Source organism: Nocardia sp. NBC_01499 (assembly GCF_045040275.1).
Classification (GTDB): domain Bacteria; phylum Actinomycetota; class Actinomycetes; order Mycobacteriales; family Mycobacteriaceae; genus Nocardia.
The window spans coordinates 4,539,440-4,654,782 of the sequence record NZ_CP109426.1 but is presented as its reverse complement, the minus strand read 5'-3'; the positions used below and the strand labels follow the sequence as shown (position 1 = coordinate 4,654,782).

The 115,343-nt window shown below is 67.5% G+C and carries 76 protein-coding genes, 1 tRNA gene and 1 pseudogene (1 of these 78 cut by a window edge); 52 read left to right on the top strand and 26 right to left on the bottom strand.

The features are described 5' to 3' along the window. Nucleotides 1-465, top strand: partial view of an SDR family NAD(P)-dependent oxidoreductase gene (locus tag OG203_RS21205; RefSeq protein ID WP_405167355.1) — the 3' portion only. The gene continues 423 nt to the left of window position 1, outside the view; 465 of the gene's 888 nt are visible here — the last part of the coding sequence; its start codon lies off the left edge, out of view; it ends in the stop codon at nucleotides 463-465. Between the two features lies 1 nt (nucleotide 466). Here OG203_RS21205 and OG203_RS21200 read toward each other — a convergent pair whose 3' ends face one another. After that, nucleotides 467-2,233 carry a sigma-54-dependent Fis family transcriptional regulator gene (locus tag OG203_RS21200; RefSeq protein ID WP_405167354.1) on the bottom strand — a complete coding sequence of 589 codons (1,767 nt, stop codon included), beginning with the start codon at nucleotides 2,231-2,233 and terminating at the stop codon, nucleotides 467-469. Between the two features lie 146 nt (nucleotides 2,234-2,379). On the opposite strand from OG203_RS21200, the gene OG203_RS21195 reads away from it, so the two are divergent. The 9 genes from OG203_RS21195 (at nucleotide 2,380) to OG203_RS21155 (ending at nucleotide 11,564) form a co-directional block, all read left to right on the top strand. Beyond that, nucleotides 2,380-4,029 carry a methane monooxygenase gene (locus OG203_RS21195; RefSeq protein ID WP_405167353.1) on the top strand — a complete coding sequence of 550 codons (1,650 nt, stop codon included), beginning with the start codon at nucleotides 2,380-2,382 and terminating at the stop codon, nucleotides 4,027-4,029. Between the two features lie 56 nt (nucleotides 4,030-4,085). Further along, nucleotides 4,086-5,138, top strand: a complete 1,053-nt coding sequence (locus OG203_RS21190) for a 2Fe-2S iron-sulfur cluster-binding protein (RefSeq protein ID WP_405167352.1) — start codon at nucleotides 4,086-4,088, stop codon at nucleotides 5,136-5,138. A gap of 24 nt (nucleotides 5,139-5,162) precedes the next feature. Next, nucleotides 5,163-6,281 carry an aromatic/alkene monooxygenase hydroxylase subunit beta gene (locus tag OG203_RS21185; RefSeq protein ID WP_405167351.1) on the top strand — a complete coding sequence of 373 codons (1,119 nt, stop codon included), beginning with the start codon at nucleotides 5,163-5,165 and terminating at the stop codon, nucleotides 6,279-6,281. Continuing rightward, on the top strand, nucleotides 6,278-6,628 hold the full coding sequence (mimD, locus tag OG203_RS21180; protein WP_405167350.1) for a propane 2-monooxygenase effector subunit MimD: 351 nt from the start codon (nucleotides 6,278-6,280) through the stop codon (nucleotides 6,626-6,628). The genes OG203_RS21185 and mimD overlap by 4 nt, the downstream gene beginning before the upstream one ends. 45 nt (nucleotides 6,629-6,673) lie before the next feature. Continuing rightward, on the top strand, nucleotides 6,674-7,693 hold the full coding sequence (locus OG203_RS21175) for an amidohydrolase family protein (protein WP_405167349.1): 1,020 nt from the start codon (nucleotides 6,674-6,676) through the stop codon (nucleotides 7,691-7,693). After that, nucleotides 7,690-8,421, top strand: a complete 732-nt coding sequence (locus tag OG203_RS21170) for an iron-sulfur cluster assembly protein (RefSeq protein ID WP_405167348.1) — start codon at nucleotides 7,690-7,692, stop codon at nucleotides 8,419-8,421. Before OG203_RS21175 ends, OG203_RS21170 begins: the two co-directional genes overlap by 4 nt. Then, the gene (locus OG203_RS21165) at nucleotides 8,418-9,443 is read left to right on the top strand and encodes an NAD(P)-dependent alcohol dehydrogenase (protein WP_405167347.1); all 1,026 of its coding nucleotides are present in this window, start codon (nucleotides 8,418-8,420) and stop codon (nucleotides 9,441-9,443) included. Before OG203_RS21170 ends, OG203_RS21165 begins: the two co-directional genes overlap by 4 nt. Nucleotides 9,444-9,495: 52 nt before the next feature. After that, nucleotides 9,496-11,145 carry a chaperonin GroEL gene (gene groL, locus OG203_RS21160; protein WP_405167346.1) on the top strand — a complete coding sequence of 550 codons (1,650 nt, stop codon included), beginning with the start codon at nucleotides 9,496-9,498 and terminating at the stop codon, nucleotides 11,143-11,145. 95 nt (nucleotides 11,146-11,240) lie between these two features. Next, on the top strand, nucleotides 11,241-11,564 hold the full coding sequence (locus OG203_RS21155) for a putative quinol monooxygenase (RefSeq protein WP_405167345.1): 324 nt from the start codon (nucleotides 11,241-11,243) through the stop codon (nucleotides 11,562-11,564). Between the two features lie 3 nt (nucleotides 11,565-11,567). Here OG203_RS21155 and OG203_RS21150 read toward each other — a convergent pair whose 3' ends face one another. Then, nucleotides 11,568-14,783 (bottom strand): BTAD domain-containing putative transcriptional regulator, encoded by a 3,216-nt coding sequence (locus tag OG203_RS21150; protein WP_405167344.1) that lies wholly within the window; start codon nucleotides 14,781-14,783, stop codon nucleotides 11,568-11,570. Nucleotides 14,784-14,880: 97 nt separating this feature from the next. Here OG203_RS21150 and OG203_RS21145 point away from each other — a divergent pair, with 97 nt between their 5' ends. After that, the gene (locus OG203_RS21145; protein ID WP_405167343.1) at nucleotides 14,881-15,759 is read left to right on the top strand and encodes an alpha/beta fold hydrolase; all 879 of its coding nucleotides are present in this window, start codon (nucleotides 14,881-14,883) and stop codon (nucleotides 15,757-15,759) included. Nucleotides 15,760-15,829: 70 nt separating this feature from the next. Here the strand turns inward: OG203_RS21145 and OG203_RS21140 are convergent, their stop codons facing one another. Next, entirely contained in the window at nucleotides 15,830-19,060 is a 3,231-nt protein-coding gene (locus tag OG203_RS21140; RefSeq protein WP_405167342.1) for a BTAD domain-containing putative transcriptional regulator, read from the bottom strand. A 131-nt stretch (nucleotides 19,061-19,191) separates the two neighbouring features. Between OG203_RS21140 and OG203_RS21135 the strand changes: the two genes are divergently transcribed. Further along, on the top strand, nucleotides 19,192-19,836 hold the full coding sequence (locus OG203_RS21135) for a hypothetical protein (protein ID WP_405167341.1): 645 nt from the start codon (nucleotides 19,192-19,194) through the stop codon (nucleotides 19,834-19,836). 158 nt (nucleotides 19,837-19,994) lie between these two features. Further along, nucleotides 19,995-21,203: a cytochrome P450 gene (locus OG203_RS21130; RefSeq protein ID WP_405167340.1), complete on the top strand. Its 1,209-nt coding sequence runs from the start codon at nucleotides 19,995-19,997 to the stop codon at nucleotides 21,201-21,203. On the opposite strand, the gene OG203_RS21125 is transcribed toward OG203_RS21130, so the two are convergent. Beyond that, on the bottom strand, nucleotides 21,200-21,331 hold the full coding sequence (locus OG203_RS21125) for a hypothetical protein (RefSeq protein ID WP_405167339.1): 132 nt from the start codon (nucleotides 21,329-21,331) through the stop codon (nucleotides 21,200-21,202). The genes OG203_RS21130 and OG203_RS21125 overlap by 4 nt on opposite strands. Before the next feature lie 118 nt (nucleotides 21,332-21,449). On the opposite strand from OG203_RS21125, the gene OG203_RS21120 reads away from it, so the two are divergent. Further along, nucleotides 21,450-21,794 carry a DoxX family protein gene (locus OG203_RS21120; RefSeq protein ID WP_405167338.1) on the top strand — a complete coding sequence of 115 codons (345 nt, stop codon included), beginning with the start codon at nucleotides 21,450-21,452 and terminating at the stop codon, nucleotides 21,792-21,794. A gap of 23 nt (nucleotides 21,795-21,817) precedes the next feature. Here OG203_RS21120 and OG203_RS21115 read toward each other — a convergent pair. From OG203_RS21115 to OG203_RS21090, 6 genes are all read right to left on the bottom strand, one after another. Beyond that, nucleotides 21,818-21,890 (bottom strand) — tRNA-Arg (locus OG203_RS21115). 150 nt (nucleotides 21,891-22,040) lie between these two features. After that, on the bottom strand, nucleotides 22,041-22,958 hold the full coding sequence (locus OG203_RS21110) for an SAM-dependent methyltransferase (RefSeq protein ID WP_405167337.1): 918 nt from the start codon (nucleotides 22,956-22,958) through the stop codon (nucleotides 22,041-22,043). A gap of 31 nt (nucleotides 22,959-22,989) precedes the next feature. Then, the gene (locus OG203_RS21105) at nucleotides 22,990-24,345 is read right to left on the bottom strand and encodes a S41 family peptidase (RefSeq protein WP_405167336.1); all 1,356 of its coding nucleotides are present in this window, start codon (nucleotides 24,343-24,345) and stop codon (nucleotides 22,990-22,992) included. A gap of 103 nt (nucleotides 24,346-24,448) precedes the next feature. Next, nucleotides 24,449-25,300 (bottom strand): DUF1542 domain-containing protein, encoded by an 852-nt coding sequence (locus tag OG203_RS21100; protein WP_405167936.1) that lies wholly within the window; start codon nucleotides 25,298-25,300, stop codon nucleotides 24,449-24,451. A 97-nt stretch (nucleotides 25,301-25,397) separates the two neighbouring features. Further along, the gene (locus OG203_RS21095) at nucleotides 25,398-26,879 is read right to left on the bottom strand and encodes a flavin-containing monooxygenase (protein WP_405167335.1); all 1,482 of its coding nucleotides are present in this window, start codon (nucleotides 26,877-26,879) and stop codon (nucleotides 25,398-25,400) included. An 80-nt stretch (nucleotides 26,880-26,959) separates the two neighbouring features. After that, a complete protein-coding gene (locus OG203_RS21090) occupies nucleotides 26,960-28,102 on the bottom strand; it encodes an acyl-CoA dehydrogenase family protein (RefSeq protein ID WP_405167334.1) in 1,143 nt (380 codons plus the stop codon). Nucleotides 28,103-28,806: 704 nt separating this feature from the next. On the opposite strand from OG203_RS21090, the gene OG203_RS21085 reads away from it, so the two are divergent. From OG203_RS21085 to OG203_RS21070, 4 genes are all read left to right on the top strand, one after another. After that, nucleotides 28,807-29,193: an ArsR/SmtB family transcription factor gene (locus OG203_RS21085; RefSeq protein WP_405167333.1), complete on the top strand. Its 387-nt coding sequence runs from the start codon at nucleotides 28,807-28,809 to the stop codon at nucleotides 29,191-29,193. A 47-nt stretch (nucleotides 29,194-29,240) separates the two neighbouring features. Then, nucleotides 29,241-30,272, top strand: coding sequence for a cation diffusion facilitator family transporter (locus OG203_RS21080; RefSeq protein ID WP_405167332.1), 1,032 nt, complete (start codon nucleotides 29,241-29,243; stop codon nucleotides 30,270-30,272). 79 nt (nucleotides 30,273-30,351) lie between these two features. Then, nucleotides 30,352-31,647 (top strand): serine hydrolase domain-containing protein, encoded by a 1,296-nt coding sequence (locus OG203_RS21075; protein WP_405167331.1) that lies wholly within the window; start codon nucleotides 30,352-30,354, stop codon nucleotides 31,645-31,647. Between the two features lie 30 nt (nucleotides 31,648-31,677). Then, complete coding sequence (locus OG203_RS21070; protein WP_405167330.1) at nucleotides 31,678-33,315, top strand: long-chain fatty acid--CoA ligase; 1,638 nt, start codon at nucleotides 31,678-31,680, stop codon at nucleotides 33,313-33,315. A gap of 55 nt (nucleotides 33,316-33,370) precedes the next feature. Here the strand turns inward: OG203_RS21070 and OG203_RS21065 are convergent, their stop codons facing one another. Then, nucleotides 33,371-33,763: an SCO5389 family protein gene (locus OG203_RS21065; RefSeq protein ID WP_405167329.1), complete on the bottom strand. Its 393-nt coding sequence runs from the start codon at nucleotides 33,761-33,763 to the stop codon at nucleotides 33,371-33,373. Between the two features lie 63 nt (nucleotides 33,764-33,826). Next, nucleotides 33,827-34,873, bottom strand: a complete 1,047-nt coding sequence (locus OG203_RS21060) for a nitronate monooxygenase (RefSeq protein WP_405167328.1) — start codon at nucleotides 34,871-34,873, stop codon at nucleotides 33,827-33,829. A 249-nt stretch (nucleotides 34,874-35,122) separates the two neighbouring features. Between OG203_RS21060 and OG203_RS21055 the strand changes: the two genes are divergently transcribed. The 7 genes and pseudogenes from OG203_RS21055 (at nucleotide 35,123) to OG203_RS21025 (ending at nucleotide 76,940) form a co-directional block, all read left to right on the top strand. Continuing rightward, the gene (locus OG203_RS21055) at nucleotides 35,123-35,962 is read left to right on the top strand and encodes a M23 family metallopeptidase (protein WP_405167327.1); all 840 of its coding nucleotides are present in this window, start codon (nucleotides 35,123-35,125) and stop codon (nucleotides 35,960-35,962) included. A gap of 91 nt (nucleotides 35,963-36,053) precedes the next feature. After that, on the top strand, nucleotides 36,054-37,040 hold the full coding sequence (locus OG203_RS21050; RefSeq protein ID WP_405167326.1) for a DNA-binding response regulator: 987 nt from the start codon (nucleotides 36,054-36,056) through the stop codon (nucleotides 37,038-37,040). Between the two features lie 295 nt (nucleotides 37,041-37,335). Next, a complete protein-coding gene (locus tag OG203_RS21045; protein ID WP_405167325.1) occupies nucleotides 37,336-44,682 on the top strand; it encodes an amino acid adenylation domain-containing protein in 7,347 nt (2,448 codons plus the stop codon). 200 nt (nucleotides 44,683-44,882) lie between these two features. Next, a pseudogene (locus tag OG203_RS21040) lies at nucleotides 44,883-57,146 on the top strand (amino acid adenylation domain-containing protein); the annotation flags it as partial. Between the two features lie 280 nt (nucleotides 57,147-57,426). After that, nucleotides 57,427-74,280 (top strand): amino acid adenylation domain-containing protein, encoded by a 16,854-nt coding sequence (locus OG203_RS21035; RefSeq protein ID WP_405167324.1) that lies wholly within the window; start codon nucleotides 57,427-57,429, stop codon nucleotides 74,278-74,280. Between the two features lie 305 nt (nucleotides 74,281-74,585). Continuing rightward, nucleotides 74,586-75,578 (top strand): alpha/beta hydrolase, encoded by a 993-nt coding sequence (locus tag OG203_RS21030; RefSeq protein ID WP_405167935.1) that lies wholly within the window; start codon nucleotides 74,586-74,588, stop codon nucleotides 75,576-75,578. A 126-nt stretch (nucleotides 75,579-75,704) separates the two neighbouring features. Continuing rightward, nucleotides 75,705-76,940: an Nramp family divalent metal transporter gene (locus OG203_RS21025; RefSeq protein ID WP_405167934.1), complete on the top strand. Its 1,236-nt coding sequence runs from the start codon at nucleotides 75,705-75,707 to the stop codon at nucleotides 76,938-76,940. A 114-nt stretch (nucleotides 76,941-77,054) separates the two neighbouring features. Here OG203_RS21025 and OG203_RS21020 read toward each other — a convergent pair whose 3' ends face one another. Further along, nucleotides 77,055-78,080 (bottom strand): SDR family oxidoreductase, encoded by a 1,026-nt coding sequence (locus OG203_RS21020; protein WP_405167323.1) that lies wholly within the window; start codon nucleotides 78,078-78,080, stop codon nucleotides 77,055-77,057. A gap of 171 nt (nucleotides 78,081-78,251) precedes the next feature. Further along, on the bottom strand, nucleotides 78,252-79,073 hold the full coding sequence (locus tag OG203_RS21015; RefSeq protein ID WP_405167322.1) for an enoyl-CoA hydratase-related protein: 822 nt from the start codon (nucleotides 79,071-79,073) through the stop codon (nucleotides 78,252-78,254). Between the two features lie 130 nt (nucleotides 79,074-79,203). Between OG203_RS21015 and OG203_RS21010 the strand changes: the two genes are divergently transcribed. Then, complete coding sequence (locus OG203_RS21010; protein ID WP_405167321.1) at nucleotides 79,204-80,451, top strand: TetR/AcrR family transcriptional regulator; 1,248 nt, start codon at nucleotides 79,204-79,206, stop codon at nucleotides 80,449-80,451. A 31-nt stretch (nucleotides 80,452-80,482) separates the two neighbouring features. Here OG203_RS21010 and OG203_RS21005 read toward each other — a convergent pair whose 3' ends face one another. Beyond that, entirely contained in the window at nucleotides 80,483-82,009 is a 1,527-nt protein-coding gene (locus tag OG203_RS21005; protein ID WP_405167320.1) for an aldehyde dehydrogenase family protein, read from the bottom strand. Between the two features lie 367 nt (nucleotides 82,010-82,376). On the opposite strand from OG203_RS21005, the gene OG203_RS21000 reads away from it, so the two are divergent. From OG203_RS21000 to OG203_RS20990, 3 genes are read left to right on the top strand one after another with little or no spacing between them, the layout of a single operon-like run. Beyond that, complete coding sequence (locus tag OG203_RS21000) at nucleotides 82,377-83,360, top strand: ATP-binding cassette domain-containing protein (RefSeq protein WP_405167319.1); 984 nt, start codon at nucleotides 82,377-82,379, stop codon at nucleotides 83,358-83,360. Next, on the top strand, nucleotides 83,357-84,181 hold the full coding sequence (locus OG203_RS20995; protein ID WP_405167318.1) for an ABC transporter permease: 825 nt from the start codon (nucleotides 83,357-83,359) through the stop codon (nucleotides 84,179-84,181). Before OG203_RS21000 ends, OG203_RS20995 begins: the two co-directional genes overlap by 4 nt. Next, nucleotides 84,178-85,038, top strand: coding sequence for an ABC transporter permease (locus OG203_RS20990; RefSeq protein ID WP_405167317.1), 861 nt, complete (start codon nucleotides 84,178-84,180; stop codon nucleotides 85,036-85,038). Before OG203_RS20995 ends, OG203_RS20990 begins: the two co-directional genes overlap by 4 nt. Here the strand turns inward: OG203_RS20990 and OG203_RS20985 are convergent. Continuing rightward, nucleotides 85,008-86,198 carry a lycopene cyclase family protein gene (locus tag OG203_RS20985; protein ID WP_405167316.1) on the bottom strand — a complete coding sequence of 397 codons (1,191 nt, stop codon included), beginning with the start codon at nucleotides 86,196-86,198 and terminating at the stop codon, nucleotides 85,008-85,010. The two genes, OG203_RS20990 and OG203_RS20985, sit on opposite strands and share 31 nt — an antisense overlap. A gap of 235 nt (nucleotides 86,199-86,433) precedes the next feature. Between OG203_RS20985 and OG203_RS20980 the strand changes: the two genes are divergently transcribed. Both OG203_RS20980 and OG203_RS20975 read left to right on the top strand, forming a co-directional pair. Beyond that, nucleotides 86,434-87,438, top strand: a complete 1,005-nt coding sequence (locus tag OG203_RS20980) for an alpha/beta hydrolase (RefSeq protein ID WP_405167315.1) — start codon at nucleotides 86,434-86,436, stop codon at nucleotides 87,436-87,438. A 1-nt stretch (nucleotide 87,439) separates the two neighbouring features. Further along, nucleotides 87,440-88,375, top strand: coding sequence for an esterase/lipase family protein (locus OG203_RS20975; RefSeq protein ID WP_405167314.1), 936 nt, complete (start codon nucleotides 87,440-87,442; stop codon nucleotides 88,373-88,375). Nucleotides 88,376-88,394: 19 nt separating this feature from the next. On the opposite strand, the gene OG203_RS20970 is transcribed toward OG203_RS20975, so the two are convergent. Further along, on the bottom strand, nucleotides 88,395-88,871 hold the full coding sequence (locus tag OG203_RS20970; protein ID WP_405167313.1) for a hotdog fold domain-containing protein: 477 nt from the start codon (nucleotides 88,869-88,871) through the stop codon (nucleotides 88,395-88,397). A 184-nt stretch (nucleotides 88,872-89,055) separates the two neighbouring features. On the opposite strand from OG203_RS20970, the gene OG203_RS20965 reads away from it, so the two are divergent. The 19 genes from OG203_RS20965 (at nucleotide 89,056) to OG203_RS20875 (ending at nucleotide 102,377) form a co-directional block, all read left to right on the top strand. Continuing rightward, on the top strand, nucleotides 89,056-89,475 hold the full coding sequence (locus OG203_RS20965) for a hypothetical protein (RefSeq protein WP_405167312.1): 420 nt from the start codon (nucleotides 89,056-89,058) through the stop codon (nucleotides 89,473-89,475). 568 nt (nucleotides 89,476-90,043) lie between these two features. Beyond that, nucleotides 90,044-90,349 carry a 30S ribosomal protein S10 gene (gene rpsJ / locus OG203_RS20960; RefSeq protein ID WP_003938093.1) on the top strand — a complete coding sequence of 102 codons (306 nt, stop codon included), beginning with the start codon at nucleotides 90,044-90,046 and terminating at the stop codon, nucleotides 90,347-90,349. A 14-nt stretch (nucleotides 90,350-90,363) separates the two neighbouring features. Next, the gene (gene rplC / locus OG203_RS20955) at nucleotides 90,364-91,029 is read left to right on the top strand and encodes a 50S ribosomal protein L3 (protein WP_150404057.1); all 666 of its coding nucleotides are present in this window, start codon (nucleotides 90,364-90,366) and stop codon (nucleotides 91,027-91,029) included. After that, a complete protein-coding gene (gene rplD, locus OG203_RS20950) occupies nucleotides 91,026-91,700 on the top strand; it encodes a 50S ribosomal protein L4 (protein WP_357386113.1) in 675 nt (224 codons plus the stop codon). The genes rplC and rplD overlap by 4 nt, the downstream gene beginning before the upstream one ends. After that, entirely contained in the window at nucleotides 91,697-92,002 is a 306-nt protein-coding gene (rplW, locus tag OG203_RS20945; protein ID WP_040731336.1) for a 50S ribosomal protein L23, read from the top strand. Before rplD ends, rplW begins: the two co-directional genes overlap by 4 nt. A 33-nt stretch (nucleotides 92,003-92,035) precedes the next feature. Next, on the top strand, nucleotides 92,036-92,875 hold the full coding sequence (gene rplB / locus OG203_RS20940; RefSeq protein WP_357386115.1) for a 50S ribosomal protein L2: 840 nt from the start codon (nucleotides 92,036-92,038) through the stop codon (nucleotides 92,873-92,875). 15 nt (nucleotides 92,876-92,890) lie between these two features. After that, the gene (gene rpsS / locus OG203_RS20935) at nucleotides 92,891-93,172 is read left to right on the top strand and encodes a 30S ribosomal protein S19 (RefSeq protein ID WP_357386117.1); all 282 of its coding nucleotides are present in this window, start codon (nucleotides 92,891-92,893) and stop codon (nucleotides 93,170-93,172) included. Then, entirely contained in the window at nucleotides 93,169-93,570 is a 402-nt protein-coding gene (gene rplV, locus OG203_RS20930; protein WP_396995691.1) for a 50S ribosomal protein L22, read from the top strand. The genes rpsS and rplV overlap by 4 nt, the downstream gene beginning before the upstream one ends. After that, a complete protein-coding gene (rpsC, locus tag OG203_RS20925; RefSeq protein ID WP_040731339.1) occupies nucleotides 93,571-94,374 on the top strand; it encodes a 30S ribosomal protein S3 in 804 nt (267 codons plus the stop codon). Nucleotides 94,375-94,378: 4 nt separating this feature from the next. Then, the gene (gene rplP, locus OG203_RS20920) at nucleotides 94,379-94,795 is read left to right on the top strand and encodes a 50S ribosomal protein L16 (RefSeq protein WP_357386121.1); all 417 of its coding nucleotides are present in this window, start codon (nucleotides 94,379-94,381) and stop codon (nucleotides 94,793-94,795) included. Then, nucleotides 94,795-95,034 carry a 50S ribosomal protein L29 gene (rpmC, locus tag OG203_RS20915; protein ID WP_039822417.1) on the top strand — a complete coding sequence of 80 codons (240 nt, stop codon included), beginning with the start codon at nucleotides 94,795-94,797 and terminating at the stop codon, nucleotides 95,032-95,034. Before rplP ends, rpmC begins: the two co-directional genes overlap by 1 nt. Beyond that, complete coding sequence (gene rpsQ, locus OG203_RS20910; protein WP_364736281.1) at nucleotides 95,031-95,303, top strand: 30S ribosomal protein S17; 273 nt, start codon at nucleotides 95,031-95,033, stop codon at nucleotides 95,301-95,303. The genes rpmC and rpsQ overlap by 4 nt, the downstream gene beginning before the upstream one ends. A 113-nt stretch (nucleotides 95,304-95,416) precedes the next feature. After that, a complete protein-coding gene (locus tag OG203_RS20905) occupies nucleotides 95,417-95,677 on the top strand; it encodes a DUF6364 family protein (RefSeq protein ID WP_405167311.1) in 261 nt (86 codons plus the stop codon). Continuing rightward, on the top strand, nucleotides 95,674-96,108 hold the full coding sequence (locus OG203_RS20900; RefSeq protein WP_405167310.1) for a PIN domain-containing protein: 435 nt from the start codon (nucleotides 95,674-95,676) through the stop codon (nucleotides 96,106-96,108). Before OG203_RS20905 ends, OG203_RS20900 begins: the two co-directional genes overlap by 4 nt. Before the next feature lie 109 nt (nucleotides 96,109-96,217). Beyond that, on the top strand, nucleotides 96,218-97,021 hold the full coding sequence (locus OG203_RS20895) for a phosphatase (protein WP_405167933.1): 804 nt from the start codon (nucleotides 96,218-96,220) through the stop codon (nucleotides 97,019-97,021). A 339-nt stretch (nucleotides 97,022-97,360) separates the two neighbouring features. Further along, a complete protein-coding gene (locus tag OG203_RS20890; protein WP_405167309.1) occupies nucleotides 97,361-98,569 on the top strand; it encodes an MFS transporter in 1,209 nt (402 codons plus the stop codon). A gap of 316 nt (nucleotides 98,570-98,885) precedes the next feature. Beyond that, nucleotides 98,886-99,362: an NUDIX domain-containing protein gene (locus OG203_RS20885; RefSeq protein ID WP_405167308.1), complete on the top strand. Its 477-nt coding sequence runs from the start codon at nucleotides 98,886-98,888 to the stop codon at nucleotides 99,360-99,362. 335 nt (nucleotides 99,363-99,697) lie between these two features. Continuing rightward, nucleotides 99,698-100,135, top strand: a complete 438-nt coding sequence (locus tag OG203_RS20880) for an EXLDI protein (protein WP_405167307.1) — start codon at nucleotides 99,698-99,700, stop codon at nucleotides 100,133-100,135. A gap of 34 nt (nucleotides 100,136-100,169) precedes the next feature. Further along, nucleotides 100,170-102,377 carry an MMPL family transporter gene (locus tag OG203_RS20875; protein WP_405167306.1) on the top strand — a complete coding sequence of 736 codons (2,208 nt, stop codon included), beginning with the start codon at nucleotides 100,170-100,172 and terminating at the stop codon, nucleotides 102,375-102,377. Between the two features lie 85 nt (nucleotides 102,378-102,462). On the opposite strand, the gene OG203_RS20870 is transcribed toward OG203_RS20875, so the two are convergent. The 6 genes from OG203_RS20870 to OG203_RS20845 all read right to left on the bottom strand — a co-directional run bounded on the left by OG203_RS20870 (nucleotide 102,463) and on the right by OG203_RS20845 (nucleotide 108,516). Continuing rightward, a complete protein-coding gene (locus OG203_RS20870; protein WP_405167305.1) occupies nucleotides 102,463-105,084 on the bottom strand; it encodes a hypothetical protein in 2,622 nt (873 codons plus the stop codon). A gap of 250 nt (nucleotides 105,085-105,334) precedes the next feature. Next, on the bottom strand, nucleotides 105,335-106,078 hold the full coding sequence (locus OG203_RS20865; RefSeq protein ID WP_405167304.1) for a CPBP family intramembrane glutamic endopeptidase: 744 nt from the start codon (nucleotides 106,076-106,078) through the stop codon (nucleotides 105,335-105,337). Between the two features lie 199 nt (nucleotides 106,079-106,277). Beyond that, nucleotides 106,278-107,207 carry an RluA family pseudouridine synthase gene (locus tag OG203_RS20860; RefSeq protein WP_405167303.1) on the bottom strand — a complete coding sequence of 310 codons (930 nt, stop codon included), beginning with the start codon at nucleotides 107,205-107,207 and terminating at the stop codon, nucleotides 106,278-106,280. Nucleotides 107,208-107,243: 36 nt separating this feature from the next. Next, complete coding sequence (locus tag OG203_RS20855; protein WP_405167302.1) at nucleotides 107,244-107,822, bottom strand: putative glycolipid-binding domain-containing protein; 579 nt, start codon at nucleotides 107,820-107,822, stop codon at nucleotides 107,244-107,246. 8 nt (nucleotides 107,823-107,830) lie between these two features. Further along, entirely contained in the window at nucleotides 107,831-108,283 is a 453-nt protein-coding gene (locus OG203_RS20850) for a TIGR03667 family PPOX class F420-dependent oxidoreductase (RefSeq protein ID WP_405167301.1), read from the bottom strand. A 38-nt stretch (nucleotides 108,284-108,321) separates the two neighbouring features. Next, entirely contained in the window at nucleotides 108,322-108,516 is a 195-nt protein-coding gene (locus OG203_RS20845; protein WP_405167300.1) for a hypothetical protein, read from the bottom strand. A 303-nt stretch (nucleotides 108,517-108,819) separates the two neighbouring features. Between OG203_RS20845 and OG203_RS20840 the strand changes: the two genes are divergently transcribed. Next, complete coding sequence (locus OG203_RS20840) at nucleotides 108,820-110,670, top strand: ABC transporter ATP-binding protein (RefSeq protein WP_405167299.1); 1,851 nt, start codon at nucleotides 108,820-108,822, stop codon at nucleotides 110,668-110,670. Continuing rightward, a complete protein-coding gene (locus OG203_RS20835; protein WP_405167298.1) occupies nucleotides 110,667-112,403 on the top strand; it encodes an ABC transporter ATP-binding protein in 1,737 nt (578 codons plus the stop codon). Before OG203_RS20840 ends, OG203_RS20835 begins: the two co-directional genes overlap by 4 nt. Nucleotides 112,404-112,449: 46 nt before the next feature. Here OG203_RS20835 and OG203_RS20830 read toward each other — a convergent pair whose 3' ends face one another. The 3 genes from OG203_RS20830 to OG203_RS20820 all read right to left on the bottom strand — a co-directional run bounded on the left by OG203_RS20830 (nucleotide 112,450) and on the right by OG203_RS20820 (nucleotide 115,336). Further along, nucleotides 112,450-113,853 (bottom strand): alpha/beta fold hydrolase, encoded by a 1,404-nt coding sequence (locus OG203_RS20830; RefSeq protein WP_405167297.1) that lies wholly within the window; start codon nucleotides 113,851-113,853, stop codon nucleotides 112,450-112,452. A 175-nt stretch (nucleotides 113,854-114,028) separates the two neighbouring features. Then, entirely contained in the window at nucleotides 114,029-114,730 is a 702-nt protein-coding gene (locus OG203_RS20825; RefSeq protein ID WP_405167296.1) for a siderophore-interacting protein, read from the bottom strand. Nucleotides 114,731-114,844: 114 nt separating this feature from the next. Next, a complete protein-coding gene (locus OG203_RS20820) occupies nucleotides 114,845-115,336 on the bottom strand; it encodes a hypothetical protein (protein ID WP_405167295.1) in 492 nt (163 codons plus the stop codon). Between the last annotated feature and the right edge of the window lie 7 nt (nucleotides 115,337-115,343).

Genomic DNA, 115,343 nt, shown 5'->3' with positions numbered 1-115,343 from the left:
AGCTCGCTCGGCACCCTCGGCCACCTGCCCGAGAAACTGCGGCCACTGTTCGACAGCGCCACCCTCGACCAGGTCGAGTACGCCGTCGAATCCTGGCGCAGCGCAATCCATTCGAAGACGGCCGAAGAAGCGGGCTGGCCACGCTGGCTGAACACCCCGTCCAAGGTCGCCCAGGTCGCCGCCGTGCGCGCGGTAGCCGCCGAGCGCAGGGACAAGGACCTGGCCACCGGCACCCTGATCGCCTCGATCTGCCCAGGCATGGTCGACACCGCGACCTCCCGCCCGTGGTTCAGCGACTTCAGCGAGGCACAGACCCCCGCCCAAGCCGCAAGTGCCGTAGTCGATTTGGCGCTGACACCGGGCGTCGACCCGGACCAGTACGGCGAACTGATCCAATTCGGCAAGGTCGTGCCGTGGCACTCCGGCACGCCGCTGGACGAGGCAGCGCTGCAGCTCATCCCGTGAGCTAGGCGATACCGAAGTCCTTGATCTTCCGATAGATGGTGGCCCGCGACATGCCGAGTGCCGCGGCCGCTTCGGACTTGCTCCCGCCGTTCTCCTGCAGACTCCGCACGATCGCGTCGCGTTCCAGCGCCTCGAGCTGGCTGAGCCTGCGCCGGGTCAGCGAACGGCATTGCGGCGGGAGCTTGTCCGCCTGGATCAGGCCGGAGCGTTGCACCGCAATCGTTTCCGCGAGGATTCGACGCAACTGGGTGACGTTGCCCGGCCACGGCAGTTTGCCGAGTTGGCGCATGGCGTCCGGTGCCAGCCGGACGTCGGCGCCCTTGGTGAGTTCGCGAAGCAGGAACGGGACGAGGTCGTCGAGATCCTCGATGCGGTGCCGTAACGCGGGCACGCCGACGGTGTGGGTGAAGAACGGCAGTAAGAGCGAGTCGACGGCGGGTGCGCGGGTGGCCGAATTCATCGTTGCCGCAATCCATCCGCGCCCAGCGCAGCCTTGCAGGATCTCGGCCAGCGGCTCGATCACGTCGGTGGGCAGCCGCTCCAAGTCGGTCAGCACCACGTTGAATTCGTTGCTCGCGGTCTCGGCGCTCAACGCGCTCAGCATATTCTCGGCATCGGCGAAATCCGAGGTCCGCAGCACCCGGACCATCTTGTCCGCGCTCACATGGGTGGCCACTGCGCGGGCGAGTCGCGTTCGCCCCGAACCCTTTTCGCCGTCGAGCACCACCCACTCCCGATCGCGACAGCAGCGCTCGACCTGCTGACAGCTGCGCCGCCACGAACTACTTCGCCCCGCGACACCCGGCACCGTGAAGGTGGTGTGCCCGATCGTGCGGCGCACGGCGCGATCCGCGGCGAGCTGAACGTGCAAGACGACACCACGTATCCCGCCACGCACCAAAATGCGTTCTACCGCCGTGACTTTGGTGGTGTGACCGCTCGGCAACTGCGCGACGAGCGTCTCAACGGCCCCGCCACCGGCCAGATCGGCCGAATGTTCGAGCAGGGCAACCTGATCGTGCGCGTCAAGCGCGTGCCGCAGGTACTGGTTCATCAACACCACGTCGCCGCCGATCGCGAGCACGCCGAGCGGATACCGGCGGCATTGGCGCAGATAGGTTTCCAGCAGCGCGGTTTCGCTCTCGCTGGCCAGCGAGCCGAGCCGATCCTCGATCTGGCTGCTCGCACTCTTGGCGAGGGTGAACAGCAGTGGATCGGATCGGCTTGCCCAGCAGGTCAGGTCGATGACGCCGAGCACAGCCCTGGTCAGCGGATGACGGATGGGCGAGCCTGCGCAGGCCAGCCTGCCGAGGGTGCCGAGATAGTGTTCGCCGCCGCGAATGAAGGTTGGGCTCGCGGTTTCCAGCGTGGTGCCGATCCCGTTGGTGCCGACGAACATCTCGGCGTAGCTGTAGCCGGGGGCGAGCTGCACGCTGTCCAGCGAGCGCATGATCGTCACGTCGGAGGCGTAGCGCTCGAGCACCAGTCCGTCCGACGAGGTCAGGATGACGCTGACCGTCTGCGCGGCAAGGTCATTGGCCAGTCGCTGCAGCACCGGCGCGGCGGCATTGGTGAGCGGTGAGTCCAAATTCGGATCACGCACATACGGCAGTTCGACCCGGTCCGGGTGGACGCGCAGCGCGCGCGAGCGACGCCAGGAATCGAGCACCGTGCCGCGCACCGGCAATGCGTCCACCGGCCCCGCGGTGAGGAACTGTTCCCTGGCTTGCCGCAGGCTGGCGACGGCGTCGACATAGGGATCCGACATTGCTCTCACCTCGATACTGACAGCCGTCCTCCACGCTAGCCGCGTCTCAATGTGCGACGCGTCTCACATTGAGACGTCCAGCGTATCGCTTTCGCTGTGTCATGGGTCACAGGAAATGTGCGCAGCCACAGCAGCAGGAGGACACGTTGAGCAGGCAAAGCCTGAGCAAGGCTCACAAGAAGATCACCGAACTGTCGTGGGAACCCACCTTCGCGACACCGGCCACCCGGTTCGGCACCGACTACACCTTCGACAAGGCGCCGAAAAAGGATCCGCTCAAGCAGATTCTGCGCTCCTACTTCCCGATGGAGGAAGAGAAGGACAACCGCGTCTTCGGCGCGATGGACGGCGCGATCCGCGGCAACATGTTCCGTCAGGTACAGCAGCGGTGGATGGAATGGCAGAAGCTGTTCCTCTCGATCATTCCGTTCCCGGAGATCTCGGCGGCCCGCGCGATGCCGATGGCGATCGACGCGGTGCCGAATCCGCAGATCCACAACGGTCTCGCGGTGCAGATGATCGATGAGGTACGGCACTCGACCATTCAGATGAATCTCAAGCGCCTCTACATGAATCACTACATCGATCCGGCCGGATTCGATATCAGTGAGAAGGCGTTCGCCAACAACTACGCGGGCACCATCGGCCGCCAGTTCGGCGAGGGCTTCATCACCGGCGACGCGATCACCGCGGCCAACATCTACCTGACCGTGGTTGCCGAAACCGCCTTCACCAACACGCTTTTCGTCGCGATGCCCTCGGAGGCGGCAGCCAATGGCGATTACCTGCTGCCGACGGTGTTCCACTCGGTGCAATCCGACGAGTCGCGCCACATCTCCAATGGCTACTCGATTCTGCTGATGGCGCTGGCCGACGAGGACAACCGGCAGCTGCTCGAGCGCGACCTGCGCTACGCCTGGTGGAACAACCACTGCGTGGTGGACGCCGCGATCGGCACCTTCATCGAGTACGGCACCAAGGATCGGCGCAAGGACCGCGACAGCTACGCCGAGATGTGGCGGCGCTGGATCTACGACGACTACTACCGCAGCTACCTGATCCCGTTGGAGAAGTACGGCCTGACCATCCCGCACGACCTCGTCGAGGAGGCATGGAACCGGATCGTGAACAAGGGCTACGTGCACGAGGTCGCCCAATTCTTCTCCACCGGTTGGCCGGTCAACTACTGGCGCATCGATCCGATGACTGACCAGGACTTCGAGTGGTTCGAGGAGAAGTACCCGGGTTGGTACAACAAGTACGGCAAGTGGTGGGAGAACTACAACCGCCTGCGCTACCCCGGCCGTAACAAGCCGATCGCGTTCGAGGACGTCGACTATCAGTACCCGCACCGCTGCTGGACCTGCATGGTGCCGTGCCTGATTCGCGGCGACATGGTGACCGAGCAGGTCGACGGCCAGTGGCGCACGTACTGCTCGGAGACCTGTGCCTGGACCGATATCAAGGCGTTCCGCCCGGAGTACGAGGGCAGGCCGACGCCGAACATGGGACGGCTCACCGGCCATCGCGAATGGGAAACCCTGCACCACAACCAGGATCTCGCCGATATCGTGCAGCACCTCGGTTATGTGCGCGACGACGGCAAGACCCTGATCCCGCAGCCACACCTGGATCTCGACGATCCGAAGAAGCTGTGGACCCTGGATGACCTGCGCGGCATCAACTTCCAGAGCCCGAACGTGCTCTTGAACGAGATGTCGGACACCGAACGTGCCGCGCATGTCGCCGCGTACACCGCCGGTGGTCCAGGCGGTCGCCCCGCGAAGGTCGGCTGATCCCATCGAGTGCCCGGCGCGCATGCCCGCGCCGGGCCCCACCCGAGGAGTTTCCCGTGGGGGACACCCATCGCATCCGGTTCGAGCCGGTCGAGCTGGAGATCGAGGTCGACGAGGACGAGACGGTTCTCGATGCGGCTTTCCGCCAAGGAGTTTCGCTGATGCACGGCTGCCGCGAGGGGCAGTGCTCGGCGTGCAAGTCGTTCCTGCTCGACGGCGACATCCAGATGGACCGCTACTCCACCTTCGCGCTGGCCGACTACGAGAGCGAGGAAGGGTATGTGCTGCTGTGCAAGTCGCATGCCTACAGCGACTGCGAGATCGAGCTGATCAATTACGACGAGGACGAGTTGCGCAATGCGGTTCCGCTGCAACAACTGCTGACCCGCATCGTCGCGTTGACCGACCTGACGCACGACATCGTCTCGCTGGAGGTGGAGCTGATCGAGCCGGCGGCTTACACCTTCAAGCCGGGTCAGTACTCGGACGTGATGATTCCAGGCACCGAGGAGCACCGCTCGTTCTCGATGGCGACCACGCCGACCGAGTCGGCGCGGCTGCAATTCATCATCAAACGCTATCCAGGAGGCCGATTCTCGGGGTTGTTGGAGAGCGAACTAGTGGTCGGCGACGAGCTGCGCCTGCGCGGCCCGTACGGCTCGTTCACCATCAAGAAGGATTCCGAACGCGACATCGTCTGCATCGGCGGTGGGGCGGGGATGGCGCCGATTCTGTCGCTGCTGCGCCATCTCGTCGAGATCGGCAGTACCAGGCGGGTGCATTACTACTACGGCGCCCGCACCGCCGCCGACCTGTTCTATCTGCGCGAGCTCGCGGAGCTCGGCAGTCAACTGGCCGACTTCACCTTCGTCCCAGCGCTTTCCGAGCAGGCGGACGCGGACTGGGCCGAAATAGGCGTCGCCGACGGCGATTTCGGCTTCGTCACCGACGTGGTCGACCGGCGCGAGCCCGATCTGACCGAGACCGAGATCTACCTCTGCGGACCACCGCCCATGGTCGACGCCGCGATGCCGATGCTCGACGGCAAAGGGGTTGCGCGCGAACGGATCCACTTCGACAAGTTCACCACGACGATTCCGCAGACCTGATTCCAGAGAAAGAGAGTATCTGTTATGAGCGCACCCGCCGCCGAGCCAGCGACGAAATCGGAGCGCAGTTTCCCGAAGCCGGAATTCACCGACGCCGAAGCCGGTGCCTTGGAGTTCCCCAGTTCGGGCAGCCGGTCCTACAACTACTTCAAGCCCGCGAAGCTGCGGGCCACCACCTACGAGGACGTCACGTTCGACGTGCAGCCCGACCCGGAGCGTCACCTCAGCCAGGGCTGGATCTACGGCTTCGCCGACGGCCCTGGCGGCTACCCGCACGAGTGGACGGCGCTGAAATCCAGTGACTGGCACAAGTTCCGGGATCCGAACGAGGAGTGGGAACAGACGATCTACCGCAACAACGCCAACGCGGTGCGGCAGATCCAGCAGAACCTGGACAACGCCAAGCTGGCCGACGCCTACAACTCCTGGACACCGGCCTGGACGAAGTTCGTCGAACGCAACCTCGGCGCCTGGATGCACGCCGAGCACGGCCTCGGGCTGCACGTCTTCATGGCCGCGCAGCGCTCCGCCCCGACCAACATGATCAACAACGCGATGGCGGTGAACAGCGCGCACAAGCTGCGCTTCGCGCAGGATCTGGCGCTCTACAACCTGGACCTGAGTGAATCCCTCAGCGGCTTCGACGGTTCCGCGCATCGCGCGGTCTGGCAGGACGACACCGTCTGGCAGGGTGTCCGGCGCAATGTCGAATCGCTCACCGCCGCAGGCGATTGGGCCGAGGCACTGTTCGCCACGAACGTCGTCTTCGAACAACTCGTCGGCGTGCTGTTCCGCAGCCATCTCGTCATGCAGATCGCGGCGCGTAACGGCGACTACATCACGCCGAGCCTGGTCGGGTCCGGCGAGCATGACTACAACCGCGATCTCGGCTACAGCCGGGTGCTGTTCTCGCTGCTCACCCGCGACGAGGAGCACGGTGCGCACAACCGCGAGGTGCTCGGCGGGTGGTTGACCAAGTGGGTGCCGCTGAGTGTCGCGGCCGCCCGTGCGCTGCAGCCGATCTGGTCGCAGCCGCAGGAGCGGACCATCCCCTTCGCCGAATCCTTCGAAGCCGCCAAGTCCGGCCTGCGCAGCGTGCTCGCCGACCTGGATCTCGACCAGCCCGAGGAGCTGAACCGATGAGTACTGCAATGGAATTCGGCACCGGAGTCGGATCGTCGAACAGGTGCGGCATCACCCTGATGAACAACCAGAACGGCTATGTCGTCGCCGAGGTGATGGGCCGCAAGGACGGTGTCGTGATCACCGAGTATCCCTCGATGATCCGGGTCGACGGAAACAAGGTGCTCACCTTCGATTTCGCCGAGATCACCGATGCGCTCGGTACGGAATTCACCCTGTCCGACTTCGAGGAGATCATGTCCACCCACTACGGGCGGATGGTGCATTTCGACGACAAGACCATGCTTTTCGCCAATCCCGAGGACGCCGCCGAGTACATCGATTTCGACCTCAAACCGGTTCGATAACCGTGTCGTTCAGCCCACAGACTCGTTGAGTATCGGAGCACAACCATGTACGAAAAGGACGGCGAGAAGTACTTCATCGTCGACGGTCACATCCATTTCTGGGACGGCGGCCCGAGCAATCAGAAGAACCGGTACGGCAAAGGCTTCACCGAGTGCTTCTACGACTACCACCGCAATCTCTCACCGGCCGACGAGGTCTGGACACTGGAGAAGTTCGGCAGCTATACCGAGGCCGACCTGATGCACGATCTCTTCGAGGTCGGCTACGTCGACAAGGCCATCTTCCAGCCGACGTATCTCACCGACTTCTATCACGACGGTTTCAACACCACCGAACGTAACGGCGCGCTCGCCGAAAAGCATCCGGACAAGCTGATCACCAACGGTGCGTGGGATCCCCGTGACGGCGAGGCCGGTCTCGACGCGCTCGAAGCGCTGCACGAGCGCTGGAACCTGAAGGGCGTCAAGCTCTATACGGCCGAATGGAAAGGCGATTCCAAGGGCTACAAGCTGACCGATCCGTGGAGCTATCGGTACCTGGAGAAGTGCGAACAGCTCGGCATTCGCAACATTCATATTCACAAGGGGCCGACCATCTATCCGCTCAATCGCGACGCGTTCGATGTCGCGGATGTCGACGATGTCGCGACCGCGTTCCCCAACCTGAACTTCATCATCGAACATGTCGGTCTGCCCCGGCTGGAGGACTTCTGCTGGATCGCGACTCAGGAACCCAATGTCTACGGCGGCCTCGCCGTCGCCATGCCGTTCATCCACACCAGGCCACGCTATTTCGCGCAGATCATCGGCGAACTGCTGTACTGGCTCGACGAGAACCGGATCACCTTCGCCAGTGATTACGCGATCTGGAAGCCGGCCTGGCTGATCGAGAAGTTCGTCGACTTCCAGATCCCCGAGGATATGCAGTCGGAGTACGGGACGATAAGCACCGAGGTCAAAAAGAAGATCCTCGGCCTCAATCTGGCTCGGCTGTACGGGTTCCAGGTGCCAGGCGAGGCACTGTCGGCGCAGGACGGTAAGACCGCCAGCCGGGTTCCGGCATGACCACCGTCGCGCACGCGAATACCGTCGCCGAGCGCGTGTGGGCCGCGCTCGACGCGGTGCGGGATCCGGAACTCGACGAACCGATCACCACCTTGCGGTTCGTCACCGAGGTGCTGGTCACGGACGGGTGCCGCGTCCGCGTCCGGCTGCGGTTGCCCGCCTACTTCTGTGCGCCGAACTTCGCGTATCTGATGGTCGCGGACGCGCACGACGCGGTCGCGGCGCTGCCGGACGTCGAGTCGGTGACGGTGCTGCTGGAAGACCATTTCGCGTCGGATCAGATCAATACCGGCGTTGCGCAGGGCGCGGGATTCACCGGCAGCTTCCCCGGCGAGGCGACCCGCGAACTGGACGAGCTACGAAAGACGTTCCAGCGCAAGGCCTATATCGCGGCCTTGGAACGGGTCGTGCGCAGATTGTCGGCGGCGGACCGAATGACCGACGCGCCATTGGAACTGACGCTCGCCGACGTACCCGACAGTCGCGAGCGCACCTCACTGGAACGGCGTCGTGCGGCGATCGGCTTCGAAAACCAGCCAGGGGCAATGCTTCTCGTCGACGAGCACGGCGTCGCGCTGCGGTCCGGCGACCTGGCGATCCGGCTGCGCTATGCCCGCGCGGTGCGGGTCAGCATCGAGGGCAACGCGCACTTCTGCCGCGGCCTGCTCGCCACCCGCTACGGCGAAACATCAAGCACCACAACGTATGAGAACGGAGCAGGCCGATGAAGGCCGTGCAACTGGCCGCCTACGACTCGAAACCGGAATTGGCCGAGATCCCGGACCCGGAGCTCGAGACACCCCTTGATGTGATCGTGAAGATCGGCGGGGCCGGTGTCTGCCGCACCGACCTGCACATCGTCGAGGGCCAATGGGAGCAGAAGAGCGGCGTCACGCTCCCGTACACGATCGGCCACGAGAACGCGGGCTGGGTCGAGGCGGTCGGGTCGGCGGTGACCGGCCTGAAAGTTGGCGACCCGGTGATCCTGCACCCGCTGATGACCTGCGGACTCTGCCGCGCCTGCCGCGCCGGTGACGACGTCCATTGCGCCAGTTCACAATTCCCCGGCATCGACACCAATGGCGGTTACGCCGAGTACCTGCGCACGAACGCCCGCGCGGTGGTGAAACTGGATCCGACGCTGGTGCCCGCCGATGTCGCCGCCCTCGCCGACGCCGGTCTGACCGCCTACCATGCGGTCGCCAAGGCGGCACGGGCGCTGCGTCCCGGTGACAAGGCCGTGCTGATCGGCGCGGGTGGGTTGGGGCACATCGGCATTCAGGTGTTCGCGGCACTGTCCGCCGCGGAAATGATCGTGGTCGACCGATCTCCGGCCGCCTTGACCTTGGCGCGGGAGGTCGGCGCGCACCATACGGTGCGGGCCGACGGAAACGAGGCCGCCGCCGTCCTCGAGCTCACCGGCGGCAACGGCGCCGAAGCGGTGCTCGATTTCGTCGGCGAGGGCGGCGCCATCGAGGCGGGTGTCGCGATGGTGCGGCGCGCGGGCAACTACTACGTCATCGGCTACGGCGGCGTGCTTTCGGTGCCGACGATCGACATCATCTCGACCGAGATCAACTTCATCGGCAACCTCGTCGGCTCCTACAACGACCTGGTCGAGCTGATGGTGCTCGCGGCGCAGCAGCGGGTTCGGCTGCACACGAGCAGGTACGCGCTGGACGACTTCGCCACCGCGCTGGGCGATCTCGACGCGGGCCGGGTCCGTGGCCGCGCGATTCTCGTTCCATGACAGCACTTTTCGACAACTGAACTTCGGCAAACTCGATAAAGGTGTGTGCGATATGGCCAAGGAACTGCGCTTCGGCGCGAACGCCCGCGGGCTGCTCGAACAGGGCGTCAACGCCGTCGCGGACGCGGTGAAGGTGACGCTCGGGCCGAAGGGCCGCAACGCGGTGCTGGAAAAGCTCACCGGCGCCCCGACCATCACCAACGACGGCGTCACCATCGCCAAGGAGATTCAGCTGCGCGACCCCTTCGCCAATATGGGTGCGCAGCTGGTCAAAGAGGTGGCCACGAAGACCAACGGGGTGGCGGGCGACGGTACAACCACCGCGACCGTGCTCGCCCAGGCGATGGTGCGCGAGGGGCTGCGCGCGGTGGCCGACGGCAAGAATCCGATCCAGCTCAAACGCGGCATCGAGCGTGCGACCGCCGCGGTCGTCGACCTGCTGCGCGAGCGCAGCCGAGGCATTACCGAGGAGTCGGAGCTGCGCCACGTCGCGATGCTCTCGGCGAACAACGACAGCGAGATCGGCGACGTCATCGCCGCGGCGCTGGCCAGGGTCGGCGTGAATGGTGTTGTCAGCGTGGAGGAATGGCCACAGCTCGGACTCGGGCTCGGCTATATCGACGGCATCGAGTTCGATCACGGGTATCTCTCGCCGTACTTCGTGACCGACAAGGACCGGATGGAGGCGGTGCTCGACAACGCGTACGTGTTGCTGACCAATCAGAAGATCTCCACCGTCCAGACGCTGATGCCGGTGCTCGAGCAGGTCCAGCGGTCCGGGCAACCGCTGGTGATCCTCTGCGAGAACATGGATGGCCCCGCGCTGAGCATGCTGGTGACCAACAATGTGCACGACACCTTCCGCTCGGTGGTCGTGCGCGCACCCGGGTTCGGGCATCGCCGGGTGGCCGAATTGGAGGATCTGGCAACAGTTCTCGGCGGCACCGTGCTGAGCGCCGACTCCGGCGTCGCGCTGGAGAACGTTCGGATCGAGCACCTCGGCCAGGCGCGGAAGGTGACCGTCACCGAACGGTCGAGCACCCTCGTCGACGGCGCGGGCGCACCCGACGACGCGAAGGCGCGCATCGGCCAGCTCGAGCGCGAACTCGAACGCGCCGAGAACGAACACGACCAGGACAACCTGAAACTGCGCATTGCCAGGCTGTCCGGGTCGGTGGCCGTCGTGCGCGTCGGCGCGGCCACCGATGTCGAGCTCAAGGAGAAGCTGCACCGGGTGGAGGACTCGCTGTCGGCGACGCGGGCGGCGATGGAGGAGGGCGTGGTCGCCGGTGGCGGCACCGCGCTGCTGCAGGCGCAACCGGCGCTCGACCTGCTCGAGCTCACCGGCGACGCCGCCGAAGGCCGCGAGATCGTGCGCCGCGCCGTCGAGGAACCCTTGCGCTGGATCGCGATCAACGCGGGGTACGACGGCGACGAGGCCGTGGCCACCGTCGCGACACTGCCGGTCGGGCACGGTTTCAACGCGCTCACCGAGACCTACGGCGACATGTTCGAGGCGGGCGTGATCGACCCGCTCAAGGTCACCCACTCGGCCCTGCGCAGCGCCGCGTCCATCGCCGCGCTGCTGCTGACCACCGAGACGCTGATCGTCGAGGAGATCATGGTGAACCCCGGCGCGATCATCGCGCCCGGCTTCGGTGATCTGGCCGAGGGGCTCGTTCGGCCCTCCAACATCTACTGATCGTCCGACAATGGGGTGTTCGCCACGATCGCCGCCTGGCAGCCGCGGCAGCCGGGCTGTGTCGCGGCAGCCCGGCCCACCGCAGGAGGAATGCCATGATCTTCATCGTCGTCAAGTTCAAGACCAAGCCGGAGTGGACCGACAGGTGGCTCGACCTCGTCGGCCCGTTCACCGCACGCACCCGCGCCGAGGCGGGCAACCTCTGGTTCGAGTGGTCGCGCAGTGTCGACGACCCCAGCGAATTCGTGCTGCTGGAGGCATTTTTCGATCAGTCGGCGGGCGAGTCGCACGTCGGTAGTGCCCATTTCAAGGCCGCGATGGCCGACTTGCCGCAGGCGCTCGCGGCAACGCCGAAGATCATCAGCCAGACCATCGATGCGAGCGGCTGGTCCGAAATGGGCGAGATGACAGTGGGATAGGGCCTACGCGGGAGTGACGGCCGCGATGAGGTGGGGCGAGTGTGCTCGCTGGGCGAGGCTGAGCGCTTGCTCCCGGTGCGCGGTGGCTTCCGGCCTGTCGAGGGCGGTGGCGAGCTGGGCGAGGTAGTGGGCGACCGGCTCCAGGGTGATCAGGCCGGTGCCTGCTCCGGCGAGTTCGGTTGCGGCGGGGCGCAATTGGTCGTAGCAGCGGCGCATGGTCGGTGCGTCGCCGAGGGCGAGGGCGGCTCGGGCGACGAGGCAGGTGCGTAGTTCGAGCAGTAGGTCTCGCGGGGAGTCGGGGATGTCGTTCAGCGCGATAGTGGCTTCGTCACGAAGATCGTTGTCCAGCAGGATGATCGGGCGGACCCATGGTTCGTAAGGTCCCCATGCTTTGGCCGTTGAATCGGTCGGCAGCCCGTGCTGCAACCGTAGGCAGAGCAAGGCGAGGGGGAGTAGGCCCTGTTCGACGCCGGGCATTCCGCTGCCGGTGAGCATTGTGGCGGCGGCGCGGTAGGCGGTCTCCGCATCGCGATGGGTGCCGGTGATCGCGGTGCGCAGGGCGGTGTACCAGTGGGTGAAGACGCCGACCATCGGTAGTTCGTATTCGGCGGCGAGCTGGTCTGCCGCAGCCGCGTGGGCATCGGCCGATGTGAGAGCGGCTGTAGCGCAGCCTGTTTGGATGCCGATGAGGTTACCCAAAACCTCGAAGGTGACCAGTCGATGCTGTCGGCCGAGCGCGATGAGTTCATCGCCGATGCGGGCGCGGTCCGCGCTCAGGCCGGTGCGCTGGAAGGTGTGCATGAAGCGGCCGTTGAGGGCGAAGGCCAACAGTGCGGGGTCGTGGAGTTCCCTGGCGATGGCCTCTGCTTCCTCGGCGGCGCGTAGTCCGCGACTACCGCTGGCACCGCGCAGTTCGAGGGCAACCGTCGTGCACAGCCGGGCGCGCAGCTCGCGGTGTTCGGCGGGCAGGGCGGCGAGGGTGTGTTCAGCGGCGGCGATGACGTGGCTTGCCAGGTCGGGGTCGTCATTGGTGGTCCAGATGGCCGGGATATCGAAAGCGCTGATCACGCGGGCGGCTTGTACCGGATCGGCCCACCGTTCGGCCTGGGCGATGGCAAGCCCGCGGAAGTGACGGGCCTCGGTGAGCTTGCCGGTGACCGCCAAGGCTCGCGCGAGTCCGGTGATCGCGTCGAGCCGTGCGGACGGGTCGGGGTCGGGCATTTGATCGAAGGCGTCGAGGGTGGCGCGCCATTGCCGTACCGCCTCGGTGAGGGCGAATCCTCGTTCGGCCTCGCGTGCTGCGGCTCCGGCGTACCGGGCGGCGCTCGCTGCGGTGGTGCGGCTGTGTGCCCTGACGAAGTGGTGCGCCAGCACGGAAACGTCTGCGGTGCCGATCTTTTCGAGAAAGGCGCCGATCTCGCCGTGCCACCGGGCCCGGCGTGGGCCGCTGATGTCGCGGTACACGGTGTCGCGGACCAGGGCGTGGGTGAAGCGGAGCAGTCCGCCGGGTAGTTCGGTGAACAGCCCTGCCGTCATCGAGATTTCGAGGTCGTCGAGTGCCGCGTCGCCCGCGAGGTCGATGAGTATCTCGCGATCGACATCCTCGCCGAGCACCGATGCCTGCTGGATCAGGGTCCGCGCTGATTGCGGCAGCATGGCCAGGCGATGTCGGATGACCTCGCGGACGCCTGCCGGAATGGCGTCGAGGGCGGCGGGTCCTTCATCGCGGAGCAGCCGGGCCAGTTCGCGGACAAAGAACGGATTGCCGTTGCTGCGCCGGTGAATTCGGGAACCATCGTGTTCGGCGATATCCGGTCCGGCGATCTCGCGCACCAGGGTGACTGTGTCGTTTTCGGGCAGGCCGCTCAGGTACACGCGCACCGGTTCGAAGGGCGCGACCTTGCCAAGGGTTGCGGTGAGTTCGGTGCTGATCTCGGTGCTGCGGTAGGTCGCCAATATCAGTACCGGGCCCGCTATTGCGCCGGTGACGAGCGCGGAGAGCAGGTCAAGTGTTTCCGCACCGGCGTTGTGGATGTCGTCGAAGACCAGCAGAACCGGCGTGCGTTGCGATACCGATGCCAGGTAGTCGGCGGCGGCACGGTGGAACAGGAACCGGGCCTCGGCCTGATCGGTGGGCGTGGACTCACCATCGGCGAGAGCACCTGCCCCTGCGGCGGTCAGTGCCGCGCGAATCCTGGTCCACGCCCAGCCCGGCGGTACACCGATGTCCGCAGGACTCTCGCCGCGCGCGGTGAGCCACCCATCGTCGGCCAGCGCGGACGAAACCTGTTCGGCGAGAGAGCTTTTACCGGCACCGGCCTCGCCGGCCAGGAGCGCCAACCGGACGCGGCTATGCCGGGCAGCGTCGCTGGCGGCGTGCTGTATCGCGGCGAATTCCAACCGCCTGCCTACGAAACCCATTCCGGGCGTGGTTTTTTGGGTCGACGCGGAGAGCAGGTGTGGTGCGTGCGCGAGGATGTCCGCCTCCACGCGCTGGAGTTCAGGACCGGGGTCAGCGCCCAATTCGGTGCGCAGAAGGTGACGGATGCGGCGCAGAGCCGCCAGGGCGTCGCTCTGTCTGCCGGAGCGATAAAGCGCGACAGCGAGCAACTGCCACGCGTGCTCGCGCAAAGGGTGTTCGGCGAGCAGGGAATTCAGCGCGGGCACGGCTTCGGCGGGTCGCGCGAGGTCGATCAACGCGGCGGCGCGGTGTTCGCCGGCAAGCAGGCGTAGGCCGTCGAGCCGGTCGACTTCGGCACGCGCCCAACCTTGTTCGGCGAATTCCGCATAGGCCGGACCTTGCCACAGCGCCAATGCGGCGTCGGCCGTCGTCAACGCTCGACTGAAGTGTTCGGTGGCGAGCAGTTCGGCAGTGTGCACGATGGCGGCCTCGAACCGGTCCGCGTCCACCGCCTCCGGCTCGGTGCGCAACGCGTACCCCGGCGCGACGGTCACCAGCACCTCGGCCGGTGTACGCGGCGCCCGATCGGGTTCAAGCACCCGGCGCAGATCGGCGACGAACGTGTGAATCGCCCCCACCGCGCCCCGCGGCGGCCGCTCCCACAGGTCGTCGATCAGCTGATCCACCGAGACCATCCGCCCTCGTGCGACCAGCAGCCGCGCCAGCACGGCCCGATGCCGCGGCCCCTTCAGCGGCAGTGCTGCCCCGGCGCGCTCGGCGCCGATGGGTCCGAGGACACCGAAGCTCAGCCCCGGCACGCGGCCACCGTCGCCGTACTCAGTCGCTGCTGATCAGTTGCTGAGTGCGCGCGCACAGACTGTCTGGCGTCACCAACGAACACCGGAAGGGCACCTCATGACACCGAAGATTACCGGATTCACCTACCAGCGGATTCCCGTCGCCGACCAGGTCGAACTCAATGTCGCGGTGGGCGGCTCGGGCTCCCCGATCGTGCTGCTGCACGGCTTCCCGCAGACCCACCTGATGTGGCGTCACGTTGTGGCTGATCTGGCCGCCGACCACACCGTCATCTGCCCCGATCTGCGCGGTTACGGCGACAGCGACAAGCCCGCCGACACCGACGGCAGCGTCTACTCCAAGCGCACCATGGCCGCCGACATCGTCGCCGCCGCGCGTGCCCTCGGCCACGAGCGATTCGCGCTGGCCGGCCACGACCGCGGCGCCTTGGTCGCCATCCGCACCGGCCTCGACCATCCCGACGCCGTCACCCACTTGGCCTCGCTCGACGTCCTACCCACCCTCGACATGTGGGAGGTCATGCACGGCGTCACGGCCGCGGTCGGCTTCCACCTCTATCTGATGGCACAGCCGCCCGGCCTGCCCGAACAGATGATTGCCGCCACCACCGACGCATTCTTCGGCCACTTCCTCGACAGCTGGACCCGCGACCCCGCCGCGATCCCACCAGACATCCGCACCGCCTACCTACGTGCCTGCGCCGCCGCCGTTCCCAGCATCGTCGCCGACTACCGTGCGTCGGCAGGCATCGACCTCGACCACGACCGGACCGACCGCGCCACCGGCAACCAGCTGCGGATGCCGGTGTCTGTCCTGCAACAGGATTGGGGCGCCGCACTCGGCTTCGACGCCGAATCCCTCTGGCGCGCTTGGGCTCCCGACCTGAATCACACCACTGTGAGCTGCGGCCACTTCATGGCCGAAGAAGCCCCGGCCACCGTCACGGCAGCCTTACGAGATCTCCTGAGCCGCTGACACATTCCGCGCCCGCACTGGTCTCGCGTCGATCAGTGCGGGCGGAACGGTCTCGTGCCAGTCGGCGACCCTAGTCGAATACCTTTGGGACCAGACCGCTTTCGAGCGTGGCAACAACCAGCTCCGGCCAGCTCGCATCCGTGCCCGCCTTCGTCGCCGCCGCGAACCCCGCTTCGCCGAGTCGACGCCGTGCCGTCTGCTCGATCCGAGCCTCATCGGGCAGCGAACGATCAGCCAGCCCACGCACTCCCGCACTCGCCGTGAGCAGCCGCACGGCCTGCTCGTTCTGGTCCGCGCGCAGTGCCAGATCCGCGATGCCGACCAGCACCTGGGCGATGAGGGGAGCATGTCCGGCCGCCGACGCGGCTCGGAACGCCGCGCCGTGGTGTGCACGAGCTTCGTCGAGACCCTCCGCCAGGTAGCCGCGCAGGTCGTGGATCACCGCGCTGTTGTGCGGCTGGTCCGCGTCGGTGCCGAGCATGGTCGTCGCGACGTCGATCTGCCGGTATGCCTGCTCGGTCTCGCCGCGCCAACGGGCCAGCTCCGCCTTCGCCAGTGCCAGTTCGGCAAGCGCGTTCGGCCAGGCGGCCTGATCCGCGCAGCGCTGCGCCTCGGCCACCGCGGCAGCGCTCGCCGCCGGATCACCGAGCAGCCAGTACAGCTGGGCCTGCCGCGCCAACATCCTTGCCGCGTCCTCGAGCACGCCGACCTCGGTGACCACCGCGATCGCCTGGTCGAAAAGCTCGCACGCACCGGCGAATTCGCCGCGGGTGGCCATTCGATTCGCCAACTCGGTCAGCGCGAACGAAATCCCCCACCGCTCACCGAGCGCGCGGAACTCGGCGAGCGCCGTCCGCAGATACTCGTCCGCGTCCCGCCCGTCCTGGCCGAGCACGATTCGCATCTTGCCCAGCTGCAGCCGAGCCAGCGCGCGCACCCACGGATCGTCGTCGGTGAGCAGCGATTCGAACGCGGGCAGATACTCGTCCTGCCCGCTCAACAGGCGTTCCAACGCGACGACGAAACTGAGCGCGGGATGGCGACCCGGACGACCCTGGCTGCCCTGGCCGGCGCGGTATGCCTTGCGGATCCATTCCGCCATCTGGTGCTCGTCGTTGCGCCCTGCGCTCAGGAAATGCACGACAAGCCCGTACACCGTCGCCCGGGTTTCCTCGTCCACCTCGCCCGGCATATCGGCGGCCGCGGTGACCAGCTCCAAGCCCTCGGCCTTGTGCCCGCCGAGCCACCAGTACCAGCCGGCGGCGGCCGCGAGCCGGATCGCTCCGGCGGCGTCTTCGGCCGCGAGCGCGCCGCGCATCGCCGCCGCGATGTTGTCGTGCTCGGGCGTGAGTGTGGCGAGCCACGTCAACTGTTCGGCGCGGCGCAGCTGCGGCTCCGCGGCAGCGGCGAGTTCGGTGAAGTACGAAAGATGTGCTCGGCGTGCCGATTCCGCGTCCGCCGATTCCGCGAGCCGGTCGCTGGCGTACTGCTTGATCGTGTCCAGCATTCGATAGCGCGGCTCGTTGTCCGCCGCGGTGCGCAGCAGGGACTTCTCGGTCAACGCGGTAAGCAGCTCGAGCACCTCCCAGCGCTCGACCGCTGTATTCTTCCCACCCCCCGTACCCGCGCAAACCTGTTCGGCCGCTTCCAGACTCGCGCCTCCGGCGAACACCGCGAGCCTGCGCAGGACCATTCGTTCGGCGTCGGTGAGCAGTTCCCAACTCCAGTCGACCACCGCGCGCAACGTCCGATGCTGCGGTATCGCGGTGCGGCTGCCGCCGGTCAGCAGGCGGAACCGATCGTCGAGGCGCTCGGCGAGCTGATCGAGGGACATGGTGCGCAATCTGGCCGCGGCCAGTTCGATCGCCAGCGGTATCCCGTCGAGCGCCCGGCAGACGTGCGCCATGGTCGATAATGCGTCGGCATCGGCCGCTAGATCCTGGCGCACCGCACCGGCCCTGTCCCGCAACAGTTGAACGGCAGGGGAGGACTCGATCGCCGCCGGGGCCGCGTCCTCGGCGGGCAACGCCAGCGGCTCGACCTGCCAGATCGCCTCACCGGTGATGCCGAGCGGTTCCCGGCTCGTCGCCAGGATTCGCAGCCGCTGGCATTCCCCGAGCACGCGGTGGGCGAACAGCGCCGCGGCATCGATCACGTGCTCGCAGTTGTCCAGGATCAACAGTGTTTCGCGCTCGCGGATCGCCGCGATGAGTCGCTCCATCGGTTCCGCGTTCGGTGTACCGCCGAGCAGCGCGTCCCGGAACCCGAGCGCGGCGAGCGCCGACTGCGCGATGTCACCGTCCGCGCCGACGGACGCCAGTTCCACCAGCCAGGCACCATCCGGTAGGTCGTCGAGCAGGGTCCGCGCGGTTTCCAGCGCAAGCCGGGTTTTCCCCGAGCCGCCGGGCCCGGTCAATGTCGTGAGCCGGTGTCCGGCAAGGAGTTCGCGCACCGCGGCGACGTCGGGGAACTTGCCGACGAAGCTGGTCAGTTCGGCCCGCAGGTTCGTCCTGCGGTCTTCCGCCCGCGCGCCAACTTCGCCGCGCAGCAGCGCGACATGCAGCGCGGACAGCTCCGGTGCCGGGTCGACGCCCAGTTCGTCGGCGAGGGCCTCCCGTGCCCGCTGATACACGGTCAGCGCCTCCGCGCCGCGCCCCGCAGCCGCCAACGCCCGCATGAGCGCGGCAATGAGCCGCTCCCGCACCGGATTCCGGGCCACCTCCTCGGTCAGCTCGGCAACCAGCTCCGGACCCTGGCCGAGACGGATCTCCGCTTCGTATCGATCTTCCGCGGCAGCGAGGCGAAGCCCCTCGAACCGGGTGACCACCGCGTCGACGGCCGCACTGTCCTGCGCATCGACGTCCTGCATCGGCGCACCGCGCCACAGTTCCAGCGCCGCACGCAACAGCGGGGACCGCTGCGCGTCCGTGCCGCCGCGGGCCTGGTCCAGCAGCTGCTCGAACCGGACGGCGTCGATGGCCGCTGGGTCGACCGCCAGCCGGTATCCACCCGGCTGCACGTCGAGCGACCCGTCCGGCAATGCCCTGCGCAGCCGGGAAACGAGGGCCTGCAAGGCATTTGCCGCGTCGGAGGGCGGCTGCTCACCCCAAATCCAGTCGACCAGCTGCGTTTTCGGGACCGCGCGACCGGATTCGAGCGCAAGCGCGATAAACAGCGCCCGCAGCCGAGAACCCGAGACCTCGATCACCACGCCGTCATCCGTTCGGATCTCCAGCGGTCCTAGCACCCCGATCTGCACCAGGCCCATTCTGCCGTGCGTTGTCGGCAGGCAACTGGTCACCCGTCCGACGGCATATGTACCGCTCTGACCAGGGCAAACATCATGTCAGTCGACGTGTCAGGTTCGCGTCAGGTCGGTATCAGCGCGGCTGGCGACAGTAGTCCATGTCAACAGCACTGAAGGAGAACATCATGACCACTTTCGAGACCATGGAACCGGTCACCGTCACCGTCGACATGCTTTCCGGCAATGTCACCGTGATCGCCACCGACCGCACCGACACCGTCGTCGAGGTCCGCCCCGCCGACGCGTCCAAGAAGGCCGACATCCGCGCCGCCGAGCACACCCTGGTCGATTTCGCCGCAGGCACCCTGACTGTGCAGACGCCGAAGGACTGGCGGACCTACACCCCGTTCGGCGGCAACCCGTCGATCGAGGTCGTCATCGAGGTGCCCGTCGGTTCGCGGCTGCGCGCCACCGCCGGTGTCGGCCGCGTGCTGAGCACCGGCGAACTCGGCGACTGCGACGTCGAGATCTCCGCGGGCGACATCGTGCTCGATCGCACCCGCGGTGTGGTGACCGCGAAAGCCGCCATGGGCGACATCCGCATCGCCGAGGCCTCGCGCGGCGTGCTCCGGCTGGAGACCGCCAAGGGCGAACTGGAGGTCGGCATCCACCCCGGCAGCGCGGCGCGACTGGAAACCAACGCCACGGCCGGCGCCGTGCAGAACCTGATGGCACCGGCCGACAGTGCGCGCGACGAGGCCGACATCGTGCAGGTATACGCACGAAACTCGTACGGCAACATCATCATTCGTCACGCTGTCGCCGCTTGACGCAGCTGTTGGGGGAGGTCCGGAATCGGTGCGCGTGCGAAATGCGCTGAGCCGCACCGAGGTCGGACCGCCAACAGCGCGATGCCATATCCGCCGGGCTGGCGAAGTATGCCCGTGCATTCAGCGTTAGCGGCCTCCGGGCCGCGAGAGGACATCCAATGAATCAACCCATCCCGCACGGCCTTCCGATGGAACGCGATGTGAGCCCCTTCGACCCGCCGTCCGAGATCACCCGGCTGCGCGCGGCCCGCCCGGTCAGTCCGCTGGTCTTCCCCGACGGTCACGAAGGCTGGCTGGTCACCGGCTACGACGCGGTCCGCCAGCTCATGGCCGACACCCGGTTCAGCTCCCGTCCGGACATCGGCATCGTCCACGTGCCGTACGAGACCCCAGGCATGCCCACCGCGACCGAACCGTCCCCGCAGATCCCCGGCTTGTTCATCGCCATGGACCCGCCGGATCACACCCGCCTGCGGCGCAAGCTCACCGGCGCCTTCACGGTGCGGCGGATGCGGCAGCTCGAAGAACACATCATCGACATCACCGAACGCCAACTCGACGACATGTCGCGCCTGACCCCGCCGGTCGACCTGGTCAAAGCTTTCGCGCTGCCGGTGCCCTCGCTGGTGATCTGCGAACTGCTCGGTGTGCCCTACGCGGACCGCGAGAACTTCCAGGTCAACTCCGCCAAATTCCTGGTCAAGGAGCAGTCGCTCGAAGAGAAGATGGCCGCCTACGGCGCAATGACCAGCTATCTCGCCGAACTCGTCACACACAAACGCGCCGAACCCGACGACGACCTACTCTCCGACCTGGCCAACCAAGACGACCTCACCATCGAGGAACTGGTCGGCATCGCCTTCCTTCTGCTCCTCGCTGGCCACGAGACCACCGCAAACATGTTGGCACTCGGCACTTTCGCCCTCCTGGAACACCCCGAGCAGCTGGCCGAACTGCGCGCCGACCCAGACCTGGTGCCCGACGCAGTCGAGGAGCTCCTGCGCTACCTCTCCGTCGCCGACATCTTCTACCGCTACGCCACCGAAGACCTAGAGCTAGGCGGCGAAACCATCACCAAGGGCTCCACCGTCGTCGTGTCCCTACTGGCCGCCAACCACGACCCCAACCGTTTCCCCAATCCCGACACCCTCGACCTGCACCGCAAAGCCCGCGGCCACCTATCCTTCGGCCACGGCATCCACACCTGCCTCGGCCAACAACTGGCCCGCATAGAAATGCGCGCCGGTTTCGCCGGACTGGTACGCCACTTCCCAACCCTCGAACTGGCCATCCCCGCCAACGAGGTAAGCCTCAAATCCGACATGAACATCTATGGCGTCCACGACCTCCCGGTCACCTGGACCTAATGTGTCGGGTTCGCGGCTGTCGATTCCTGGAAGTCGACGAGTGCTTCTCCGTGCACCTGCGCCCACTCGGTCAGCATCGCTATCGGCTCCTGGAGCGTCCGGCCGAGCGGGGTCAGGTTGTATTCCACCCGTGGGGGGCGCCTCGGCATACCGTTGTCGATCTATGAGGCCGTTGTTCTGTAGGCGGCGCAGGGTCTGGGTGAGTACCTTGCGGGAGATCCCGCCGGACAAGGCGACAAGCTCGCTGTGCCGCTTGGGGCCGTCCTGCTCGCTCTGGCGATGCTCCAGTCCGGCGTGATGAAGTTCGTCCGTCCGGCGTGGGCACGTCAATTCGCGGAAGCGGTCCACCTCACCACTTCCCAGCTCAGCGCGCTCGGGAGCCTGCAGATCGCCGCGGCGGTCGGTCTCATCGGCGGCATCTGGTTCCCGATCGTCGCGATCGCCGCCGCGATCGGGCTGGTGCTCTACTTCGGCGGCGCGATCCTCGCCCACATCCGCACCGGCGACCGGAACATGTTGGGAGCCATCATCTTCCTCGCGTTCTCGATCGCGACATCGGTCGTGCTCGTTCTCCATGCTCGCCTCGCCTGAGCTCGCGAGGGCGTTCCTGATTGTGCCCTCGGCAGGATTCGAACCTGCGACACCCGCTTTAGGAGAGCGGTGCTCTATCCCCTGAGCTACGAGGGCTGAACTGGTGGCATCGATGATGCCGGTTGGGACGTCGGGGAGTCTACCGGGTCGGGGGGCTGAGGCCGAAATGGATTGGTCGTGATCAGGGGAACCGGGGTCGGGTTGGCGGGATGCGGCACCGGGGCCCTTGATCTTGGCAGGTCGGGGTTACTTGGTTCCTACCGCGATGATGTAGTCGGCCCATGGGCCCCAGAGGGTGAGGCCGGGGCGGCTGAAGGCTAGGCGGAGGGCGGGGTTGACGCGGCGCATGTCGTGGTCGCGCAGGCGCTTGTTGAGGTAGGTGGCGAGGGGGGTGTAGACGTCGCGGCGGATGGAGTAGGTGATGACGTTGGTGAAGCCCGCGTTGATCAGGGCCTGTCGGTAGTGGGTGATGTCGAAGATGTCTCGTTCGTGCAGGGCGCCGGGGAGGTGGCGCAGGCCGGGGCGGTCGGAGAGTTGGGCGATGGCCTGCGCGGCTCGGTTGGTTCGCGGCACGATGTCGGCGGTGACGAGCTTGCCGCCCGGTTGTAGTACGCGGTGCGCTTCGGCGAAAAACTTTGTGTACGAAGGGAAGTGAAAGGCGGACTCGAGGGCGGTGACCTTGGTGCACGATTCGTTCGCGCGCGGCAGGTCGATCGCGGAGCCGTATTCGTAGCGGATGCGGTGGTCGAGGCCGAGTTCGGCGGCGCGCCTGCTCGCGATCTCGATCTGTTCGACCGCGATGTTCATGCCGATGATCTGCTTCGGCTGGAACTCGTTGGCCCACAGGAAGTCCTGATCCCCGTAGCCGAAGCCGACGTCGAGCTGGATGTCGTCGGGACCGAGCTCCGCCTCGCGGGCCACCAGCCTGGCCAGATCCTTGCTCGCCTCATCGAGGGTGGCCGGATTGTCGCGCCAGTAGCCGAGATTGATGAACAACGAGTCCTCGCCGAACAGGTTCTGCGGGCCGACGACGTCGTAGGCCCGGCCGACCCGCTCGCTCGACGGCAGGAACGGCACCTTCGACCACTCGTAGCATTCCCTGGCCCAGCGCCGCGATCGAGTGCGGAAATCCTCGACCGGAATATCGGCAGTGGTCAGCGTCATGCTGACAGTCTCAGACAGTTTGCCATCGCAGTCAAGAGCCGCTGGTCAGCCAGCGCACCGCGCGATCGAAGGCGGAGTCGCGATCCTGGCCGAACTCGTCGTCGGTAAAGACCGGCTCGGTCAGCTCGGGCGGGATGCCTGCGCCGTCGAAGGTCCGGCCGTCCGAGGTCAGGAACAGCTCGTTCGGCACGCCGAACCACCAGTCCGCGTGCCGGTCGCCGGGCAGCTTGCGTTCCATCACATCGGAGAACACGCCCTGCGTCGGTTGGCCGATTCTTGTTGTGCGCGAAGGGCGTTCCAGCATCGCCTGGGTGAAGGTCTCGCCGGCGCTGACCGTGGAACCGCCGGTCAGGATCGCGATGGGGCCGGTGAAACCGGCGCGAGTCGGCTCGACGCGCTGCGGCTGGGGTTCGGTGCTGCGGGTCTTCTTGGCGTAGGCGAAGTACGGGCGGTCGGTGAGGCGGGCGGCCAGTTGCAGGCCGAGACTGTCTGAGCCACCGCCATTGACCCGCAGGTCCAGGATCAGTCCGTGCAGCCGGGTCAGCCGGTCCGCGGTGAAGATCGCGTCGAGGGCACGGTCGAGTTCGGCGCTGTCGGCGGCGAAGGTGCGTTCGGCGGTGTAGCCGCTGAACGAGGAGAGTCGCAGGTATCCGTAGTCCTGCCCGGGTAGGTCCGCATAGCCGATGCGGCCGTTGGCGAATTCGGTGAGCGGGTGCTGCTGGAGGTCGCGACGCTGGACGAACTCCTTGACCTGCTGGTCGAGTTGCGGACCCGGGACAACAGTGCCAGGCCTGCCCGCGCCGAAGAATCCGCTGTCGCCCGCCGAAACCACCACGTGGGCATCGTTGAGCGGTGCGACCATGTCCCGCAACACCGCGAAGAGTTCGGCGTCGTCACCGTGCTGCTCGGCGAGGGCGGCGTGATCGTGGAAGCGGTCCCGAACCTGTTGCCAGTCAATGCCTTTCGCCGCGAAGAACGGATAGTTCTCCTGGAAGGTCTGCCAGAACACATCGAAGGCGGTCGGCTCCGGGGAGCCGGTGCACGAGGCAGGCAGGGCGGGGAGGCGGCGCAGCGTGCGGTCGCCCGGCGAGCCGTCGATGTGCAGCGTGCCCCGATCCGGCTGGTCGCCGGGGCGCAGGGTGAGCACGTCCTTGCCCTTCGTGACGTAGCCGCCCGGCCGCGCGGAGCGGGTGGCCGTCTCGTCCTTCAGGCAGCTGAGCGCGGTCAGCTGGTAGGTCTCCAGCGTGTCGGCGTGCACGGCGAGCACGCTGCCGTAGTCGTCCACCTGCCAGAAACCGGCCGGAAACTCGGCGGCGACCGAGTTACCGCAGGCCGAGGTGACCGCAACCAGTGCGGCGGCGATGATCGCGGTTCGCTTGCGCTGCATGATCATTCGTCAACCGTGCGGCACGAGGGGGTGCGGCGGCAACCGGGTAGGCAGGCGAAAAAGGGGTGGGGCTAGCCGTACTCAGTTGCCGGACCGCCTCTGCTCAGAAGCTGCCGCCATCGAACCCGCCACCGCCGTCGAATCCGCCGCCGCCACTGTCGAACCCGCCACCATCCCAGCCACCGCCGTCGTATCCGCCCGCGTCACCGCCGGTGTCGTACCCAGCGGTGTCGCCGGAGTCGTATCCGCCGCTGTCCCCACCCGAGTCATACCCGCCGTCATTGCCCGCGGCGGCCAACCCGTCCTGGTACCCGTCGCCGTACCCGCTCTCGAACCCTTGCGCGTCGTACCCGACCCCGGACATCCCGGAGAACAGCGACGAGAACAGCAGCGCTGAACCGAGGCCCCAGGCCCCGCCGATCAGCGCGGGCTTCCACCACGGCTCGGAGTACCACCCCGCGGGCACCGGACGTCCGGCGACCCGGCCACCCGGGTAGTAGTTCGGTGTGGCCGAGGAGGGGTCCGGCGAGGCCGCGATCTCCCGGCCGTCGTGTTCGATGACCCGGTTCTCGGTGACCTTGCCCGCGCGATCTTGCCCGTCGAGCGCGGGGACCTCGGGGCCGGGATCCATGCCCATCGCACTACGCGCGGCCCGGATGTAATACAACCCTTCCAGCGCGGTCTGTTTGGCCAACCGCGCCTGGGCCGGTGTGCGCGCCTGATCGAGCTGCGATCCGGCGGCGATCTGCCGTTCGGACGCGTCGACCAAGGCCTGCTTGGCGGCCTCGTTGGAGCCGGTGAGGTTGTAGATCTGGCCGCCGAGCCGCTCGTTCACCTGGCGGGCATCGGCCAGCGCGTCGGCGAGTTCGTTCGCCGTGCGCTGCTTGCTCTGGCGGGACTGCAGCACGACAAAGGCGCCCACCGCCACGATCACCACGACGATCAGTAGCCACAACACCGTGCGCACCTCTTCTGTTGCCGGATCTCGAACAATGTCCAGTTTACTGGGCACTTGCTGAGACCCGGCTGAAAGCGACGGCGCGGCGGACCGCTCAGCGCGTCTCGGCCAGCGGCCGTTCGGCCTGCGCTTCGGCATAGTCGGCGAGGTCGAAAGTCCTTGTCTTCCACCGATAGAGCACGGTCGCGCCCGGCCAGTTGTTGGTGATGCGGCCCGCCGCGTTGCGATACCAGCTGGAACAGAAGTTCCACGGCGTATCTTTCAGCCGCCGCTGCAGCCAGTCGTCCCAGTGCTGTTCGGCGTTCGCGCGGGCGGCGAGATAGCGGCCGGGCCGGTCGGTGAGGTACTGCACGACCTGGCGGATGTAGCGTGCCTGCGATTCCAGCATGTAGATGATCGAACCGGAGCCGACATTGGTGTTCGGGCCGTACATCATGAACAGATTCGGGAAGTTCGGCACGGACAGGCCGAGGAAGGCGCGCGCGCCCTCGTCACCCCAGACGTCGGCCAGCTTGCGGCCGCCGAGGCCGTAGATGTTCATCGGCGCGAGGAATTCGGTGCCCTTGAACCCGGTGCCGTAGATGATGACGTCGACCGCGTGCTCGACGCCGTCGGCGGTGCGGATGCCGGTCGGGGTGATCGCCTCGATCGCAGTGGTCTCCACCGTGACGTTCGGTTGGGCCAGCGCCGGAAAGTACTCGTTGGAGAACAGGCCGCGCTTGCAACCGGCCGCGTAGTCGGGTGTCAGCTTCTCGCGCAGCTCGGCGTCGGGAACCTGCTTGTCCCGATGCCGGTCGGCCAGCGCGATCACCGGTGCCTTCATCGCCGGGATGTCGGTCAGCGCCAGCGCGAGCACCTCGAACAGCGACCAAATCGCGAACCGCTCGGCCAGCCGGGTCGGCGGCAGGTACTTGAACACGGCCTTGTGCGTGGTGCTGTATTCGGTGTCGAACTTCGGCAGCACCCAGGCCGCCGAGCGCTGGAACAGCGTGAGGTGCGCGGCATCGGGCTGGATGCGCGGAATGTATTGGATCGCACTGGCTCCGGTGCCGATGCAGGCGACCCGCTTACCGGCCAGCTCGACGGTGTGGTCCCACTCGGCGGAGTGGAAGGCCGGGCCTGCGAAGGTGTCGATGCCGGGAATGTTCGGCATGGCGGGCCGCGACAGCTGGCCGACCGCGGGCACGAAGAGGTCGGCGGTGAGCCGCGCGCCGTCCGCGGTGGTGATGGTCCATCGGCCGGTCTGCTCGTCGAACTCGGCGTCGGTCACCTCGGTGCCGAACCGGATGAACCGCGTCAGGTCGTGCTTCTCGGCGACGCCGCGCATGTACTCGTGGATGTCGCGCTGCTCCGAAAACCGCCGTGGCCAATCGGATTTGGGCTCGAACGACCAGGAGTACAGCGGCGACGGCACGTCACACGCGGCACCGGGGTAGGTGTTCTCCCGCCACACCCCGCCCAGATCCGCGGCGCGCTCAAGGATGGTGAACGTGTCGAGCCCGGCCCGCCGCAGTTCGAGCGCGACGCCGAGCCCGGCGAATCCCGCTCCGACAATGATGATGGACGGCGTTGTCATGATCCGAGCCTAAATGCCGAAACCGCAGGTCCGAAGAGATCCGCGGTCAATGAATCGACATTTTCGGCCATGGCCGCCGGTCAGTTCCCGGCGAGTTGGCGGGCGATGACGAGGCGCTGGATCTGATTGGTCCCCTCGAAGATCTGCATGACCTTGGCCTCGCGCATGTAGCGCTCGACCGGGAAGTCCTGGGTGTAGCCGTAGCCGCCGAGCACCTGGACGGCGTCGGTGGTGACCTTCATGGCGGCGTCGGTGGCGATGAGTTTCGCGACGCTGGCCTGGCGCGAGTAGGGGAGTCCGGCGTCGCGGCGGCGGGCGGCATCGAGGTAGGTGGCGCGCGCGGAATCGACGGCTGCGGCCATGTCGGCGAGTACGAAGCCGAGACCCTGATGGTCGATGATGTGGCGGCCGAACGCTTCTCGCTCCTTGGCGTAGGCGACGGCGTCGTCGAGGGCGCGCTGCGCCAAACCCGTTGCGACGGCGGCGATGCCGAGACGGCCGGAGTCCAGCGCACTGAACGCGATCGAAAGTCCTTGCCCCTCTTCACCGATCAGCCGTTCGGTGGGCAGGAACGCGTCGTCATAGGCGGCGGTGGTGGTCGGCACGGCGCGCAGGCCCATCTTCTCCTCTGGCTTGCCGAAGCTCAGGCCCTCGGTGTCGCGCGGCACCAGGAAGCACGAAATGCCGCGGGAGCCTTCGCCGGTGCGCGCGAACAGGGTGTAGAAATCGGCGCGGCCGCCATTGGTGATCCACGCCTTCGCGCCGTTGATCCGGTAGCCGCCATCGACTTTCGTCGCCCGGCAGCGTAGCGCGGCCGCGTCGGAACCCGCGTGCGGCTCGGAAAGGCTGTAGGCGCCGATGGTTTCGCCGGACAGCATGGTCGCGAGCCAGCGTTGCTGCTGCTCCTCGGTGCCGAAGGTGAACAGCGGATGGCAGGACAGGCTGTGCACGCTGACCGCCACCGCGACCGCCGCCCAGCGCGCCGCGAGTTCCTCCAGCACCTGCAGGTACACCTCGTAGGGCTGGGCGCCGCCGCCGAAGTCCTCGGGGTACGGCAGGCTCAGCAGCCCGGCCGCGCCGAGGGCGGGGAACACGCCGTCGGGGAACGTCCCGGTCTTCTCGCACTCGACCACCCGCGGCTCGAGCACCTTGTCGGCGATATCGCGGGTCAGCTCGAGCAGGTCCCGAGCCTCGGACGTCGGCAGCATTCGATCCACTGGCATGCCCCTACGCTAGCGAGCCGAGCGCGGTGACGGGTGTCAGGCCGTTACCGCCAGTCGAGCCGTGGTTGTGATCGATCGCTCAGGTCGAGTGGAACGTGTTGTGCCCGTTTGCCATCCGGCAGTCGGTACATTCGACGTACCCTCGCTGGAAGAATTCGATGGTGTGCGGCATCCCTCGCGGTCGAATCTCGCTCGCCGTGCTCGCGCCCGCGGCTGTGTCCGCGCCGAATTCCGCACGCCGATCGGGCCCGACCACATCGGTGGGGGGCTGTTGATGCAGTCTGAGTCCGTTCTCGCGCGCTGATGAATTTCCTACTGGCGCATCGGCTCGGCGGTCCGCGGCAGGCGCGCGGCTGAGGTAAAACGGCATAAAAGAACTGGTCGGCCTGGTATAGGCGTGCAGATGTAATTGCATTTCGCGGGCGTGAGCCTTGCTGCGGCGCGGGCGAATTCGCACTGGTCACAGCGGTAGCCACCGGTTGGCCGACCGCACGCGAGCGGCGGGTTTTGTCTCATTCGGATGTTGTTCGGCCGGTTAGCTGGCGTAGTAGCGCCAAAGCGACTAAGACAGTGAACGGTTCGATGGGGACGGACCGGCATGTCGGCGGCCACGCAGGGGGTGTCGCCGCCATTCCGGTCCGGTGGGGATGAACCCGGGCGATTCGAGCTGGCCGAGACCTATCCGGCTGGTCTATTATCTGCGTATGAATGCAGATAGCCAGGAAGGTCGGCCGCTCGCGGACGATCAGGTAAGCCTGGTTGTCGAGGTCTTCCGGATGCTCGCCGACGCGACCAGGGTCCAGGTGCTGTGGGCGCTCGTCGACCGCGAACTGTCGGTGAACGATCTCGCGGACCACGTCGGTAAACCCGCGCCCTCGGTCTCCCAGCATTTGGCCAAGCTGCGGATGGCACGCCTGGTCAGCACCCGCCGCTCCGGCACGACGATCTACTACAGCCTGGAGAACGAGCACGTCAGGCAGCTGGTCGTGGACGCGGTCCACAACGCCGAGCACGCGGGACCCGGCGTACCGGCGCATCACCGAGGCGAAGCCGCCGTGCGCGAACTACCGGAGACCGGCACATCGGCATGACCTGCACGAAATAAGGGACTGGACAACGGATCTCGGAGCGTGGCGTGATGAATACGACGGATGGGCACGGCGACCACCGGCACGATGGCAATGGCGGGCACCACCACGTCCACGGCCCGCATACCCACGAGCATCCGAAGGGATTGCGCGGGGCCGTGCGGGAGATCTTCGTGCCGCACAGCCACGATGCGGCCGACAGCGTCGATGACGCGTTGGCGGCCAGTGCCGTCGGCATTCGCGCGGTGAAGATCAGCCTCGCGGTACTCGGGGTGACCGCGATTTCGCAGGTGCTGGTTGTGGCGGTGTCCGGGTCGGTGGCGTTGGCGGCGGACACCATTCACAACTTCTCCGACGCGTTGACCGCGGTGCCGCTGTGGATCGCGTTCGCGCTCGGTCGGCGCGCGGCCACTCGGCGCTACACCTACGGGTTCGGTCGGGCCGAGGATCTCGCCGGCCTGTTCGTTGTCGCGATGATCGCGCTGTCGGCATTGGTGGCGGGGTACGAGGCGGTCCGCAGATTGCTCGCGCCGGTGCCGATCGAGCATCTGGGCTTGGTCGCTGTGGCCGGTGTGATCGGCTTTCTCGGCAATGAGACCGTCGCGCTGTACCGCATCCGGGTCGGGCGGCAGATCGGCTCGGCCGCGCTGATCGCCGACGGCCTGCACGCCCGCACCGACGGCTTCGCCTCGTTGGCCGTGCTGTTCGGCGCTGCGGGCGTCGCGCTCGGATTCCCACTGGCCGACCCGATCATCGGGCTGCTGATCACCGTCGCCATCCTCGCGGTACTGCGCACCGCCGCCCGTGATGTGCTGCGTCGTTTGATGGACGCGGTCGAGCCGGGCCTGGTGACCGCCGCCGAACAAGCCCTCGCCGCCGAACCGGGCGTGCAGGGCGTGCGCAGCCTGCGCATGCGCTGGATCGGACACCGGCTGCACGCCGACGTCGAATTGGACGTCGCCCCGACCATCACCCTCGCCGACGCCCACCGCGTCGCGCACGAGGCCGAGCACACCCTCACCCACGTCGTCCCCAAACTGAACACCGCCGTCGTACACGCCTATCCGGCGCACGCGGGTTGAGCCCAGCCCTGCCCGAGGGGGCTTACTGTTCGGTAGCATTCGCCATGTGATGTGGCTCATGGTTGGTGTGTGCTGAACCATGCTGACGCGCGTCCGGAACCTCTCGAAACTGCCTGACCTGCTCCATCGGAGCCGGATTCCGGAGGATCTGGAGTCCGTCGCGGCCATCGGCGCGGAGGCCGAACCGACCTATCTTGGGTTGCCACCCGATTACGCGGAGCGGATCTGGCGGCGGATGCAGCTGGTCTACCGCAGTGGGGTTCATCCGGCCATCCAGGTCTGTGTTCGCAGGCACGGCGTCGTCGTCTTCGACCGAGCGCTCGGCCACGCGCACGGCAACGGCCCGGACGATCACGCGGATACACCGAAGGCGCTCGCCACCCCGAGCACCCCGTTCGTCACCTACTCGGCTTCGAAGGGCGTCACGGCGTTCGTCGTACACCTGCTCGTCGACCGCGGCCTGGTCGAGCTGAACGCGCCGATCAGCAAGTACATCCCCGAATATGGTTGCCACGGTAAGGAATCCATCACCGTCGGGCAGGTGCTCGCGCACCGCTCGGGGGTGGCGAACCTGCCGAGGGAGGCGTTGACGGCCGAGGCCGTCGCGGATCGTGAACTGCTGGTACGGAATCTGTGCGCGGTGCGGCCGTCCGTGCCGCCCGGCCGATTCCAGTCCTACCACGCGCTGTCCGGCGGATTCATCCTCGGCGAGGTGGTCTACCGGGTCACCGGCACGGACATCCGCACCGTCCTCGACGAGGAGATCCTGCGCCCGCTGGCCTTCCGCTGGACCAATTACGGTGTGGCACAGCGGGACTTCCCCGCACTCGCCAGGAACTACCGGACCGGGCTCGCACCGATGCCGCCGCTGTCGCTCGCGATGGAGCGGCTGCTCGGGGTGTCCTTCGCGGAGGCCGTCGAAACCGGCAACGACCCCGCCTATCTCGGCATCATCGCGCCCGCCGCGAACGTGGTCAGCACCGCGAACGAGCTGTCGCGCTTCTATGAGATCTTCCGGCGCGGCGGCGAACTCGACGGCGTCCGGGTGATGCGGCCGGAAACCATTGCGGCCGCGCTTGTTCCGCAGTCGAGGATCGAGCCGGACCTGTCGCTCGGCATGAACTTCGGCTTCGGGTACGGCCCGATGCTCGGCGGCCGGGTGGTGAGCCTGTACGGCCCCGACACCCGCCGCGCCTTCGGCCATCTCGGCTTCACCAACAACGCGGCCTGGGCCGACCCCGAGCGCGCGCTGTCATGCGCCGTGCTCACCAGCGGCAAACCGATCCTGTATCCCGAACTGATCCGCTGGGTCGGACTCCTGTACGGGATCACCTCGGAGACACCGAAGGTGGCCGAAACAGACTTGGCTTTCTGAGTGGAAGTCACTGAAGAAAAAGGAGTTCCGATGTTGAGCACTATGCAGGACGAGCCGTTGTCGCTGGCGACGTTGCTGCGCTACGCATCGACGTTTGTCGGCGATTCGACCGTGTCCACCTGGACCGGTACAGGCGTGCGCACCATGACCTATCGCGAACTCGGCGCGGACGCGGCGCGGCTGGCGAACGCGTTGCGCGAGCTCGGCATCGGCATCGGCGATCGAGTCGGCACCTTCATGTGGAACAACAACGAGCACATGGTCGCCTACATCGCGGCACCGGCGATGGGGGCGGTGCTGCACGCGCTCAACATCCGGCTGTTCCCCGATCAGCTTGTCTACGTGGCCAATCACGCCGAGGACAAGGTGGTGCTCGTCGACGGCACGCTGCTGCCGATGTTCGCCGAGTACCTGCCGAAGCTGAAGACGGTCCGCCACGTCATCGTGGTCAACGGTGACGCGTCGACGCTGTCCGCGCCCGAGGGCGTACAGGTGCACTCCTACACCGAACTCCTTGCCGCGCATCCGGATACCTACGACTTCCCGCTGATCGACGAACGTTCCGCTGCCGCAATGTGTTACACCTCAGGCACCACCGGCGACCCGAAGGGCGTGGTGTATTCGCACCGCTCCAACTGGCTGCACGCCATGCAGGTGTGCTCGCCGAGCGGGATGGCCTTCTCCGGCCGCGACTCGGTGCTCGCCATCGTTCCGCTGTTCCACGCCAACGCCTGGGGTATCCCGTACGCCGCAATGATGTCGGGCGCGAATGTGCTGATGCCCGACCGTTTTCTGCAGCCGGGCCCGCTGCTGGAGATGATGGCCGCGCAGCAGCCGACCTTCGCCGCCGCGGTGCCGACCATCTGGGGTGGCGTGCTCGCCGGGCTGGCCGCGCACCCGCAGGACATCACGCATCTGCGCACGGTGGTCGTCGGCGGTTCCGCGGTGCCGCCGTCGATGATGCGGGCGTTCCAGGAAAAGCACGGCGTACGCGTCCTGCACGCGTGGGGCATGACCGAGACCTCACCGCTCGGCAGCGTCGCGCACCCGCCGGTCGGCGTGACCGGCGACGAGGAATGGGAGTACCGCTACACCCAGGGCCGGTTCCCGGCGACCGTGCAGGCCCGCCTGGTCGCCGACGACGGCACCGTTGTCCCGAACGACGGAGAAGCGCTCGGCGAGTTGGAGGTTCGCGGGCCGTGGATCACCGGCTCCTACTACTCGCCGGACGGCGCCGAGGTGGACCCGGACAAGTTCGACGACGGCTGGCTGCGCACCGGTGACGTCGGCAAGATCAGCAAGGACGGCTACCTCACCCTGGTCGACCGGTCCAAGGACGTGATCAAGTCCGGCGGCGAATGGATTTCGTCGGTGGACCTGGAGAACGCCGTGATGGGGCACCCGGCCGTCGCCGAGGCGGCCGTGATCGGTGTGCCGGACGAGAAGTGGGACGAGCGGCCACTGGTGGCGATCGTGCTTGCCGATGGCACCGACGCGAAGGCCGACGAGCTGCGTGACTTCCTCGCCGACAAGTTCGCGAAATGGCAACTGCCGGAACGCTGGACGTTCATCGCCGAGGTGCCGAAGACCAGCGTCGGCAAGTTCGACAAGAAGCGCCTGCGTGCCCAGTACGCCGATGGCGACCTGACGGTCACCACGCTGTCCTGAGCACAGCTTGCCCGGCGCGGAATCGGTTGCCGCGCCGGGCTTCTGCGTCGGACGATCAGCAGTTGCGCAGTTCCGGGCTCTGATTCAGCAGCTGAGCCCTGGTACCGATGAACGTGCTGTAGGTGTCGCCGCCGACCGCGGCGAGCGGGAATGCCGCCACCCGATGGCAGTTCTGGAAGGCGAGCTTCACGCCGAAGTGCCGCTCGAGGCCGCCGCGGATCGCGTCGGAGGCCATGGCGCGCAGCAGTTGCCCGCGCGCGACCTCGTCCGGCGGCGGAACCACGTTGTCGGCGTATTCGGCTGTGCCGGAATGCAGTTCACCGGCGACGCGGCTGACCACCTCCCAGGCGTAGGGCAGCGACTGGCGGACAACCTCGACGAAATCGGCGTCGTCGACTTCGCCGCGTTCGGCGCGTTCGAGCAGTGGGGCTGGGACATCGAGGGACATAGCGCTCTCCTCCAAGGGTGGATGGCCGATGCGATGTGTCCCGATTCTAATCGAAAGTCGTTGTCAACAAGCCTGGATTCGCCGCGAAAGTGCCGCTTTCAGTGCGGCTTTCGTATCGGCGGCCAGGGTGCGAACCAGTTCGCCAGCCGGTAACTCCGGTGCCAGGGTGTGCGTTTGCCCCGCCCAGAGGTTCACGTTGTCCGGGTTGCCCGCCGCCCGCGCCTCGGCACGCAAAGGCGCGGTGGCGTAATGGATCTCCGGGTAGGCGACGGGTGCGTTCGCGCTGTGCTCGACCATGAACTGGTTGCGCAGGCCGCGGGCCTGGCGGCCGGTGAACGCGCGGGTGAGCATGGTCGGGGTATCGGCGCTCAGCGCGGCGCGGTGCACGGCATTGGTGCCGGCCTCGGGGCAGCGCAGGAACACCGTGCCGAGTTGTGCGGCCGCCGCGCCCGCCGCGAGTGCTGCCGCGATGCCGGCGCCGGTGCTGATGCCGCCGGTGGCCACAACGGGCCGGTCGCTGGCGGCGGTCAGGATTTGCAACAGGGCGAGCACGCTGAGCGGATCGGTGGCGTCGTCCTCGGGCCGGTCGACGAAGGTGGCCCGATGCCCGCCCGCCTCCGCGCCCTGCGCGATGAGCACATCGGCGCCGCGCTCGACAGCGATCCGCGCTTCAGCCGCCGAGGTCACGGTCACCCAGCTCTCGGTGCCGACGGCGCGCAGCCTGGCGATCGCCTCGGCGCTCGGGCAGCCGAAGGTGAAGGAGACGACCGCGACCGGATCGGCGACCAGCAGATCCAGCTTGGCCGCCCAGTCGTCGGTGTCGTACGCGGCGTCGCCGAGTGTGTGCTCGCGCGCGAGTTCGGCGAGGTAATCCGCGAACTCGGCGGCGGGGGTGGCCGGGCCGGGCACGAAGAGATTGACGCCGAACGGTGCGTCGGTCGCGGCGCGGGTTGCGGTGATCCTGGCGGCGGTATCGGTCGCGCTCAGGTAACCGGCGGCCAGCAGGCCGAAGCCACCGGCCGCGGCGACCGCGACGGTCAACTCGGGAGTAGAGGGCCCACCGGCCATCGGGGCGAGGACGATCGGGACGTTCAAGTCATCGATGATCACGGCTCCAGTTTGACCTACTGGACGTATGACCCGGTGTTTACCTGCGTCTTTGCCGGACAAGGTTGCGGAATGGTCACGACGAGGTAGAGTTCCCGTCACAACGGATGCCAAACCGTTACATCGCAGACCTTCACCGGATCGTTATAGAACCGGTTGGCGACAGGCCCGGCACCGCTGAACCAACTGTTCTTCGGACGCAAGGACGCAGCCGTGTCGCACCATCGGGTAGGCCCCAGTTCCATAACCGTCATGAGCCTTATCGGCGATGATATCGCGGGTCGGCCGACGCGGCATCGCGTCGAGTCGACCGCCGCCGACCGGGTGAAGGTCGCCGCCGGTGTCGCGGTCGCCGCGGGCGCCTTGATCGGCACCGTCTCCCAGATCGCCCCGGCCGTCGCCAGTCCGCTGCTGCCCGGTTCGCACGACGGCGACGAGGCGGCCGCCGCCAACGCCCCCATGACATTCCGGGGCACCGGCATTCTGCCGGTCGCCCAGACCAAGGCCATCACCCCCGCGCCGGAGGCCGCTGCCCCCGAGGCGCCGGTCGCCACCCCGGTCGCCGCTCCCGCCGCCGCACCGTTCGGCCTGCAGAACCTGCCGCCGGAGATCGCGGGCCCGCTCGCGCAGGCCGAGCAGATCCTCAAGGGTGTGCAGCAGCAGGCCGCGCCCGCGCCCGCCCCGATGGGCGCGGTGCGTCCGGTCGGCGGCGAGATCAGCTCCGGCTTCGGCAGCCGCTGGGGCGAAATGCATTACGGCCTCGACTTCGCCGACCAGATCGGCGCCCCCATCCACTCGGTCAGCAGCGGCACCGTGATCGAGGCCGGCCCCGCGTCCGGCTTCGGCCTGTGGATGCGCGTGCAGCAGGACGACGGCACCATCGCCGTCTACGGGCACGTCAACGAGATGCTCGCGCACGTCGGCCAGCGGGTGAACGCGGGCGACGTGATCGCCACCGTCGGCAACCGAGGCAACTCCACCGGCCCGCACCTGCACCTGGAAATCTGGGACAAGGACGGCACCAAGATCGACCCGATGCCGTACTTGGCCGCCAAAGGGGTGCCGCTGCAGTGGGGCCCCTCCGCGCACTGATTCCGCTGCCCGGCTTGATATTCCGCCGATCCATCCACCCGCTCGTGGCCAGGATGCCCCATCAGGACCGGTCGGTCGATAGGCTCGGGCCGTGACAGAGCTGGGCGACATATTCGAGCCTGGATCACCGCACGGCCGCACCTATGCCGTGCTGGTGCATCATCCGCGATCCGATCTCACCGATATCGCGCAGTACCTTGGCGTTTCGGAAGAGACCGCCGCGGCCTCACTGAACGTGCTGTGTGACTTGCGCGCCGCCGTTCGGGTGGCGACGCCCGACGGCACGTCCGTGGTGTGGGACGCGCATGCCCCGGAGTCGTTGTCGGAGGCCGAGGCTCGGCGACGGCAACAGCAGATCAACCAGATGCACACGGCCGCAGCGCGGCTCAGCGAGACGTTCCGTTCGGTGCGGCGCTCGCCGCGCAGCAACGGCGCCGTGGTTCCGGTCTTCGAACGCCTGGAAATGCTCGCCGATTTCGAGGAGATGCAGACCAGCGCGCGCACCTGCGTCAAGGTCGTCGAGCGCGGGCCCTACCTCAGCGATATCGAGCGCGAGCGACAGTTGTTCCAGCTCAAGCGAGGTCGGCTCGGCGAGGGCATCCGCTACCAAACGCTCTACCAGGACACCATCTATCAGGATCCGGAACGGCTGCGCCACGCCCTGTCCACCAATGCCAGTGGGGCACAGGCGCGCACGCTGCCCGAGCCGCCGTTCAAAATGATCATCAGCGACGACGAACGCGCTAGCCTGGTGCTGCATGTTGACGAACGCCGCCCCGACCCGATGGGCGTGCGGATCACCGGCTCACCCGCGCTGGACATGCTGATCAAAACGTTCGACGTGCTGTGGTCACTGGCCGCCCCGATTTCGGTGAACCCGACCGCGGAGGCCCTCGACGAACGCGACCGCGCCATCCTGACCCTGATGGGTCTCGGTGCCACCGACGACACCATCGCGCGACGCCTCGGGATGTCTCGGCGTACTGTGGTCCGCCGGACCGCGCGACTGCTGGAGCGGCTCGGCGCGAGCACCCGATTCCAGGCCGGGGTGCAGGCAACCCGGCGTGGTTGGTTGTGAACTAGTTCACCGATCCGGGTACTCCTGCAACACGACCGGTCCGATACCGATATAAACCGTGGCATCTGGCAAGACACCGCTTCCATGGGGGTAGCGGCGGATGTGTGACCAAGAACAGGAGCCGAACTAGGGGGGCGCGGACCGCTGTCAGTGGTCCGTCAGTAATCCAAGACAGCAGGCGTGGCCACCGATCAGTCCCTTATATGATTGCTCGGACCGCGCTGGCCCCGGACGATACGCCCTCGATATGGGTAGGGCCGGGTCCTAGCTCGATGCGAGAGGTGAATGCACTCGAATGGAAACTGCCCGTCGTTCCGCTCGTGGTAGCCGTCGCCGCAGGTCGGGCAGCCCGCTGTTCGGGCAGTTGCTGACCGCCGCCGTCGAATCCGAGGCCAATGAGGTCGCCGTCCGATTCAATCCGTCGGGTCAGCTCGACGACGAACGCCAGCTCACCTACGCCCAACTGGACGCGACCTCCTCGCGGCTGGCCAGGGAACTGATCGAGCGCGGTATCGGACCGGGCGACGTGGTCGCCATCGGGATCGCCCGCAGCCTGCAGTCGGTCGTCGCGGTGTGGGCCATCGCCAAGACCGGCGCCGCGTACGTGCCGGTGGACCCGGCCTACCCGACCGACCGCATCAACCACATCCTGTCCGACTCCGGCGCCACCGTCGGGCTCACCACCTCGGCGCACCGCCCGGTGCTCGGCACCGGCGTGTACTGGATCGAGCTGGACGACCCGGTGCAGGCCGCGCGGATCGCCGCGCGGCCCGAGCACCCGATCTCCTACACCGACCGGGTGCGTCCGCTGGACGAGCGGCACCCGGCCTACGTCATCTACACCTCCGGTTCGACCGGGCGGCCCAAGGGCGTCGTTGTCACGCACACCGGTCTGGCCGGTCTGGTCGCCGCCGAACGCGAGCACTACGGGGTGACCGCCGATTCGCGGGTGCTGCACGTGTGCTCGCCGAACTTCGATGTGTCCGTGCTGGAGTTGCTGCTCGCCTTCTCGACCGGGGCGACACTGGTGATCGCGCCGCCGTCGGTCTTCGGCGGCTACGAGCTCGCGGATCTGCTGCGCCGCGAACGGGTCACGCACATGCTGATCACGCCGGGCGCCCTGGAATCGGTCGACCCGACCGACCTGGACGACCTGCGGGTCGTGGTGGTGGCCGGCGACAAGTTCGGGCCGGAGCTGGTCGGCCGCTGGGCCGCCGATCGTGAGTTCTACAACGGTTACGGACCCACTGAGGCCTCCATTCTCGCGACGAGCTCGGCGCGGATGCTGCCGAACGACGCCATCACGATCGGCTCGGCGATTCCGGGAGTCGGTGCGTTCGTGCTGGATTCGCGGCTGCGGCCGGTGCCAGCCGGTGTGGTGGGCGAGCTGTATCTGTCGGGTCCCGCACTCGCCCAGGGGTATCTGGGCAAGCCGGGGTTGACCGCGGAGCGCTTCGTGGCCAGTCCGTTCGGCGCGGATACCGATACCGCTGGCGCGCGGCTGTACCGCACCGGAGACCTGGTGCGTCGCAGCGAAGCCGGGGACGGCGGCGTTATCGAATATCTCGGGCGCTCGGACTTCCAGGTCAAGATCCGTGGCTTCCGTATCGAACTCGGCGAGATCGACAACGCGCTGACCGCGCACCCCGACATCGACTACGCGGCGACGCTCGGCAAGACGCTGCCGTCCGGTGCCACCGCGCTGGTGTCCTACGTACTGCCAAGGGCCGGAAGCACCGTCGACACCGGCGAACTCGCCGAGTTCATCGGAGAGTCGCTGGCCGGGTACATGATTCCAGCCGCGATCATGGTGCTCGACGAGATCCCGCTGACCCCGGTCGGCAAGCTGGACCGCGCGGCACTGCCCACGCCGGTGTTCGCCGCCAAGGCATTCCGCGCCCCATCGACGCCGGTGGAGGAGATCGTCGCCGACGTGTTCGCGGCACTGCTGGTGTCCGGGGACGAGGGGCGCGTCGGCGTCGATGACGACTTCTTCGAACTCGGCGGCAACTCGCTGCTCGCCGCGCAGGCCGCCGCCCGAATCGGCTCGGCGCTGCAGGTGCGGGTGCCGGTGCAGCTGCTGTTCGAGGCGACCACCGTTGCCGCGCTCGCCGAACGGGTTGAGCAGCACGCGGGTTCGGCCGCCGGACAGGCATTGCACGCGAGGCCGCGCCCAGCCAGGGTGCCGCTGTCCTACGCGCAGCAGCGGATGTGGTTCCTGAACCGGTTCGATCCGGCCAGTGCCGTCAACAACATTCCGGCCGCGGTCCGGCTGTCCGGCCACCTCGATTCCGCCGCGATGCGCGCCGCCGTGCGCGACCTCGCGGAGCGGCACGAGGTGCTGCGCACGCTGTATCCCGAGGTGGACGGCGAGGGCTACCAGCGGGTGCTGCCGACCGGAGATCCGCGCGCGGTACCGGAATTGGTGATCGAACAGGCCACCGAGGCCGAGCTGCCCGGACTGGTCGCCGCGGTGGTGACCGAGGGTTTCGACGTGACCGTCGCGCCGCCGGTGCGGGTGCGGCTGCTCGAGCTGAGCGAAACCGAGCACGTGCTGGTCTGCGTGGTGCACCACATCGCCGGTGACGGCTTCTCGATGGGCCCGCTGACCCGCGACCTGATGGCCGCCTACCTGGACCGGCTGCGCGGTGGCGCGCCGGAATGGCCGCCGCTCGAGGTGCAGTACGCCGACTACGCCATCTGGCAGCGCGAGATCCTCGGTGCCGAGGACGACCCGGAATCGGTGCTTGCCAAGCAGATCGACTACTGGCGGACCGAATTGGCCGCGCTGCCCGAGCAATTGGAGCTGCCCGCCGACCGGCCGCGTCCGGCCGTCGCGTCCAACCGCGGCGCAACGCTCGCCTTCGAGATCGGCCCTGACGTGCACGGCGCGCTGAGCCGCCTTGCGCACAGCCACAATTCGACGCTGTTCATGGTCGTGCACGCCGCGCTCGGGGTGCTGCTCGCCCGCCTGTCCGGCACCAGGGATATCGCCGTAGGCACCCCGGTCGCCGGTCGCGGTGAGGCCGCGCTGGACGACCTGATCGGCATGTTCGTCAATACCCTTGTGCTGCGCGCGGATATCGATTCCGGCGCGACGTTCGACGAGCTGCTGCGCGAGGTGCGCCGCATCGACGTCGAGGCGTTCGGCCACGCCGACGTGCCGTTCGAACGGCTGGTGGAACTGCTGGATCCGGCGCGCTCGACGGCCAGGCACCCGCTGTTCCAGGTGATGCTGACCTTCCAGAACCTGGCGCGCACCGAACTGGAACTGCCGGGTCTCTCGGCGGCGGCGGTGGACCTGGCGATGCCGCTTGCCAAGTTCGATCTGCAGCTTGCCCTGGTCGAGCGGATCGACAGACACGGTGCGGCGGAAGGCATTTCGGCCGCCTTCACCTACGCCACCGACCTCTTCGACGAGGCGACCGTGCAGGACTTCGCCGACCGCTTCGGCCGGATCCTGGCCGCGATCGCCGCCGATTCCGGCGTCACCGTCGGCGATATCGACGTGCTCGCACCGGGTGAGCGGGATCTGGTGCTGCACGAGTGGAACAGCCAAGGCGCCTCGGTGCCCGAGGTGACACTGGTCGATCTCATCGGCGCGCAGGCGCGCAGGCGGCCGGACGCGGGCGCGATCCGCTTCGGCGACACCACGTTGACCTTCGGTGAGTTGCAGCGCCGCGCCAACAAGGTGGCGCGGGCGCTGATCGCGCAGGGCATTGGTCCGGAAGCGCTTGTCGCCGTTGCGGTTCCGCGCACCGAGGAGCTGCCGGTCGCGCTGCTCGCTGTCCTCACCGCCGGTGCCGGGTATCTGCCGATCGACACCACCTATCCCACGCAGCGGCTGGAGTTCATGCTCGCCGATGCCGCCCCGGCGTGCATCCTGACCACCGCCAGCGAGCTGGAATCCGTTCCCGTCGGCGATATTCCGGTCATCCTGCTGGAGGACACGGCGGACTTCGCCGATGCTCCGGTGCGCTCGTCCGAGCGGACCGCGCCGCTGCGGCCGGACAACCTGGCCTACGTCATCTACACCTCCGGCTCCACCGGCGTGCCCAAGGGTGTCGGCGTCGCGCACCGCAATGTGGTGCAGCTGTTCGCGAACACCCAGCTGCAGTTCGAGTTCGACGAGACCGACGTGTGGACGCTGTTCCACTCCTTCGCGTTCGACTTCTCGGTGTGGGAGCTGTGGTGCGCGCTGGCCAACGGCGGCACCGTCGTCGTGGTCGACTACCTGACCTCCAGGTCGCCGGAACTGTTCCGCGAGTTGCTGATTCGCGAACAGGTCACCGTGCTCAACCAGACCCCGTCGGCGTTCTATCAGCTCGCCGAGGCCGACCGGGCCGCGCAGACCGCCGATCAGGCCAAGTTCGCGCTGCGCTACGTGGTGTTCGGCGGCGAGGCGCTCGACCTGCGCCAGCTGCAGCGCTGGTACGAGCGGCACGCGGTGGACGCGCCGTGGCTGGTCAACATGTACGGCATCACCGAAACCACGGTGCACGTGTCGTTCCTGTCGCTGGACGAGCAGATGGTCGACAACGCCGCGAGCGTTATCGGACGCGCGCTGCCCGGCCTCGACGCCTACGTGCTCGAGGATCGGCTGCACCCGTCGCCGGTCGGCGTGGCGGGCGAGATCTATGTCGCCGGTACCCAGCTGTCTCGCGGCTACCTGGGCCGCCCCGGCCTTGCCGCGACCAGGTTTGTCGCGAATCCGTTCGGCGCGCCGGGATCTCGGATGTATCGCACCGGCGATATCGGCCGCTGGGTCGGCTTCGGCGGGCAGGCGACGCTCGAGTACGCCGGTCGCGGCGATCAGCAGGTGCAGTTGCGCGGCTTCCGCATCGAGCTCGGCGAGATCGAGTCGGCGCTGGTGCGCTGCGCCGGTGTGAGCCAAGCGGTCGTGCTGGTCCGCGCGGACGAGAACGCGGGCGACCGGCTCATCGGATATGTCGTGCCCGACAGTGGCGTTCAGCTCGACCCGGTCGAATTGCGTAGCCAGGTCGGCGAATTCCTCACCGGCTACATGGTTCCGGACGCGCTCGTCGTGCTTGACGCGCTCCCGCTGACGCCGAACGGCAAGCTGGACCGAAAGGCACTGCCCGCACCGGAATTCCACAGCACGGCCACTTTCCGCGCCCCCGGCTCGCCGGTCGAGCAGGCGGTCGCCGAGGTGTTCGCCGGTCTGCTCGGCGCCCGCGAGATCGGCCTCGACGACGACTTCTTCGGCCTCGGCGGTAACTCGCTGCTGGCTACCAGGGTGGTCGCCAGGATCAACGAGGCGCTCGACGCGAACCTCGTCGTGCGCGAGCTGTTCGAGTCGCCGACCGTGGCGGCGCTGGCCGCCCGCGTAGTGCCCGGCGCGGCCAAGGCGTCCGGCGCGCGGCCGCCGCTGGCTCGGATGCCGCGCACCGATCGGGTGCCGTTGTCGCTTGCCCAGCAACGGATGTGGGTGCTCAACCAGTTCGATCCCGAGTCGCCCGCCTACAACATCCCCCTCGCGATTCGGCTTTCCGGCGTGCTCGACGTGCCAGCACTGCGCAACGCCGTCGCCGATGTGCTCGAGCGGCACGAGACACTGCGCACCCGCTACCCCGCCGATCCGTCCGGGGCGGCCTACCAGGAGATCCTCTCGGTCAGCGCGTCGCTGCCCGGCGGCCTGGAGACCGTGTCCACCGCGGATCCGATCGGCCGCATCACCGAGCTGATGTCCACCGGTTTCGATGTGACGCAACAGGTTCCGGTGCGCGCGCTGTTGCTCGCGGTCGGACCGGACGAGCACCTGCTCGCACTGGTGGTCCATCACATCTCCGCCGACGGCGCCTCGATGGCCCCACTGGCGCGTGACCTGGTGACCGCGTATCTCGCTCGGATCGGTGGCAATTCGCCGCGCTGGTCGCGGCTGGAGGTGCAGTACGCGGACTTCGCCAGCTGGCAGCGCACGGTCATCGGCACCGATGACGACGAGAACTCCATCGCGGCACGGCAATTGGCGTACTGGCGCGAACAGTTGGCCGGGCTCACCGGCGAGCTGAACCTGCCGCTGGACCGCCCGCGCCCGGCGGTTCCGTCGATGCGCGGCGCCTCGACCGGCTTCGCCGTATCGGCTGATATGCACGCGGCGCTGGTTCGCCTTGCCCGCGAACACAATTCGACGCTGTTCATGGTCGTGCACAGTGCGCTGGCCGTGCTGTTGGCCCGGCAGTCGAACAGCAGCGATATCGCCATCGGCACGCCGATCGCGGGTCGCGGCGAACGCGCGCTGGACGAGCTGGTCGGCATGTTCGTCAACACGCTCACGCTGCGTACCGCTGTCGAGCCCGCCGTCACCTTCGCCGAACTCGTCGATCGGGCCCGCGAGACCGACCTCGCCGCCTTCGCCAACGCGGACATCCCGTTCGAGCGGGTCGCCGAGGTGGTCGCCGCCGGTCACGCGTCGGTCTACAACCCGCTGTTCGGCGTGGTGCTCTCGTTCCAGAACAACGAGCAGCCGACGCTGGAACTGCCAGGCCTGACGATCACCGGACTGGACGGCGGCGAGATCGCGGCCAAGTTCGACCTACAGGTCAACGTCGACCCGCGACACAGCGCCGACGGCACGCCCGACGAGCTGATCACCGCGATCACCTACGCGACAGACCTTTTCGACGAGTCGACGGTGCAGGCGCTGTGCCGCAGGCTCGAACGGGTGCTGAGCGCGGTGGTGGCCGATCCGCAGGTGCGGGTCGGCGATATCGACCTGCTCGACGCCCAGGAGCGCGAGCGGGTGCAATCCGCCGCGGAATCGGCACAGGAGCCGAGCGCGGCGGGCGCGACGGCCACCACCGGAACCGCGCTGACCCAGGCGCTGACCGCGGTCGTCGAGGACGACCCCGATGGCCCCGCGCTGGTGTTCGGTGAGGACGCGGTGTCCTATCAGGAACTCGACGCGCGCTCGTCGCGCCTGGCGCGGGTGCTCGCCGCCCGTGGCTGCGGCCCCGGCGACGGTGTCGCCGTCCGGCTCGACCGCGGCGTCGACGCGGTGGTCGCCACCTGGGCGGTGCTCAAGGCCGGTGCCGCCGTGGTTCCGGTCGCGTCGGTCGACGCACCGATTCCGGCGGGTCCGGTCGTCAAGGTCGGCCTCACCGGTGCCGCGGCGCCCACGTCCGGCGATGTCGACTGGCTCGTGCTCGACGATCCGGCGGTGGCCGCCCAGATCGCGGCCGAATCGCCGCGGCCGGTGACCTACGCGCATCGCACCCGCGTGCTGCGCGGCACCGACCCGGCCTTCGTCGGGGCGCGCACGCTCGCCTACGACGAGTTGGCCGGCGCGGCAGACCAGTTGCGCACGGACACCGAGCTGACCTTCGAGTCGCGCACCTACCAGTTCGGCGGTCCGGCGGAGCTGGCGCTGATCGAGGCGGTGGCGGCGGGGTCATGCGGTGCCTCCATGGTGCTCGTGCCCGACGATGCCGACCTGGCCGAGGCGCTGGCCGACGAGTGGGTCAGCCACCTGCTGACCGACCGCGCCGGACTCAGTACCCTCGACCCGGTGGCATTGGCAGATCTACGGGCCGTGGTGCTCGCCGACGACGGCGATGTCGAGAGCGCATGGACGCAGGTAGCGACGGTCATTGCCCTGTCCGATCTGCTGCGTGCGGGGTAAAAGCCGCCAAGTACCGTGTGCAAGCCCCTAAAAACATGACTAGGGTCACTCGGGACCGGTTCGCCGAATCAGGGCGGCCGTCGCAAGTACGGCGTCAACGTGTTCGACAGGCAGGATGAGCAGAGTTTCATGGTTCGGGTAGTGGGGGACGTGCGTGCGAATGGTCGACGGGGCAGTAACACCCTGGCACTGGTGGGCGCATGACGCGCGCCGCTCGTGTCCGTCCGGCTAGGACTCGGCGACCTCGGGTCATCACGCTGCCGCAGCTGATGGCGACCGCCGTCGAGGCGAACCCGGACGGCATCGCCCTCACCTACGCCGACGCCACCATGACGCTGGCGCACCTGAGCTACGCCGAGCTCGACGAGTGGTCGACCAGGCTGGCGCGGCTGCTCATCGATCGCGGCATCGGCCCGGAAGATCTTGTCGCGATCGGAATTCCGCGCTCGATCGAGTCCGTGGCCGCGGTCTGGGCGGTGGCCAAGTCCGGTGCCGGTTTCGTGCCGGTTGACCCGAACTATCCGGCCGACCGCATCGAACACATGGTGAAGGACTCCGGCGCGGTCTTCGGCCTGACCACCCAGCAGGCGGCCACTCAGCTGCCCGGACAGGTCGAATGGCTCGTCATCGACGGCGACTCGACGCTGCGCTCGCTCGAGCGGCACTCGACCGAGCCGATCACCAATGCCGATCGGGTGCGTCAGCTGCGCGCCGAGCATCCGGCCTGGGTGATCTACACCTCCGGTTCGACGGGCACGCCGAAGGGCGTCGTCGCCACCCAGGCCGGAATCGCCGGGTTCTGCGAGGAGCAGCGCGCGCACTACGGCGTCACGAGTACCGCACGGACCCTGCACTTTTCGTCACCATCGTTCGACGCGTCGATGCTGGAGCTGCTGCTCGCGCTCGGTGGCGCGGCGACCATGGTCGTTGTGGCGCCGACGGTGTTCGGCGGCGACGACCTGGCCGAGCTGCTTCGCCGCGAACGAGTGACCCATGCGTTCATCACCCCGGCCGCGCTGGCCTCGATCGATCCGGCCGGGCTCGACGATCTCGGGGTGGTCGCGGTCGGCGGCGAGGCATGGCCGCCGGATCTGGTGCGGCGCTGGATACTTCCGGTCACCGGCGGCGTCCGCGCGCTGTTCAACGTCTACGGGCCGACCGAGACCACGATCGTGGTGAACATCGGTACGCCACTGGTGCTCGACGCCCCGCTGACCATCGGCGGACCGATTCGCGGCGTCACCGAATACGTGCTCGACGAACGGCTTTCGCCGGTGCCAGACGGTGTGGTCGGCGAGTTGTACATCGCGGGCGCGCAGGTGGCGCGCGGATACCACGAGCGACCGGCGCTCAGCGCGACCCGCTTCGTGGCGAACCCGTTCGATCCCAACGGTTCTCGGTTGTATCGCTCCGGTGACCTGGTCCGTTGGACGGCGGACGGACGACTGGAGTACGCGGGCCGCAACGACTTCCAGGTGAAGGTGCGTGGTTTCCGCATCGAGCTCGGTGAGATCGACGCGGTGCTCGCCGCACACGACAGCATCGACTTCGCGGTGACCGTCGGTCATCAGCTCGACAGCGGCACCACGATTCTGGCCTCCTACGTGCTGGCGGCACCCGGCACGACGGTTGACACCGACGAGCTGATCGCGCTCGCCGAGCGCAGCCTGCCCGCGCACATGGTGCCGACCACGATCACGGTGCTCGACGAGATCCCGCTGACCCCGGTCGGCAAGCTGGACCGCCGCGCACTGCCCGCGCCGCGGCTGCAGACCAAGGAATTCCGCGCGCCGAGTGGGAAACTGGAGCGTCTGGTAGCGGACATCTTCGCGGAACTGCTCGACACCGGCGCCGAGATCGGCGCCGACGACGACTTCTTCGAGCTCGGCGGAAACTCGCTGATCGCCACCAAGGTGGTCGCCAGGATCGGCGCGCAGCTCGGCGCGCGGGTTCCGGCGCGGACGGTCTTCGAGGCGCCGACCGTCGCCGGTCTGGCGGCGCGGCTCGCGCCGTTCACGGAGTCGGGCGGACGGCAGGCGTTGGCACCCATGCCGCGCCCCGAACACATTCCGCTGTCGCTGGCGCAGCAGCGGATGTGGTTCCTGAACCAGTTCGATACCGCGTCGGCGGCGAACAACATTCCGTTCGCCATCCGGCTGTCCGGCGCGCTGGACGTGCCTGCGTTGCGGGCGGCGGTCGCCGACCTGGTCGAGCGGCACGAGACGCTGCGCACCGTCTACCCGGCGGTGGACGGCACCGGCTATCAGGTGGTGTTGCCTGCGGCGCAGGCGATTCCGGAGCTGATGGTCATCGAGGTCGCCGAGGCCGAGCTGCCGAGCAGGCTTGCCGAGTTCGCGCTGGCCGGGTTCGATGTGGCCGCCGAGGTGCCGCTGCGCATGGCGTTGCTTCACCTGGGCGATGACGACTACGTTCTCGCGGTGGTCGTGCATCACATCGCGGCCGACGGCACCTCGATGGCGCCGATGGTGCAGGACCTGACCGTCGCGTACTTCGCGCGCACGGGGATGGCAGGAGGCGGCGCCGACGGGGCGGGTGAACACACTGCGGGTTCGGCGCCAGATTGGGCGCCGCTGCCGGTGCAATACGCCGACTACGCGCTGTGGCAGCGCGCGATGCTCGGCGACGAGAACGATCCGAAGTCGGTGGCCGCCGAGCAGATCGATTACTGGCGAACGGCTTTGGCGGGCCTGCCCGGCCGGATCGAGCTGCCGACGGATCGGCCGCGGCCCGCGCTGGCCTCCGGTCGCGGCGGCGTCCACACGTTCGAAGTGGACCCCCAGACCAGGGCCAAGCTCGAAGCGATCGCGCACGACACCGGCGCCTCCCTGTTCATGGTGGTGCACGCGGCGTTCGCGGCACTGCTCGCCAGGCTGTCGGGTTCCGCCGACATCGCCATCGGCACCCCGGTGGCCGGCCGCGGCGAGGCCGAGCTGGACGGGCTGATCGGCATGTTCGTCAACATGCTGGTGCTGCGCACCGAGAGCGCGCCGGGCGCGTCGTTCCGCGAACTCGTCGAGGCGACCAAAAAGGTTGACGTAGCGGCATTTTCGCATGTCGAGCTGCCGTTCGAGCGGCTCGTCGAGGTGCTCGATCCCGCGCGCTCGCAGGCGCACCACCCGCTGTTCCAGGTGGCGCTGTTCTTCCAGAATATGGACAAACCCGCGTTGGAATTGCCGGGGCTGTCCGCGGCGGCACTCGACCTCGACGGCGCGGCAGCCAAGTTCGATCTGCAGTTGACCGTTACCCCGCGCGACGGTGAGAACGCCGGTCTCTCGGCCATGTTCAGCTACGCGACGGACCTGTTCGACGAGGCGACGGTGCGGCACTTCGCGGCCCGGCTGCGCCGACTGCTGCGCGCGGTCACCGCCGATCCCGACCGGGCGGTGGGCGACGCCGATCTGCTGTCGCTGGTCGAGCGGGATCGAATCCTGTTCGAGTGGAACGACACCCGGCAGCGGGTGGCGCCGCAGCTGCTGCTCGACGGCTATCGGCAGGCGGTTGCCGCTAACCCGGATGCCGTCGCGGTTGTCTACGAGGGCACCGAGCTCACCTATCGCGAGTTCGACGAGCGGGTCAACAAGCTTGCCCGGCTATTGATTTCGCAGGGTGTTGGCGCGGAGTCGTTGGTTGGCTTGGCGATTCGGCGTTCGCTGGACTTGGTTGTCGGCATGTATGCGATCGTCACGGCGGGTGGTGCGTATGTGCCGTTGGATCCGGATCATCCCGCTGAGCGGATCGCGCACATTCTCGATACGGCTCAACCTGCCTGTGTCGTAACAACTTCCGCCGATGCGGTGGCCTTGCCGGACGGCGTTGCCGCGGTGGCCATCGATACCGCCGACCTGGCAGGGTTCGATGGCGCGCCGGTCCGCGGTGACGAACTGCTCCGGCCGGTCTCGCCGCTGAACCCCGCGTATGTCATCTTCACCTCCGGTTCCACCGGTCGCCCCAAGGGCGTCGCGGTGTCGCACGCGGCGATCAACAACCAGATCGAATGGATGCTCGCCGAGTACCCGCTGCACCAGGACGACGTCTACCTGCAGAAGACCGCGACCACTTTCGACGTGTCGCTGTGGGGCTTCTTCATGCCGCTGCGGGCCGGGGCGAAGCTGGTCGTTGCGACCCCGGACGGCCATCGTGACCCGGCCTACGTCGCGGAAACCATTGTCGCGCAGTCGGTGACGGTGACCGACTTCGTGCCGTCGATGCTGACGATCTTCGCGGCGCACACCGCCAAGGGCGCCATCCCGACGCTGGAACAGATCTTCGTGATCGGCGAGGCATTGCCGCCGGAGACGGTCACCGCGGTGCACGCGGTGATCGACGCGGACGTGCACAACCTGTACGGGCCCACCGAGGCCGCGGTATCGGTGACCTACTGGCCCGCCGACGGCTCGGATACCCGCTCGGTGCCGATCGGGTTGCCGCAGTGGAACACTCGGGTGTACGTGCTCGACGCCCGACTGCGCCCGGTACCCGACGGTGTGGCCGGTGAGCTGTACCTGGCCGGTGACCAGCTGGCCCGCGGCTACGTCAGGCGGCCGGATCTGACGGCGGATCGCTTCGTGGCGAATCCGTTCGGCAACGGTCAGCGCATGTACCGCACCGGCGATCTCGTGGTGTGGCGCAAGGCCTCCGGTGCGGACGCCGACGAGGAGATGGTGCTCGACTACATCGGGCGCACCGACTTCCAGGTGAAGTTCCGCGGCCAGCGCATCGAGCTCGGCGAGATCGAAACCGCCCTGCTCGCCCAGCCCTCGGTGAGCCAGACGGTGGCGCTGGTCAGCCAGTCGACGCTCGGTGACCAGCTGGTCGCCTACGCGGTCGCCGCTCCCGGTGATCAGATCGACCCGCGGGAGCTGCGGGCCGCCATCGCGGAAACGCTGCCCACATACATGGTTCCGGCCGCCATTGTCGCGCTCGACGCGTTCCCGCTGAACGCGAGCGGCAAGCTGGATCGCAAGGCGCTGCCGGAGCCGATGTTCACCGCGCGCGAATTCCGTGCGCCCGCAACGCCGGTCGAGGAGATCGTGGCAGGCGTGTTCGGTGAGGTGCTCGGGCTGGCCAGGGTCGGCGCGGACGACGACTTCTTCGCGCTCGGCGGTAACTCGCTGATCGCCACCCAGGTGGTGGCGCGGCTTGGTGCCGCCATGGGCGGCCGGGTGCCGGTGCGGACGCTGTTCGAGGCGCCGACCGTGGCCGGGCTTGCGGCAGTGGTCGATTCGCAGGTGCACGGTCGTCCCGGCGTCGAGCTCGGCAGCATCGCGCGGCCGGACGAGTTGCCGCTGTCGTTGGCGCAGCGCCGGATGTGGTTCCTCAACCGCTTCGACCAGGACGACGCGGCGGCCGGGTCGGCCGCCTATAACCTGCCGTTCGCGCTGCGGCTGACCGGTGCGCTGGATGTGGCCGCGCTCGGCGCGGCACTGCACGATGTGGTGGCGCGGCACGAGGTGCTGCGCACCGTGTACCCGGAGACGGCCGACGGTCCGATCCAGGTTGTGTTGCCGCCCAACGGGGTTGCCCTCGACGTCGCGCCGCGACTGCTGAGCGAGGCCGACGTGGCGAGCGCGGTGTACACGCTGGCGTCGAGTTCGTTCGACGTAACCGCCGAGGTCCCGGTGCGCGTTGCCCTCCTGCAAGTCGACGGGCAAACGGACACGTATGTACTTGCCGTGGTGGTGCATCACATCGCCGCCGACGGGTCCTCGATGGGTCCGCTGGTGCGCGACGTGATGATCGCCTATGCCGCGCGGACCGCGGGTGAGGCGCCCGGGTGGGCGCCGTTGCGGGTGCAGTACGCCGATTACGCGCTGTGGCAGCGTGCGGTGCTCGGCGACGAATCTGATGCGGAATCGATTGCCGCGCAGCAGATCAGCTTCTGGCGCGCGCACCTGGCCGATCTGCCGGATCTGCTGGAGTTGCCAACGGATCGCCCGCGTCCCGCGATCGCATCGATGGCTGGTGCACGGGTCGATGTACAGATCGATGCCGCCACGCATGCCGGTCTCGTTGAACTCGCTCGCGCGCATGGCGCGACGTTGTTCATGGTCGTGCACACCGCGTTGGCCGTCTTGCTTGCCCGGCTCTCGGGTACGGCCGATGTCGCCATCGGTACCCCGTTGGCGGGTCGTGGCGAGCGGGAACTCGACGATCTGATCGGCATGTTCGTGAACACGGTGGTGTTCCGTACACAGTTCGAGGCGGGCGAGTCGTTCGTCGAATTGCTCGGCAGGCAGCGGGAATCCGACCTACAGGCGTTCGCGCACGCGGACATTCCGTTCGAGCGTTTGGTGGAGGTGCTCAACCCGCCGCGCTCGACCGCGCATCATCCGCTGTTCCAGGTCGGCCTGTCGTTCCAGAACATCGCGCGTGCCGCGCTCGAGCTGCCCGGTCTCGCGGTATCGGCACTGGACGCGGATCTGGCTGTGTCGCAGTTCGATCTGCATCTGATAGTCGGCGACGGTTACGACGAATCGGGCGTGCCGACCGGCATGGGCGGATTCTTCACCTATGCGACAGACCTTTTCGATGCCGCGACCGTGCAGGGCTTCGCCGAACGGTTCGCGCGGATCCTCGCCGCCGTTGTCGCGGATGCCACGACACCGGTCGGAGATATCGAGGTTCTCGACGAGGTCGAGCGTGACGATGTGCTCGGCCGGTGGAACGCTACCGAGCAGCAGGTCGACCAGTCGGCCACGTTGGTTTCGCTGTTGGATGCCGCCGTTGCGGCCGATCCGCGATCGGTCGCGCTCGTAGTCGATCTGCCGTCGGGTCGCGAGAAGGTGACCTACGGCGATCTCGATGCCCGGGTGAATCGGCTTGCGCGGCACCTGATCTCGATCGGCGTCGGTCCGGAGTCGCGGGTCGCACTCGCGTTGCGCCGTTCGGTCGATTTGGTCGTGGCCATGTATGCCGTCGCGAAATCCGGTGGCGCGTATGTGCCGGTGGATCCGACTCAGGCCGCTGAGCGCACCGGCTACATCCTCGACACCGCGGCACCGGTGTGCGTGCTGACCAATGCCGATGCCGAGTTCTCCACCGACGTAGCGCCTTTGGTGCGGATCGATGAACTCGACCTCGACGGACTGGATACGTCCCCGGTCACCGATGCTGATCGTGTCGCGCCGTTGCGTCCGGAGAACACGGCGTATGTGATCTTTACGTCGGGTTCGACGGGTCGTCCGAAGGGTGTGGCGGTTTCGCATGCGGCGATCGCGAATCAGTTGCAGTGGAAGGTTACTGAGTTCGGTCTTGATGCCGCTGATGCGATTCTGCTGAAGACCGCTGCGACGTTCGACCTTTCGGTGTGGGAGTTCTGGTCCGCGGCGGTGTGTGGTGGCCGACTGGTGATCGCCGCGCCGGATGGTCATCAGGATCCGGTATATCTGAACGAGTTGATGGCTCGTGAGTGGGTGACCACGCTGCATGTGGTGCCGTCGATGCTCGACGCGCTCAGCACGGGCGATTTCCCGACTTCGCTGTGGCGAGTGCTGGCGATCGGCGAAGCGCTGCCAGCCGGATTGGCGCAGCGCTTCCTTCGTGACTATCCACGCGTCGAACTGTTCAACCTGTACGGCCCGACCGAGGCCGCGGTGTCCATCACCAGTCACCGGGTCAGTCGAAACGATCAGGCGTCGGTGCCCGTCGGCGCGCCGGAGTGGAACAACCAGGTCTTCGTGCTGGATTCGCGGCTGCGGCCGGTCCCGGTGGGTGTTTCCGGTGAGCTGTACCTGGCCGGTGCACAGCTCGCGCGCGGTTACTTCGGTCGTGCGGACCTGACCTCGGATCGGTTCGTGGCCAACCCGTTCCAGACCGGCGCCCGGATGTACCGCACCGGTGACTTGGTGGCGTGGGATGCCTCAGGTGTGCTCGAGTACCGGGGCCGCACCGACTTCCAGGTGAAGATCCGTGGCTTCCGCATCGAACTCGCCGAAATCGACGCCGCACTGCTCGCACTGCCGCAGATCGCGCAAGCCGCGGTCATCGCTAAGTCGGACCCACGCACCGGCGACCGCCTGGTCGCCTACCTGGTCCCCGCGACGACAGCGGCCGATGTCGATGTCGCCGAGGTGAAGTCGGCGCTGACCGCTGGTTTGCCGTCGTACATGGTGCCGTCGGCGTTCGTGGTGCTCGATGCGCTGCCGTTGAATGTGAACGGTAAGTTGGATCGTAAGGCGTTGCCGGAGCCGGAGTTCGAGACTCAGGCGTTCCGTGCGCCGTCGACGCCGATCGAGGTGATCGTGGCGTCGGTGTTTGCCGAGGTGCTCGGTGTCGATCAGGTCGGCGCGGATGACGACTTCTTCGGTCTGGGTGGTAACTCGCTGCTGGCTACGCAGGTCGCCGCGCGTATCGGTGCCGCACTCGATGCCAGGGTGCCGGTGCGTGCGCTGTTCGAGGCGTCGACCGTCGCCGGTTTGGCCGTCAAGGTCGAGCAGCACGCGGGGTCCGGCGGCCGCAAAGCACTGGTGGCAGGCCAACGCCCGGAACAGATTCCGCTGTCGCTCGCTCAGCAGCGCATGTGGTTCCTCAACCAGTTCGACACCGGTTCCGCCGTCTACAACATCCCGGCCGCCATCCGCCTCTCCGGCGAACTCGATGTCGCCGCACTGCAATCGGCGGTGGCCGATCTGGTGGCCCGCCACGAGATCCTGCGCACCACCTACCCGCAGACCCAGCACGGCCCGGTGCAGTCCATCGCCACCCAGGTACCGGTCGATCTCGCACCCGTGCGGATCGACGGTTCGGACGTGGCTGACGCGGTATACCGCGTCGTCGCAACCGGTTTCGACGTCACCACCGAGGTTCCGTTCCGCGCCAAGCTGTTCCAGGTCGCCGACGCCAGCGACTACGTGCTGGTCTTCGTGGCGCATCACATCAGCGCCGACGGCTGGTCGATGGGCCCGCTGACCCGCGACCTGATGGTGGCCTACGCTGCCCGCACCGGCGGCGAAGCACCGGCCTGGGCGCCGCTCCCGGTCCAGTACGCGGACTACAGCATCTGGCAGCGTGACGTGCTCGGCGCCGAGGACGATCCGCAAAGCCTGATCGCTCAGCAGGCCGACTACTGGCGCACCGCGCTTGCCGCGCTGCCGGACGAACTGGCTCTCCCCGCGGACCGCCCGCGACCAGCAGCCGCCTCGTACCAGGGCGCGACGCTGGACTTCGAGATCGGCGCGGAACTGCACGCCGCCCTCGACCGCGTTGCCAAGCAGCACAATTCGACCCTGTTCATGGTCGTGCACGCCGCGCTCGCGGTGCTGCTCGCGCGACTGTCCGGCACCACCGACATCGCGATCGGCACCCCGGTGGCCGGTCGCGGTGAGGCCGAACTCGACGACATGATCGGCATGTTCGTCAATACCCTGGTGCTGCGCAACGAGATCGAGCCCGGCGCCACCTTCGACGCGTTGCTCGCCGACGTGCGCGACACCGACGTCGCGGCGTTCGGCCACGCGGACCTGCCGTTCGAGCGCCTGGTCGAGCTGCTCGATCCGGTCCGCTCGGCGGCCCGACATCCGCTCTTCCAGGTCATGCTCGTCTTCCAGAACCTGGCCGAGACCTCGCTCGAGCTGCCCGGCCTCACCGTGTCCGGTATAGATCCGCAGGTGCAGGCCGCCAAGTTCGACCTGCAGCTGACCGTCGCGGAACAGCCGGACACCCAGGGCATTTCGGCGGTCTTCGGCTACGCGACGGACCTGTTCGACGCGGCGACCGTGCAGAACTTCGCCGACCGCTTCCGCCGCATCCTCGCCGCCGTCGCGGCCGATGCCGCGGTGGTCGTCGGCGATATCGACGTGCTCGCCGCCGGTGAACGCGAACTCGTTCTGCACGAATGGAACTCACTCGGCGCCTGGGTACCCGGTGCCACGCTGCCCGGCCTCATCGCCGATCAGGTGTGGCGTCGCCCGGACGCCATCGCCATCCGATTCGGCGATCGCACCCTCACGTTCCGTGAATTGCAGCGCCGCGCCAATCAAGTGGCACGAGCACTGATCGCGCAGGGCGCTGGCCCGGAAACGCTGGTGGCCGTTGCGGTGCCACGCACCGAGGACCTGCCGGTCGCCCTGCTCGGTGTCCTCGCGACCGGCGCCGCCTACCTGCCGATTGACTCCGCGTACCCGGCGCAGCGGCTGGAATTCATGCTCGCCGACGCCGCCCCGGTCTGCGTGCTGACCACGGCGGACGAACGCGCCGCGGTGCCGACCGGTGCGCTGCCCGTCGTCTTGTTCGAGGAGACAGCGGGATTCGCCGACGCGCCCATCCACGATGCCGACCGGCGCGCGCCGCTGCACCCCGACAATCTGGCCTACGTCATCTACACGTCCGGCTCGACGGGCGTGCCGAAGGGCGTCGGCGTCGCACACCGGAATGTCGTCGAACTGTTCGCGAACACCCAAACGCTGTTCCGCTTCGACGAACACGATGTCTGGACGCTGTTCCATTCGTTCGCGTTCGACTTCTCGGTGTGGGAACTGTGGTGCGGCCTCGCGCACGGCGGCTCGGTCGTCGTGGTCGACTATGTGACCTCGCGGTCGCCGGAACAGTTCCGCGAGTTGCTGATTCGCGAGCGTGTGACGGTGCTGAACCAAACCCCGTCCGCCTTCTACCAATTGGTGGAGGCCGACCGCGCCGCCGAGCCGACCGCGCTCGCGCTGCGCTACGTGGTGTTCGGCGGCGAAGCCCTCGACCTGCGCAAGCTAGAGCGCTGGTACGAACGGCACGGCGCGACAACTCGTTTGGTCAACATGTACGGCATCACCGAGACCACGGTGCACGTGTCGTTCCTGCCGCTGGCCGAGCAGGACCGGCGCAACCCGGCCAGCGTCATCGGCCGCGCGATCCCCGGCCTTGACGCCTACGTGCTCGACGCACGCCTGCACCCGACCCCGCTCGACGTGCCAGGCGAGATCCACGTCGTCGGCGCGCAACTGTCCCGCGGTTACCTCGGCAGGCCGGGCCTCACCGCGGCCCGGTTCGTGGCAAACCCGTTCGGCGCGCCCGGTTCTCGCATGTACCGGACCGGCGACATCGGCCGCTGGCGCGATCGCGGCGACAAGGCCATGCTCGAATACGCCGGTCGCAGTGACCAACAGGTGCAGCTGCGCGGCTTCCGCATCGAACTCGGCGAGATCGAGGCGGCGCTGGTGCGCTGCGACGGCGTGCATCAGGCCGTCGCCCTGGTCCGTTCGGACGCGCACGGCGAACGGCTCATCGGCTACGTGGTATCCGAAGGCGACAGCGATCCGGTGACCATCCGTGCCGAGGTCGCCCAGTTCCTGACCGGCTATATGGTGCCGGACGCGATCGTTGCCCTCGACGCGCTCCCGCTGACGCCGAACGGCAAACTGGACCAAAAAGCGCTACCCGCACCGGAATTCGTCAGCGCGCGCGCCTTCCGCGCGCCGACCTCGCCGGTCGAGCAGGCCATCGCCGAGGTATTCGCCGACCTGCTCGGCGCGGAGTCGGTCGGCCTCGACGACGACTTCTTCACCCTCGGCGGCAACTCGCTGCTCGCCGCCCAGGCCGTCGGCAGGCTGCGCGCGGCCACCGGCGCCACGGTCAGCGTGCAGTGGTTCTTCACCGACGCCACGGTGGCCGGGCTCGCCGCGCGGATCGACACACCGGCAGCGGGGGAGACGGACCTCAACGCCGCGATGAACGTCCTGCTGCCGATCCGCACCGGCGGTTCCGAGGCACCGCTGTTCTGCCTGCACCCGATGTACGGCCTGGCCTGGAGCTACGCCGGGCTCGCCCAGCACCTGCCCGCCGACCAGCCGATCTACGGCGTGCAGTCGCCGGCCCTTTCCGAGGACGGCGACCTGCCCGGCTCGATCGCCGAGCTGGCGCACCGCTACGTCACCGAGATCAGGACCGTGCAACCGCACGGACCGTACCGGCTGCTCGGCTGGTCGCTCGGCGGTGTGCTCGCGCACGCCATCGCGACCGAGCTACAGGCCGAGGGCGAGCAGGTCGCGCTGCTCGCCATGATGGACAGCCACCCGAACCCCGACGTCGCCGGCTTCCGCGCGGCGGTGCGCGGCGCACTGGCCGAACTCGGGCTCGGCGGCGACCTCCTGGAGTCCGAGGACGATATCTACGACCTCAGCGACCAGGCGCTTGCCGCGCTGCACGCGATGATTCCGCCGGAACTGGTCGCGCTGACTCCCGAACGGCTACGTCGTATCTATCGCAGCGCGGTCCGCTCAGCGGAACTGATCGCCGCGCACCGTCCGGGGGTGTTCCACGGCACAGTGGCGTACTTCAGCGCGGCCGTGGCGGATCCCGCGGATGTGCTTCGTGCCACTGCCACCGACTGGTCGCCACACGCGACGGGCCCGGTGGTCGATCGGCCGATCGGGGTGACGCACGCGCGGATGACCGCGCCGGAAGCGCTCGCCGAGATCGGTGCCGAGCTGGCAGTTCTGCTCGGTCGCGAGAGCTGAGCAGGTCCTGTCGACGTGGGGTCACCAATCGCGCGTCGACAGGAGATAATCGGTCCCGGCGCTCGTTTCACGCGGTCGGGTCGCGGTCTGCTCCACGGATCGCACGGGCTGTGTTCGGCGTGCGTCGGTGGGGTCGGTAACGATGGGCATACGCGCGTTCGATGATCATGGGGGTGGGGAGCATCAAAGCGGGTTTGCGGCGACAACAGGCAGGGTGAGGCTTCTCCATGGTTCGGTCGGTCGGGCAGCGGTATGACGACGCGCGTGAAGCGGTGTGCGCATGACCCGACCGGCACGCGTTCGGCCCACCCGAACCAGGCGATCCAGAGTCACCACCCTGCCGCAGCTGATGGCGACCGCCGTCGAGGCGAACCCGAGCGGCATCGGTGTCGCCTTCGCCGACGCCACCGGCACGCTGACCGAGCTGAGCTACGCCGAGCTCGATGAGCGCTCCACCAGGCTGGCGCGACTACTCATCGGCCGCGGTATCGGGCCCGAGCACCTGGTGGCCATCGGCATCCCGCGGTCGGTCGACTCCGTGATCGCGGTCTGGGCGGTGGCCAAGTCGGGCGCCGGGTTCGTGCCGGTGGATCCGAACTATCCGGCCGATCGGGTCGAGCACATGATCGTCGACTCCGGCGCGGTCTTCGGACTGACCGTCGCCGCGGTGCGCGACGAGCTGGCGGACCGGGTCGACTGGCTATCGATCGACACCCCCGACTGCGCCAGGCTGCTCGAGGAGTACCCGGCCGACCCGGTGACCTACATCGACCGGGTGCGGCCGCTACGCGCCGAGCATCCGGCCTACGTGATCTACACCTCGGGGTCGACCGGCAAGCCGAAGGGCGTCGTCGTCACCCAGGCCGGGCTGTCGAGCTTCTGCGAGGAGCAGCGCGAGCGGTATCGGGTGACGAATGATTCGCGGACTCTGCATTTCGCGTCGCCGTCGTTCGATGCCTCGGTGCTCGAGTTGCTGCTCGCGGTCGGCGGCGCGGCCACCATGGTGGTGGTCGCGCCGACGGTGTTCGGCGGCGAGGAGCTCGCGGCGCTGATCAGACGGGAAGGCGTGACGCACGCGTTCATCACGCCCGCCGCGCTGGCCTCGGTGGAACCCGCCGGGCTCGACGAGTTGCGCGTGGTGGTCGCGGGCGGTGAGGCATGCCCGCCGGAGTTGGTGCGGCGCTGGGCCGTTCCGGTGTCGGGCCGGCGGGTCCGTGAGTTCTTCAACGGGTACGGGCCCACCGAGACCACGATCATGACGAATATCAGTGCGCCGCTGGCCGAGGACGCGCCGGTGACCATCGGCGGGCCGATCCGCGCGGTCACCGAGTACGTGCTCGACGAGCAGTTGGTTCCGGTATCGAGCGGGGCGGTCGGCGAGCTGTACATCACCGGCGCACAGCTGGCAAGGGGCTATCACGACCGGGCAGGGTTGACGGCGGCACGTTTCGTCGCGAATCCGTTCGATGCCAACGGTTCCCGGCTGTACCGGACGGGTGACCTTGTGCGCTGGTCCGACTCCGGTGGGTTGGAGTACTTGGGCCGCAACGACTTCCAGGTGAAGATCCGCGGCTTCCGGATCGAGCTCGGCGAGATCGACGCGGTGCTCGCCGCGCACGAGACCGTCGATTTCGCGGTCACCGTCGGGCACAACCTCGACAGCGGCGCGACGATTCTCGTCTCCTATGTGCACTCCGCGCCCGGAATGTACGCGGACGCCGCGCAATTGGCCGCCGTCGCGGAGCAGAAGCTGCCCGCGCACATGGTGCCGACGGTGGTCATGGTGCTCGCCGAGATCCCGCTGACCCCGGTCGGCAAGCTGGACCGGGCCGCGCTGCCCGCGCCGCGCCTGCAGACCAAGGTGTTTCGCGCGCCGGTCGGCCCGCTGGAGGAACTGGTCGCCGATGTCTTCGCCGAACTGCTCGGGCCGGGCGCCCCGGTCGGCGCCGACGACGACTTCTTCGAACTCGGCGGCAATTCGCTCATCGCGACGCAGGCCGCCGCCCGGCTCGGTGCGGCGCTCGCGGCGCGGGTGCCGGCGCGGCTGATCTTCGAAACCCCGACGGTCGCGGGTCTCGCCGAGCGGATGGAGTCGCTGAAGGGCGCCGGTGACCGGCGTGCGCTCGCGCCGACCGAGCGGCCCGAGCACATTCCGCTGTCGCTGGCGCAGCAGCGGATGTGGTTCCTGAACCAGTTCGATACGGCGTCGGCGGCGAACAACATTCCGTTCGCCATCCGGCTGTCCGGCTCGCTGGATGTGTCGGCGTTGCAGGCCGCGATCACCGACGTGATCGAACGGCACGAGACGCTGCGCACCGTCTACCCGGCCATCGACGGCACCGGCTACCAGGTGATATTGCCTGCCGCGCAGACGGTTCCTGACCTGGCGCCGAAGCCGTTGGCCGAGCCCGAGCTGGTGGACTGGTTGCGCGGGCTCGCGTTGGCCGGGTTCGACGTCGCCGCCGAGGTGCCGTTGCGCATCGCGCTTGCCGAGCTGTCGCCGAGCGAACATGTGGTCGTTGTGGTCGTGCACCACATCGCCGCCGACGGCGCCTCGGTCGCCCCGTTCCTGCGAGACCTACTCGGCGCCTTCCTGTCTCGGCGCAACGGCGCACCGCCCTCGGTGCCGCCGCTGCCGGTGCAGTACGCCGACTACACGCTGTGGCAGCGCGAGGTGCTCGGCGACGAGAACGATCCCGAGTCGGTGGCCGCCGCGCAGATCGCCTACTGGCGCAACGCGTTGGCGGGCATCCCGGATCGGCTCGAGCTGCCCGCGGACCGGGCGCGTCCGGCCGTCGCCACCGGCGCGGGTGCCGAATACACCTTCGAGGTGGCCGCCGAGGTGCATCGCGGGCTCATCGAGCTCGCCCAGCGGGCGGGCGCCTCGGAATTCATGGTGGTGCACGCCGCCTTCGCGGCACTGCTCGCCCGGCTCACCGGCACCGACGACATCACCATCGGCACGCCCGTCGCCGGTCGTGGCGAGCGGGAGCTCGACGGGCTCATCGGCATGTTCGTCAACACGTTGGTGTTGCGCACGCCGATCGATCCCGGCGCCTCGTTCACCGAACTGCTCGCGGCGACGAAAGAGACGGACCTTGCCGCGTTCTCGCACGCCGAGCTGCCGTTCGAGCGGCTGGTCGAGGTGCTCGATCCGGTGCGCTCGCAGGCACACCACCCGCTGTTCCAGGTGGCGCTGTTCTTCCAGAACATGAACAAGGCGCAGGTCGAGCTGCCCGGATTGTCCGCGCACGCGGTCGATTTCGACGGCGCGGTGGCCAAGTTCGATCTGCAGCTGACCGTGGTGCCCAAGGCCGAGCAGGGGTTCTCGGCGCAGTTCACCTACGCCACTGACCTGTTCGACGAGTCGACGATCGCGGAGTTCGCGCAGCGCTTCGAGCGGCTGCTCACTGCCGTCGGCGCCGACCCGGCCCGCGCGGTCGGTGAGATCGACCTGCTCGCCCCGGCGGAGCTGGCGCGGATTCTGCTCGGCTGGAACGAGACCCGGCACGCGGTCACGCCCGAGCTGTTGCTCGACGGATATCGGCGGGCGGCAGCGGCATATCCGGAGGCCATCGCACTGGCCCACGAAGGTGCGACGCTCGCCCACCCGTCGCCCGACCACCACCCCTCATCGAGTCGCTTCGCGACGCTGACATACGCCGAGTTCGATGAGCGGGTCAACAAGCTTGCGCGGCTGCTGATTTCGCAGGGTATCGGCGCGGAGTCGTTGGTGGGCCTGGCGATTCGGCGTTCGCTGGATCTGGTTGTCGGTATGTATGCGATCGTGACGGCTGGCGGTGCGTACGTGCCGTTGGATCCGGATCATCCCGCCGAGCGGATCGCGCACATTCTCGATACGGCTAAACCTGCCTGTGTCGTAACAACTTCCGCCGATGCGATCGAGGTGCCGGTCGGTACGACGGTGCTGACCCTCGACACGGTCGACACCAGTGCGTTCGACGGTGCCCCGGTACGCCAGGAGGAATTGCTCCGGACGGTGCTGCCGCAGCATCCCGCCTACGTCATCTTCACGTCGGGTTCGACCGGACGGCCCAAGGGCGTCGCGATCTCGCACGCCGCGATCAACAACCAGATCGAATGGATGCTGACGCAGTACCCGCTCGGCACCGACGACGTGTACCTGCAGAAGACCGCGACCACCTTCGACGTGTCGCTGTGGGGCTTCTTCATGCCGCTGCGGGCCGGGGCGAAGCTGGTCGTGGCCACCAACGACGGGCATCGCGATCCCGTGTACGTCGCGGAAACCATTGCCGCGCAGCGCGTGACGGTGACCGACTTCGTGCCGTCGATGCTGACGGTGTTCGCCGCGCACACCACGGCCGGTGCCTGCCCGACCCTGCGCGACGTCTTCGTGATCGGCGAGGCGTTGCCACCGGAGACCGTCAGCGCGTTCCGCGCGGTATCGGATGCCCGGGTGCACAACCTCTACGGCCCGACCGAAGCCGCGGTGTCGGTGACCTATTGGCCCGCCGACGGCTCGGATACCCGCTCGGTCCCGATCGGGTTGCCGCAGTGGAACACCCAGGTCTACGTGCTCGACGCGCGCCTGCGCCCGGTGCCCGCCGGCGTGCCCGGCGAGCTCTACCTCGCCGGTGACCAGCTGGCGCGCGGCTACGTCCGGCGGCCTGACCTGACCTCCGATCGATTCGTGGCCGACCCGTTCGGCTTCGGCGAGCGCATGTACCGCACCGGCGACCTGGTGGTGTGGCGCGATACCACCGCCGATCGCTCGCATCGCCTGGATTACCTCGGCCGCACCGACTTCCAGGTCAAGTTCCGCGGCCAGCGCATCGAACTCGGCGAGATCGAGACCGCGCTGCTCGCCCAGCCCGCGGTGAACCAGGCGGTGGCGCTGGTCGGGCAGTCGGCGCTCGGCGATCAGCTGGTCGCCTACGTCGTTGCCGCGCCGCGACATTCGATCGAACAGCCGGAACTGCTCGCGGCCATCGCGGAAACGCTGCCCGCCTATATGATGCCGACCGCGCTCGTCGCGTTGGACGCCTTCCCACTGAACCCGAGCGGCAAGCTGGATCGCAAGGCGCTGCCCGAGCCGACCTTCACCGCGCGCGAATTCCGCGCGCCCGCAACGCCGGTCGAGGAAGTCGTCGCCGAGGTGTTCGGCGAGGTGCTCGGACTGGACCGAGTCGGTGCCGATGACGACTTCTTCGCCCTCGGCGGCAACTCGCTGATCGCCACCCGGCTGGTGGCCCGGCTGGGTGCCGCGGTGGACGCCAAGGTCGCGGTGCGGACGCTGTTCGAGACGCCGACGGTGCAGTCGCTGGCCGCCGCGATCGAGTCGAGGACGCACGACGAGCGGGGCGTGCCGCTCGGCAGCATCGCCCGGCCCGAGCAGTTGCCGTTGTCGCTGGCGCAGCGGCGGATGTGGTTCCTCAACCGTTTCGACCAGGCCGACGGCGATATCGCGGCGGCGGGTTCGGCCGCCTACAACTTGCCGTTCGCCCTGCGGCTGACCGGTGAGCTGGATGTCGCGGCGCTCGGTGCCGCCCTCGACGACGTGGTGAGCAGGCACGAAGTGCTGCGCACCGTGTACCCGGAGAGCGCGGACGGCCCGGTGCAGGTGGTGCTGCCCGCGAGCCGGGTAGCCCTGGATGTCACCGCCCATCCCGTCGCCGCGGCCTCGGTGCCCGGCGAGGTATACACCTTGGCGTCGACGCCGTTCGACGTGACCGCCGAGGTGCCGGTGCGCGTGCGGCTGCTCGAAATCGTCGACGGCACAGCGGGATCGGACTATGTCCTGGCCGTGGTGGTGCACCACATCGCGGCGGACGCGTCCTCGATGGGTCCGCTGGTGCGCGATGTGATGGTGGCCTATGCCGCGCGGACCGCGGGCGAGGCGCCAGGCTGGAATCCGTTGCGGGTGCAGTACGCCGATTACGCGCTGTGGCAGCGTGCGGTGCTCGGTGCCGAGACCGATGCGGAATCGATTGCCGCGCAGCAGATCAGCTTCTGGCGCAAGCAGCTCGCGGGATTGCCGGATCGGCTGGAGTTGCCGACGGATCGGCCGCGCCCCGCGATCGCGTCGATGTCCGGTGCGCGGGTGGATGTGCGGATCGATGCGGCAACGCACGCCGGTCTCGTCGAACTCGGTCGCGCGCACGGTGCGACGTTGTTCATGGTCGTGCATACGGCGCTGGCGGTGCTGCTTGCCCGGCTTTCGGGCACCGGCGATATCGCCATCGGCACCCCGGTGGCCGGTCGTGGCGAGCGTGAACTCGACGATCTGATCGGCATGTTCGTCAACACCGTCGTCTTCCGGGCGACCTTCGACGGCGGCGAATCGTTCACCGATGTGCTTGCCAGGCAACGCGATACCGACCTACAGGCATTCGCGCACGCGGACATTCCGTTCGAGCGGCTGGTGGAGGTACTGAACCCGCCGCGCTCGACCGCGCATCATCCGCTGTTCCAGGTCGGTCTGTCGTTCCAGAACATCGCGCGCACCGCGCTCGAACTGCCCGGCCTCGCCGTGGCCGGTGTCGACGCGGATCTCGATGTGTCGCAGTTCGATCTGCACCTGATCGTGGGGGACAGCTACGACGAGTCCGGCGCACCCACCGGCATCGGCGGCTTCTTCACCTATGCCACAGATCTTTTCGACGCCGCCACCGTGCACGGCTTCGCCGAGCGGCTGTCCCGGATCCTCGCCACCGTGGTAGCCGACGCCACGACACCCGTCGGCGATATCGACCTGCTCGCGCCCGACGAGCGCGACTCGGTGCTGGTGCGGTGGAACAACACCGCGCATCAGGTCGATACGGCCGCGACGCTGCCGTCGTTCCTGCAGCGGGCGGTACTGGCCGCGGCGCCCGAGGCCGTCGCCGTGGTGGCCGACCTGCCCAACGGTGCCCGCCACGAGCTGAACTACGTCGAGCTGGACACCAGGGTGAATCGTCTTGCCCGGTACCTGATCTCGATCGGTGTCGGACCGGAATCCCGGGTGGCACTCGCCTTCCGCCGCTCGGTCGACCTGGTCGTCGCGATGTACGCGGTCGCCAAGGCCGGTGGCGCGTATGTGCCGGTCGACCCGGACCAGGCCGCCGAACGCACCGGCTACATCCTCGAGACCGCGGCACCGCTCTGCGTGCTGACCAACGCGGACGCGGACTTCGACACCGAGGTGGCACCCGTGGTGCCCGTCGATGAGCTGGTCCTCGGTTCCTTCGCGAGCGGACCGCTCGCGGACACCGAGCGCCTCGCCCCCTTGCGGCCCGAGAACACCGCGTACGTGATCTTCACATCCGGGTCGACCGGCCGCCCGAAGGGTGTTGCCGTCGCGCACGCCGCGATCGCGAACCAGTTGCAATGGAAGGCAGCCGAATTCGGGCTCGCCGACGACGACGCCGTGCTGCTCAAGACGGCGGCCACCTTCGACCTTTCGGTGTGGGAGTTCTGGTCGGCGGTGGTCTGCGCGGGCAAGCTGGTGATCGCGGCGCCGGACGGGCACCGCGATCCGGCCTACCTCAACGACCTGATCGTCCGGGAATCGGTGACGACGCTGCACGTCGTCCCGTCCATGCTGGATGCCCTGCTTGTGCACACCGGCACCGAAACCACGCCGGACCCGTCGCCGCTGCGGCGCGTGCTCGCCATCGGCGAGGCACTGCCAGCCGCGCTGGCGCAGCGGTTCCTGACGGCCTATCCAAACGTGTTGCTGCACAACCTATATGGTCCCACCGAGGCAGCGGTGTCGATCACCGACCACCGCGTCACCGAGGCCGACCATGGCTCCGTGCCGATCGGCGCACCCGAGTGGAACAGCCAGACCTACGTGCTCGACGCCCGGCTTCGCCCGGTGCCGGTCGGCGTCTTCGGCGAGTTGTATCTGTCCGGTAGTCAGCTGGCGCGCGGCTACTTCGGTCGCGCCGATCTGACCGCGGATCGGTTCGTGGCCAACCCGTTCCGGTCCGGCGCGCGCATGTACCGCACGGGTGACCTGGTGGCCTGGAACCGTGCTGGTGCGCTGGAGTACCAGGGCCGCACCGACTTCCAGGTGAAGATCCGCGGGTTCCGTATCGAGCTCGGCGAGATCGAGGCCGCGCTGCTCGCGTTGCCCGAGATCGCGCAGACCGCGGTGGTCGCCAAGTCCGATCCCAAGACCGGCGATCGTCTGGTGGCCTATCTGGTCGCCGCCGCCGAACCCGTCGCCCCCGCTGGTCCCGCCACGTCCTTCGCCGTCCAGGCCGCCGCCTTCGCCGCGCAAGCCGCCGCCGAGGCCGGGACGCCAGACGATTCCGCCGGTCTCGATGTGGCACAGGTGAAGTCGGCACTGAGCGCCGCCTTGCCGTCGTACATGGTGCCGTCGGCGTTCGTGGTGCTGGATGCGTTGCCGCTCAACGTGAACGGCAAGCTGGATCGGAAGGCGTTGCCGGAGCCCGAGTTCGAGGCGCTGGTCTTCCGCGCGCCGTCGACGCCGATCGAGGAGATCGTCGCGTCGGTATACGCCGAGGTGCTCGGTGTCGAACGCGTCGGCGCCGACGATGATTTCTTCGCCCTCGGTGGAAACTCACTGCTGGCCACCCAGGTCGCCGCGCGCATCGGGGCCGCGCTGGATTCGCGGGTCCCCGTTCGTGCGCTGTTCGAGGCATCCACCGTCGCCGGGCTCGCGGTCAAGGTCGAACACACCGCGGGCGAGCACACGCGTAACCCGCTCATCGCCCAGCAACGCCCCGACCACATTCCGCTGTCCTCCGCCCAGCAGCGAATGTGGTTCCTCAACCAGTTCGACACCTCCGCCGCCGTCTACAACATCCCGGCCGCCATCCGCCTGTCCGGCGACCTCGATGTGGACGCGTTGCAGGAGGCCGTCGCCGACCTCGTCGCGCGCCACGAGATCATGCGCACCGTCTACCCCGAGACCATGAACGGTCCGGAGCAACGTGTCCTTGCGCCACACGAGGTTTCGGTGGACCTGGCGCCCGCGCAGATCGGCGAGGAACGCGTCGCGCACGAGGTGCAGCGCATCGTCTCCGCCGGTTTCGACGTCACCATGGAGGTGCCGTTCCGCGCCAGGCTGTTCCAGCTCGCTGGCAGCGAATACGTGCTGGTGTTCGTTGCGCACCACATCAGCGCCGACGGCTGGTCGATGGGCCCGCTGACCCGGGACCTGATGCTTGCCTACGCCGCCCGCAGCGGCGGCGAGGCGCCGTCCTGGTCGCCGCTGCCGATCCAGTACGCCGACTACGCGCTCTGGCAGCGCAGCGTGCTCGGTAGCGACGACGACCCCGAGTCGCTGGCCGGCGCGCAACTCGCCTATTGGACAACCGAACTCGCCGACCTGCCCGACGAGCTGAACCTGCCGACCGACCGGCCGCGCCCCGCGGCGCAGAGTTTCGCCGGCGGCAAAACGGATTTCGTCATCGAAGCCGACGTGCACGCCGCGCTGGTCGGCCTGGCCAAGCAGCACAACGCGACCCTGTTCATGGTCGTGCACACCGCGCTGGCGGTGTTCCTCGCCCGCATGTCCGGCACCGAGGATGTCGCCGTCGGCACCCCGATCGCGGGCCGAGGCGAGGCCGAACTCGACGATCTGATCGGCATGTTCGTCAACACGCTCGTCCTGCGCACCAGGGTCGCCGCCGACCTCGGCTTCACCGAATTGCTCGCGGCCAACCGGGAGACCGACCTGCGCGCCTTCGCCAACGCGGACACCCCGTTCGAGCGACTCGTCGAGGTCCTGGATCCGGAGCGTTCCGCGGGCAGGCACCCGCTGTTCCAGGTCGCGCTGTCCTTCGAAAACCTCGCCGCGACAAGCTTCGAACTACCCGGCCTGAACTTCGCCGCGCTCGACCCGTCGGCCGACACCGCCAAGTTCGACCTGCTGCTGACCATGCGCGAGCAACGCACCGAGGCCGGTGCCGAAGCCGGTCTCGCCGCCGAATTCACCTATGCCCGTGACCTGTTCGACGAGCACACGGTCACCGAGTTCGGCCGCCGCTTCCGCGGCATCCTGGCCGCCGTCGCACACGACCCGGACACCGCGGTCGGCGACCTGGAGATCCTGGACGAGTCCGAGCGGGCCGACCTGGTCTCCCGCGCGGGCGCCGACGCCGCGGCACCGCGCAGCCTGCCGGAACTGATGGCCTCCGCGGTCACCAGGAACCCCACCGGTGCCGCCCTCGTCGTCGGCGGCCGCTCCTTCAGCTACGTCGAACTCGATGCCGCCTCTTCGCAATTGGCGCGCACCCTCATCGATCGCGGTGCGGGACCGGATGTTCTGGTCGCGCTGGCGATCCGGCGCTCGGTCGAGTCGCTGCTCGCGCTGTGGGCGGTGGCCAAGACCGGGGCGGCGATCGTGCCGATCGACCCGACCTACCCGGCCGACCGCATCGCGCACATGGTTGCCGATTCCGGTGCAGCACTTGGCGTGACGCTCACCGCCGAGCTCGGCGGCCTGCCGACGATGGCGGGCGGCCGCCCCTGGTTCGTGCTCGACGATCGCGACTTCACCTTCGACGTCGCGTCCCGCTCGGACCGCCCGATCAGCCTCACCGAACGGCACGGCCCCATCCGGAGCACCAACGCCGCGTACGTGATCTACACGTCCGGCTCCACCGGGCTGCCCAAGGGCGTGGTGGTCACGCACGCCGGTCTTGCCAACTTCAGCGCCGAACAGGTGGAGCGCTACGAGCTCGACCAGACCACGCGCGCACTGGCTTTCGCGTCCCCGTCGTTCGACGCCTCGATGCTGGAGCTGCTCCTCGCGCTCGGCTCGGCGGGCGCGCTGGTGGTCGCGCCGCCGCAGACATTCGGCGGCGACGAACTGGCCGCACTGATCCGGACCGAGGGCGTGACGCACGCCTTCCTCACCCCGTCTGTGCTCGCCTCGCTCGATCAGGACGCGCTGTCCGGCATGCACGCCATCGTCGCCGGCGGCGAAGCGGTGCCCGCCGACCTGGTCGCCAAGTGGGCCGGCGCCGAGAACCGGCGCTTCCACAACGGTTACGGACCGACCGAGACCACGATCATGACCAATATCAGCGACCCGCTGCGGCCCGGGGAGCCGGTCACCATCGGCGGCCCGATCCGCGGCATGCGTTCGCTGGTGCTCGACCGCAGGCTGCGCCCGGTGCCCGAAGGTGTTGCGGGCGAGCTATATCTGGGTGGTATCCAGCTGGCGCGCGGCTACCACGCCAGGCCGGGACTCACCGCGGCTCGGTTCGTCGCCGACCCGTACGGCCGACCCGGCGAACGGCTCTACCGCACCGGCGATGTCGTGCGCTGGGGTCGTGCCGATGGCCCGCCGGTGGTGGAGTACGTGGGCCGCAACGACTTCCAGGTGAAGGTGCGCGGTTTCCGGATCGAACTCGGCGAGATCGACACCGCGCTCGCCGCGCAGCCAGGCGTCGAGTTCGCGGTCACCCTCGGCCGCGAATCCGGTTCCGGCGCGACCATGCTGGTCTCTTACGTGCTGCCCGCCAAGGACACAACGCTCGATGTCGCGGCGCTGTCCGAGCAGCTCGGTACCACCCTGCCGGAATACATGGTGCCGACGGCGATCGTGGTTCTTGACGAGATTCCGCTGACGCCGGTCGGCAAGCTTGATCGGCGCGCGCTGCCCGAACCGGCCATCGAGACGACCGCCTACCGCGCACCGCAGACCAAGGCGGAACTGACCATCGCCGAGGTGATCGGCGAGGTGCTCGGTGTCGAGCGGATCGGGCTCGACGACGACTTCTTCGCACTCGGCGGCGACAGCATCGTCTCCATCCAGGTGGTGTCGCGCTGCCGCGGCCGCGGCGTGACCTTCACCCCGCGTGACGTTTTCGAGTCGCGCACCGTCGCCGCGCTGGCCAAGGCGGCCGTGGTCGAGGACGGGCCCGGCGACGAGTCGGGCGACCTGCCGTTGACACCGCACGCGGCGCGACTGCTCGAAACCGGCGTCGAGGTCCGCGCCATCGCCCTGGACGTGCCGGAGAGCTGCGCCGTCGAAGCGGTGCACACTGCGGTCGGCAAGGTGCTCGACCAGCATCCGATGCTGTGGGTTCGACTCGACCGCGAGGGCGACTCCCCGGTACTGCGGATCCCCCCTGCCGACGAACGCACCGGCGAGGCATTCCGCCGCCTCGACGCGCAGCACGGCGAAACCACGCTGCCCATCGACGATGTGGTGCAGGCCGCCGCAGCGGCGCTCGATCCCGAACAGGGCCGCAACATCCACTTCGTGCTGACCGGCGGCCCCGAGGGCCGATCGACCCTGATCGTCGTCGCCAACGGCCTTGTCGTGGACGACATCTCATGGCGGACCATCGTCGATCAGCTGACCGCGGCATGGAGCCGCGGCCGCCACGCCGCCCCCGCGGCGCCGGAATCCGGCCTCGGCGTGCTCATCCGCGCGCTCTCGGCCAAGGCGCACGATCTGCGGACCGTCGGCGAGTTGGGCTGGTGGGAGCGGATTTTGGCGTCCGTGCCCGAGGGCACCGTCGCCGACGGACGCGACCTGCGCGCGCGTAGCCGGGTTTCGCTGGCCATCACCGCGGAAGGCGCCGCCGCGGTGGCCGCCGCTGCGGCGGCTTATCACGCGACGGTGGACGACGTCCTGCTCACCGCGCTCGCACTCGCCCTGCAGACATCGGCGGGCGAACCCGTCACGCGCGCAATCGGTTCGGTAGTCCGGCTGTCCGCCGACGAGCGGTCCGCGACCAATGCCGACGAGAGCATGGTCGGCGGCTTCACCACCGAATTCCCGCTTCCGTTGCGGCTCACCAGGATCGACGCGGACGACGCGCTCGTCGGCGGCCCGGCCGCGGGCGCCGCGCTCGCGCAGATCAAGGAGCTGCGCCGTTCGGTGCCCTCGCAGGGCGTCGGTTACGGCCTGCTGCGCTACCTCAACGCGGACACCGCCGCCGAACTGAGCGAGCTCGGTCGTGGCCGATTCGCGCTGCGCTACCGGGATCTGCGCCCGGCCAGGGTGCACACCGACACCACCGCCGACGACCTGCTGCTCGACCTGACCGTCGACGCCGCCGACGACGGCCTGGTCGCCCGGTTCGACTACGCCTCCGCCGCATTCGCCGGTGACGCGGTGAAAACCTTTGCCGAGCACTGGATCTACGCGCTCGGCGGGCTCGCCGAGCACGGCCTGCGCACCGACGGGGTTACCTTCACGCCGTCGGACTTCACGCTGGTTCGGCTGAAGCAGCCCGATATCGACCGCCTCGCCGCCGCCTACCCGAACCTCACCGACGTGTGGCCGGTGACCCCGCTGCAGTCGGGCATGCTGTTCCACGCGCTGCTCGCCGAGTCCTCCGTGGACGTCTACACCACCCAGTTCGTCCTCGACCTGGGCGGCGAGGTGCACGCCGGGCGGATGCACGCGGCGGCACAGGCCGTGCTCGACCGGCACGACAATTTGCGCGTCGCCTTCGCCGAGGACGCTGCGGGCAATCCGCTGCAGATCGTGCAGGATTCGATCGAAGTGCCATGGCGGCTCATCGATCTTGCCCAGCTCGAGCCCGCCGCCGCGGCCGCGGAACTGGCCGACATCAAGGCGGCCGACCTGGCCGATCACTTCGACATGCGGACCGCGCCGCTGCTGCGGTTCGCGCTGATCCGCTCGTCTGCCGATGCGTATCACCTGTTGGTGACCAGCCATCACATCCTGATCGACGGCTGGTCGATGCCGTTGCTGATGAAGGACCTGCTGACGCTATACGCGCTCGGCGGCAATTCCCGGCATCTGCCCAAGGTGCCGTCCTATCGCGGCTACCTGGCCTGGCTGGTCGCGCAGAAGGCGGACTCGGCGCGCGAAGCCTGGCGTGCCGCATTGAGCGGTATCACCGAGCCGACGCCGCTGGCACCGGTCGACCCCGGCCGCGAAATCTCCTCGGGCGTAGGCGAAGTCGGCTTCGAGCTGGCACAGTCCGACACCAACGCGCTCACCCGCCTTGCCTCGGGTCTCGGCGTCACGGTGAACACGGTCGTGCAGGCGGCCTGGGGTCTGTTGATCGGCCGCAGCGTCGACCGCGACGATGTGGTGTTCGGCGCCACCGTGTCCGGCAGGCCGCCGCAGCTCGACGGTGTCGAGAGCATGGTCGGCCTGTTCCTCAACGCGATCCCGGTGCGGGTGCGCCTCGGCGCCACCGACACCCTCGGCGGGCTGCTGCGCCAGCTGCAGGGTGAGCAGGCCGGGCTGCTCGACCACCACTACCTCGGGCTGAGCGACATTCAGGAAATCGTCGGTGTGGAAGGGCTTTTCGACTCCCTCGTGGTGTTCGAGTCCTTCCCCGTCGACCGTGACGGCCTGGACAAGGCCAGCGATATCGACGGCCTGAGCGTCACCGGTGTCGGCGCGGTCAACGGCACCCACTACCCGCTCACCGTGATGGTGGTGCTCGACAGTCAGCTGCGGGTGTCGGTGAAGTATCTGCGCGACCTGTTCGACGAGTCGGCGGCACAGGCGCTCGCCCAACGACTTTCGGCGTTGATCCGCCGGTTCGTGACCAACCCGCAGGCCCGCATCGCCGACATCGATGTGCTGCTCGACACCGAACGGGCCGAGCTGGCCGCCCGCAACGCCACCGAAGTGCCGGAGCTGCTGGACGACGCGACGCTGCTGTCCCTGTTCGACGCTCAGGTGGCGCGCACGCCGGAGGCCCCCGCGCTGCGCTACGGCGAAGTCACGCTCAGCTACGCCGACCTCGACCTGCGCTCCCGGGCGCTCGCGAACGAAATCGCGCGGTGGGGGATCGGCGCGGAATCGCGGGTCGGTGTGGCGATGCGGCGCGGCATCGACCTGGTCGTCACCATCTACGGGGTGTTGCGTGCTGGCGCTGGCTACCTGCCGATCGACCCGGATCACCCGGCCGAACGCAGCGAGTACGTCCTGACCAGCGCGAACCCGGCCTGCGTTCTGACAACCAGCGCCGACGCCTTCGTGACCGACACCGATATCGCGGTCGTCGCGGTGGACACGCTGTATCTGCCACTGGACGCGGTTGCGGTCGTGGAACCCGATATTCATCCGGACAACGTCGCCTACGTCATCTACACCTCCGGTTCCACCGGGCGCCCTAAGGGCGTGGTGATCACCCACCGGCAGATGGTCAACCAGTTCCGCTGGGCGCAGCGGACCTACCCGCACGACACCGGCGACGTGGTGCTGCACAAGACGCCGATCACCTTCGACATCTCCACCTGGGAGTTGTTCTGGCCCTTGCAGACCGGCGCCTCGATCGTCATCGCCGAACCCGACGGCCATCGCGACCCGGCGTACCTGGCCAAGACGATCGCCGAGAATGCCGTCAGCACGGTGCATTTCGTGCCGTCGATGCTGGACGCGTTCCTCGGACCGGACTTGGCGGCGCAGTACCCGAGCCTGCGTCGGGTGTTCGCCGCGGGCGAGGCGCTCACCGCCGAGACCGCGACGGCCTTCGCCGCCGCTCTACCGGACACCAGACTGGTGAACTGGTACGGGCCAGCGGAGGCGACGGTGGTCACCGACCATCCGGTGGAAGACGGTGCCGCGGTGTCGATTCCGATCGGTACACCGGTCGCCAACACGCAGGTGCACGTGCTCGACCGTCAGCTGCGCCCGGTGCCACCCGGCGCCGCGGGCGAGCTGTACCTCGCCGGCGTCCAGCTGGCCCGCGGCTACCTCGGCGCCCCAGCCCTCACCGCGGAGCGTTTCGTGGCGCACGAGGGCGGTGCGCGCCTCTACCGCACCGGTGACATCGTCCGCTGGCGCACCGATGCGCTGGAGTACTTGGGCCGCAGCGACTTCCAGGTCAAGCTGCGCGGCCAGCGGGTCGAGCTCGGCGAGATCGAAACCGTGCTGCTCGGCCTCGACTCGGTGCGCCACGCCGCCGTCGCCCTGGTCAGTGGCACCACCGGCGACCGGCTCGTCGCCTACCTGGTCGCCAAGCCGGGGGAGACCATCGACCAGACCGCGGCCCTGCTGCACGCCCGCGGCGCGCTGCCGTCGTACATGGTGCCGTCGGCGTTCCTCGTGCTGGATGCGTTGCCGCTCAACGCAAGTGGCAAGCTCGACCGCAAAGCGCTCCCGGTCCCCGAACTCGCCGCCCGCCCGTACCGGCCGCCGACCACCCCGCTGGAGCGGACCATCGTCGAGGTCTTCGCCGAAATCCTTGGCGTCGAGCGGGTCGGACTCGACGACGACTTCTTCGATCTCGGCGGCAACTCGCTGGTCGCCACCCGCGCGGTCAGCCGGTTGCGCACGCTCACCGGCGCCGAGGTCAGGGTGCAGTGGTTCTTCACCGACTCCACCCCCGGCGCGCTGGCCACCCGCATCCTCGCGGCGCTGGCCGGTGACCACGATTACGACCTCGACTCGAACGCCGCGCTCGGCGTGCTGCTGTCCATCCGCACCAGGGTGCCGCACGATATGGCCGCCGCCGCGCCGCTGTTCTGCATCCACCCGATGTACGGATTGTCTTGGTGCTATGCGGGTTTGGCCCGCTACGTGCCCGCGAGCAGGCCGATCTTCGGCCTGCAGTCGCCCGCGCTGACCGAGGACGGCTACCTGCCCGCCTCACTGGTCGAGATGGCGAGCCGGTATGTGGCCGAGATCCGCGCCGTGCAACCGCAGGGTCCGTACCGGCTGCTCGGCTGGTCGCTCGGCGGTGTGCTCGCGCACGCCATCGCGACCGAATTGCAGGCCGCCGGTGAGCAGGTCGCGCTGCTCGCCATGCTGGACAGCCATCCCGATATCGATGTCACGGACTTCCGTGCCGCGATCCGCGAGGCGCTCAGCGAACTCGGCATCGGTGCCGACGCGCTGCTGCCGACCGACGGCGACATCCACGACCTCAGCGAGGACGCACTCGCCGCGCTGCACGCCACCATCCCGCCGGACATGGCCGTGCTCACGCCGGAACGGGTGCGCCGGATCTACCGCAGCGCGGTGCGTTCGGCCGAGCTGATCGCCGAGCATCGCCCAGAGGTGTTCCACGGCAGGCTGGATTACTACAGCGCGGCTGGTCACGACACCGCGGCAGCCGGCTGGCAACCGTTCGTCGACGGTCGTGTCGAAGATCACCCGATCGGTGTCGCGCACGATCAGATGACCACGCCGGAGGCGCTGGCCGAGATCGGCCCGAGCTTGTCCGACCTGCTCGACCCTCGGGCGCACTAGATGCGGACGCGCGCATTCGTGACTCGCGAGCACTCCGCGCGGACGAAGGTGGGTCGGGCGCGCGAAGATCGGGGTAGCTCAGGCATGATGGGGCAACGTTGCGGTAACGCTCACCTCTTTTGCCACGACCACATAGCCCGTATGGTCTGGCGTGGTGTGCCAAGGGCCGCCACCGCAGGCACGTGGGGAACGCAGATGGAATCTCGAGACGAAGCGAAGGTGTGAAATTGATACGTCGACAGACCCGGCGCAGCGGTCTACGTGCCGCGGCGGCGATCGCGGCAACGGCGGTCCTTGCGGGAGTGATGACCGGTCTCGGCACGACCCCCGCGATGGCCGCTGATCCGATCATCGATGGCAAGAGCCTGCTCGCCAACCCGACCTCGGCGGACGGCTCGAAGATCACCAAGGCCGAGTACAAGGATGCGCGCAACATCCGGCTGTACGTGTACTCGGCGGCGATGGATCAGAAGGTCATCATCGACGTCCAGCGCCCGGCCGACGCCTCGGTGCCGCGGCCGACCCTGTACCTGCTCAACGGTGCTGGCGGCGGCCAGGACGACGCCTCCTGGCAGGCGAAGACCGATGCGCTGCAGTTCCTTTCGGACAAGAACGTCAACGTGATCCAGCCGATCGGCGGCAAGTGGAGCTACTACACCGACTGGATCAAGGATGACCCGGTACTCGGGCGCAACAAGTGGAAGACCTTCTTCACCGAGGAGCTGCCGCCGCTGGTCGACGGCGCGCTCGGCACCAACGGTGTGAACGCGATCGCGGGTCTGTCCACCTCGGGCACCACCGTGCTCGCGCTGCCGATCGCCAAGCCCGGCCTGTACAAGGCGGCCGCGGCCTACAGTGGCTGCGCGCAGACCAGTGACCCGGTCGGCTCGGAGTTCGTCAAGCTCACCGTCGAGACCTGGGGTGGTGGCAACACCGACAACATGTGGGGCCCGCAGGGTTCGCCGGAGTGGGCGGCCAACGATCCGTACGTGCACGCCGACGGCCTGCGCGGACTCGACCTCTACATTTCGACCGGCAACGGTCTGCCCGGCCAGTACGACACCCTCGACGGCAAGTACGCGCTCCCGGGCGCCTACGGTCTGGCCAACCAGATCATCATCGGCGGCGTGATCGAGGCGGGCACCAACTTCTGCACGAACAACCTCAAGGGGAAGCTGGACTCGCTGGGCATCCCCGCGACCTACAACTTCCGCAACACCGGCACCCACTCGTGGGGCTACTGGCGCGACGAGTTCCAGCGTTCGTGGCCCGTGCTGGCCAACGGTTTGGGCATCTGACCGGCCCGCTAAATACCGACCGACCGCCTGGTTATACCGTTGGGTATGACCAGGCGGTCGGCTTTTACGGGTAGCACTAACGAAAAAGTTCGGGAACCCGTAAAATTCTGTTCTGTGAGTGCAACTGTGGTCGAGTCCGCTAGATCCGCGTCCCAGCGGGCCCGCGCGGCCAGCCTGCTGCTCGGGCCCGCCTTCGTGGCGGCGATCGCGTACGTCGACCCGGGTAACGTCGCGTCCAATATCAGCGCGGGCGCGCAGTTCGGGTATCTGCTCGTGTGGGTCATCGTGATGGCCAACGTGATGGCGGGGCTGGTCCAATTCCTTTCGGCCAAGCTGGGATTGGTGACCGGCATGTCCTTGCCGGAGGCGGTGCGGGCACGGTCGAACCGGTCGACCCGGCTTGCCTATTGGGGACAGGCCGAGGCCGTCGCGATCGCCACCGATCTTGCCGAGGTGGTCGGCGGCGCGATCGCGCTCAACCTGCTGTTCCAGCTGCCGCTGCTGGTCGGCGGCGTGATCACCGGCGTGGTGTCGATGGGTCTGCTGCTGGTGCAGGACCGGCGCGGGCAGCGGCCGTTCGAGCGGGTGATCACCGGGCTGCTCGCCGTCATCGCGATCGGCTTCCTCGCCAGCCTGTTCATCGCACCGCCCTCGATCGGCGCCACCCTCGGCGGACTGCTGCCGAGATTTCAGGGCGCCGAGAGCGTGCTGCTCGCGGCGGCCATGATCGGCGCGACCGTCATGCCGCACGCGGTGTACCTGCACTCCGGCCTGGCCAGGGACCGGCACGGGCACCCGGAGGCCGGACCGATGCGGGTCCGGCTGCTGAAGATCACCAAGATCGATGTCGTGCTGGCCATGGTGCTCGCCGGCACGGTGAACCTGGCGATGCTGCTGATGGCGGCAACCACGTTGCGCGACCGCGAGATCGAGACGCTGCAGGACGCGCACACCGCCGTCGGCGACGCCCTCGGCCCGATCGCGGCGCTACTGCTCGCCATCGCCCTGCTCGCCTCCGGCCTGGCCTCGACCTCGGTCGGCGCCTACGCGGGCGCAATGATCATGCAGGGCTTGCTACGCCGCCGAATCCCACTCCTACTGCGCCGCCTGATCACCCTGATCCCCGCCCTCGTCATCCTCGCCGCCGGTATCGACCCCACCCGAGCCCTGATCATCTCCCAGGTAGTCCTATCCTTCGGCATCCCGTTCGCATTGATCCCCCTGGTACGTTTCACCAGCGACCGAGTCCTGATGGGCACCGACGTCAACCACCGCATCACCACCGCCCTGGCCTGGCTGATCGCCGCCATCATCTCGATCCTCAACGTAGTCCTCATCTACCTGACCATCACCGGCGCATAAAGCGGAATCCGCACCCACACTCGGGAGCCGCACCGCCTTTAGGCCCCTATTCCGAGTGCGGCTCCCAAGTCAGGGTGCGGATTTGCCGATACCGGGTGGTTGGGGGGTTGGGGGTTAGGCCCAGTTTTCGATCCAGTACTTCCAGATCAGGGGGGTGTAGCCGGCGAGTGGGGGGACCTTGATGTCGGTGCCTGTTAGGGCGGTTGTGGTGTTGTGGCAGTCGAACCAGCAGGTGAACTCGCTGTGCTCCAGTACATCTCGGGGGACGCCGATGCGGGGGAGGACCCAGCTTGCGCCGGGCACCTGCAGCACCATGTCGAGGGCGCGCTTCGGCATCACCTCGACCAGGTGCGGCGCACCGGCCTCGTCGGCGAACAGGTTCAACGCTTCGGCCACGCTCTGTCTGCGTGGGTCGACCAGGTGATAGGTCGTCGCGTCCGAGCCTGGTTGGTGCGCAAGATGATCCAGCGCGCGTGCCACGAAATCGACCGGCACCATGTTGGTTTCGCCGAGCTTGGGCACCAGCACCGGCAGGATTCTCGGCAGCTGCGCACCCATCCGCAGCAGTCGAAAGAAGTAGTAGGGCCCGTCGATTCGGTCGATCTCGCCGGTCCTGGAATGGCCGATCACGATCGAGGGCCGATAGATGCGCCAGGGCAGCGCGGCAGCGCGGACGATCCGCTCGGCCTCGAACTTGGCCCGCTGCGTCGGCGTGGCCAGCACCTGACCCTCGTCGAACATGTCCTCGGTGAACAGGCCCTCCGTCGCACCGGCCACCTCGACGGTCGAGACATGATGCAGCAGACCGGCTTTCAAGCTCTCGGCGACATCGACCACATGCCTGGTGCCGTCGCCGCGCTCGGCGAGGTCGTAGCTCGACGCCAGATGGAAGACATGGTCGATCGCGCCGCGATGCTTGGCGAGCCAAGCCGGATCGATACCCAGACCGGGCGCGCCGAGATCGCCGGGCACCGCACGCACCCGATCCGCGCCGTCCCATTCGCGGGCACAACAGGTGAACCGGTCGGCGGACTCGGCGCCGGGCCGCACCAGCACATGGATTTCACCCTCGCGTTTCAACAGCTCGGGGATGAGGAACCGACCGATGAACCCTGTTGCCCCGGTAACCAGGTAGCCCATAGCAAGTGAGCTTATCCGCCTCTCCGCGTCTTCAGGCCAGACACGTGCAGGTTGGGAGTGGCGTTGGCGGCCGGCGGTGAGGTTGTCGGTGAGTTAGCCCGTGCCCGGTGAGTTACCCATGTGCTCGCGAGATCAGTTGTTATGTAGCGCAGTTCCGAGTTGGACCTGTGATCAGTCTTTGAAGACCGCCTTGCGTTTGGTGAGCATCGCGGTTGCTCCTTCGATGAAGTCGGCGGACTTCAATAGTTCGCCCTGGCCGGTCTTTTCGGCTTCCAGGGCCGTGTCGAGGGCGGTCAGTGTCGCTTGGTTGAGGGCCTTCTTAGTGAGTTCAAGTGCGCGGCGCGGGCCCGCGGCGATCTTCGCTGCTGCGGCTTCGACTTTCGCGTCGAGTTCGGCCTCGGGGACCACCGCGGTGAACAAGCCCGCTCGCTTTGCGGCGGGGGCGGGCAGGCGCTCGCCGAGTAGGGCCATCTCCGCGGCGAGGGGACGGCCCGCCGCAGCGGCGACCATGGCGGCCGCGCCGCCGTCGGGCATCAGGCCGATGTTGATGAAGGCCAAGAGAAGGTAGGCATCCTCGCTGGCGTAGACGAGGTCGGCGGCCAGCGCGATGCCGACACCAACGCCGGCCGCGGCGCCTTTGAGGCGGACGATCACCGGTACCGGGGCGTCGACGATCGACTTCACCAGGCGGTTCGCGACATCCATCACCATGTCGGAGGTGATGCCGCGCTTGGCCTCGCCCGCGCTGGCCGACAGGTCGGCGCCGGTGCAGAAATCGCCGCCCTCGCCGGTCAGCACGATCACCCGCACCGAGCGGTCCTCGGCGGCCGCGACGAAGGTGTCGCCGAGGGCGACCATGGTGTCGTAGTCGACGGCGTTCTTGCGTTTCGGCTTGGTGATCGTCACCCGCAGCACCTTGCCGTCGTGCACCGCCGAAAAGCCCGCCGTTGGCGTGGAGGACGCGGCTACTGCCGCGGAATCGTTATTGCTCATGTCTGCTCCTACGCTGGAACTCAGCGGCTACCCTGCCATGAATACTGGTTAACTTTGCGAATTGTGGTTAACTTAGGTTCCATTGTCGGGCGCTGTCAACCAGCGGCGCCGCCGGAGAACGGAGAGGTGCATGGTCGCGGATCGCAGCGAGGTCGGCCTCGCTTCCGCGCGGCCGGACGCCGATGCCGCGGCGGGCCGGGCGGCGGGTGCGCCGGTGCGCCGTCGGCCCAAGGATCGCAAGGTGCAGATCATCCGGGCGGCCGCGCGCGCGTTCAGCGATCGCGGGTACTACCCGGTCGGCGTGGACGAGATCGCCGCCGAGGTCGGGATTTCCGGGCCCGCGCTGTATCGGCATTTCACGAACAAGTACGCGTTGCTCGTCGCGGCCGCCGAAGAGGGCGCGCGGCACCTGCTGACCATTGCCCGTGCCGCGGACAACGCGCAGCTCGAACCGGCCGCGCGGCTGGACGCGCTGATCAGGGCGCTCAGCGAATACACCATCGAGATCCGCCGCGAGGCCGGGCTGTACCGCTGGGAGCGGCGCTACCTGGAACGCGAAGATCGCGTCCGGATCAGGAAGATCTACGACGACCTGAACGGCACCCTCGCCGAACCGATCGCGCTGCTGCGGCCCGACGCGCCGCCCGCCGATGTCGCGATGCTGGCCGCCGCCGTGCTCAGCGCGATCGCCAGCATCTCCGCGCACCGCAGCGCGCTGTCCGGTGCGAGGCTGCTGCCACTGTTGCGCGACATGTCGTGGGCGATCCTGCGCGCCGAGCTGCCGCCCGCGCCGCCGGAACCGGATCCTGGGCCCGTCACGCGTGGCCTGCCGGTGTCGTCGAAGCGCGAACAGCTACTCACCGAGGCGATCCGGATCTTCGGCAGGCAGGGCTATCACGAGGCGAGCATCGAGGAGATCGGCGCGGCCGTCGGCATCAACGCCTCCAGCGTGTACCGCTACTTCGCGAGCAAGTCCGACCTGCTCGCCGCCGCGTTCTACCGGACGGGCGACCGGGTCGCGCTCGCGATCACCGAGGCGCTGGCCGAGGCGACCAGCCGCGAGGACGCCGTGCGCGGGATCGCCGAGCGTCAGGCCCGCCTCACCTTCGCGATGCCGGAGATCATGCCGGTCTACTACGCCGAATTCAGCAATCTGCCACCGGCCGAACAACATAAACTGCGCGCCATCCAACGCCAGAACGTCCTTGAATGGGCGAACCTGTTGGACGGCGACCCCGTCGAGGCTCGCTTCCGCGTGCACGCCGCCATCGGCCAGGTGATCGACGTCGGCCGCCTCCTCCGATTCGACTCCCGCCCACCACAATTGGCCCGGGTAACCGCACTCATGCGAGCCGTCCTGCTCGGTCCGAAGGCCTAACCGCACCGAAAGCCAAGGGGCGTGCGGCAATTCAGGTGCGGCGGCCGTGCCGGATGCGAAAGATGGTCTTGGCCAAGCGTAAATGGCGCGGGTGACGGTCGAACGTTGACAGGTTGACCGGCGCCTTGTAGCGCTTGCGGGCGATGGCCAGGGTGTGGCTGAACTCCCGCAGTCCCTGATCGCCGTGGCTGTGGCCCTGACCGTATTCGCCGACACCGCCGAAGGGCAGCGCGGGTATGCCCGCGTAGGCGGTCGAGGAATTGATGGTGACCACGCCGACGCGCAGGTGCTCGGCGAAGGTCTCGATCTCGTGCACGTCCCTGGTGAACACCGACACCGCGACATCGTTGCCGACGGCGTTGATGCGCTGCGCGGCCTCCTCCATGCTGGTCACCTTGTTCACCACCAGCACCGGCCCGATGCCCTCGCCGGTGATCGCCAGGCTCTCTTCGGGCACCTCGGCGAGCACGACGGGTTCGATATACGGCTCGCGAATCGAATCAAGTCCGCCGACCACGGCGCGGCCGCCGCGGGCAAGCGCGTCGCGAATCTGCCTGCGCACCACCTCGACCTGTGATTCCAAGATCATCGGGCCGTACGACGCGCGCTTGTCGGCGCCGGGACGCAGCTTGCCCGCCTGCGCGACGACCAGCTCCAGGAATCCGTCGTACACCGACTCCGCGACATAGGCCCGCTGGATCCCGGTGGCGTTCTGCCCGGCATTGGCCATCGCCCCGAACACCGCGGCCTCGGCGGCGTCGTCGAGCTTCGCGTCGACGTGCACGACCATGCTGCCCTTGCCGCTGCGCTCGACCACCACCGGCGTCATCGTCTGCGTACACAGCGCGATCACCTCGCGCGCGCCGGAATCCGAACCGGCATAGGCGATCTTGTCCACCTTGGCCCGGCACAGCGCGTTGCCGGTCGCGTGGTCGCCGGTAACCACTTGCAGCACCGGCTGATTCGGCGCGAGCCTGGTCCAGCTGTCGGCCAGCCAGACGCCGACGCCGGTGGTCAGCTCGTGCGGTTTGAACACCACCGTGTTGCCAGCGGCCATCGCGTAGGCGATCGAGCCCATCGGTGTGAACACCGGGTTGTTCCACGGGCCGAGCACCCCGATCACGCCGAGCGGCAGGTAACCGACCGAGGCGCGCTGATTGCGGGTGAGCCAGGTTGAACCGAGCTTGTGCCTGCCGAGCGCGCGCGCCGCGTTACGGGCCGCCCAGTCGAGGTTCTCGACCGCGAGCATCACCTCGATTGCCGCGTCCGCCTCCGGTTTTCCGGTCTCCTCGGACAGGATCTCCACCAATTCGCCTGCGCGACGGGCGATATCGCGTTTCCAGTCGAGCAGCCAGCGCTTACGACCGTTGAATCCCAGCTCGGCCCACCATTTTTCGGCCGTTCGGGCACCGCGCACGGTGCGGTTGATTTCGCCAGCGCCCATCACGGCGTAGTTGCCGACGGTCTCGCCGGTGCGCGGGTCATAGGATGTCAGCACGTTCGATCGGCCCGATCCTCCGGGCTGCGCCGCCACTCGTGGCTGCGCGGACTCGGCCATGATCACCTCTCGCAGTATCGAAATCGGCGTACGGGCCACTTGCGAGGCGGCCGCCGCGGACGAGTGAGTGTGTTCCCCCAATTAGCAGACTATGGTCGCCGCGACGGGCCGACAAGGCTCGTCCGCCGCCACCGCGCTGCCCTTGACACGGTCGACCAGCGCCGATTCGCGCCGCGCCGGACCCATATTCGCGTGTGTGAGTAACGACACATTTAGTTCGCGCTCCTGTTGGGTACCGCGCGGGCGGCCCGGTGCGAACCCTGCATGCCGGTAACATCACGCCAAGCGCTACGGATCTCCTAGGGGGACGTATACGCGCGCGCTCCGGCGGCCACGAGCCGCCGCAATTGCCGATAGTGGAGAGTTGATGCCGAGCTTGAACCAAGCAGATCTGCATGCGAGTGAGCCAGCGGTCCGTGTGACGGACGTTCGGAAGTCGTTCGGCGATGTGCATGCGCTGCAGGGGGTCAGCTTCGTTGCCGACCGCGCCTCCGTCCTCGGCATTCTCGGACCGAACGGTGCTGGCAAGACGACGATGGTGAAGATCCTGTCCACGCTGCTGCGCCCCGACTCCGGCACCGCCGTGGTCGCCGGGCACGACGTGCTGACGGACGCGGCGGGGGTGCGCAGGTCGATCATGATGACCGGGCAGTACGCCGCGCTCGACGAGAACCTCTCCGGCCGGGAGAACCTGGAACTGTTCGGTCGCCTGATGGGCCTGGCCAAGTCCGCCGCCCGCAAGCGCGCCGACACCCTGCTCGAGGAATTCGACCTGGTGAGCGCGGGCCGCAGGGCGGTGCGCCACTACTCGGGCGGCATGCGCCGCCGGGTCGATATCGCGTGCGGTCTGGTGGTGCGCCCTGAGGTGGTGTTCCTCGACGAGCCGACCACCGGCCTCGATCCGCGCAGCCGCCAAGGCGTCTGGGATCTGGTGAACGCGCTGAAGGCGCAGGGCATCACGGTCCTGCTCACCACGCAGTACCTCGAAGAGGCCGACGTGCTCAGCGACAACATCATCGTCATCGACAAGGGCACGGTGATCGCCCAGGGCACCGCCGACGAGCTCAAGGAGAAGACCGGCGGCAGCTACTGCGAGGTGGTCCCGCTCGACCCGACCCAGCTGCGCCCGACCGCCGCCGCGCTCGGCGACCTGGTGCCCGCCGCGGTGCTCGCCGACATCAACGGCGGCGACCGGCTCTCGATTCCGGCGCCAGAGGGCGCGGCCACGCTGACCGAGGCGCTGCGCCGACTCGACACCGCTGGCATCGAACTCGCCGACATCGCGCTGCGCAGGCCTTCGCTCGACGATGTCTTCCTGTCGATCACCGGGCGTTCGGGTGGGACGGCGTGACCACCGCTACCGCCCCCGCGCGAGCCGCCGACGCGGCCGCGCTGTTCGCGGATCTGCCCGAGGCCCGGCTGTCCTCGTTCGCCCAGTGGCGCGCGCTGTCCGGCCGCATCGTGCGGACCATGGCGACCAAGGGTGAGCTGATCGTCGCGGTGGTGACGCCGCTGGTGTTCACGCTCGGGTTCTACTTCCCGCTGCGCTTAGTGATGAAGTTCCAGGGCATCGACTACGCCCAGTACGTCATGCCGATCATCGTGTTGCAGACGATGGCCTTCACCATGATGTCGAACGCGCAGTTGGCCGCGTTCGAGGCGTTGACCGGGCTGAGTACGCGGATGCAGACCATGCCGATCGGCATGATGGTCCCGCTGTCCGCGCGGATCGCGGCCGGGTTGGTTCGCTCGGTTACCTCGCTCACCGCGGCGGTGATCTTCGGGTACATGATCGGCTTCCGCTTCGTCGCCGGCTTCGGCCAGGCCGCCCTGTTCTGCGTGTTCTCCTTGGCGGTCGGCACCACGCTCGCGCTCGGCGCCGACGCGCTCGGCAGTTTGACAAGGAGTCCGGAATCGCTGAGTCAGGCACTGACGCTGCCGACGCTGATCTTCGGCATGCTCTCCTGCGGATTCGTCCCGGAACGCAGCTTCCCGACGTGGATTCAGGGGTTCGTGCGTAATCAGCCGGTCTCCCAGTTCTCGTTCGCGCTGCGTGACATGACCTCGGGTGGGGTGAGCTGGCAGGTGCTGTGGGTGCCGCTGGTCTGGGTGATCGGGCTCGCGCTCGTCTTCATCCCGCTGGCGATCTGGGCGAGCGTGAGGCGATCATGAGTTCTGTAGAGGCGACCATGACCCCGATCGAAGAGATCTCCTGGAAGACGCCGCTGCCCGAGGTAACCGCGAAACCCGAGAACTCGCTCAGCAACTTGGCCTCGCACAGCCTGATCCAATGCAAGCGATTGCTGCTGGTCTGGGCGCGCGACCCCGCGACGACGATTCAGACGCTGGTGTACCCGGCACTGACGCTGCTGATGTTCAAGATCGTGCTCGGCAAGTCGATCACCAGCTACACCGGCCAGCCGAGCATCTACGCCCAGATGGCGTTGCTCACGCTGGTCGCGGCGATGTCGGGCGCGGTGGTGAGCGCGCTCGGCTTCAAGGGCGAGAAGATGACCGGCCTGCTCGGCCGCTTCTGGACCATGCCGATTCACCGAGCGGCGGGCCTGACCGGACGACTGCTCGCCGAGGCGGTGCGCGTGCTGGTCACCACGCTGTTCGTCGTCGGTGTCGGGCTGTTGCTCGGCTTCCGGTTCAACCAGGGCCCGCTCGCCGGTATCGCGCTGATCGGCATCCCGGTGCTGTTCGGCGTCGCCTTCGCCGTGCTCGTCACCGCGCTGGCCACCGTCACCGAGGGCGTGATGCTGGTGAACATCATCGGCATCATCAACACCTTGCTGATGTTCTTCAATACCGGCTTCGCCCCGGCGTTCGCCTATCCGACGTGGCTGCAGTCGACGATTCAGAACCAGCCGATGAGCTGTGCCATCGACGCGATGCGCGGATTGTCCTACGGCGGGCCGGTCGCGAATCCGTTGACGAAGACCGTGCTGTGGACGATCGGCGTGATCGTGGTGTTCGCCTACCCGGCCGTGCGCGGTTACCGCCGGGCCGCGGAGACCGGCGCCTGATCGAAGTCGTAGTCGAGCCAGCGATTGCGGTGGGTCCAGCCGACCAGGTCGTAGCGCCAGCGGAACGGCCAGGTGTGCGCGACGGTGTTGAACAGGACCGCGCCGAGGGCGGTGTAGTCGTCGTGCGCGGACAGCAGTGCGCGCTGTCCGCGCGGGGAGGCGCTGAAGAACGCGTCGAACATGGCGATCGACTGGTCGGTGGTCAACCGGCCCATGCCCCATAGCCCGCGCATTCGCATCCAGTAGACCAATCTGGCTCGGCGCGGCCACAGTTCGGCGACGGGGTCGCGTCCCTGCTGCAAGGCGGTGATCGCGGTGTCCACCAGCGCGAGGGAGTCGCCGACGCTGTAGCCGGTGCACGGGTGCATCATGCCGCCGCGTGAACCGAACGGAACAGCCTTGGCGACACCCTTTTTCGGCGGCGGCTGATCGAGTGGATAGTGCGCGGCCTCGGTCGGCTCCTGGCCGCTGAGCCGGATGCCGTGCGCGGCAAGGCGATTCAGGGTGCGCCTGCGCAGCTCGTGCTGCGGCATGCCGCCACGGAGGCCGAGGCTGGTCTCCTCGAAGATCACCGTCCCGTCGCCGAGGGGAACGGAGTAGAGGAACGACGGCGGCTCGTCGGGACCAGCGCCGTTCTCCGGCCGCCAATCCAGCAGCAGCCCTTCGCCCTCCTCGACCATGGGCGCGGCCGTCTCGGCGTCGACGAAGATGCCGTGCGCGCTGGCCGCCCTGCGCCGCCCGAGGGTCGGCAGGCCGCGAGTGTCGAAAACCGTTGCCGCGGTGATCGTCGTGCCGTCGGCCAGTTCCACCGTGTGCGCGTCGACCCGGGTGGCGCGGCCGGTGCGCACGGTGGCGTCGTCGAGCGGGAGCGCCTCGCGCAAACCGGTTTTCGACAGCACGCAGTAGGGTCGATCGATGCGGTGTTCGGACTTCGCCCAGACGGTCGGCCGCGGAATCGTGCTGGCGATCGCACTGGACGGCAGCCAGTTGGGCAGTTCGTCGATCCAGCAGGAGTAGGTGGGCGGCCACAGCCGATCGGGGCGCGGATCGATGGCGGTGACGCTGAGCCCGGCCCGCATCGCGCGATGCGCGAGCGCCCGACCGGTCGGACCGAGTCCGACCACGCATACGTCGACATCCCGGCCCGCGCTGACACCCATGAGGGCATTCAATCCGCTGCGGCCGGGCCGACGCAACTATCCAGGCACATCGGGCCCCCGGAATTCGGGTCTCGCGGCAAGGCAATCACCGTGCAGACAAGCGCCCCGATAATTGCGCCGAATTCATGCCCCCAGAAATGGTGGCCCCGCAACTTCAGTGATGAAAAAGTGTTGTTTCTCCCCGTAGGCTTGGCGCCGGACGCGGGTGGTTTCCGTGTTCAGGAGAAGGGGAATCATGAGAGGCAGCAACCGCGGACTGCTTAGTGTGCTCGCGGTCACATTTGGTGCGGCAGTTATAGCAATTATGCCTACACCGGCGCACGGGGCGCCCGTTGAGTCATCGATTGTCGCCGTGCAAGAGCATGATGCACGAACGGTCACGTTGACAATTCATTCCGCGGCGATGGATCGCGATATCACGGTGGAGACGCAGCGCGCGGCCGACACCAGCGTGCCGCGTCCGGTGCTCTACCTGCTGCAGGGAGCGAGCGGCGGCGAGGACGGCGTCACCTGGGCGACGGAAACCGATGCGATGCAGTTCCTTTCGACCAAGAACGTGAACGTCGTCTCGCCGATCGGCGGCATGTTCAGCTACTACGCGGACTGGGTCAACGACGATCCGCGCCTCGGTCGCCAGAAGTGGAAGACCTTCCTGACTCGCGAATTGCCGCCGCTCATCGATAAATACCTCGGGACGAGCGGGCGCAATGCCATCGCCGGTTTCTCGATGGCTGGCACAACCACCCTCGCCCTCGCCGCGACCAGCGGTGACCTGTACTCCAGCGTCGCCGCCTACAGCGGTTGCGCGCAGATCAGCGACCCGGTCGGCCAGGAGTTCGTCCGGCTCACCGTGGAGACCTGGGGCTGGGCGAACCTGGCCAACATGTACGGCGCGGCGGGCGATCCGCGCTGGGCCGCCAACGACCCGTATGTGCAGGCCGAGGGATTGCGTGGCAAGTCCATCTACATTTCCAGCGGCGGCGGGCTTCCCGGGAAATACGACGAATTGAACGGCAAATACGCACTGCCCGGCGTCGACGGTTACGCGGCACAGCTCATAAAGGGTGGCGTTATCGAGGCGGGTACGAATTACTGCTCACGGAATATGCAGACCCGCCTTAATCAATTAGGCATTCCGGCAACGTATGACATTCATCCGGACGGCACCCATTCGTGGGGATATTGGCAAGACGCGTTGAAGAATTCGTGGCCTGCGCTTTCGGCACCGTTGGGAATTTAAGATGTGGATTCGGAAACAGGTCGCGCGCATCGCAGGCCTGATACTCGCTGCCGCCACCGCGGCCGTGCTGCAGGCACCTGCGGCGACGGCCATGCCGCCGATCCCCGCGTTCCCCGGCGCCAACGACTGGGCCTGTCGCCCCTCGGCGGAGCGGCCGCAGCCGGTGGTGCTCGTGCACGGCTCCGGCACCGACGCGGCGAACAGTTTCGCGCTGCTCGCGCCGCTGGTGCGGGCCGAAGGCTACTGCGTGTTCGCGGCGAATCTGGGTCCGACGCCAGGGCTGCGCGACGTCGTGAGCGGCCAAGCCGGTTCCGGCACAGTGGGTATCGGCCCGGTCGGTGCCGCGATGCTCGGTCGCACCATCTACGGCGTCGGCGACATCGATCACATGGCAGCCGACCTGAATGATGTCGTGCAAGCTGTGCGCAAGGCCACCGGCGCACCGAAGGTGGCGCTGGTCGGCCACTCCACCGGCGGCACGGTGATCCGCCAATACCTGCGCGCGCAGGGCGCGGACGCGGTCACCCAGGTGGTCACCCTCGGCACCCCGTATCGGGGCTCGACTTGGGCCGGACTCCGCAAGAACTATCCGGATCTGGCCTCACTCGGCCTGGAGAACGCGCAGATCGCGGCCCAGGTCTTCGGAACCCCGGGACAGCAGCAGGTGGTTGGGTCACCGCTGCTGAACCGGCTGAACGCGGGAGGCGAGACCGTGCCCGGTGTCCGGTACACGGCCCTCGCCTCCCGCGCCGACGAAATCATCACCCCGCAGGAGACCGCCCTGCTCACCGCGCCCACCGGCGACAATCGCGACATCTGGCTGCAAGACGGCTGCCCGGCCGACACCGCCGACCACGCCGGTCTGCTGGGGGACAAGCGGGCCGCCGCGGTGGTGCTCAGCGCGCTGGCGAACGACAACCGTGCCCTGCCCTGTTGAAGGCAGGGCACGGGCTCGCCTACTTCGGGGTGATCCAGGTGGTGATGTCGGCGTGCACGACCTCGAGGCCGTGCTTGTCGTAGATCGAGACCGGCACGATCAGGTCTGTGCCCTCGGTGATCGTCGCGAAATCAGGGACCTGCGCCAGCTTCGCCACGGCCCGCAGACCGGTCTCGGCCTTGGCCAGGTACTGCACGTTCATCGCCTTCGGGATCCAGCGATGCGTGCCTGGCACGGTCGCCTCGCTCAGCATGCCCATCGCCACCTCGGCCAGGTTGCACGCCGCGATGGCGTGATAGGTGCCCAGGTGATTGTGGATGCCGAACCACTTCGGCGAGGTGACCTCGCACAGGCCGGGCTCGAGCCGCACCACGCTCGGCAGCACCGTGCCGAAATACGGCACCCGCGCCACCATGCCAAGCGAGAACAGCGTGTGGCCGAGCCGGTTGTCCGGCAGCTTCTTCCAGCCGCGGTAGGTCGCGGTCTCTTTCGTCATGCGGTCATCTTACTGCGGAGTAAGTTCGGGCCGCACGGTGTGCCACAACTCACGTCGGAAAGAGCGATCTCGACTATTCGGGGCATGCGGCCGACTTGCTAGGTTATTGCGTTGCGTCGATCTGTGGCGTGACTGGGGGCCACCACCATTTCTGTTGGTGCGCAGGAAAATTGGAGTTCTGCACATGCGTATTCGTACTGTCGTCGCCGGGGCCGTCGCGGCGTTCGGCATTGCCGCGCTCGGCGCGGCGACCGCGGGCCAGGCCGCCGCCGTCACCCCGGAGTTCCGTCCGGAGATCGGTCTCTACGGTGCATTGGATCTCAACCACTCGGAAACCGTCGCCCTCAGCAAAAGCCCCATCCCGGCGGTGCTCGACGGGCTCTGGCAGAGCAATGGGCTGATCGACGCCGACCCGACCTCGTGGTACCTGGACGAGGATGGGTCGCACCTGTACGGCAATATCTCCGACATCGTCGCCGAAGCCGCCGATTCGCCCAACGGCATGGTTGCCATCGGCATCGTCGATCCGGTCCGGCTCTATCACGGCCATGTCGATCCGGCCGACGCCAACCGGAACCTGCTCGTGTACCAGATGCTGCGCTGATCTGTGGGTAGCCGGGGCGTTCGCGACCCGGTCCGATTCGCCCGGATGAACGAGCGGCGGCGGCTGTGACGGTTCCATGGAATCGCCACCTCCGCCGCCCTTCCCGTCTTCGCCGCCATGCCGATGACCTGGGCGGAGCCGCTCGCAGGGGGCGGATTTGAAGTAGCAGACCGCGTCGGGCATACTGTTCGGGTTGCCTTGTACCAGTGCCGTGCCTGTTTCCGTGTGAGACGGGATGGCTAGGCGAGGCGAGTACCAACAATCGTGTACCTCACTGGGTTAACCGGTGTGGGTACGTCCGGGAACACGGTTCCAGGGCCTGAGATGAAGTTTATCCGGGGCCGAGGAATGAGCGGCTGTGTTGAATGCTGGTCGGAGACCAGAACGACACGCCCGACCGCGTGGACCGGAGAACCATGACAGATGAACAGCGGCGAGGATCAGGCACGCGTGCTTGGTCGCGGTCTCACGTGAGACGTCTTCGTGTGTTCGGGCTGTGCAAATTGAGGGTGGTACGGAAGCCAGCTTCCGGATCACGAAGGTATAAGCGGAGAAAAGGACACTTAGCGTGGCGGGACAGAAGATCCGCATCAGGCTCAAGGCCTACGACCACGAGGCGATCGACGCGTCAGCGCGCAAGATCGTTGAGACGGTGACCCGCACTGGGGCCCGCGTCGTCGGCCCGGTGCCGTTGCCGACCGAAAAGAACGTGTACTGCGTCATCCGTTCGCCGCACAAGTACAAGGACTCGCGCGAGCACTTCGAGATGCGTACGCACAAGCGGCTTATCGACATCCTCGACCCGACGCCGAAGACGGTCGACGCGCTCATGCGCATCGACCTGCCGGCCAGCGTCGACGTCAACATTCAGTGACGGGGACTGGAGATATGACTGACAACAAGAACAGGCCCGCGGCGGGCATCCTTGGCACCAAGCTCGGGATGACCCAGGTGTTCGACGAGAAGAATCGCGTCGTTCCCGTGACCGTCATCAAGGCCGGACCGAACGTAATCACCCAGATCCGCACCGTGGAGCGCGACGGCTACAGCGCCGTTCAGGTCGCTTTCGGCGCCATCGACCCGCGCAAGGTGAACAAGCCGGTCTCCGGCCAGTTCGCCAAGGCCGGTGTCACACCGCGCCGCCACGTCGCCGAGATCCGCGTCGCCGACGCGTCCACCTTCGAGGTCGGCCAGGAGATCAACGCCGACGTCTTCGAAGAGGGCGCCTACGTCGATGTGACGGGTACCAGCAAGGGCAAGGGCTTCGCCGGCACCATGAAGCGTCACGGCTTCGCCGGTCAGGGCGCTTCGCACGGTGCGCAGGCTGTGCACCGTCGCCCCGGCTCCATCGGTGGCTGCGCCACCCCCGGCCGCGTGTTCAAGGGCATGCGCATGTCGGGCCGCATGGGTAACGACCGCGTCACCACGCAGAACCTCTCGGTTCACAAGGTCGACGCCGAAAACGGCCTGCTGCTGATCAAGGGAGCGATCCCGGGTCGTCGCGGCAATGTCGTGATCGTCAAGAGCGCAGTGAAGGGTGGTGCGCACGCATGACCAGCCTCGAAAAGAAGGCCAACCTGACCCTGCCGGTCAAGGAACTGGGCGGCAAGACCAATGGCACCGTCGAACTCCCCTCGGAGATCTTCGACGTGACCGCGAACATCTCGCTGATGCACCAGGTGGTCATCGCGCAGCTGGCCGCGGCCCGCCAGGGCACGCACTCCACCAAGACCCGCGGTGAAGTCCGCGGTGGTGGCAAGAAGCCGTACCGGCAGAAGGGCACCGGCCGCGCCCGTCAGGGCTCGACCCGCGCGCCGCAGTTCACCGGTGGTGGCGTCGTGCACGGCCCGCAGCCGCGCGACTACAGCCAGCGCACCCCCAAGAAGATGATCCGCGCCGCACTGCGTGGAGCACTTTCGGACCGGGCGCGCAACGAGCGCATCCACGTGATCACCGAACTGGTCGCCGGGCAGGACCCGTCGACCAAGACGGCCAAGAGCTTCCTCGCGGAGCTGTCGGACCGCAAGAAGTTCCTCCTCGTCCTCGGACGTGAGGACATCGCGGCCTGGAAGAGCGTGCAGAACCTCGAGTTCGTGCACCCGATCGCGCCGGACCAGCTCAACACCTATGACGTGCTGGAAAGCGACGAGGTCGTATTCAGCGTGGAGGCACTCAACGCCTTCGTGCACGGCCCCGCCGAGGCGGCACAGGAGGAGAGCAAGTGACCACCATCGCCGACCCCCGCGACATCCTGCTGGCGCCGGTCATCTCGGAGAAGTCCTACGGACTCATCGAGGAAGGCACCTACACCTTCATCGTGCACCCGGATTCCAACAAGACGCAGATCAAGATCGCCGTCGAGAAGGTCTTCGGTGTCACGGTTACCAGCGTCAACACCGCCAACCGTCAGGGCAAGCGCAAGCGGACCCGCTTCGGTTACGGCAAGCGCAAGAACACCAAGCGCGCGCTCGTGACCATCTCGGCCGACAGCAAGCCCATCGAGATCTTCGGAGGCCCGGTCGCGTAAGCGCCTGGGACTCCAGAAAGAAGAGAAGAACTCATGGCAATTCGTAAGTACAAGCCGACAACCCCCGGCCGCCGCGGGTCGTCCGTTTCGGACTTCGCTGAGATCACTCGGTCGACCCCCGAGAAGTCGCTGATCCGTCCGCTGCACAGCAAGGGTGGTCGTAATGCGCACGGTCGCATCACCACTCGGCACCGCGGTGGCGGCCACAAGCGCGCCTACCGTCTGATCGACTTCCGTCGACTGGACAAGGACGGCATCCCGGCCAAGGTCGCGCACATCGAGTACGACCCGAACCGCACCGCGAACATCGCGCTGCTCCACTTCGTGGACGGCGAGAAGCGATACATCATCGCGCCGAAGGGCATCGCGCAGGGCACCCCGATCGAGTCCGGCCCCACGGCCGACATCAAGCCGGGTAACAACCTGCCGCTGCGCAACATCCCGACCGGTACCACCATCCATGCGGTGGAGCTGCGTCCGGGCGGCGGCGCGAAGATGGCTCGTTCGGCCGGATCCAGCATCCAGCTGCTCGGTAAGGAAGGCACCTACGCCACGCTGCGTATGCCCTCCGGCGAAATCCGTCGCGTCGACGTGCGCTGCCGCGCCACCGTCGGCGAGGTCGGCAACGCCGAGCAGTCGAACATCAACTGGGGCAAGGCCGGCCGTATGCGCTGGAAGGGCCGTCGCCCCACCGTCCGTGGTGTCGTGATGAACCCGGTCGACCACCCGCACGGTGGTGGTGAGGGTAAGACCTCCGGTGGTCGCCACCCGGTCTCGCCGTGGGGACAGCCGGAAGGCCGTACCCGCAAGCCCAACCGCCCGAGCGACAAGCTCATCGTCCGCCGCCGCAAGTCCGGCAAGAACAAGCGCTGAAGGAGGAGGTAAGAAATGCCACGCAGCCTCAAGAAAGGCCCGTTCGTCGACGACCACCTCCTCGCGAAGGTGGACGTGCAGAACGAGAAGGGCACGAAGCAGGTCATCAAGACCTGGTCGCGTCGTTCGACCATCATCCCCGATTTCATCGGCCACACCTTCGCCGTCCACGACGGTCGCAAGCACGTGCCGGTGTTCGTCTCGGACAACATGGTCGGGCACAAGCTCGGTGAGTTCGCGCCGACCAGGACGTTCCGAAGCCACATCAAGGACGACCGGAAGAGCAAGCGGCGATGACGACTGAGACTCAGAACCCGACCGCACGCGCAACGGCCAAGCACGTTCGCGTGACCCCGATGAAGGCTCGCCGTGTCGTGGACCTGGTCCGCGGCAAGCGAGTCGAGGATGCCCTGGCGATCCTGAAGTTCGCGCCGCAAGCCGCGAGCGAGCCAGTTGCCAAGGTCGTGGCCAGCGCCGCGGCGAACGCCGAGAACAACCTCGGCCTCAACCCGGCCACCCTGGTCATCTCGACGGCCTACGTCGACGAGGGTGCAACCATGAAGCGGTTCCAGCCGCGTGCCCAGGGTCGTGCGTTCCGCATTCGCAAGCGCACCAGCCACATCACCATCGAGGTCGAGAGCATCCCCACCGCCGGTGGAGCAACTCGCAACCGCCGGAAGGGAGGGGCAAAGTAAATGGGACAGAAAATTAACCCCCATGGCTTCCGCCTCGGTATCACCACCGACTGGAAGTCGCGTTGGTACGCGGACAAGCAGTACGCGGACTACGTCAAGGAAGATGTCGCCATCCGCAAGCTCCTCGCCACCGGCATGGAGCGGGCGGGCATCTCCAAGGTGGAGATCGAGCGCACCCGTGATCGGGTTCGCGTCGACATCCACACCGCTCGTCCTGGCATCGTCATCGGCCGCCGTGGCGCCGAGGCCGATCGCATCAGGGCCGAGCTGGAGAAGCTCACCAAGAAGCAGGTGCAGCTGAACATCCTCGAGGTCAAGAACCCCGAATCGGATGCGCAGCTCGTTGCTCAGGCCGTGGCCGAGCAGCTGTCCAACCGCGTGGCGTTCCGTCGTGCGATGCGTAAGGCCATCCAGTCGGCCATGCGTTCGCCGAACGTCAAGGGCATCCGCGTGCAGTGCTCGGGCCGCCTCGGTGGCGCCGAAATGTCGCGCTCGGAGTTCTACCGCGAGGGTCGCGTCCCGCTGCACACGCTGCGTGCCGACATCGACTACGGCCTCTACGAGGCCAAGACCACCTTCGGTCGCATCGGCGTGAAGGTCTGGATCTACAAGGGCGACATCGTCGGTGGCAAGCGTGAGCTCGCCGCCGCCAGCGCTCCGGCCGGCGATCGTGATCGTCCGCGCCGCGAGCGTCCGTCTCGCCCGCGTCGGTCCGGCTCCGCCGGTACCACGGCGACCAGCACCGAGGCCGGGCGCGCCGCCACCGCGGTGGTGGACGCTCCGGCAGAGACACAGGAGGGCTGACGCAATGCTGATGCCTCGTAAGGTCAAGCACCGCAAGCAGCATCACCCCGGTCGCTCCGGCATGGCCAAGGGCGGCACCTCGGTGGCGTTCGGTGAGTACGGCATCCAGGCACTGGAGCCGGCTTACGTGACCAACCGGCAGATCGAGTCGGCTCGTATCGCGATGACCCGCCACATCAAGCGTGGCGGCAAGATCTGGATCAACATCTACCCGGATCGCCCGCTCACCAAGAAGCCCGCCGAAACCCGCATGGGTTCCGGTAAGGGTTCGCCGGAGTGGTGGATCGCGAACGTCAAGCCCGGCCGCGTGATGTTCGAGATGAGTTACCCCAGTGAGGAGATCGCTCGCGAGGCCCTGCGCCGCGCGATGCACAAGCTCCCGATGAAGTGCAGGATCGTGACCAGGGAGGAGCAGTTCTGATGGCTACCGAAACACCGGCCGCAGAGCTCCGCGAGCTCACCGAAGAAGAGTTGGTGCAGAAGCTGCGCGACTCCAAGGAAGAGCTGTTCAACCTGCGCTTCCAGATGGCGACGGGTCAGCTGGACAACAACCGTCGGCTGCGCGTGGTTCGTCACGAGATCGCGCGCATCTACACGGTCATGCGCGAGCGCGAGCTCGGTCTGGCCTCCGGACCCGCTGACAAGGGAGATGCGGCATGAGCGAACAGAAGGAAGAGCAGCGCGCCAGCCGCAAGGTTCGGGTCGGTTACGTTGTCTCGGACAAGATGACCAAGACGATCGTCGTCGAGCTGGAAGACCGTAACCGGCACAAGCTCTACGGCAAGATCATTCGCACCACCTCCAAGGTGAAGGCGCATGACGAGAACGAGATCGCCGGCATCGGCGACCGCGTCCAGCTGATGGAGACCCGGCCCCTGTCGGCGACCAAGCGCTGGCGTCTGGTCGAGGTGCTGGAGAAGGCCAAGTAAGCCTTTCCGGTCTGAATGTCGAAGGCCCGCTTCCCGTTTGGGAGGCGGGCCTTCGTCGTTTCGAGAACTGATATCCACGTTACTTCAACGTGGCCCACGTGATATCCTGTGGCATGGCCAAAAGGAACCTGACGCTTCAGCTGGACGAAGAGGTGATCGCGCAGGCGAAGGTGATCGCGGCAAGGCAGGGGACCTCGGTCAGCGCGCTATTGGCGCAGCAGGTGCGCGAGCTCGCCGCCGATTTCGCTCGCTACGAGGCCGCGAAGGTTCAGGCGTTGCAGCTCATGGCGGAGGCGGCGGGGCATGGAAGTGGAGGTCGCATCACGTGGCGGCGCGAAGACCTCTACGACCGTGACGAAGCGCGGACCCGATGAAATCGGAACGAGTATTCATCGATACCAATGTCCTCCTCTACGCCTATGAGCCCGGCAACGACAATCGCAGCACGATCGCTCGTGAAGTCCTCGCGGATCTATGGGAGCGCAAAGCCGGCTTGCTGAGCACCCAGGTCCTGCAGGAGTTCTATTCCGTCGCCACCCGTAAGTTCAAGCCGCCCATGGCCGCATCCGAGGCCCGCCGCGTCATCGCCCTGTACAGCGAATGGTGCGCCCGCGACACCGACCCCCTGATCGTCATGAACGCGTCCTTCCTGATGGAAACCCACAAGGTGTCCTGGTGGGATGCGTTGATCATCGAGGCCGCATCCCAGTCCGGCGCGAAATACCTACTGTCCGAAGACCTTCAACACGGCCGCGACTTCCTCGGACTCGAGGTCCGCAACCCCTTCCTCGAGCAAGCGAAGTAGCCGGACACCGCAGCCCTGCTTGTAGTGTCGAGTTGACGGCGAAACGAGCACTGCGTCGATGCACCTGGCCTCGGTGGCAGTGTCGGCCGATGCGGAGGTGGGATTGTTGGTGCAGCCATATGATCGGGCGCTGTTGCGGAAACATCTGCTGCAGACCCGGATAGCGGGGGATGTCGCGACGCCGAGGGAGGGGAACCTGGCGCACTACCGCAGGATGGTCGCGAAGGATCCTGGATATCAGTTCGGATTGACGCTGAAGGACTGGACGTTCGACGAGACGTTGGACATGATGTCGCGGCTGTGCGGAGTCAACCCCGACCCACGGCATCGACAGGGAGCCGACACCATCGGCGTCGACCTGACCATCGCGGCGCTAGACGAGATGGGCGCCAGGATCGGGCGCGCGGCCCGCGGCCAAGAAACGGTGCTGCTGGCGACCGGTCATCCTGGACCACTCATGGGCGTCTATCGAGCCGTCGAAGACGCGCTGCACGCCGCGGGATGCACGGTGCTGACACCTGCGGCCGGATGGTCATACCAGGTCATCACGGCCAGCGGGTCGCGAGTGCGCGAAATCGTCTACACCTCAGGCGTTGCCGCGCTCAGCACCGGCGGCCGAATGCAGCACACACACGACCCCAACCCGATGCAGGCCATGCTGCAAGAACTGCGCGACGGCCCCGAACCCCGATCCTGGCCCGACCTCGTCATCGCCGACCACGGCTGGGCCGGTACCGCTGGCGAAGCCGGAATCGACACCGTCGGCTTCGCCGACTCCAACGACCCCGCCCTCTTCGCAGGCCACGCCGAGGGCAAAATCGCCGTCACCGTCCCACTCGACGACGGCGTCTTCCCCGAGTACTACGAGCCCATGATCGACTACCTGCTCGACCGCGCGGGCTTCGCAGCCTGAAACCGCCTGGACGACAGCCCCGCCGGGTGCGCTCGGTAGTCAACGGCCGCACCCGCTTTCGGGCTGCGCACCTCTTCGGAACGTCGTCAGTCGGACCACCTTTCCCGGAAGGTCGCGCCGAATGGGGAGGCGTTCAAGATCATGGGGAACTGGTGGCGGCATCGTTCGAGAGAGGCCCGCCACCAGTTCCCCATGATCATGAAACCAGCGGGGCGTCGCCGAGCTGAAAGGTGAACTGCCGCTTACTTGTTAGGTGGTGGAGAGGTATCTCCCCAGGGCGGCCGAATTCATGGGATAAATCGGTGGCGGCTTGTCGGTGGGGCGTGACAAGCTCGCTTCGTGGGGTCCTATCGGGTGGTTTTGTCGAGCGCCGCGGTGCGCAACGTACTGCTGCTCGGGGCCCTGGTGCGCATCCCGTTCTTCGCCGGAGCGGTGCTGCTCGCGCTGCACGTCGTGCAGACACTGCACGGGTCGTATGTGCAGGCCGGTGCGCTGAGCACGATCGTCACGGTCTGCATCGCGTTGAGCGGACCGTGGCGCGGGCGGTTGCTCGATCGGTTCGGCCTGCGCCGCACCATCGCGCCATCCATCGTGGTCGGCGCGGTCTGCTGGTCGATCGCGCCGTTCGTCGACTACGTTCCGCTGCTCATCCTCGCCGCCATCGCCGGGCTCTTCGACGTCCCGATCTTCACCGTGGTCCGGCAAGCGGTCATCGCCGCGACGACCGAGCAGAACCGGCAGCCAGCGCTCGCCTTGGAGGCGGTGTCCGTCGAGTGCGCCTTCATGGTCGGGCCGATCCTCGGCGTCGCCGCCGCGGGCATCTGGTCGACGACCATGGTGTTGTACTTCGTCCAAATGACGCTGGTGCTCGCGGGCATTCTGCTCTGGGTGCGCAATCCACCGCTGCGCTCCGCCGGCGACGCCGACCGCGCGAATTCCGCTGCCGTCCCGCGCCGCAGCTGGTTTCGCATCGAGTTCGTCGCCCTGTGCGTCGGCGCGAGCGCGGCCATCGCCGTCCTCTCCGGTTCCGAACTGACCTTCGTCTCCGCCATCCGCGAGTTCGGGGCGCAGACGTGGCTCGGCGTAGTCCTTGCCGTCTGGGGCTTCGGCTCGGTGATCGGCGGCCTCACCTACGGCGCACTACGCCGCCCCATCTCGACCTACCTCCTGCTCGCCGGTCTCGGCGCGGTCACCATCCCGATGGCCTTCGCCATCGGCCCGATATCCCTCGCCATCACCGGCCTCATCGCCGGATTATTCTGCGCCCCAACGATTACCGCCTCCATCGACCAAATGAGCCGAATAGTCCCCGAAGGCGGCCGCGGCGAAGCCATCGGCTGGCACAGCGCCGCCCTAACCCTCGGCAACGGCATCGGCAGCTCCCTGGCAGGCATCACCATCGACGCGGGCGGCTTCCCCGCAGGCTTCGCCGCCGCCGCAACCCTCGGCCTCACCATAGGCCTAGGCCTCCCCCTCCTCCTCGCCCTGCACACCCGCCGCCACCCCACCCACCAAAAAGCCCAAGCCCCAACCCAACTCACCGCCTGAACCCTCAAGTTGCGCACGGGCTAGACGCGACGTCTGGTGGCAACCGCCAGTGCGGTGGTGATGACTGTGGAGAACAGCGGTGGGAGCTCATCACGACGAGGTGGATTCACCCAAATCTGGTGTCCGGGGGGTAGTCAACGGCCGCGACGAAGCTCCACCGGAGCTGCCGGGCTAGCACTGGGCCCAGGGAGCTCTGCATCCGGAGCGATGTCACTGAGTAGGCAGCTCGTCCTCATCTGGATGCGCAATACTCGCGGTAGCCCATCGTTCACACTGCAGGCCCTTGCCTAACGTATGCGAATTGTGAGGTGAAGCAATGAACGCTGAGGACAATCAATTTGCGCGTGCGCGGCTGGCCGCAGGCGCGCTGTTCGTGCGCGGCGACAGAATTCTGTTGGTGCACAAGACGTACGGCAGCGGGTGGGATATCCCGGGCGGATACGTCGAGCCGGGTGAAGCTCCCGCCGCGGCTTGTCACCGTGAGGTACTCGAGGAACTCGGAATCGACCGTCCACCGAGGCGGCTGCTTGTTCACGATTGGGCGCCGAATCCAGGTGACGGCGACAAGATCCTCTTTCTGTTCGATTGCGGAGAGCTTGGGGACGAGCGAAGCATCAAGCTGCAGGAGTCCGAACTGGACCACTGGGAGTGGGTACCGGTCGACAAGGTCGACGACTACGCCATCCCGAGGCTTGCCCGGCGACTCCGGCAAGCACACATCGCGTCTGCTCGAGGTACGACTTTGTACCTCGAGCATGGTGAGCCAGCGCCGGCGGACCGCGACCGTTCTTGATTCGTCTGGGCGCCTACGTATCTGCCGTCGGCGGGGGTGACTGTCGCTCGGGTCCTACGGCGTAGATGGCAGTCGTGCGGCGACGGCAGTCCGTGCTGATCGGGTCCGGTCGGTCACCGGTTGGCCTGCCGTGATTGGCTCCGAAGGATCTGGTTCATGCAGGGTCTTGCGCTATACGTATACATCTACATATAGTTGGTCGGGACGGGGCGCTGGATCGGCGGCTCGGGGTAATTGGGAAAACTGCAGATCTGCTGAGGGCGACGGGATCGTATGAGGGGTCCGTCGTAGTAGATCTATGCGTGCATGCGCACCTACTTATGGATGGAGTCATCATGGATTCGCAGCAGGCGGTTGATGGGGTTGTGGATTTCGAGAAGGGGGATTCGGACGAATTTCGGGAGGTGGTCGTGAAGGTGGGGCCGGGGGGTGGGCGGGCGCAGCGGTTTGTCGGGCGGCTGTTGGGCGCCTCGACGCAGTTCACCAGGGTGGGAGTCGAGGTGGTTCGGGTCTATTCGACTCGGAAGGGCAAGTACGCGGTGCACAAGCAGGCGACGGACTGGACCGACTTCTCGGTGATGACCGATTGGGTCAAGGAATTCAAGAAGAAGAACTGGCGCAACGGATTCGAACTCGATGATCAGAGTTGGGGCGATTACACGCTCGACGTGGTGGATTCGGTCGAGGAATTGCGGGAGCTGATTCCGGCCAGGATCTATCGCACGCTCATCGATTCGACCGAGCAATCGCCCATCGAGGATCTCGACATCTGAGCGTCGGCTCGGATACCGAAAGGATTTGTCCCCCATGTTCGCTCGACTCGGGCAGTTGGTCGTGCACCATCCGTGGAAGGTGATCGGCCTGTGGCTGCTCATCATCGTCGGAGTGGCAGCGGCGGCGCCGCAACTCACCTCGACCACCGATCAATCCGATTTCCTACCTTCGCATTACGAGTCGATTCAGGCACTCGATATGCAGCAGAAGGCATTTCCACAAAGCGCGGCACCCTCGGCACTCATCGTTTTCGAGCGTGCCGACGGTGCGCGACTGAGCGAGGAGGATTCCGCCTCGGTCGCGTCGATCGGCGCGAAGCTCACCGACGCGAATATCAAGGATGTCACCGGATTACAGGCCATCGCGCCGTCGGAGAACCGACTGATCCAGGTCATCGCGGTGCAGCTGACGAAGGTGACCAGCGCGAGCGACACAACGCAGAGTGACGCGGTCAAGGCGCTGCGAGACGCGTTGAAGACAGACGTGCAAAGCACCGATCTGAAGGCGGGCATCACCGGCCAGGCAGCGCAGATGCTGGATCAGACGGAGTCGAGCAACAAGGGCATGGCCATCATCGGCGCCGCGACGATCGTGTTGATCCTGGTGCTGTTGCTGGTCATCTTCCGCAGCCCGGTGATCGCGCTGCTGCCGATCGTCACCATCGGCGCGGTCTCCAGCCTCGTCACCGGACTGATCGCCACGGTGGCCAAGGCCTTCGACCTGAAGGTGGACAGCTCGGTGAGCGCCATCCTGCTGGTGGTGCTGTTCGGTGTCGGCACCGACTACATCCTGTTCCTGATGTTCCGCTACCGGGAACGGCTGCGGGCGGGAGAGGACCCGAAGACCGCCATGGTCAGTGCCGTCACCCGAGTCGGCGAGGCCATCACCTCCGCGGCGGCCGCGGTGATCATCGCGTTCATGGCGCTGACCCTGTCCACGCTCGGCATGTTCCGGGCGCTCGGTCCGGCACTGGCGATCGCGGTCGCGGTGGCGCTGCTGGCCGGGCTCACCTTGATCCCCGCCGTCATTTCCCTGTTGGGCACCAAGGTGTTCTGGCCGTCCAAGGCGTGGCAGACGGAGCCGAGGGGCGCGCGGTTCGCCGCACTCGGTGCCGCGCTCGGGCGTCGGCCCGCGGCGTTCGCGGTGGTGTCCGGTGGCGTGCTCGTCGCGCTTGGCATCGTGGCGGTCGGGTTCAATCCGACCTTCGATCTGAGTTCCGGCTCGACCTCGGACGCGTCCGAATCGGTGGTCTACAACAAGGAATTGCTCAAGGGCATGCCCGCCGGTGCCACCCAGCCCTCGGACGTGCTGCTTCGCTCGACCGGCGGCGCGTTGACCAGCGACCAGCTCACCGCCTATCGCGCCGCGCTGAGCACGGTGCCCGGCGTGGGCCAGGTGGCGCAGCCGCAGTTGTCCGCGGACAAGGCGACCGCCGACTTCCAGGTGACGCTCACCTCCGCCCCTGAATCCGACGCCGCGCTCGAGACGGTCCGCAGTCCGCTGCGGGATGCCGCGCACGCGGCGGCACCGGCCGGAACCACCGCGGCCGTCGGCGGGATGACGGCGGTCTTCGTCGACTTCCAGGACGCGATGAACCACGACTACGCGATCGTGTTCCCGGTGGCCGCCATCTTGATCATGATCGTGCTCGGTCTGCTGCTGCGCAGCCTGGTCGCGCCGTGGTATCTGATGGCGTCGGTGTTCCTCGGGTTCGCCGCTACGCTCGGCGCGGCGGTGCTGGTGTTCCAGCACATGCAGGGGCAATCCGGTCTGATCTTCACGCTGCCGGTGATCATGTACCTGTTCGTCGTCGCGCTCGGCACCGACTACAACATCCTGATGGTCGCGCGATTGCGTGAGGAAGCCCGGGTCGGAAACGACCCGAAACAGGCTGCGGCACTTGCCTTGCGGCACACGGGTCCGACGGTCGCGGCGGCCGGCTTGATTCTCGCCGGGACGTTCGCCTCGATGATGTTGGCGGGCAACAACGTTCTCTCGCAGATGGGCTTCGCCATCTCGGTCGGCATCGGGATCGCCGCCTTCGTGATGGCGATGTTCTTCACCCCGGCGCTCACGGCGTTGCTCGGGCACCGCGCGTGGTGGCCGGGACACGGAGACGAGAAGTCCGGTGGATCGTCGGAGCCGAGCGAGTCGGGTGCGGCACTCTACGACACCCCGCGAGGCGATCGCGCGCTGACCGCGCCAGGCGGGGGTTGGTCGAACACAGGTGAACGGCGGTAAGTAAAGACGAAAAGGGCTGTCCTCCAGTTATTCCGGAGGGCAGCCCTTTTCGCTGTCGGCAGGTTCCGCGCAGCGTTCGTCGAGGTCAGCCGCTGATGGCGTAGGGGCGGCGAACCTTGATCCCCGCCTCCACCGCCCTGGCCACGGCGGCGCGAGAGACGCCGACTTCGTTCGCGATGCCCGGCGTCAGCCAGGATTCGTCGGCGAGACGAAAGATCTGGGTGAGTTGCTCGACGGAGAGGTTCGACAGTCCACGACGTGCGATCTCGTGTGCGAGAGCGGTGATTTCGTCGTCCTCGTCGATCTCGTCCTCGTCGTCCAAGTCCTCCGGTTCCATCTCCACCTGGATGGGGGCACGGGCGACAATGCTGGCAGGCTCGGCGCGCGGGGCGGGACGCGGCGGCTCCGGGTTCTCGTCGAAGACGAGTTGTTCGATCTCGGGGTCGGAGACGTTGGGCGCGGGCGACTTTCGGCGACCGGTGGTGGGGCGAGAGGTGGTCTCACCCGAGATCGCCTGGGCGACAGTGTCGGCGATCGTTGCGGCGGCCTTGCGAATGGGGTCACCAAGGTGAGGCTCTTCGGTGTCGTCGCCACGGTGTGCGTCGGTGGTCGTTTCGGGAGCCGGGGTCACGGTGCCGGAATCCGTGTGTTCGCGCGGGGCATCGTTGACCGGAAACAACTGCATGGCATGCCCGTTGAGCGCGGCGTGGCCGTTGGTCGGTGCGACGCGGCCACCGTCGACCGCGTGACCGTTGGTTTGTGTCGTGTCGCTGTTGGTCGACGTGGTGCGGTTGGCCCCGTTGACGGGCTGGCCGTTTGTCGGCACGGGACGGCCGCTGTCGGTTACCGCGTGGCCGTTGGTTACCGCATGGCCGTTGGTTACCGCGTGGCCGTTGGTTTGTGTTGCGTCCTCGTTGGCCGGTATGGAGCGGTTGGTCCTGTTGACCGGATGGCCGTTCGTTGAAGCGGTCGAGCCGCTGTCGGTGACAGCGTGACCGTTGTTCACCGCGTGACCATTGGTCATGGCATGGCCGTTGGTCATGGCGCGACCATTGGTCGGTGTGGTGCGGTTGGTCCCGTTGACGGGCTGATCGTTCGTCGGCGCGGGCTTACCGCTGTCGGTGACAGCATGACCATTCGTCACAGGGTGGCCGTTGGTCGAAGGCGCATGACCGTTGCTGGATGTAGCAGCTCGCGAAGCCTGTTGAGCAGATGTGTCAGCGATGCTGGGTTCGGTCGCGGCCTCCTGGCGAGGACGACTCGCCGAGTCGGATTGCGCTGCAAAGCCATTAGCAGGGGAGTGAGCATTGCCGACTGGCCCGGCGGAATGTGCGTCGCGCGGTTCAACGGGCAGCGGGTGACCGTTGATTGCCGAGAACGGCATGACGCGGCCATTGCTGTACTCGTGCCCCGCTACCGGCACTTGATCGACAGCAGCGACCGGCTGCTGATTGTCACCCGGAACAGCCTGTACGGCATGTCCGTTGGTTGACGGCCGAGAGGTGTAGTCGCCCTGCGCATCGTGCGGTGGATGTGCTGTGTCGGCCGAGAACGATCGCATCGCATGCCCGTTGGTAAACGGCCGAGAGTCTTGGTCGCCGAGCCCGTCGGGCGGCTGGTGCGCGCCGTCGGCCGAGAATGATTGCACTGCATGCCCGTTGGTAGATGACCCTTGGTCCCCAAGCCCATCGGGCAGCCGGTGCGCGCTGTCGGCCGAGAACGACTGCGCGGCATGCCCGTTGATCTGCGGCGCGGCAGCATGGTCCGCCTGCGGTATGTCGCCGCGTCCGCCCACCTGACCGTCGTCCTCGCGCTCGACCGCACCGGGCAGCCGAGCCGCGTAGGGATCGACTTCGCTGAGCAACCATCGGCGATCACCCGGCGCGTCGACGGTGAGCCCGACGCGCGAATCCCGATCGCTGACACGGCGCACCACCGTCGCATCTCGGTCCACCACCGGCGCCCCATCGATGAGCAGCGCGTACCGCGCGGAAACCCAAGCGTGCAACCAGATCACGACCCCAACCATGACGGGCGCGATCGCGTATTCCGCGGCGCGCCCGAACGACCCGGAGGCCAGGTGCGGCCCCGCGTTCAACGCGATGGTGGTGCCGAGCAGCGCGGTTTCGAAGAACACCACCTTGCCGCGCGCGAGTTCGCGGCCCCAGCGGGCGGCGGTGGTCGCGGCGACCATGATGGTGATGATCGGGATCGAGATCATCGCCTCGATCCCATAGCTCAACCAGTACAGCGGGTCGGACATGTCCCCGCTCGGCACCAGGTTGTGCTGCACATTGACGCCCGCCCACACCATGCCGAGCACGACAACGGCGATCAGCGCCCGCGACGACCATTCGGCGCGCCGATACAGCTGCGCCAGCCGCGCGTCCTCGCTGGACACCCGCCGCCTTGCGGCAAGCGCCCGCCGATGCCAGCGCTCGTCCGCCTCGTCGGCTCGCCGAATGTTGGCCGCGCTGCGCCGATCTCGCTTCTCGGCGGCCAATTCCTCTTCGATCGCCCGCCGCCGCTGCTTACGCCGCTGTGCCCGAACCCATTCCGCGAGTTCGCGTTCTGCCCCGATCTCGCCCTCGGACAACACCTCGAACAGCGCGGAGTCGTGCTGCAGCGGTAATTTGCCGCGAGCCGTCTCGACCCGCTGCGCCAACGCGGCGATCTCGGTACTACCGGTCGATTGTTCGTCGCGCATCGCGAGCCTTCCCGGAGCAGATCGTCAGCAGACCTACTTGCTCGAACGTATGTGTGATCGCAATGAAGGCTAAACCGGCCACCGGCCAAGGTCAATGCCGACGCTCGAAAACCAGTGCGAATATCTCGGGCGTTCTTGTGACACGCCGTTTAGCAGCAACACGCCGTCGGCGCCGGTCCAGAATGCGGCGCATTACCGGGGGAATTCCGGTGAGCTGTGCACGATTTCGACACCGCGCATGGCCAAAGACTCAGGTCAGGGTGGTATGCCAAACGATGGCGGCGGCGAGCGCGCCAGCGCCATTGACCGACCAGTGCAGGGCGATCGGGGCGAGCAGGCTCCCGCTGCGGCGGCGCAGCCAGGTGAAGACGACGCCCGCCGCCGCGGTGGCCACCACGGCGAGCAGGATGCCGATGATCTGACCGGTGACACCACCGCCGACGAACCCGGAAAGACCGCGATTGCTACTGGTCAATCCGAGCGAGGAGGCGATATGCCACATGCCGAAAAGCAGTGATCCCGCGGCGAACACCCCGCGCGCGCCATAGACCCGATCGAGCGTGCCGTGCAGCACCCCACGGAACGCCAATTCCTCGGGAATCGCCGTCTGCAACGGGATGACGATCATCGAGGCGATCAGCGCGCCGGAAATGGTGGCGTAGCGATCGGCGAGGAAGAACGGGCGGGTGATCGGCAGCGCCGCGCCGATGGCCACCGCGGCCAGGACCACGCCAACAGCGCCGACCGCGTACAGCGTCCCGCGCCGCCAGTGCCGGGGTGAGAGGCCGAGTTCATGCCAATCCAGCCCGCGGCGGCGCATCATCGCGAGCAGCACGACGGCGGCGATGGGCACGGTCGCGATGCTTGCCAAGGCGGTGGTGAAGTGCGCGATCAGGTTGGTGCCGGCCAGGACGACGACGACCACGGCCACATCGGCATACGCATGCAGTTTGTGGCGGGGCGGAGCCGCTTCCTCGGGGTCCTGTGCGAGCATCCCGCCCAGTGTACGGATGAGGGCCGGAGCCGCCGCTTGATTGGTCATTTGCTGTTGGCCTACCCGAATTCGCCCGATCTATCGGTCTCGATGCGGCGTCGGCTACTCTGACTGGAACGTGTTTCAATTCCGGGAGCCGCGCCCACCGCGGCCTGAGCCACCGTGGCGGGGCGCACGGGTCGGCTGACCTCTAGTGCCGTCAGCCGACCCACCCGGCCGGATCCGTCCAGGCTTGCAGCTCGCGGGTGGTCTCGAAGCGACGCGGCTGATGGCTGATCGGATCGGTGAACTCGAGCGAGACGGCGAGCAGCTGCAGCGGACGGGTGAAGTCGTCGACCGGTTTGTCGGTGATGACCGGATAGAAGTCGTCGCCGAGAATCGGGACGCCGAGGCTGTTCATATGTAGTCGCAGCTGATGGGTGCGTCCGGTCAGCGGGCGCAGTCGATAGCGCCCGAGCCCGTCGCGGTGCTCGATCAGCTCGATCGAGGTCTCCGCATTGGGTTCGCCCTCGACCTCCTGCGCCGCGAGCACATGCTTTTCCTTCACGATCCGGCTGCGCACGACGCGCGGCAGTGCCAGCTCGGGATCGAACGGCGCGATCGCCTCGTATTCCTTATAGACGGTGCGTTTGTGGAACATCGTCTGATAGGCCCCGCGCCGCGCCGGATTGATGATGAAGAGCACCAGTCCCGCCGTCACCCGATCCAGCCGATGCGCCGGAATCAGCTCCGGCAGCTCCAGTTCCCGCCGCAGCCGCACCAGCGCGGTTTCCAGAATGTGCTGGCCGCGCGGAATGGTCGCGAGGAAGTGCGGCTTGTCGACGACGAGCAGGTCGTCGTCGCGGTGCACGATGGTGATGTCGAACGGCACCGGCGTCTCGACGGGCAGATCGCGGTGAAACCACACCGCGCCGCCCGGCACATACGGCGCCTCCGGTGCGATCGGACCCGTGAGGTCAACGATCCCGCCGTCGCGCAGCAACTCATCGATACGTGCGGGGTCGACCCGCGGCAGCCGCTCGACCAGATGATCGCGAATCGTCGCCCAGTCACCGTCCTCCGGCAGCCGGAGCCGGGCCGGGTCCAGGCCGTGCCGCTTGGGCAACGGCGGTTTCTGCCGCCTTCTCATCGGCATCGACCCTAGTCGTCGGCTATTTCGCCGGGGTCAGTGGGCGCGAAGCGCGATGCCGGGGTAGTCGAGGACGAAGCCGGATTCGTCGTAGATGAGTGTGCTGGTGAAATCGAACTGCGGTGCGGTGTAGGCGAAGCGCTGGTGTCGGCCGTCGTCGGCGATCCGGTGGTAGACCTGCTCCAGCCGGGTCACCTCCAGTCCGGCGGCGCGAACGTAGGCCGCGGGAGCTTCCGTCGTCGCGTCGATATCAAGGCCGAACCGATGCACCGGGAACGCGTTGGTCAGCGCCGAGGCCTCCAGATCGACATCGAGGCAGCCGGTGAGCGCGGTGTTCGGCAAGCCGTCGACCGTCCAGTTGCCCGCTCCGTCGGTGTCGAGTTCGACCGTGTGCCAGCCGCCGCGACGTCGGGTCGCGACCGTGGCTCGTCGGGTGTGCCAGGACGGGTCGAGGATGATCTGGTAATCCACCGCCCAGACCTCGCCGTCCTCGACCGCCGTTGTGCAGCCGTCGATCTGCACACCGGTCTCGGTCACCTTGAAGTAGGCGATCTCGAAACCGGTGCGGGCGCCGCGATGCTGCCACGCGGCGGTCGGGGGTGCGGGGGCGAACATCGCTGGATTCAGAAGCCGCGCAGGCGATCCGGGCGGATCCGCACGACCGTGGAGTACTTGGCGAAGAACTGCTCGGCGGTCAGCTCGATGTCCTGCAGGCCTTTGGTGTATTTCGTTGTGTACGTGGCGATTTCGTCGGGCGAGACGGCGACGTCATCGATGCGCGCTGTGCCGGTGAAAACCGCTACCTCACTGCCCCATTCGGTGCTGTTGAAGTTCAGCGAAACGCGTGGATTGCGTAGGAGATTGCGCAGCTTGGCCTGGTTGGGCTCGCTGAACAAGAGGAACTCGTCGTCGCGCCACTGGAACCAGACCGGGTTGGGTTGCGGCGTCCCGGTGGCGCCGACGGTGGTCAGCCAGATCACGGGCTCGTTGTCGAGGCGCTCGGCGACTTTGGCGCCGAATGGCGTGCTCGGATCTACGACGGGCGCAGCGGATCGATCGGATGCCGTTGTGGTCATGCTTGGGACAACGCCGTGCCGGCCGGGAGGATTCCGCGCTAGGGTGTCGCCCGCTCATCGAGCACCATGCGCCGCGACTCGACCAGGGTGCGGCGCGCGCGACGACGTACCCGGCATACGTCGACGCTGCAGTTCAAATGCACCTGCATGGCGCGATGCGCCTGCTCGGGTGTCAGCTCGCCAGGATCGACCGAACAGCGCGCAATGGTGGAAATAACCTGTGTAACAAACATATTCGACTCCATAAACAGTGTTTGCGTATGAAGAAGAAGCTAGCCATGTATCCGAGCTATCGGGCCTGGTTGGGCGGCCGTTCACGGAGCATTACCCAATGTGACGGGCAGTTGAAAGCCTCGGGTATCGCGCCGTTTTCGCAGATGTCTGGAACAAGTCCGCGGCGCGTCGATCAATTTCCTGGCTGCCGTGCTGACCAGCCCGTGTCATAGGTAACTTAGGCTAACCTACATTCTTGGTTCATCCTGTGTGAGGATGAGTCCGTTCGGGGGAGGCAATCCGATGGCGAGAGGCAACAACTTATGACGGTGGAGGTCGCGCCGCTGCCGGCGGCGGAGACGGGGAACCGGCCGCCGCGCGCGGCTCAGCGGACCCGCAAACAAGCGGAAGCGTTGGCGCGCAAGGAGATCCTGGCACCTGTGCGGCGTGCGCTCACCCTCGCGAGCATCCTCGTCGCCGTCGCCTCGGTGGGCACCGTGCTGCCGTTCGTGCTGATCGTCGAGGCCTGCCGGGAACTACTGACCGATCAGGTCGACACCGACCGGGTCTGGCGGCTGCTACTCGTCGCGGTGCTCGTGCTCGTGGCGCGCGGACTGCTGCAGGCGGTGGCGCTGACCTGGTCGCATCTGGTAGACGCGAACTACCAGCTGACGCTGCGCAAGCTGCTCGCGACCAAGCTGACCAGGGTGCCGCTCGGCTGGTTCGGCGAGCGCTCCGCCGGTGCGGTGAAGAAGCTGCTGCAAGACGATGTCGAGGCGCTGCACTATCTGGTGGCCCACGCGCGGCTGGAATTCGTCGGTGCGCTCACCGTCCCGCTGGTCACCCTCGGCTACCTGGTCACGGTCGAGTGGCGGCTGACCCTGGTGCTGCTCGTTCCGCTGGTCGCCTACGCCGTGATCTTCAGCAGGATGCTCGACCAGGACGGACGCGACCGGATCGCGGTCTACAACCGGTGGGAACGCCGCACCCAGGACGCGACCATCGAGTTCGTCGACGGTATCCAGGTGGTGCGCGCGTTCGGCCAGGCGGGCAAGGCGCACAAGGTATTCCAGGACGCGGTGGACGGTCAGGCGCGCAGCGTGCACCGGATGAAGGCGCCGGTCATCCGCCTGCAGGCGGCCTCCGACCTGGTGGTCGCGCCGGTATTCGTCATGCTGGTGATCGTGGTGGCCGGACTGGCCGGGGTCGGATTGCACTGGCTGGCGCCGGTCGACGTACTGCCGTTCCTGCTCGTCGGCCTCGGGCTCGGCAGCTCCCTGCTCGGCCTCGGCTACGGCACGCAGGCGCTGCGCACCGCGGGTGCCGCCGCGGTGCGGCTGCACGATCTGCAGCAGACACCCGAATTGAGCACGGCGGCACCGGATTCCGATGACACCGCGCCCGCGGCGGCCGGTGTCGTCCGGTTCGAGGGTGTCACCTTCGGCTATCGCAAAGACCACGATGTGTTGCGCGACCTCGACATCGAACTCGCCCCCGGCACCCTCACCGCGCTGGTCGGCCCGAGCGGGTCGGGCAAGTCGACGCTCGCCAAGCTGCTTCCCCGCTTTTACGACGTCTGCTCCGGCCGGATCACCATCGCGGGCAAGGACATTCGCGACTACTCGACCGAGGAGCTGTATCGCACGGTCGGGTTCGTCTTCCAGGATGTGCGGTTGATCGGCGGCACCGTTCGGGACAACCTGCGGTTGGCACGTCCGGACGCCGACGACGCCGCGTTGGCACAAGCGGCGCGCGCCGCGCAGATCCACGACCGAATCATGGCGCTGCCGCGCGGCTACGACTCCGAGATCGGCGTCGATGCCGTGCTGTCCGGCGGTGAAGCACAACGACTTTCGATCGCCCGCGCACTGCTCGCCGACACACCCGTGCTCGTGCTCGATGAGGCGACCGCCTTCGCCGACCCGGAATCGGAGGCGGCGGTGCAGGACGCGCTCGCGGTGCTGGTCGCCGGGCGCACCGTGCTCGTCATCGCGCACCGGCTGCACACCATCACCGGCGTCGACCGGATCCTGGTGCTGGAGAACGGAACTCTGGTCGAGCAGGGCGACCACCGCACCCTCCGGGACGCGGGCGGGACCTATCAGCGGCTGTGGGAAATCAACGAGGCGGCACTCGGCGCGATCGAATTCGCCGAGACGGAGGAGGGGCGATGATTCGCAAGGTGCTCGGGCTGGTGCCCGCCGAATTCGACGCGCTGACACCGAAACTGCTCGCCGCGATCGTCGCGCAGGCGTTGAGCCAGGCCGCGGCCTATCTGCTGCTCGTTCCGGTGCTCGAGGCATTGTTCGATGACAATCTCGGCCGCGCCTGGGTATGGACGCTGTGGATGATCGCGGCCGTGTCGGCTGTCGTCGTGTTCGGCTTCCTGCAGGCGGTGATCGGCCTGCGCATCGGCGTCGGCATGCAGCGGGGATTGCAGACCCGGCTCGGCGATCACCTCAACGCACTGCCGCTCGGCTGGTTCGAGACGCAGAGCGCGGGCCCGTTGTCGCGGGTCGTCGTCGAAAACGTCCGGGAAATACAGGGTTTGGTCGCGTATCTGCTCACCAAGGTCATCACCAGCATCCTGGTACCGCTGGGTGTCGCGGTGGGCATGCTGTTCATCGATTGGCGGATCTCGGTCGCCATGCTGCTCGCGGCGCCGGTGCTGTATCTGATCAACAGTTTCGCCAATCGCGCGTACACCCGCTCCGATGCGCGGATGCACGCGGCTGCGGCCGAAGCCGACTCGCGGGTACTGGAATTCGCGCAGGCGCAGCCGGTGCTGCGCGCCTTCGGCGCGGTCGGTTCCGGCAACCGTGCGCTGGAGGCCGCGCTGGCCGGACAGCGGTCGGCGATCTCGCGACTGATGTTCGCGACGGTCCCCGGGCTGATCGTGTTCGGATTGTTCGTGCAGGCGGTCTTTCTCGTCCTGGTCTACGTCGCCGTCGGCCGGGTGACCGAGGGTGCCATCTCGGCGGCCGCCGCGATCGCGTTGATCGCGGTGAGTTCCCGGTTCATCGAGCCGCTGAATCAGGCCGCGCAACTCGCCAACGCGCTGCGCTCGGCCGCCGCCGCGTCGGATCGGATCAGCACGCTGCTCGCCGAACCCGTACTGCCGGAGGCGAAGTCCGCCGTGACGCCAGGGGCCGCGTCGGTCGTCTTCGACAACGTGACTTTCGGTTACCGCACCGAGGAACCCGTCGTCTCCGCGCTCACGTTCAGCGTCCCCGCTGGCACCACCACCGCGATCGTCGGCCCGAGCGGTGCGGGCAAGACCACTCTGCTGCGGCTGGTTGCCCGGTTCTACGACATCGACTCCGGCCGGGTCGTCGTCGGCGAGCACGACGTGCGCGACCAACCGTCGGAGACCCTGCTGAACCAGCTCTCGCTGGTCTTCCAGAACGTGTATTTGTTCAATCAGTCGGTGGCGGACAATATCCGCATCGGCAAACCCGAGGCCACCGACGACGAGGTGCGCCGCGCGGCGCGGGCGGCCAGCGTGGACGAGATCGTCGCCCGGCTCCCGGACGGTTGGGACACCATGGTCGGCGAGGGCGGCGCAAGCCTGTCCGGCGGTGAGCGGCAACGGGTTTCCCTCGCTCGCGCGTTGCTCAAGGACGCCCCGATCGTGCTGCTCGACGAGGCGACCAGCGCGCTCGATCCGCACAGCGAAGCCGTCGTCGTGCGCGGGATACACGAACTCACCAGGGACAGAACGGTGATCGTCGTCGCACACCGGCTCGCCACCATCGCGCACGCCGACCAGATCCTGTTCCTCGATGGTGGTCGCATCGTCGAATGCGGCACGCACAGTGAGCTTTTGGCCGCTGCTGGTCGCTACGCCGACTTCTGGAACGAGCGCGCCCGCGCGACAGGATGGCGGCTCGAACCTGCCGCGGTCTGACCGGAGGACCGAACCCGCGGACCCCACTATGAACGCGGCACAAGGTTCAGTGCACCCGCCCGCCATGGATATCCCGGTAGCGGGCCGCCGCGACATCGGGATCGGCAGGCCCCGCACCGAGTGGTTCCTGCAGGAACGCCGCCAGAATGTCGTTGGTGGCACGCTGTGTTTCGCGCGGTCCGCGTGATCCCCCGATCAGCTGTGCCGCAAGGAATCTCGCCGGGTCGGCGAGGAAGCGCGGCGCGTCGGTGAAGCTGTAGTGATTGGCCTCCTCGATCTCGTACCGGAAGCCGGGCGCCCGCATCCGATCGAGCAGCGCGCCATTGCCGGTCAGGAACTGATCGGAATGCCCCGTCTCCGCATGATCGCTCTGCACAAGCAGGAAGGGCTTCGTCAGCGTCTGCTGCGGCAGCGAGCCGTACAGTGTGCCATCGATATTCGCCGCCGCTTTCAGCCGAGGATCGCCCGCTAGCGCGGCCGCCGCGGTCGCGCCGCCGAACGAATGACCGATGGCGGCAACATGATCGGTGTCGAGATGGCCGGACAGGCGCGGCCCCATCGTGTCCGGCCGCAGCAGCTGATCGACCACGAAGCGCAGATCCGCCGCTCGAACGTCGAGTTGTCCACTCATATAGCGAGATTCGTCCGGGTCATTGTCCAGGAAGTGCTGCCGCGGCGTCGCGATGGTGCCGTCGGCGAGTTCGGTGACCGCGACCTCATACGGATGATCGACGGCGAGCACCACGAAGCCACGGCTGGCGAGATCGGCGATCAGCCCGGTGTAAAAGGCCCGCGGCGCACCGTATCCCGGCGAGAACAGCACCACCGGCCAGCGCGCGCGATCGGCATTGATCGAGACTTCCGTCCGCCCATGCGTGTCTATGCGGTGGTACCCGCGCATGAGGCACCTTGGCAGCATCGTGATATTCTTCGGCAGCCGGTTCAGTCCGTCGAGATACTCCGAGCGCCCACCGCGCGCCGCCGGATCCGCCGGATACCAGGCCTGCACAACGACATTGCGCCGATCCTCGGCCGAATCCGTCGCCGTCTCCGGCCGATCCCGATCCACCCAGCGAAAGATTTCGGTACCCACCGCATACGGCCCGGTCGGACGAGGCAGGTCGGGAACGGGAACAACCAACCAGGCGATCGCCGCAGGCACAACCAGCAATCCGACCACACCGCGGGCGAGCGCCATCGGCAACCGACGCACCCGCGACACCGCCGCGTCGCCGGGCCACTTCAGTTGCGCGACAACAAGTCCCGCCGCCGCGCCGATCAATACATACGTCGGCACCACCTGCCAGTAGAACCCCTCGATCAGCCACTGAACCACGCATCCGACGAGGAGCACCGGCAGCGCCACGGGTGCCACCCGGCGCGCGATCCGCCGGGACGCGACCGTCGACACCGCGAACGCGATGACGCCGAGCGCCAAGAGAACATCCATGATCGACATTCGTCGCTGACCTCCGCTCCGTCACCGGCCGTGCGGACGTCGCGCGACCGGCCCCGAACCCGAGTACCAGCCTGCGGCACAGACCACCGGTCGCGCGTCGCCAGAAGGTCGCGATCGAGGTCATCCTCCGGAATGACGGACTACCCCCGATGGGGTGCCGCGGGTACTACTTCCAGTAGGCCCGCCCCTTGATCGAGGTCTTGGGCAGGCCGTGGATGGTCTTGAGCGATTTGACGATCGAGCGCGTGGTGTGGCCGTCACAAGCCACCCAGGCGAACGCGTCCTTCGGGCAGTTCAGCTCCTGCGCCTGTTCGCGCAGCAACCGGCCGTCGTCGAGGCGCTGCAACCAGGTCACCTGGTGATGCGGCTTGTTCCGCACCGGCAACGTGGTGTCGGACTCGTACTGCCACTCCAGCCACACCCGCGCCGGGGTGTCGCCGATCGCGTCGAGCAGCGAGTTGATCGCGGGCAGCGAGGCGGTATCGCCGAAGACGACGAACTCGCTCGGCATCGGATCCGGCAGCTCGAAGTCCGAACCCAAGACCGACACATCGATCTCGGCGCCGACGGCCGCGTTCAGCGCCCACTCCGCTGCCGGACCGTTGTGTATCGCGAACTCGATCCAGAACCGATCGCCCGCCGGATCCGGATCGACCAGCGTGTAACCGCGCTGATGTTCCTTGTCCCCGTTGGGGATCCACAGCCGGACCCACTGCGTCGGATGTACCGCGTGATCTGCCAGTAGCCCCCCGGCGGAGAAGCCGAGCCGCACGAACTTGTCCGTGACGGTCTCGGTCGAGGTGACGGTGAGGCGGTAATCCTCGGCGCGCCACGCCTTCAGCATCAGGCCTTCGAGTCCTCTACCCATGTGGGTAAGGATAGCCTAAGTTCATTGGAGAATCGCGTGTTCCATATGTCACACATCGGTGGAAGAAAATGACCCCCGGTGCGCAGGGGGCCATTTCCGTTGTGACGCCGCTATTTACACCGTGCAGGGCAGCATCGCGACGCCCGCGACGGTGCACTCCGCCTCGCGGGTCAGCTTCCAGGTGCCGTCGATCTGCTTCCAGGACAGCTCGAAGAACCAGGGGTCCCATCCGTCGACCGACGTGGTCAGCTGTGCGGTCAACCGGTCGCCGGACACGTTGACGGGACCGAGGAGATCCCAGCGGAAGCTCGACGGTGCGCTCGCCATCACGGTGCCGACCTGATCGACCAGGCTGAGCCCGGACTCGCCGGCTTCCAGCTCGTTGGCGCGGGCCGAGCGTGCGGCGCCGGTATTGAGCACCAGCTGCAACTTCGCCTTCAGTTCACCGACGCTCGGCGCCGCGGCGTGTACCGGCGCGACGATGGGCGTTGCCATCGCGGGGGCGGCGGTCGCCACGGTGCTGAAGGTGCCGATCAAGGCGGCGGCGGTCAGTGAAAACGCTGTGGCGGCAAGGCGTATCAGCGGCTTGTTCCGAGGTCGGGTCATCATTTCA

Excerpts from the sequence above, each read along its gene's own strand:
- OG203_RS21200 (WP_405167354.1), bottom strand. The coding sequence starts at position 2,233 with ATGTCGGATCCCTATGTCGACGCCGTCGCCAGCCTGCGGCAAGCCAGG.
- OG203_RS21185 (WP_405167351.1), top strand. The coding sequence starts at position 5,163 with ATGAGCGCACCCGCCGCCGAGCCAGCGACGAAATCGGAGCGCAGTTTC.
- mimD (WP_405167350.1), top strand. The coding sequence starts at position 6,278 with ATGAGTACTGCAATGGAATTCGGCACCGGAGTCGGATCGTCGAACAGG.
- OG203_RS21175 (WP_405167349.1), top strand. The coding sequence starts at position 6,674 with ATGTACGAAAAGGACGGCGAGAAGTACTTCATCGTCGACGGTCACATC.
- OG203_RS21170 (WP_405167348.1), top strand. The coding sequence starts at position 7,690 with ATGACCACCGTCGCGCACGCGAATACCGTCGCCGAGCGCGTGTGGGCC.
- OG203_RS21165 (WP_405167347.1), top strand. The coding sequence starts at position 8,418 with ATGAAGGCCGTGCAACTGGCCGCCTACGACTCGAAACCGGAATTGGCC.
- groL (WP_405167346.1), top strand. The coding sequence starts at position 9,496 with ATGGCCAAGGAACTGCGCTTCGGCGCGAACGCCCGCGGGCTGCTCGAA.
- OG203_RS21155 (WP_405167345.1), top strand. The coding sequence starts at position 11,241 with ATGATCTTCATCGTCGTCAAGTTCAAGACCAAGCCGGAGTGGACCGAC.
- OG203_RS21145 (WP_405167343.1), top strand. The coding sequence starts at position 14,881 with ATGACACCGAAGATTACCGGATTCACCTACCAGCGGATTCCCGTCGCC.
- OG203_RS21135 (WP_405167341.1), top strand. The coding sequence starts at position 19,192 with ATGACCACTTTCGAGACCATGGAACCGGTCACCGTCACCGTCGACATG.
- OG203_RS21130 (WP_405167340.1), top strand. The coding sequence starts at position 19,995 with ATGAATCAACCCATCCCGCACGGCCTTCCGATGGAACGCGATGTGAGC.
- OG203_RS21110 (WP_405167337.1), bottom strand. The coding sequence starts at position 22,958 with ATGACGCTGACCACTGCCGATATTCCGGTCGAGGATTTCCGCACTCGA.
- OG203_RS21105 (WP_405167336.1), bottom strand. The coding sequence starts at position 24,345 with ATGCAGCGCAAGCGAACCGCGATCATCGCCGCCGCACTGGTTGCGGTC.
- OG203_RS21095 (WP_405167335.1), bottom strand. The coding sequence starts at position 26,879 with ATGACAACGCCGTCCATCATCATTGTCGGAGCGGGATTCGCCGGGCTC.
- OG203_RS21090 (WP_405167334.1), bottom strand. The coding sequence starts at position 28,102 with ATGCCAGTGGATCGAATGCTGCCGACGTCCGAGGCTCGGGACCTGCTC.
- OG203_RS21085 (WP_405167333.1), top strand. The coding sequence starts at position 28,807 with ATGAATGCAGATAGCCAGGAAGGTCGGCCGCTCGCGGACGATCAGGTA.
- OG203_RS21080 (WP_405167332.1), top strand. The coding sequence starts at position 29,241 with ATGAATACGACGGATGGGCACGGCGACCACCGGCACGATGGCAATGGC.
- OG203_RS21075 (WP_405167331.1), top strand. The coding sequence starts at position 30,352 with ATGCTGACGCGCGTCCGGAACCTCTCGAAACTGCCTGACCTGCTCCAT.
- OG203_RS21070 (WP_405167330.1), top strand. The coding sequence starts at position 31,678 with ATGTTGAGCACTATGCAGGACGAGCCGTTGTCGCTGGCGACGTTGCTG.
- OG203_RS21065 (WP_405167329.1), bottom strand. The coding sequence starts at position 33,763 with ATGTCCCTCGATGTCCCAGCCCCACTGCTCGAACGCGCCGAACGCGGC.
- OG203_RS21055 (WP_405167327.1), top strand. The coding sequence starts at position 35,123 with ATGAGCCTTATCGGCGATGATATCGCGGGTCGGCCGACGCGGCATCGC.
- OG203_RS21045 (WP_405167325.1), top strand. The coding sequence starts at position 37,336 with ATGGAAACTGCCCGTCGTTCCGCTCGTGGTAGCCGTCGCCGCAGGTCG.
- OG203_RS21035 (WP_405167324.1), top strand. The coding sequence starts at position 57,427 with ATGACCCGACCGGCACGCGTTCGGCCCACCCGAACCAGGCGATCCAGA.
- OG203_RS21030 (WP_405167935.1), top strand. The coding sequence starts at position 74,586 with ATGACCGGTCTCGGCACGACCCCCGCGATGGCCGCTGATCCGATCATC.
- OG203_RS21020 (WP_405167323.1), bottom strand. The coding sequence starts at position 78,080 with ATGGGCTACCTGGTTACCGGGGCAACAGGGTTCATCGGTCGGTTCCTC.
- OG203_RS21015 (WP_405167322.1), bottom strand. The coding sequence starts at position 79,073 with ATGAGCAATAACGATTCCGCGGCAGTAGCCGCGTCCTCCACGCCAACG.
- OG203_RS21010 (WP_405167321.1), top strand. The coding sequence starts at position 79,204 with ATGGTCGCGGATCGCAGCGAGGTCGGCCTCGCTTCCGCGCGGCCGGAC.
- OG203_RS21005 (WP_405167320.1), bottom strand. The coding sequence starts at position 82,009 with ATGGCCGAGTCCGCGCAGCCACGAGTGGCGGCGCAGCCCGGAGGATCG.
- OG203_RS21000 (WP_405167319.1), top strand. The coding sequence starts at position 82,377 with ATGCCGAGCTTGAACCAAGCAGATCTGCATGCGAGTGAGCCAGCGGTC.
- OG203_RS20990 (WP_405167317.1), top strand. The coding sequence starts at position 84,178 with ATGAGTTCTGTAGAGGCGACCATGACCCCGATCGAAGAGATCTCCTGG.
- OG203_RS20985 (WP_405167316.1), bottom strand. The coding sequence starts at position 86,198 with ATGGGTGTCAGCGCGGGCCGGGATGTCGACGTATGCGTGGTCGGACTC.
- OG203_RS20980 (WP_405167315.1), top strand. The coding sequence starts at position 86,434 with ATGAGAGGCAGCAACCGCGGACTGCTTAGTGTGCTCGCGGTCACATTT.
- OG203_RS20975 (WP_405167314.1), top strand. The coding sequence starts at position 87,440 with ATGTGGATTCGGAAACAGGTCGCGCGCATCGCAGGCCTGATACTCGCT.
- OG203_RS20970 (WP_405167313.1), bottom strand. The coding sequence starts at position 88,871 with ATGACGAAAGAGACCGCGACCTACCGCGGCTGGAAGAAGCTGCCGGAC.
- OG203_RS20965 (WP_405167312.1), top strand. The coding sequence starts at position 89,056 with ATGCGTATTCGTACTGTCGTCGCCGGGGCCGTCGCGGCGTTCGGCATT.
- rplC (WP_150404057.1), top strand. The coding sequence starts at position 90,364 with ATGACTGACAACAAGAACAGGCCCGCGGCGGGCATCCTTGGCACCAAG.
- rplD (WP_357386113.1), top strand. The coding sequence starts at position 91,026 with ATGACCAGCCTCGAAAAGAAGGCCAACCTGACCCTGCCGGTCAAGGAA.
- rplB (WP_357386115.1), top strand. The coding sequence starts at position 92,036 with ATGGCAATTCGTAAGTACAAGCCGACAACCCCCGGCCGCCGCGGGTCG.
- rpsS (WP_357386117.1), top strand. The coding sequence starts at position 92,891 with ATGCCACGCAGCCTCAAGAAAGGCCCGTTCGTCGACGACCACCTCCTC.
- rplV (WP_396995691.1), top strand. The coding sequence starts at position 93,169 with ATGACGACTGAGACTCAGAACCCGACCGCACGCGCAACGGCCAAGCAC.
- rpsC (WP_040731339.1), top strand. The coding sequence starts at position 93,571 with ATGGGACAGAAAATTAACCCCCATGGCTTCCGCCTCGGTATCACCACC.
- rplP (WP_357386121.1), top strand. The coding sequence starts at position 94,379 with ATGCTGATGCCTCGTAAGGTCAAGCACCGCAAGCAGCATCACCCCGGT.
- rpmC (WP_039822417.1), top strand. The coding sequence starts at position 94,795 with ATGGCTACCGAAACACCGGCCGCAGAGCTCCGCGAGCTCACCGAAGAA.
- rpsQ (WP_364736281.1), top strand. The coding sequence starts at position 95,031 with ATGAGCGAACAGAAGGAAGAGCAGCGCGCCAGCCGCAAGGTTCGGGTC.
- OG203_RS20905 (WP_405167311.1), top strand. The coding sequence starts at position 95,417 with ATGGCCAAAAGGAACCTGACGCTTCAGCTGGACGAAGAGGTGATCGCG.
- OG203_RS20900 (WP_405167310.1), top strand. The coding sequence starts at position 95,674 with ATGAAATCGGAACGAGTATTCATCGATACCAATGTCCTCCTCTACGCC.
- OG203_RS20885 (WP_405167308.1), top strand. The coding sequence starts at position 98,886 with ATGAACGCTGAGGACAATCAATTTGCGCGTGCGCGGCTGGCCGCAGGC.
- OG203_RS20880 (WP_405167307.1), top strand. The coding sequence starts at position 99,698 with ATGGATTCGCAGCAGGCGGTTGATGGGGTTGTGGATTTCGAGAAGGGG.
- OG203_RS20875 (WP_405167306.1), top strand. The coding sequence starts at position 100,170 with ATGTTCGCTCGACTCGGGCAGTTGGTCGTGCACCATCCGTGGAAGGTG.
- OG203_RS20870 (WP_405167305.1), bottom strand. The coding sequence starts at position 105,084 with ATGCGCGACGAACAATCGACCGGTAGTACCGAGATCGCCGCGTTGGCG.
- OG203_RS20865 (WP_405167304.1), bottom strand. The coding sequence starts at position 106,078 with ATGCTCGCACAGGACCCCGAGGAAGCGGCTCCGCCCCGCCACAAACTG.
- OG203_RS20860 (WP_405167303.1), bottom strand. The coding sequence starts at position 107,207 with ATGAGAAGGCGGCAGAAACCGCCGTTGCCCAAGCGGCACGGCCTGGAC.
- OG203_RS20855 (WP_405167302.1), bottom strand. The coding sequence starts at position 107,822 with ATGTTCGCCCCCGCACCCCCGACCGCCGCGTGGCAGCATCGCGGCGCC.
- OG203_RS20850 (WP_405167301.1), bottom strand. The coding sequence starts at position 108,283 with ATGACCACAACGGCATCCGATCGATCCGCTGCGCCCGTCGTAGATCCG.
- OG203_RS20845 (WP_405167300.1), bottom strand. The coding sequence starts at position 108,516 with ATGTTTGTTACACAGGTTATTTCCACCATTGCGCGCTGTTCGGTCGAT.
- OG203_RS20840 (WP_405167299.1), top strand. The coding sequence starts at position 108,820 with ATGACGGTGGAGGTCGCGCCGCTGCCGGCGGCGGAGACGGGGAACCGG.
- OG203_RS20835 (WP_405167298.1), top strand. The coding sequence starts at position 110,667 with ATGATTCGCAAGGTGCTCGGGCTGGTGCCCGCCGAATTCGACGCGCTG.
- OG203_RS20830 (WP_405167297.1), bottom strand. The coding sequence starts at position 113,853 with ATGGATGTTCTCTTGGCGCTCGGCGTCATCGCGTTCGCGGTGTCGACG.
- OG203_RS20825 (WP_405167296.1), bottom strand. The coding sequence starts at position 114,730 with ATGGGTAGAGGACTCGAAGGCCTGATGCTGAAGGCGTGGCGCGCCGAG.
- OG203_RS20820 (WP_405167295.1), bottom strand. The coding sequence starts at position 115,336 with ATGACCCGACCTCGGAACAAGCCGCTGATACGCCTTGCCGCCACAGCG.